The organism is Sphingobacterium psychroaquaticum (genome assembly GCF_900177625.1).
GTDB lineage: Bacteria > Bacteroidota > Bacteroidia > Sphingobacteriales > Sphingobacteriaceae > Sphingobacterium > Sphingobacterium psychroaquaticum.
This window is the reverse complement of the sequence record NZ_FXAU01000001.1, coordinates 312,475-427,817: the sequence shown is the minus strand read 5'-3', so window position 1 is coordinate 427,817 and position 115,343 is coordinate 312,475. Positions and strand designations below refer to the sequence as shown.

At 44.9% G+C, this 115,343-nt stretch carries 72 protein-coding genes (1 of these 72 running past the window's edge); 20 read left to right on the top strand and 52 right to left on the bottom strand.

Annotated elements, in window-relative coordinates; genetic code table 11:
* Positions 1 to 1,904 carry the 3' portion of a heavy metal translocating P-type ATPase gene (locus B9Y69_RS01695; protein WP_085471271.1) on the top strand. The gene continues 745 nt to the left of window position 1, outside the view, so only the last 1,904 of its 2,649 coding nucleotides appear in the window; its start codon lies beyond the left edge, outside the window; the stop codon is at positions 1,902 to 1,904.
* Between the two features lie 38 nt (positions 1,905 to 1,942).
* Here the strand turns inward: B9Y69_RS01695 and B9Y69_RS01690 are convergent, their stop codons facing one another.
* The 6 genes from B9Y69_RS01690 to fabV all read right to left on the bottom strand — a co-directional run bounded on the left by B9Y69_RS01690 (position 1,943) and on the right by fabV (position 10,643).
* Entirely contained in the window at positions 1,943 to 4,237 is a 2,295-nt protein-coding gene (locus tag B9Y69_RS01690) for a GH92 family glycosyl hydrolase (RefSeq protein WP_085471270.1), read from the bottom strand.
* Between the two features lie 78 nt (positions 4,238 to 4,315).
* The gene (locus B9Y69_RS01685; protein ID WP_085471269.1) at positions 4,316 to 5,281 is read right to left on the bottom strand and encodes an NAD(P)H-quinone oxidoreductase; all 966 of its coding nucleotides are present in this window, start codon (positions 5,279 to 5,281) and stop codon (positions 4,316 to 4,318) included.
* Position 5,282: 1 nt separating this feature from the next.
* A complete protein-coding gene (locus tag B9Y69_RS01680; RefSeq protein WP_234991045.1) occupies positions 5,283 to 7,991 on the bottom strand; it encodes a carboxypeptidase regulatory-like domain-containing protein in 2,709 nt (902 codons plus the stop codon).
* 260 nt (positions 7,992 to 8,251) lie between these two features.
* Positions 8,252 to 8,782, bottom strand: a complete 531-nt coding sequence (locus tag B9Y69_RS01675; protein ID WP_085471268.1) for a ferritin — start codon at positions 8,780 to 8,782, stop codon at positions 8,252 to 8,254.
* Positions 8,783 to 8,940: 158 nt separating this feature from the next.
* Positions 8,941 to 9,306, bottom strand: a complete 366-nt coding sequence (locus tag B9Y69_RS01670; RefSeq protein ID WP_085471267.1) for a hypothetical protein — start codon at positions 9,304 to 9,306, stop codon at positions 8,941 to 8,943.
* 140 nt (positions 9,307 to 9,446) lie between these two features.
* Positions 9,447 to 10,643, bottom strand: a complete 1,197-nt coding sequence (gene fabV / locus B9Y69_RS01665; protein WP_085471266.1) for an enoyl-ACP reductase FabV — start codon at positions 10,641 to 10,643, stop codon at positions 9,447 to 9,449.
* A 192-nt stretch (positions 10,644 to 10,835) separates the two neighbouring features.
* On the opposite strand from fabV, the gene B9Y69_RS01660 reads away from it, so the two are divergent.
* The 3 genes from B9Y69_RS01660 to rimK are packed head-to-tail and all read left to right on the top strand — an operon-like array spanning position 10,836 to position 13,449.
* Positions 10,836 to 12,014: an AIR synthase related protein gene (locus tag B9Y69_RS01660; RefSeq protein ID WP_085471265.1), complete on the top strand. Its 1,179-nt coding sequence runs from the start codon at positions 10,836 to 10,838 to the stop codon at positions 12,012 to 12,014.
* The gene (locus B9Y69_RS01655) at positions 12,015 to 12,464 is read left to right on the top strand and encodes an ATP-dependent zinc protease family protein (protein ID WP_085471264.1); all 450 of its coding nucleotides are present in this window, start codon (positions 12,015 to 12,017) and stop codon (positions 12,462 to 12,464) included. It begins immediately after the preceding gene.
* A 49-nt stretch (positions 12,465 to 12,513) separates the two neighbouring features.
* Positions 12,514 to 13,449: a 30S ribosomal protein S6--L-glutamate ligase gene (rimK, locus tag B9Y69_RS01650; RefSeq protein ID WP_085471263.1), complete on the top strand. Its 936-nt coding sequence runs from the start codon at positions 12,514 to 12,516 to the stop codon at positions 13,447 to 13,449.
* A 67-nt stretch (positions 13,450 to 13,516) separates the two neighbouring features.
* On the opposite strand, the gene B9Y69_RS01645 is transcribed toward rimK, so the two are convergent.
* From B9Y69_RS01645 to B9Y69_RS01605, 9 genes are all read right to left on the bottom strand, one after another.
* A complete protein-coding gene (locus tag B9Y69_RS01645; protein WP_234991043.1) occupies positions 13,517 to 15,484 on the bottom strand; it encodes an OmpA family protein in 1,968 nt (655 codons plus the stop codon).
* A 27-nt stretch (positions 15,485 to 15,511) separates the two neighbouring features.
* Positions 15,512 to 16,522 (bottom strand): PorP/SprF family type IX secretion system membrane protein, encoded by a 1,011-nt coding sequence (locus B9Y69_RS01640; RefSeq protein ID WP_085471960.1) that lies wholly within the window; start codon positions 16,520 to 16,522, stop codon positions 15,512 to 15,514.
* A 37-nt stretch (positions 16,523 to 16,559) separates the two neighbouring features.
* Positions 16,560 to 23,507, bottom strand: coding sequence for a T9SS type B sorting domain-containing protein (locus B9Y69_RS01635; RefSeq protein ID WP_085471262.1), 6,948 nt, complete (start codon positions 23,505 to 23,507; stop codon positions 16,560 to 16,562).
* Between the two features lie 486 nt (positions 23,508 to 23,993).
* Positions 23,994 to 24,338 (bottom strand): 50S ribosomal protein L20, encoded by a 345-nt coding sequence (rplT, locus tag B9Y69_RS01630; protein ID WP_085471261.1) that lies wholly within the window; start codon positions 24,336 to 24,338, stop codon positions 23,994 to 23,996.
* A gap of 101 nt (positions 24,339 to 24,439) precedes the next feature.
* On the bottom strand, positions 24,440 to 24,640 hold the full coding sequence (rpmI, locus tag B9Y69_RS01625) for a 50S ribosomal protein L35 (RefSeq protein WP_085471260.1): 201 nt from the start codon (positions 24,638 to 24,640) through the stop codon (positions 24,440 to 24,442).
* Positions 24,641 to 24,674: 34 nt separating this feature from the next.
* Positions 24,675 to 25,199, bottom strand: coding sequence for a translation initiation factor IF-3 (gene infC, locus B9Y69_RS01620; protein ID WP_085471259.1), 525 nt, complete (start codon positions 25,197 to 25,199; stop codon positions 24,675 to 24,677).
* A 47-nt stretch (positions 25,200 to 25,246) separates the two neighbouring features.
* Entirely contained in the window at positions 25,247 to 27,172 is a 1,926-nt protein-coding gene (gene thrS / locus B9Y69_RS01615) for a threonine--tRNA ligase (RefSeq protein WP_085471258.1), read from the bottom strand.
* Between the two features lie 148 nt (positions 27,173 to 27,320).
* Entirely contained in the window at positions 27,321 to 28,283 is a 963-nt protein-coding gene (locus B9Y69_RS01610) for a SphA family protein (protein WP_085471257.1), read from the bottom strand.
* A gap of 4 nt (positions 28,284 to 28,287) precedes the next feature.
* A complete protein-coding gene (locus B9Y69_RS01605) occupies positions 28,288 to 30,021 on the bottom strand; it encodes an amidohydrolase (protein WP_085471256.1) in 1,734 nt (577 codons plus the stop codon).
* 343 nt (positions 30,022 to 30,364) lie between these two features.
* On the opposite strand from B9Y69_RS01605, the gene B9Y69_RS01600 reads away from it, so the two are divergent.
* Both B9Y69_RS01600 and B9Y69_RS01595 read left to right on the top strand, forming a co-directional pair.
* On the top strand, positions 30,365 to 31,498 hold the full coding sequence (locus B9Y69_RS01600; RefSeq protein WP_085471255.1) for a DEAD/DEAH box helicase: 1,134 nt from the start codon (positions 30,365 to 30,367) through the stop codon (positions 31,496 to 31,498).
* Positions 31,499 to 31,549: 51 nt separating this feature from the next.
* Positions 31,550 to 31,741: a cold-shock protein gene (locus tag B9Y69_RS01595; protein ID WP_085471254.1), complete on the top strand. Its 192-nt coding sequence runs from the start codon at positions 31,550 to 31,552 to the stop codon at positions 31,739 to 31,741.
* Between the two features lie 55 nt (positions 31,742 to 31,796).
* Here B9Y69_RS01595 and B9Y69_RS01590 read toward each other — a convergent pair whose 3' ends face one another.
* The 15 genes from B9Y69_RS01590 to B9Y69_RS01490 all read right to left on the bottom strand — a co-directional run bounded on the left by B9Y69_RS01590 (position 31,797) and on the right by B9Y69_RS01490 (position 60,692).
* The gene (locus B9Y69_RS01590; RefSeq protein ID WP_234991041.1) at positions 31,797 to 32,228 is read right to left on the bottom strand and encodes a cold-shock protein; all 432 of its coding nucleotides are present in this window, start codon (positions 32,226 to 32,228) and stop codon (positions 31,797 to 31,799) included.
* Positions 32,229 to 32,372: 144 nt separating this feature from the next.
* A complete protein-coding gene (locus B9Y69_RS01585; protein WP_085471253.1) occupies positions 32,373 to 32,951 on the bottom strand; it encodes a TlpA family protein disulfide reductase in 579 nt (192 codons plus the stop codon).
* Between the two features lie 70 nt (positions 32,952 to 33,021).
* Complete coding sequence (locus tag B9Y69_RS01580) at positions 33,022 to 34,113, bottom strand: efflux RND transporter periplasmic adaptor subunit (protein ID WP_085471252.1); 1,092 nt, start codon at positions 34,111 to 34,113, stop codon at positions 33,022 to 33,024.
* 13 nt (positions 34,114 to 34,126) lie between these two features.
* On the bottom strand, positions 34,127 to 37,294 hold the full coding sequence (locus B9Y69_RS01575) for an efflux RND transporter permease subunit (RefSeq protein WP_085471251.1): 3,168 nt from the start codon (positions 37,292 to 37,294) through the stop codon (positions 34,127 to 34,129).
* A gap of 10 nt (positions 37,295 to 37,304) precedes the next feature.
* Positions 37,305 to 38,705, bottom strand: a complete 1,401-nt coding sequence (locus B9Y69_RS01570) for a TolC family protein (RefSeq protein WP_085471250.1) — start codon at positions 38,703 to 38,705, stop codon at positions 37,305 to 37,307.
* Positions 38,706 to 38,867: 162 nt separating this feature from the next.
* The gene (locus B9Y69_RS01565) at positions 38,868 to 39,266 is read right to left on the bottom strand and encodes a hypothetical protein (RefSeq protein WP_144036479.1); all 399 of its coding nucleotides are present in this window, start codon (positions 39,264 to 39,266) and stop codon (positions 38,868 to 38,870) included.
* Positions 39,267 to 39,785: 519 nt separating this feature from the next.
* Positions 39,786 to 41,078, bottom strand: coding sequence for a TolC family protein (locus B9Y69_RS01560; protein WP_085471248.1), 1,293 nt, complete (start codon positions 41,076 to 41,078; stop codon positions 39,786 to 39,788).
* A gap of 9 nt (positions 41,079 to 41,087) precedes the next feature.
* Entirely contained in the window at positions 41,088 to 44,186 is a 3,099-nt protein-coding gene (locus B9Y69_RS01555) for an efflux RND transporter permease subunit (protein WP_085471247.1), read from the bottom strand.
* Positions 44,183 to 45,337 (bottom strand): efflux RND transporter periplasmic adaptor subunit, encoded by a 1,155-nt coding sequence (locus tag B9Y69_RS01550; protein WP_159451786.1) that lies wholly within the window; start codon positions 45,335 to 45,337, stop codon positions 44,183 to 44,185. Before B9Y69_RS01550 ends, B9Y69_RS01555 begins: the two co-directional genes overlap by 4 nt.
* 248 nt (positions 45,338 to 45,585) lie before the next feature.
* Positions 45,586 to 50,652 (bottom strand): MBG domain-containing protein, encoded by a 5,067-nt coding sequence (locus B9Y69_RS19060; RefSeq protein WP_144036478.1) that lies wholly within the window; start codon positions 50,650 to 50,652, stop codon positions 45,586 to 45,588.
* A gap of 10 nt (positions 50,653 to 50,662) precedes the next feature.
* Complete coding sequence (locus tag B9Y69_RS01510) at positions 50,663 to 51,550, bottom strand: PorP/SprF family type IX secretion system membrane protein (RefSeq protein ID WP_085471245.1); 888 nt, start codon at positions 51,548 to 51,550, stop codon at positions 50,663 to 50,665.
* A 90-nt stretch (positions 51,551 to 51,640) separates the two neighbouring features.
* Positions 51,641 to 57,640, bottom strand: coding sequence for an MBG domain-containing protein (locus B9Y69_RS01505; protein WP_085471244.1), 6,000 nt, complete (start codon positions 57,638 to 57,640; stop codon positions 51,641 to 51,643).
* Between the two features lie 9 nt (positions 57,641 to 57,649).
* A complete protein-coding gene (locus tag B9Y69_RS19255; RefSeq protein ID WP_085471243.1) occupies positions 57,650 to 58,744 on the bottom strand; it encodes a phage tail protein in 1,095 nt (364 codons plus the stop codon).
* Positions 58,745 to 58,747: 3 nt separating this feature from the next.
* The gene (locus B9Y69_RS01495; protein WP_234991039.1) at positions 58,748 to 59,395 is read right to left on the bottom strand and encodes a phage tail protein; all 648 of its coding nucleotides are present in this window, start codon (positions 59,393 to 59,395) and stop codon (positions 58,748 to 58,750) included.
* Between the two features lie 235 nt (positions 59,396 to 59,630).
* Positions 59,631 to 60,692 (bottom strand): fatty acid desaturase family protein, encoded by a 1,062-nt coding sequence (locus B9Y69_RS01490; RefSeq protein ID WP_085471242.1) that lies wholly within the window; start codon positions 60,690 to 60,692, stop codon positions 59,631 to 59,633.
* 189 nt (positions 60,693 to 60,881) lie between these two features.
* Between B9Y69_RS01490 and B9Y69_RS19050 the strand changes: the two genes are divergently transcribed.
* From B9Y69_RS19050 to B9Y69_RS01480, 3 genes are all read left to right on the top strand, one after another.
* Positions 60,882 to 61,220 (top strand): DUF6660 family protein, encoded by a 339-nt coding sequence (locus B9Y69_RS19050; protein WP_134433450.1) that lies wholly within the window; start codon positions 60,882 to 60,884, stop codon positions 61,218 to 61,220.
* A gap of 83 nt (positions 61,221 to 61,303) precedes the next feature.
* Positions 61,304 to 65,656, top strand: coding sequence for a CusA/CzcA family heavy metal efflux RND transporter (locus B9Y69_RS01485; RefSeq protein ID WP_085471956.1), 4,353 nt, complete (start codon positions 61,304 to 61,306; stop codon positions 65,654 to 65,656).
* Positions 65,657 to 65,662: 6 nt separating this feature from the next.
* Positions 65,663 to 66,949, top strand: coding sequence for an efflux RND transporter periplasmic adaptor subunit (locus B9Y69_RS01480; protein ID WP_134433451.1), 1,287 nt, complete (start codon positions 65,663 to 65,665; stop codon positions 66,947 to 66,949).
* A 237-nt stretch (positions 66,950 to 67,186) separates the two neighbouring features.
* On the opposite strand, the gene B9Y69_RS01475 is transcribed toward B9Y69_RS01480, so the two are convergent.
* From B9Y69_RS01475 to B9Y69_RS01465, 3 genes are all read right to left on the bottom strand, one after another.
* On the bottom strand, positions 67,187 to 68,029 hold the full coding sequence (locus B9Y69_RS01475; RefSeq protein WP_085471241.1) for an SDR family oxidoreductase: 843 nt from the start codon (positions 68,027 to 68,029) through the stop codon (positions 67,187 to 67,189).
* Positions 68,030 to 68,338: 309 nt separating this feature from the next.
* Positions 68,339 to 68,749 carry an Rrf2 family transcriptional regulator gene (locus tag B9Y69_RS01470; RefSeq protein ID WP_085471240.1) on the bottom strand — a complete coding sequence of 137 codons (411 nt, stop codon included), beginning with the start codon at positions 68,747 to 68,749 and terminating at the stop codon, positions 68,339 to 68,341.
* 97 nt (positions 68,750 to 68,846) lie between these two features.
* Positions 68,847 to 71,738: a ligand-binding sensor domain-containing protein gene (locus B9Y69_RS01465; protein ID WP_085471239.1), complete on the bottom strand. Its 2,892-nt coding sequence runs from the start codon at positions 71,736 to 71,738 to the stop codon at positions 68,847 to 68,849.
* Positions 71,739 to 71,920: 182 nt separating this feature from the next.
* On the opposite strand from B9Y69_RS01465, the gene B9Y69_RS01460 reads away from it, so the two are divergent.
* From B9Y69_RS01460 to B9Y69_RS19045, 3 genes are all read left to right on the top strand, one after another.
* Positions 71,921 to 74,998: a SusC/RagA family TonB-linked outer membrane protein gene (locus tag B9Y69_RS01460; RefSeq protein WP_085471238.1), complete on the top strand. Its 3,078-nt coding sequence runs from the start codon at positions 71,921 to 71,923 to the stop codon at positions 74,996 to 74,998.
* 26 nt (positions 74,999 to 75,024) lie between these two features.
* Positions 75,025 to 76,575: a RagB/SusD family nutrient uptake outer membrane protein gene (locus B9Y69_RS01455; protein WP_085471237.1), complete on the top strand. Its 1,551-nt coding sequence runs from the start codon at positions 75,025 to 75,027 to the stop codon at positions 76,573 to 76,575.
* Between the two features lie 89 nt (positions 76,576 to 76,664).
* The gene (locus B9Y69_RS19045) at positions 76,665 to 78,725 is read left to right on the top strand and encodes a family 16 glycosylhydrolase (RefSeq protein ID WP_159451785.1); all 2,061 of its coding nucleotides are present in this window, start codon (positions 76,665 to 76,667) and stop codon (positions 78,723 to 78,725) included.
* A gap of 360 nt (positions 78,726 to 79,085) precedes the next feature.
* Here the strand turns inward: B9Y69_RS19045 and B9Y69_RS01445 are convergent, their stop codons facing one another.
* Together B9Y69_RS01445 and B9Y69_RS01440 are read right to left on the bottom strand one after the other, a co-directional pair.
* Positions 79,086 to 79,781, bottom strand: a complete 696-nt coding sequence (locus tag B9Y69_RS01445) for an ABC transporter ATP-binding protein (protein ID WP_085471954.1) — start codon at positions 79,779 to 79,781, stop codon at positions 79,086 to 79,088.
* A 29-nt stretch (positions 79,782 to 79,810) separates the two neighbouring features.
* Entirely contained in the window at positions 79,811 to 81,292 is a 1,482-nt protein-coding gene (locus B9Y69_RS01440) for a DUF5687 family protein (RefSeq protein ID WP_085471236.1), read from the bottom strand.
* 223 nt (positions 81,293 to 81,515) lie between these two features.
* On the opposite strand from B9Y69_RS01440, the gene B9Y69_RS01435 reads away from it, so the two are divergent.
* The 4 genes from B9Y69_RS01435 to mgtA all read left to right on the top strand — a co-directional run bounded on the left by B9Y69_RS01435 (position 81,516) and on the right by mgtA (position 87,087).
* Entirely contained in the window at positions 81,516 to 82,196 is a 681-nt protein-coding gene (locus tag B9Y69_RS01435) for a response regulator transcription factor (RefSeq protein ID WP_085471235.1), read from the top strand.
* The gene (locus B9Y69_RS01430) at positions 82,196 to 83,563 is read left to right on the top strand and encodes a HAMP domain-containing sensor histidine kinase (protein WP_085471234.1); all 1,368 of its coding nucleotides are present in this window, start codon (positions 82,196 to 82,198) and stop codon (positions 83,561 to 83,563) included. Before B9Y69_RS01435 ends, B9Y69_RS01430 begins: the two co-directional genes overlap by 1 nt.
* Before the next feature lie 103 nt (positions 83,564 to 83,666).
* A complete protein-coding gene (locus B9Y69_RS01425) occupies positions 83,667 to 84,371 on the top strand; it encodes an MgtC/SapB family protein (RefSeq protein ID WP_085471233.1) in 705 nt (234 codons plus the stop codon).
* Between the two features lie 10 nt (positions 84,372 to 84,381).
* Positions 84,382 to 87,087, top strand: a complete 2,706-nt coding sequence (mgtA, locus tag B9Y69_RS01420; protein WP_085471232.1) for a magnesium-translocating P-type ATPase — start codon at positions 84,382 to 84,384, stop codon at positions 87,085 to 87,087.
* A gap of 258 nt (positions 87,088 to 87,345) precedes the next feature.
* Here mgtA and B9Y69_RS19395 read toward each other — a convergent pair whose 3' ends face one another.
* The 3 genes from B9Y69_RS19395 to B9Y69_RS01405 all read right to left on the bottom strand — a co-directional run bounded on the left by B9Y69_RS19395 (position 87,346) and on the right by B9Y69_RS01405 (position 88,921).
* The gene (locus B9Y69_RS19395; RefSeq protein ID WP_085471231.1) at positions 87,346 to 87,648 is read right to left on the bottom strand and encodes a type II toxin-antitoxin system RelE/ParE family toxin; all 303 of its coding nucleotides are present in this window, start codon (positions 87,646 to 87,648) and stop codon (positions 87,346 to 87,348) included.
* Positions 87,645 to 87,884 carry a hypothetical protein gene (locus tag B9Y69_RS01410; RefSeq protein WP_085471230.1) on the bottom strand — a complete coding sequence of 80 codons (240 nt, stop codon included), beginning with the start codon at positions 87,882 to 87,884 and terminating at the stop codon, positions 87,645 to 87,647. The genes B9Y69_RS19395 and B9Y69_RS01410 overlap by 4 nt, the downstream gene beginning before the upstream one ends.
* Before the next feature lie 158 nt (positions 87,885 to 88,042).
* Positions 88,043 to 88,921, bottom strand: a complete 879-nt coding sequence (locus B9Y69_RS01405; protein WP_085471229.1) for a DMT family transporter — start codon at positions 88,919 to 88,921, stop codon at positions 88,043 to 88,045.
* A 351-nt stretch (positions 88,922 to 89,272) separates the two neighbouring features.
* On the opposite strand from B9Y69_RS01405, the gene bla reads away from it, so the two are divergent.
* Positions 89,273 to 90,070: a BlaB/IND/MUS family subclass B1 metallo-beta-lactamase gene (gene bla / locus B9Y69_RS01395; RefSeq protein ID WP_234991037.1), complete on the top strand. Its 798-nt coding sequence runs from the start codon at positions 89,273 to 89,275 to the stop codon at positions 90,068 to 90,070.
* An 85-nt stretch (positions 90,071 to 90,155) separates the two neighbouring features.
* Here bla and B9Y69_RS01390 read toward each other — a convergent pair whose 3' ends face one another.
* The 3 genes from B9Y69_RS01390 to B9Y69_RS01380 all read right to left on the bottom strand — a co-directional run bounded on the left by B9Y69_RS01390 (position 90,156) and on the right by B9Y69_RS01380 (position 92,817).
* A complete protein-coding gene (locus tag B9Y69_RS01390; protein WP_085471227.1) occupies positions 90,156 to 91,490 on the bottom strand; it encodes a MutS-related protein in 1,335 nt (444 codons plus the stop codon).
* 110 nt (positions 91,491 to 91,600) lie between these two features.
* The gene (locus tag B9Y69_RS01385) at positions 91,601 to 92,182 is read right to left on the bottom strand and encodes an NAD(P)H-dependent oxidoreductase (RefSeq protein WP_085471226.1); all 582 of its coding nucleotides are present in this window, start codon (positions 92,180 to 92,182) and stop codon (positions 91,601 to 91,603) included.
* A 65-nt stretch (positions 92,183 to 92,247) separates the two neighbouring features.
* Positions 92,248 to 92,817 carry a Crp/Fnr family transcriptional regulator gene (locus B9Y69_RS01380; RefSeq protein ID WP_085471225.1) on the bottom strand — a complete coding sequence of 190 codons (570 nt, stop codon included), beginning with the start codon at positions 92,815 to 92,817 and terminating at the stop codon, positions 92,248 to 92,250.
* A 229-nt stretch (positions 92,818 to 93,046) separates the two neighbouring features.
* Here B9Y69_RS01380 and B9Y69_RS01375 point away from each other — a divergent pair, with 229 nt between their 5' ends.
* Together B9Y69_RS01375 and B9Y69_RS01370 are read left to right on the top strand one after the other, a co-directional pair.
* Positions 93,047 to 93,493 carry a GNAT family N-acetyltransferase gene (locus B9Y69_RS01375; protein WP_085471224.1) on the top strand — a complete coding sequence of 149 codons (447 nt, stop codon included), beginning with the start codon at positions 93,047 to 93,049 and terminating at the stop codon, positions 93,491 to 93,493.
* Positions 93,494 to 93,831: 338 nt separating this feature from the next.
* Positions 93,832 to 95,430 (top strand): endonuclease MutS2, encoded by a 1,599-nt coding sequence (locus tag B9Y69_RS01370; protein ID WP_085471223.1) that lies wholly within the window; start codon positions 93,832 to 93,834, stop codon positions 95,428 to 95,430.
* A gap of 128 nt (positions 95,431 to 95,558) precedes the next feature.
* Here the strand turns inward: B9Y69_RS01370 and B9Y69_RS01365 are convergent, their stop codons facing one another.
* Positions 95,559 to 96,614, bottom strand: a complete 1,056-nt coding sequence (locus B9Y69_RS01365; protein ID WP_085471222.1) for an NAD(P)-dependent alcohol dehydrogenase — start codon at positions 96,612 to 96,614, stop codon at positions 95,559 to 95,561.
* A 148-nt stretch (positions 96,615 to 96,762) separates the two neighbouring features.
* Here B9Y69_RS01365 and B9Y69_RS01360 point away from each other — a divergent pair, with 148 nt between their 5' ends.
* Positions 96,763 to 97,290, top strand: coding sequence for a GNAT family N-acetyltransferase (locus B9Y69_RS01360; RefSeq protein ID WP_144036477.1), 528 nt, complete (start codon positions 96,763 to 96,765; stop codon positions 97,288 to 97,290).
* Positions 97,291 to 97,332: 42 nt separating this feature from the next.
* Here B9Y69_RS01360 and B9Y69_RS01355 read toward each other — a convergent pair whose 3' ends face one another.
* From B9Y69_RS01355 to B9Y69_RS01305, 10 genes are all read right to left on the bottom strand, one after another.
* Positions 97,333 to 98,151: a ZIP family metal transporter gene (locus B9Y69_RS01355; RefSeq protein ID WP_085471221.1), complete on the bottom strand. Its 819-nt coding sequence runs from the start codon at positions 98,149 to 98,151 to the stop codon at positions 97,333 to 97,335.
* A gap of 119 nt (positions 98,152 to 98,270) precedes the next feature.
* Positions 98,271 to 100,427, bottom strand: coding sequence for an IPT/TIG domain-containing protein (locus tag B9Y69_RS01350; protein WP_085471220.1), 2,157 nt, complete (start codon positions 100,425 to 100,427; stop codon positions 98,271 to 98,273).
* A gap of 10 nt (positions 100,428 to 100,437) precedes the next feature.
* A complete protein-coding gene (locus B9Y69_RS01345; RefSeq protein ID WP_234991034.1) occupies positions 100,438 to 103,764 on the bottom strand; it encodes a TonB-dependent receptor in 3,327 nt (1,108 codons plus the stop codon).
* Positions 103,765 to 103,795: 31 nt separating this feature from the next.
* Positions 103,796 to 104,797: a fasciclin domain-containing protein gene (locus B9Y69_RS01340; RefSeq protein ID WP_085471218.1), complete on the bottom strand. Its 1,002-nt coding sequence runs from the start codon at positions 104,795 to 104,797 to the stop codon at positions 103,796 to 103,798.
* A gap of 3 nt (positions 104,798 to 104,800) precedes the next feature.
* Positions 104,801 to 106,144, bottom strand: coding sequence for a fasciclin domain-containing protein (locus tag B9Y69_RS01335; protein WP_085471217.1), 1,344 nt, complete (start codon positions 106,142 to 106,144; stop codon positions 104,801 to 104,803).
* A 5-nt stretch (positions 106,145 to 106,149) separates the two neighbouring features.
* On the bottom strand, positions 106,150 to 107,217 hold the full coding sequence (locus tag B9Y69_RS01330) for a fasciclin domain-containing protein (protein ID WP_085471216.1): 1,068 nt from the start codon (positions 107,215 to 107,217) through the stop codon (positions 106,150 to 106,152).
* Positions 107,218 to 107,239: 22 nt separating this feature from the next.
* Positions 107,240 to 108,445: a hypothetical protein gene (locus tag B9Y69_RS01325; protein WP_085471215.1), complete on the bottom strand. Its 1,206-nt coding sequence runs from the start codon at positions 108,443 to 108,445 to the stop codon at positions 107,240 to 107,242.
* Complete coding sequence (locus B9Y69_RS01320) at positions 108,445 to 110,160, bottom strand: DUF4397 domain-containing protein (protein ID WP_085471214.1); 1,716 nt, start codon at positions 110,158 to 110,160, stop codon at positions 108,445 to 108,447. Before B9Y69_RS01320 ends, B9Y69_RS01325 begins: the two co-directional genes overlap by 1 nt.
* Positions 110,161 to 110,162: 2 nt before the next feature.
* On the bottom strand, positions 110,163 to 113,621 hold the full coding sequence (locus B9Y69_RS01315) for a TonB-dependent receptor (RefSeq protein ID WP_234991033.1): 3,459 nt from the start codon (positions 113,619 to 113,621) through the stop codon (positions 110,163 to 110,165).
* A gap of 249 nt (positions 113,622 to 113,870) precedes the next feature.
* A complete protein-coding gene (locus B9Y69_RS01305) occupies positions 113,871 to 115,073 on the bottom strand; it encodes a FecR family protein (RefSeq protein WP_234991031.1) in 1,203 nt (400 codons plus the stop codon).
* Between the last annotated feature and the right edge of the window lie 270 nt (positions 115,074 to 115,343).

Sequence of the window (115,343 nt, the reverse complement as noted above, 5' to 3'; positions counted from 1 at the left end):
AAGTTATTTCGCCAAAAATAAACGGTTGGATACAATTGATCTTGACGACACCTATTGTTTTTTATACCTGCTGGATGTTCTTTACCCGTGCATGGACCTCATTCAAGACATGGAACCTGAATATGTTCAGTTTGATCGGTTTAGGTGCGGGGGCAGCATATGTATACAGCATCGTTGCGCTGCTGTTTCCGCAGATCTTCCCCGATGAGCTAATCGGTCATCATGGCGATGTGGCATTGTATTTTGAGTCGGCGGCGGTGATCCTTACTTTGGTGTTGTTGGGGCAGGTTATGGAGGCAAAAGCACACTCCAAAACCAATACAGCGGTTAAGGAGCTGATCAAACTTTCCCCTGCCGATGCGATCCTCGTAAAAGACGGTCAGGAAAAGAAAATATCCGTATCCGATATTCAGATTGGCGATATCTTGCGCGTACGCCCTGGTGATAAAATTCCAATCGATGGTACCATCACCGAAGGCTCCAGCAGTATTGATGAGTCGATGATCACGGGCGAATCAATTCCCATGGAAAAAAGCGAAGGTGATGCCGTGATTGGTGGTACAATCAATGGTAATCAAACCTTCTTAATGAAGGCCAAACATATTGGTAGCGAAACACTGCTGGCACAAATTATCCAACTGGTCAATGACGCCAGCCGAAGTCAAGCTCCAATCCAGAAGCTAACAGATCGGGTATCACGAATCTTTGTGCCTATCGTCATCGCTATCGCCATTATTACCTTCATCGTGTGGTACTTTAGCGGCATCGACAACAGCACCGCTTTTGCTTTCACCAACTTACTGGCCGTTCTGATTGTCGCATGTCCATGTGCGCTGGGTCTAGCAACACCGATGTCGGTCATGGTGGGTATCGGCAAAGGAGCTAAAAGCGGCATTCTGATCAAGAATGCAGCAGCTTTGGAAAAGCTCCAAAAGGTCGATACGCTTATCGTAGATAAGACGGGGACCCTGACTGAAGGTCGTCCTTCTGTATCAGGCGTTACCAGCGGACATGAAAAATTTAAAGAAAATGATGTCTTGCAGATTGCAGCATCCATTAACAAAAGCAGCTCCCACCCGCTAGCCGAGGCTATGGTAAACAAAGCAAAGGAGCACGGTTTAACTTTACTAGATGTAACAAATTTTGAAAACATCAGTGGTAAAGGGGTATCCGGAAACATCTTTCATATGTCCGTACTTTTGGGCACACGCAAGCTGATGGAGGAGAATGGCGTGGTACTGCCACAACATCTACAAGAAGAGATTGTTACAGCACAAAAGCAAGGAAACAGCATTTCTATCTTAGCCATCGATCAGCAGTATGCGGGTCTATTAACGATCATCGACCAGGTCAAAGCCACCAGTGCTGAAGCGATCAAGCATATTCAAGCACAAGGGATTGACGTGTATATGTTTACAGGAGACAACGAGAATACAGCGCAAGTTGTGGCTGATAAGACCTATATAAAACATATTAAAGCCAATATGCTTCCGGGAGATAAGTTAAACGAAATTAAGAAGTTGCAAGCGCAAGGAAAAGTAGTGGCAATGGCAGGTGATGGGATCAACGATGCTCCGGCCCTTACGCAAGCCGATATCGGAATTGCAATGGGTACAGGAACAGATATAGCGATTCAGAGTTCAGAAATAACCTTGGTCAAAGGCGATCTTAAAGGGGTTAATAAAGCAATCACATTGAGCCATCAAATGATGCGTAATGTAAAACAGAACCTCACCTTTGCTTTCCTATACAATGTCATCGGGATACCGATCGCTGCCGGTCTACTTTACCCCACATTTGGGATGTTGATGTCACCCATGATCGCTGCTGCAGCCATGAGTTTAAGTTCAGTCTCTGTTATTCTAAACTCCTTGCGGCTCAATTCATCGTCCTTAGAGAAATAAGTAAAACAAAAAAGAGCGCAAAGGCGCTCTTTTTTGTTTTACTTATCGTCTTTACTCAGCGAGAAAGGTAAATCACCTACCGCTGTTCCGCGACTCGTATTAGGCTTCGCCTGCATATCAAAACGCAAGGTCGCTCCCTGTATCAAATCACTGTGTTTTACAAAGTTCTTTGTATACGCTTTACCATTCCATTGCAAGCTATTTACGTACTTATTTGCATCCGAATTATTATCAGCTTGAATCACCACTTTCTTGCCATTGGAAAGATTCAGTACCGCTTTCTTGAAAAGTGGAGCGCCTAGCACATACTCATCAGTCGCCGGCGTTACCGGATAAAATCCTAAAGCAGAAAAAACATACCAGGCCGAAGTCTGTCCATTATCCTCGTCGCCACAATAGCCGTCAGGATTTGGGGTATACATACGTTTCATCGTCTCACGTACCCAATGCTGCGCCTTCCATGGTGCGCCGACATGATTATACAAATAAATCATGTGTTGAATAGGCTGGTTTCCATGCGCATACTGCCCCATATCTGCGATCTGCATTTCCCGGATTTCATGGATCGGAAAACCATAATAAGAATCATCGAAAATTGGTGGCAACGTAAAGACCGAGTCCAATTTTGTTTCCATTGCTTTATGTCCGCCCATTAACTTAGCCAGACCTTCAACATCCTGGAAAACAGACCACGTGTAATGCCAACTGTTCCCTTCCGTGAAAGCATCTCCCCATTTAAATGGATTGAATGGCGATTGAAAGGAACCATCTTTATTTTTGCCCCGCATTAAACCTGTAGCTGGGTCAAATAGCTTCTGGTAATTAAAAGCACGCTTTTTATACAAATCAATGTCGGCTTTCGATTTTTTCAAAGACTTTGCCAATTGATAGATTGTAAAATCATCGTACGCGTATTCCAACGAGCGCGCTGCATTTTCATTGATATCAACATCGTACGGCACATAGCCTAATGTTGTATAATAAGAGGCTCCCGCCCGTCCAACAGCGGTTAGGGGGCCCGCATTATTCGCACCGTGCAATAACGCTTCATAGAGCGTTTCTATATCCTTTGAACGAATGCCCTTCACCCACGCATCAGCCACCACAGAAGCTGAATTATTTCCAACCATCACGCTACGATAACCCGGACTTGCCCACTCCGGCAACCAGCCTCCTTCACGATAGGCATTGGCCAAACCCTCTTGCATCTTAACACTCACCTCGGGGTACATCAGATTCAAGAAAGGAAATAAGCTTCGGAAAGTATCCCAAAAACCGGTATCTGTAAACATATATCCCGGCAGTACTTTCCCGTTATACGGGGAATAATGAACCACCTGACCGGTCGCATCAATCTCATAAAACATGCGTGGAAAAAGCAGCGAACGATACAGACAAGAATAAAATATCCGCATATCATCAATGCTTCCCCCTTCAATTTCAATTTTCTTTAACTCCGTATTCCACGTTTCCTCCCCTTTTGCAACGCGTTGATCAAACGTAGCACCATCTAGCTCTTTTAAGTTGAGCTCGGCCTGCATAGGAGAAATAAAAGACGAAGCCACTTTAGCCAATACTTGTCCTTTAGCCTTAGCAACCTTAAACCCAACCAGCGCGCCGACGTGATCGGCCTTTACCAAATAACGACCATCCGTCAACACCGAATCGGCAAAAGTAGCTACATTCGCGAAAGGCGCATCAAAAGTCATCACAAAATAGTTCTTAAAATTATCGGGTACCCCCCCACTATTTTTTGTCGTATAACCAATAATCTTTTGCTCACCAGGTATTACTTCCACATAGGAACCTTTATCAAAGGCATCGAGTAAAACATAAGCTTCATCTGTTTTCGGGAATGTAAAACGAAAATAGGCGGCCCGTTCGGTCGGTGTTATTTCAGTCGTTACATCATAATCCGCTAGGTATACCGAATAATAATGCGGCTTCGCCACTTCTGCTTTATGCGAAAAGTAACTGGCACGCTTATCCTGATCAAATGTTTTGACACCCACCATCGGCATAATGGAAAACTGACCATAGTCGTTCATCCATGGAGACGGTTGATGTGTTTGCTTAAAGCCTCTAATTTTCTCTGCCGTATACATATACATCCAGCCGTCGCCCATTTTACCTGTTTGAGGGCTCCAAAAGTTCATCCCCCAAGGCATAGCGATCGCCGGATAGGTGTTCCCTGTTGACAAGAAATACGTAGATTGCGTTCCCACCAATGTGCTTACCAAATCAATGGGTTTATCAACTTTCTCTATACGCTGGCTTTTACCGATCAAAATACTACCCGCCAACAAAACGGTTGTTAGAAACTTTAGCTTCATAAAACAGTAGGTTTAATGTTTATTTTGGCAAGATAAATAAAAAACGACATAATTACGCTGCTAAAAGTATTTAGCTCCCTAAACAACTAAAGCTAGCTTACCAAGGAAATCACCAGATTCAAGTAATTCATGCGCCTTAGCGGCATCCTCCAATGGAAATGTTTTATATAATTGTGGACGAAATTTTTGCCCAATTAAAGACCATACATGGTCATAGACCGCCTGGGTGAGTTCTATTTTAAAAGAAAGGTCTCGTGCACGCAGTGTACTACCGGTAAGCAACAAGCGCTTTTGCATCATTTTCAAGATATGAAGCTCAACCTTTACACCGCCAACAGCATTGACATGTATCAAACGTCCATCCGGTGCCAGCATATCGATATGCTTGCTAAAATACGAACCACCAATACTATCCAAAACTACGTCCACCCGTTCCTCCTTCAATACCGCTGCAAAGTCTTGTTCCTTATATGGAACAACCACATCTGCCCCCAACTTTTCGCAATATGCACCTTTTACAGCGTCGCCAACCGTGGTAAAAACCCGTGCGCCAAAAGCCTTCGCCAACTGAATCGCAGTCGATCCTATGCCTCCCGAGCCGCCATGTATCAATACCCCTTCGCCAGCGACCAACTGCCCCCTTCGAAAGAGATTATCCCAAACGGTATAAATCGTTTCGGGGAGTATTGCCGCTTCCGCAAAAGAAAGTCCAACCGGAATCGGCAAACACATAGCAGCATGGACAGCGACATACGCTGCATAGCCACCGCCCGCCACTAAGCTGCATACCTGATCGCCCACCTTCCATCGCGTTACGGCGCTTCCCACTTCCTCAACGATACCGGCCACCTCAAGCCCCGGAATATCGGCTACGACACCTGCTGGCGCCGGATAATTTCCTTTGCGTTGAAAGTGATCTGGTCTATTAATTCCGGCGGCTTTTACTGCAATAAGCACCTCCTCCGGCCCTATTGTTGGACGCTCGCGCTCCTGCACCATAAGAACCTCGGGGCCACCAAACTCGGTAATCACAACTGCTTTCATATTACTTCTTTTTAGGATACTTCTGCAAACGTAAGTTAAGACTGACCATAAAGTACCGCCCTAAACGATTGTTTCGTGCTTCATACAAGTCATTCCCGATATACTCGCTGTAGGTACCCATATTTTTATTCTGATCCAATAAATCGTATCCCTGAAAACGTAACAGAGCCAATCTATTTTTCATAAATGAAAACTCAATATAGGCATTGATAATCGTCGGGTTATTATTCATGAAGCTACTTTCATATCCTTCATTGAAGCGTTGCGACATTTCGGCACCCAGCGTGATATAATCATTGAGATACCCCTTCGTTGCCGCTCCGAGAAGCAAGCTCTGCGCGGTAATCTTTGTCCGGTACGGCCAGGTATAGGTCGCATTGTTCAACATATAATTTGCATTGAAAACCGACTCAAAATAGTCACTCCACGAATAACGCAATTGCATGGATTGCGAATAGATAAATTGTTTGGTTAGATTACGGGTATCATTTACAAAAGCCAAATTGTTGTAATAGTCTGTATTCCCAACCACATCTAACTGTAAATTCTCACTAAACAAAGGCGTGTTGAACAAGAAGTACCACTTCAGATCATAATAACCATCTGTGTTCTTAAATGTGGTTTGTTGGATGGTCGAATTAGCAAGAGCTTTTTTATCGGATACGATTTTATTCAGAATAAAATTATACGCAAAATTGGTTTCAAAATACTGCCCCTTTGCGGTAATAAATTTACGCAACATTGTCGAAATACGATTGGCAAACTCTGCTTTTAATTCTGGATTTCCAACAATGATATGCTGCAGATTGGTGTTATCGGTAATAGGAATAATATGCAAAAAATTAGGTTGATTATTTTTACCGATATAATCGACACTCCAATCTACTTCGTCATTCAACCGCCATTTAAAGCCTGCTGTGGGCACCAAGTTTACATTAGCATATTCATAATACAAATCCTCCCTCGGCAAGTTACCGCTTAAAACCAGGGGCTGTACGGCAAAGCCTATATTTGCACGAAACATCTTGTTGGGGGTGTACTGGTAGTTTAACCCGGCACGGCTACTCATAAACCGGTAGTCATAATGAACGGCTAACGAATCGACATAATAAAGACTTCCTTTCTCCGCACTCTTCAACTTATCTTCCACTCGTCTCAACGTCCGCATATTGGTCAGCTCATAGTCGTAAACAATTTCTAAGAGACTGTAAGGAGAAAATGGCTCTACATAAGAGATCGACGCTTTAACACCGTCGGTTCCGTTATTCTGACGCACATAAAGCTCTTGCTCTACACGTGTAAACTTTGGTGTCGCCGTAGACGAATCGATCAGTACATAGCGGTCCTGTACATCCTCGAACTTATCATGGCTATTGAAATTTAACACGACACTGCCCAACAACTTTCGGCCTTGCTTTTTAAAGGCCTTGGAATACACGAGATCCACATTGAGGTTCGGGTTTTTATTCAATGAAGTATCCCGATAGGTACCCACTGTTGATACCCGCTTGTTATTGATCAGGCGATCTTTACTATTTCCAAGATATACGCGGTTGTATGAAAAAACAGGCTTAATCTCTAAGACATCGTTATTCTTAAAGCGATGCTTGAACTCCGCCGTCATCTTGTGAAAGTTATCATCACTGTTGGTTTGATAAGATTCCGAGTTCTGAATAACATTCCACATATAATTGGAGCGTAAGATTGAATTCCCCTGCGTTACATTTTCCTTTCGCGTATAGCTATAACTTGTATTAAACTGTGTTCGGGGTGTTATCTGATCTGAATAATTAAAACCAAGAGACTTCACGGTATTCAATCCATCCGTGGGGTCAACAAAATCGATCACATCTACCAACGTCTTTTCACGCTCTCCACCTCCGCTAGGTGAACCAAATGAAAAGAGACTCGTATTCGTATTGTTGACCGAGCCTAAGATTGAAACTTCCTGTCCATCATTAAACCGGTTTATACCCATACTGCCCAAAAAGCGATCCCGAGTCCCTCCTCCGGCGGTAACCTGCCCAAAAGAGATACGCTTGCTATCATCCTTCAGCACAATATTTATAATCTTCTCTGGCTCTTCATTCCGGATGCCGCGATCCTTAGCAAAATCGCCATAATAGTTAATGACCTGAATCTTATAGATAAAATCAGCCGGCAGATTTCGAGTTGCCGTCAGAACATCGCCATCAAAGAATTTTTTTCCATCTACCTGCACCGAAGATATGGCTTTTCCCTGTGCATACACTGTACCATCCCGCGACACCTGAATCCCGGGGAGTTGCTTCAAGGCTTCTTCAAGGAGGGAATTCTGTCGAAACTTGAAGGCATCCATGTTGTAATGTATCGTATCATCCGTGTAAACGACAGGGATAGTTTTCACAACATAGACATCCTCGATAAAAGAGTTTTGGGGTTCCAGTATCACATTGGGAATCAGTAGCGAGGTGGCATTTTCTGCAAAGGACACACTTTTCGATACAATCTTATGACCTAACATACTGTAGGATACCCGAATATTGGCTCCTTTTACATTCTTAAAACTGTAATAACCGGAAGAAGAGCTGGTAACAACGGCCGTATCGCTTGTACTCGTCATTCGAACGGTCACCCCTTTCAGGTTGACGCCCGCAGTATCAACGACATATCCATAGATTTGTTTCAAATTGGACTGCCCATAAAGCGTTCCAAAACTTAAAACCATCATGCAACTGGTTAATAGTAAATATATCAGATACTTATTTTTCTGCACAAAAAAAGGTCTTTACTCCGTGGAGGTCAATATACAAAAAAACCTCTTCAAAAACATATTTTATCTATACACAAAACATCTATAAATTCTCCTAAATATCAGGATAAAACTTACTTGAAGTTACAGTAAGAACGGAAAAAACAAGATTTTCGTATATACAAAAACGGGCTGCTTCAATTGAAACAACCCGTTTTCTTCTTTATGGGAAAATTTGATTATTCTTGACCGCTGAATGTCACTTTCACTAAGTGTTTATCGATCTCCCAACGTCCCGTACCTTCTTCACCAATAACATCGAACAATTCCAGAATGCGACGTGCTACATACTCCTCTTCTACTTGTTCTGCTAAGAACCATTGTACAAAGTTAAAAGTTACATAGTCTTTTGCTTTCATACATTTGTCCGCAATATTATTGAATTGCTCTGTAACGAACATTTCTTGTAATAATGTCTGTTCAAACACACCACGGAAAGAATCAAAATCTGTAGGGATATTTGTTACCTCTGGAGAGATAGCACGACCACCGCGGTTATTGATGTAGTTAAATAATTTCAACATATGCTCACGTTCTTCATTCGCTTGTTTTGCGAAAAAGTCAGCGGAATTGTCTAAACCTTGATCATCACACCATGATGACATCGCTAAGTACAATGCAGATGCATGTGCTTCGATTTTAACTTGTGCGTTTAATATATTTTCGATGTCTTCTGCTAGAGAAGTTTTTAATTTCAATAAATCTTTCATATCTATAGTTGTTACTCGTCTTGTCTTTATGTTAATACTTTCCTCGTATTAACTAATACAAAGATAAAACAGAACAACCTGAAAGCAATAAAAAAAAAGCAATACAAATTCAGTCTAAATTAGACGAATAAACGATAAGTTGTTTAGAATCAATACAATTAAAAGGAAGCGAGCACGGCCTCTTTGCGCAGTATGCGCTTCACCTCGCTGTTGAGTTCAATCATAAATTTAGCACCAGCAAGAACCTCTCTTAGGTTCAAAACATCTTGTGCAGATAAGATAAAGCAGCGATCAGTACGATGTGGCATCACTAGTTCGAAGTCTGCAGTACGGGAAGTGTCAGACAACATCTTTTCAATATCAATCGCATCAATGGTTTTCTTGAACAAAAAGAAATCGGAGATCTTGAACGCCGTCGTCGTGTCCTTAAACTCCAACCAGTAGCAATTCTTACGGCTACACTGATATACAGCGCCAAACGACTCTTTAAAAACCTCTTCTACCTCTGCTAATGGACAAATCATACCTCTGCAATTGCTATTTGATGAGCAAATATAATCCTTATCAAGATTTAATCCAAATAAAATGATTTTAAAAATAAAATGCCCCAAAAAGTATGTATACTTTTGGGGGCATCCCAATTATTTTGTTCGTACCTGCTGTGTTAGTTGATACTTGGTATATCTACTAATTCGTTGCTATCAGCTTCGTAATTAACGGTATCGAAATTAAATCCAAACAGGTGGAAGAAATCATTTCTATAGCCTTCGATATCTGAAATTTCTTCTAAGTTCTCTGTAGTGATTTTTTCCCATAACGCTGCTACCTCTGCCTGTACATCTTCGCGCATCTCTAAATCGTCGACACGGATTCTACCCTTATCGTCCAACTGTAGATCAGCATTGGCGTATAAACGTTCTGCAAAAAGACGTTGCATCTGCTCAATGGTACCTTCATGGATTCCTTTTTCCTTCATCACTTTATAAAGCAATGAAATGTATAGAGGCACCACAGGAATTGCAGAACTAGATTGTGTAACTAAAGCTTTGTTTACAGAAACGTAGCTCACCCCTCCTAAATCGCTTAACAATGCATTAAGTACAGGTACCGTACCTTCTAAATCATCTTTTGCACGACCAATTGTTCCATTTCTATAAATTGGATATGTCAATTCAGGGCCGATATACGAGTACGCTACAGTTTTCACACCTTCTGCAAGGACGCCAGCTGCTTTCAACTCTTCGATCCAGAATTTCCAATCTTCACCCCCCATTACGGCAACCGTATTTTCGATATCTTCTGGATTTTCAACAGGTTGAATCGTAATATCAGATACTACACCGGTATGAAAATCAACCGTTTTATCCGTAAAAGGCTGGCTGATAGGCTTCAAAACAGACGCGTGCGCCACACCTGTCTTAGGATGTGTACGTCTTGGAGATGCCAACGAATAAACCACTAAATCAACTTGACCTAAATCGCTTTTAATCAAATCAATAGTTTGTTTTTTAATCTCGTCAGAGAATGCGTCACCATTAATACTTTTAGCATACAAACCAGCTGCATGTGCTTCTTTTTCAAAAGCAGCAGAGTTGTACCAGCCTGCTGTTCCCGGTTTACCTGGTGCGGCAGGTTTTTCAAAAAACACCCCTACAGTTGCAGCTTGTGAACCAAATGCAGCTGTAATACGTGATGCTAATCCAAAACCTGTAGAAGCCCCAATTACCAAAACTTTCTTCGGACCGTCCTTGATCTCTCCCTTAGACTTTACATAGTCTATCTGCTCCTTAACATGTTGCGCCGTCCCTTCAGGGTGCGACGTCAAACAGATAAAACCTCTTACGCGTGGTTGTATAATCATATTCTTTTATTTTCTTATCAAAACAACACTGCAAAGTAAATAAAATTAATAGAATAATGCAGAAGTTCCTACCTACTTTATATAATCCACCCTTATATTCCACAAAATAGAAAAAGCCGATAATTACCTTTTCACTTATTTGTTACGTTAGGATTATAGTAATATCATTGGGTTTATTATTTTTGCAACGAGATGTCAGATTTAAAATACAACCAACGAGGTGTATCCGCTGGGAAAGAGGATGTACACAATGCTATCAAAAATATTGATAAAGGATTGTTTCCAAAAGCTTTCTGCAAAATCGTACCCGATATTTTGGGTAATGATGAAGCATGGTGCAATATCATGCATGCCGATGGCGCGGGCACAAAATCTTCTTTAGCATATGCCTATTGGAAAGAAACAGGTGACATTTCGGTGTGGCGCGGTATCGCGCAGGACGCCATTATCATGAATCTTGACGATCTGTTATGTGTAGGTGCACTTGACAATATTTTGTTATCCTCTACAATTGGCCGAAATAAAAATGTAATCCCTGGTGAGGTAATTGCCGAAATCATTAATGGTACAGAGGATATTTTAAGTGAACTACGTGCCTTAGGTATTGGCATTCATTCCACAGGTGGTGAAACGGCTGATGTAGGCGACTTAGTTCGTACAATTATTGTAGACAGTACAGTTACATGCCGTATGAAACGTGAAGATGTGATCTCCAATCACAAAATTAAGGGTGGAAATGTAATTGTCGGCCTCGCTTCTTACGGACAGGCAACTTATGAAAAAGAATATAATGGCGGTATGGGCTCTAACGGCCTAACTTCAGCACGCCATGATGTCTTTAACAAAAGCTTAGCGGAAAAATATCCGGAAACATATGATCCAGCCGTGCCTTACGACCTTGTTTTCTCTGGGGGCTGCAATTTAACAGACCTAATCGAAGTGGAGTCGGGCAAGAAGATTACGGCAGGCAAACTGGTTTTATCACCAACGCGTACTTATGCTCCAGTAATTAAATCTATTTTAGATAAATACCGTTCACAGATTGATGGTATGGTACATTGTTCTGGTGGCGCACAAACGAAAGTATTGCACTTTGTCGATAATGTACATGTGATCAAGGACAATCTCTTTGCTACACCTCCTCTCTTTGACCTGATCCAGAAACAATCCAACACAGCTTGGGAAGAGATGTACAAAGTATTCAACATGGGCCACCGCATGGAGCTCTACGTTCCGGAAGAAATTGCACAAGATATTATCGCAATCTCAACTAGCTTTGGCATTCCTGCACAAATAATCGGTCGTGTAGAAGCTGCTGAACAGAAAAAAGTAACAATACGTTCTCCACATGGAGAGTTTATTTACGAATAAATGGTTAAAACACCGATAGAAAAACTTGTTATTGGCCGTCTTGAGATGGTAGATTTACCAGAATTAGGGCTGTATAATATATATGCGAAGGTGGATACTGGAGCAGAGACATCGGTACTGCATTGTGAAGATTATGAGGTCTTCGAAGAGAAAGGGCATCGGTATATACGTTGTTATATTAATGCCCATCCCGAAAAAGAAGGCACTGAGGCTATGGAATATGTTTTTCCCATACATCGTGAACGTATTATCAAAAGCTCATTTGGACAAGCAGAAACTAGGTATATCTTTTTAACAAAAATAAAATTATTTGATCGCATGTACGACATAAAACTGTCGGTTCGGGATCGTTCAGCAATGTCCTTCCCCATGCTCTTAGGAAGAAACTTCATAAGTAGAAAGTTCTTGGTTGATGTATCCAAGAAGAACTTAGCGAGAGGGAAAAGCTAGGTCTCTATTCCACACCTTCAATTGTAAACTACTGTAAACAAAATATTCCGTGAATATTGCTGTATTATCAACGAATAGAAATCTCTATTCCACTAAACGCCTTGTTGAAGCTGCTGTTTCGAGAGGGCACAACTGTCAGGTTATAGACCATAGTAAATGCTATGTTGGCATCCAACAAGGTAAACCGACTATTCATTTCAAGGGGCAAGATTTATCACATATCGATGCCATTATCCCACGTATTGGCTCCTCATTAACGTTCTATGGCTCTGCTATTGTACGTCAGTTTGAGGTGATGAACGTGGTCTCCGCAAATCCGAGCCAAGCGATCACGCGATCACGCGATAAACTGCGTTGCATGCAAATCTTATCGGGAGCCGGCTTAGGCCTTCCAATCACGGGCTTTGCACGCTCTGTTTCCGATGTGGATGACCTCATCAGCATGGTGGGGGGCGCTCCTTTGGTTATCAAGCTTTTGGAAGGAACGCAAGGCATTGGGGTGGTACTTGCTGAAACGAAGAAAGCAGCCTCTTCTGTAATTGAAGCTTTTTACGGCTTAGGAAACAACATCCTAATCCAAGAATATATCAAAGAAGCAAAAGGTACAGACATTCGCGCTTTTGTAGTAGACGGAAAAGTAGTCGGCGCAATGAAACGTACAGCAAAAGAAGGTGAATTTCGCTCAAACCTGCACCGTGGAGGCAGTGCTGAGATCGTCAAGCTTACTCGTGCAGAAAAGGAAAGTGCCATTTCTGCGGCAAAAGCAATGGGCCTAACCGTTGCGGGCGTAGATATGTTGCCTTCTGCGCGTGGACCATTAATACTTGAAGTAAACTCCTCACCGGGTCTGGAGGGAATCGAAACAGCTACAGGAAAAGACATTGCCGTGGAGATTATTAAATATCTGGAGGGACAACATGCAGTGAAACAAGCTTCAAAACCGACCGTAGTAACACGGAAAGTCAAAAAAGAAAGTAAGCTATAAAAAAAGAGCGGTCCGTGGAGACCGCTCTTTTTTATGGTTCGTAGTTGGTAGTTCGTAGTTTATATTTTTAGTAGGCTAAAACCTCAACCTCTGTACGGCGGTTCGCTTGATGCTCATCATCCGAACACTTCACCCCATTACTACATCTATTAACCAGCCTAGTCTCCCCATATCCCTTCGCCACCAACCTATCCTTACTAATACCATGGCTCACAATGTAATTGACCGCTGCTTGTGCTCTTCGTTGTGATAACGCTTTGTTATATGCGTCGTTACCACGACTATCCGTATGACTTGATAATTCGATCTTCAATGTCGGGTGTTCCTTCATGGTCGCAACCAGTTCATCCAACACTTTAGCCGCGTCCGGACGAATATTGTGCTTATCAAAATCATAGAAAATATTTTCTAACACAAAACGATCCCCAACCACAAATGGAGGTTTCTCTTCATCAGGCTCTAAGGCCAAAGTCACTTTAATGATGGTATCTTTGGTTGCTCGGATTGGTCCTACACTTAGTGCATCATCCGAAAAGCCGGTTTTTGAAGCACTGATCTTATAGGTTTCATTCTCCTCAGCATCCACCTTAAACTCTGCTTTACCATCACTCAACACTTTACCCACTAAACGCTGTCCGCCCACGCTATAAATGGTAACATCTGCACCTGGGAGCAACGCTCTTGTTTTCTTATTTATGGTCACACCTTCCAAGAGAATGATAATTTTTGGTTTTACGTAACCAAAGGAATAAATATCATCACTTCCTCGACCTCCCACTCGATTTGAAGATAAGTAACCCGCATATTCACGCTCTCCCTTCGTCGTAATCACAAAAGCAAAATCATCGGCTGCCGAATTTACGGGGTAGCGCATATTAACCGGTTTGGACATATTCGACCGCGAACCTTTCGCATGGAAAATATCCAATCCACCCATGCCCGCAAATCCATTACTGGAATAATAGAAGTCATCTCCATTTACCGTTGGAAACATCTCATCACCAGCCGAATTTATAGTGGTGCCCGCATTAATTGGTTTTCCCCACGAACCATCGCTCTGTAACTCGGAGTACCAAATATCAACACCACCTTGTCCACCTGGCATATCTGATGCATAATACAATGTTTTTTCATCAGCACTCAAAGCAGCATGTCCAAGAGAATACGCTTTAATATTGTTATATGGAAAAGCCTCTTCACGCCAGACGCCATTCACGCTCCTATAGATGATTAGTTCCAGATTCTTGCGCTTTACCTTTTTATTGTAGGATCGATAACGTTCGCCATCCGTCCCTGGATGCGTACGTGTAACATACAGAACCTCCTCTTTCGCATCCGATGCAATGGGGCCTACGTGGTAGCGCGCATGATTAAAATTCAGCTGCTTAACACTTCCTGCCTCCAATGCATTTTGATCTAATTTTGTCGAAAACACCTTTAGGTAAGACTCCCCAGTCATCCCACTTCTATCCGTTCGCGTCAATTCCGGTTCTGCCGTATATAGGATACCAAAACTAGTCGTCGGTGTAACGCTAAATTCGGCACGTTCGGTATTCACATTTGCTTCGTTACGAAGCGTATGTGCCGTAGGTTTTTCCATCCATATGGCCGCCGAATCCGTACCGGCAATAGCTAAACTCACCTCCGGTGCTGCACCAAACTTACTGACATATTGTTCATACTGCCCCTTCGCTTCGCGATATTTTCCATTTTGCTTCAGCGCTTCCGCATAGTTCAACAACGACTCCTTTTGATAATCTGACCGTTGCACCACCTGGCTATACCATTTTTCGGCCAGATCATAATTATTGAGATACAAATAACTTTCTGCCAGGTGCTCCAGGTCCAAGGTATGGGCGTTCTTTTTTGCCGCAATTTTTTCTAATACCTTCGCGGCATTTGCAAATTCATACCGCTGCAAATATTGCTGTGCTTTCGTTCCCGCACTCGGCTGTTCTTGCGCCATGGCACCCAAAGGCAGTAGCACAGCCCCTAAAAGGCAAGCAGCGAGTGTAGATTTTATTTTTTTATTCATGATTTTCATATTCATCCAACATTAGTATTAGAAAAAGCGTGGACTTAGCAGCTGCTTCACGGTTCCAAAAGTAACGCCTAATGTTACCTCATGGCTACCATTCTGTAAACCACGCATCCTGTTTAGCATGATATCATACGAATATCCGATACGGAAACGATCTGTAGCATAGAACTGTGCAATCGCAGTAATCGCATTCGTTGCGCTCAATTTCAACGGCGACTGGTCAAAATACTCCCGCTTGAAGATACGTGCACGCGTCCGATAACCGGCACCGATCCAGAATTTGTTATTGAAGATAAACATCGCATTAACATCCAATGAGGTCGGTCCTTTAAAGTCATCCTTCACCAAGATACTTGGACGGAAGTGTGTTCCGCGATCCAGCTCAAATAATGCTCCCCCAATTACATACATACTCACATTCCGGTACAAGCTTTCCAATGAGTTTTCATTAAACCTAAACTCATCATTGCTGCTTGAGTTTGCGAAAAGATCCTGCACAGATACCCCCGCGTACCACTTCGGATTGTAGTAGTACACACCCAATCGAATATCCGGGCGCCAACTGGTGATCTTACCCGCAGGAATAACAACATCTCCCGTTTCAACAGCTTGTAGTTTATTCCCATCAAGCCCATACTGGGTAAACCCGCCGGCAACCCCTAGCGCTAGACGTTCTGTATCTTCACTGTTGAGCTGTAACCGCAACGCATAGTTTGCGTAGATAGATGTAGCAGACTGCGCACCAAGCTTATCGGCCGTAACCTGCAAGCCAACACCATGTCGTTTATTTACGGGATCAACGACCCCATCAATCGACACAGACCCTGTTTTAGGTGCGCCATCCCAACCCGTCCACTGACTCCGAAGGGCCATTTGACCGAACCACTCCTCTTTATATCCGGTATACGCTGGGTTCACACTGATCGAATTGAAAATGTATTGCGTAAATTGGATACTCTGCTGCGCGTAGCTCTTCCCCATAAGAAGAGCTGCAGCACAACAAAACAGAACTTTTAAACGTTGACTTTTCATATGTTTATCTTGTCTTTTAAAGGCCATATTTCAAAAATTATCTAGACTTAATCGCAACCCAGCCCTTCACAACTTTCTCTGTTCCGGCTTTGTACAATGTAATAATGTAATAGTAAGTACCCTCATTTAATCCTTTTCCTGCCCAGGTATTATCATATTTATCGTTGCGATAAACCTCATTACCCCAGCGATTCACAATGGTCAATGCCACCCGGTCGAATCCTTCAATTCCCACAATCTCGAACGTATCATTGGTACCATCTCCGTTCGGTGTAAAGATGTTCGGGATAAAGAAGTCGTTGGCCTCGATGGTAATTGTTACCAGTGCCACATTACTCCAGAAACCGAGCTCATCTTTCATACGATATTCAAACGTATCCTCACCTACATATCCGTGATTTGGCGTGTAGGTCACTGTACCATCTGCATGCACCGTTAATGTTCCATGCTTCGGCTGGCTCATGATCTCTACAGATGATGGTACGAGCGGACTGTTCGTTAACCCTGGATAGTCATTTGCCAGGATAACAATATCAATCGGTGTATTCGCTTTCGTTGTCTCCCGATCGTCTACCGCTACCGGAGGCGATGCCAACGGAACAGGCGTTACTACACTCAAATCATTTTCCGGCTTCGGATCAGGCTCATTTCCTGTCACATTAGCGGTGTTCTTGTATTCGCCTGTCGCCAACACTTTCACCGTAACGGTTAACGTTTCTGTCGCCCCGACGACCATATCTCCTACCGTCCATACACCAGTTCCTTGTGCAAAAGCACCTTTTGAAACCGTAGACGATACGAACGTATATCCACTCGGGATCACTTCCTTAACTTTCACACCTGTCGCATCGCTCGGCCCATTATTCGTGACTTTGATCGTAAACACGGTCTCTGTACCCATAATTGGCTTATCGTTGGCCACCACCTTCACCACTGCAAGATCCGTCACCCGATTTACTGGTGTATTCTCATCATCGTCGTTATTGTCAATATTTGGATCAGTCACGCCCGGCGGAACTGTCACATCTACTCTATTTACAATCGTTGCCCCCTGCGCCGTTGAAGAAGCTACTTTACCGCTAACGGTTAGTGTCACTACACCTCCTGCTGGAAGCGCTTTATTCAAAGTCAATTGCTGCTTCTGTGCGTCATACACGCCATCCGTTGTGGCATACGTAACATTCGTCAATTCTTTCGGCAAGGTCTCTTTGACACCAATTATTTCGCCACTCACAAGTCCACTTACACCAAGATTCGAAATCTTAATCGTATAGGTAATAAACTCACCAGCAACAACATTTGTTTTATCAGCGACTTTTTCTACCGATAGATCGGTACTGCGATTAACAAGTGTAGTCTCATCATCATCATTATTATCCAGATTTGGATCCGTAACCCCAGGAGGAACACTAACATCCACTTTATTCACCAGACTGGTTCCTGTAAAGTTTGCTGCGACCGTACCTTTCACCGTCATGGTGATACTATCACCTTTCTTCATTGGTGCGGTCAACGTCAATTTACCTGTTGCCGGTACAAACGCTCCGCTCGATACAGTGAACACAGCGCCATCAAACCCGACTGGCAGTGTCTCTTTCACCGTCAATACTTCTCCAGATAGTAATGTTGCAGCCCCGTTATTGGTGATCGTAATCGTATAAGTAAGTGCTGTACCTGCTATCACATTCGTTTTATCTGCCGTTTTCGACACCGCAATATCAGCCTCACGCGAAACAGTCACCGTTTCCTCGTCATCATTATCATCTGGATTCGGATCCTCAACGCCCGTTGGAGGTGCCACCGTCACTTTATTTACCAGACTTGTACCCACAAAATCAGGTTCGACTAACGCATGCACAACAAGTGTTACAGTACCATCTTTTACCAAATCACTATCCAATTTGAAGATGCTTGTAGTTGGCGTATAGGTTCCCCCCGACGTCGTATATGTTACATTTGCTAAACCAACTGGCAACGCTTCTGTAAGGGTCAATTCTTGACCACTAAATAATGTTCCCGGTCCTTTATTAGTCACCGTAATTGTATACGTAATCGGATCACCGACAAGATACGAAATTTTATCTGCTTTTTTAGAAATAGACAAATCAACTAACCTGTCAAATGATATAATTACAGAATCTTCTTCCGAACACAAACCATTAGTTACGGTCCATTTCAATTCGGCCTGCCCACCTTCTGGTATGGTAACGGTTGTATTGTATAAGCTTGGGTCAGCGATAACAACAGGATCCACAGTTTTTGAAACAATAGTCCACAAACCTGTTTGCCCTGCTGCAGGTTGATTTCCCTGAAGCGTAAACGTACCGCTATCGTAACTGATTTGATCAGGCCCAGCATTCGCGACCGGCGCTTCATCGATTTTAATCGTCACCGCGAGTCTGGTACTTATACATACAGAACCTGTAAGTAATCTATTCGCAACATAATAGGTTTTACCATCCTCCAGCACCGTAGTTGCAGGCAACTCTGTGGTACTTGTCGCTGACTCAAACCAAGCCAAGAAACTTTCATTTGCTAAGACGATATCGCCTAATGTTGGTAGATCCGTCGCACAGAACTCTTGGTTCAGACTGCCTGTCGGCGGCGTCGGCGTTCCCAATTTAAGTGCCGTATTATTTTCTGTTGTCAATAATTCGGTCTCACAATTTACAGGTGGCACACATGCAGACGTTGGCGTAAATACAGTAAATATCTGTTCATGTATTAATCCAAAATCATGTGCACAGTCTAAACTCGCTGCATCGCTGGCTGTATAAACCAGTTTTGCATTTTCAATTTTAATCTCTGCACCAACTGGTAGCGTTTCATTAATATCAAACAAGTATCCTTTCTGTGGATCGATACCTTTAAATGTAGCCACCGTGAGCGGAACCAAATCTTGTGGGTTACCAGCAATCTCCCATCCTGCAGGAAGCTTGATTGCAAAACTATACACAAATGAACCCGCATCTAAAGATTTAGCTAATGTACCCGTCAGTGGAACTTCAAAGATACCGTTACCTTGATTTTTCAACGTAAAGTTATAAAGTGCTTCAAAGCCATCTCCGGTTTGATTCACTTCTACATCCACGGTAGATACCAAGTTTATGGTTGGCTCATCTTTTGGTGCCCCTTCCAGAATAATTCTATTTGACTCAGCCGTTTCGAGATTCTCCTTATCAATAGCACTACCACAGAAGTTTTTACCATCCGGTGTTATCTCCAAGTGATGCCCGCTCTGGAATTCACATGTTTTAACCACCACCATAAAGCTTACATAGAAACGTGACCCGGAACCCAATTTAGGTAAGGAAGCCTCCGGCACGTTAATGTGCAATCCGGTACCATCCACAATAATATTTCCTTGATCTGCCAATGGCGTCATCACAGGATTTAGCTCTTCATCCTCATAAGCTCCCGAAACCTTAACGGATCCCGGTTCGTATTCAAGACCTGCAAGAGCAGCCAGTGGAACATTCAATTTTAGATCTTTTGCTTCCCCACCGGCATTGTTCACCTCTACAAGATATTCAAAAGGCTCACACAACTTAGGGAAGGTGGTTCCTCCAGGTTGTTTTCTGATCGCCGTTTGCAATTCAGCTTGCTGTGGTGTATATGTTAATTTAATCGGGTTATACGAACAAGCGGCACCAGCCACTGTCGCTGGATAGCCATTACAATCGGCGCCCGACTTAATTTCCACTTCTCCTTTTCCACAATGGTCAAATTCAGCCGTAATCAAATAATAACTAGTCGATTCTTTAGCCACTTGGCCGATTTGGAAAACGCCTCCAGTTTGTTGCAACGGAGCGCCCACATGTGTTGTATCAGTTAATGAAACTATTTTCTGTACGCGCACTAGATCCGTGGATTGGGCTCCTCCAGACTTTCCTAACCATACATTAGCAAAATCTCGATTTGCAGAATTGTTCTTCACTGTAACAATCCAGTTCGCTTCAGCAGACAGTGTATTCACATCTTTAGCGGAAACGTTTATTTCCATCTTACCACTATCGGTGTTAAACAGCAGACGCTGCACGATCGTTTCGACATTCGTCGCGTTATAGTAGTCTTGATTGTTATACCGGAAAGTACCATCAAACACCGAGGTAGCAGCCACCGATTCCTCCTTCAGGGCGTTGCAATTTATTGTTACTACCGGGCGCACTTGAATTAAGAACCCTTCATCCAGATCGCCTCCGTTAGTACCTCCTTTCAATGACTCCAACACCTCCTTCATATCAATTTCATGCATAGCACCCGAAACAGGAGTTGCTAACACCCTATCCGCTGTTATTGGAGTCGTTAGTGCATTCCGATAAACCTCCACGCGGTATCCCGTTAATGTCAAACCTGTAGGCACATCAAAACGTACTTTACGTAAATGTGCAAACTGTCTAAATTCATTTACAAATAAAGCATTACGTGTAGAGCGGTTCATAATCTCCAAGGAACCTGTCCATGCCGGTCCAGCAAATTGAGAGGAACAATCCGTCATGTTAAAGGCTTTATCTGTTGTACGTCCAGTTGCTAAATTTAAAGGACCATAGTAACCAGTCGCGGTATACCCTCCGCCACAAATGTATGGCGTACCATTATGTATTAAACTATAGGTTGTTGGGAATGATTTGAGTCCACTGGAAGCCGATAAGGTCTGGATTCGAACCCGTAGCGAGCTTACGATCTCATCTCCGTCTTCAAATGCGAATCCTGCAGGCAGCGCCGGCGTGGCAGTTACTCCGGATCCCCATCCGTTAATATCTAAACTTACCGTATAGTCGTTTCCAGTTTTAGTCACCGGAATATTCGATATGACATAGGTTACCCCGCCACGTGTTACGACCACCTGACCACTATTTACAATCTCCTGACTTGTAAGTCCTGAAGGGAAATTCACCTTGAATGAACCATTTACCCACTTTCCAGTAGGATTGGCCGTTCCACCGATCACTCTTCCCTCTTGTTTTATTAAAAGCGTATCTCCACCAACAAACGAACGAACTTCTAGATCACTCAAATCATCATCTAGCGTTAATTGAATGCCGTTATCCGGTCGCGCATCATTATCCGCATCTCTATAACCTAAACTAACCCGTTGAAGCTTGGCTAAGCCATTGCTTAAACCGCCCGCTGCACACGGGTCGCCACAATGTGCATTTAACGATACCGTTTGGCAACGGAATGGTATCACTTGTGCACAACTTCCTCCTTTACTTAAGGAACCGGCCACTTGATAATAGGCCTCATTCGTTGGGCAGGTCACACTTAACGGGAAGTGTAAACGCCAACCCTGTCCACTAAAGTTCAAATCCTGTCCCGTCGGCCACAAACCTGAACCATAGTTTATACGAACCGTATACGTATTTCCACTTCCTGAAACTAGAAAATCAGTCCCAGCCTGTAGGTAGGTTACACCGTTAAAGAATTTAATATCATTAGCGTTAAAAGAACCCGCTAAAGAAGGGGACAACGTAATTTTATATTCAAAGTAGGCTCCTGCTTCCACCCCTTCCTTCGACACAAACCAATCATCAATACGATAATCCGCCTGATAATCTTCGCCGGAAACAATATCAATTTCGCCAATATTTACCCCAGAAGAACCGTAAGTCAGTTCACCTTTTGTACCGACGCGAGTTAGGGTATGCACAGGTGGATTACCATCTTCATCACATCCCTGTAGGTTGGTATACTCCCCTTCATAGAAGGTATTACCCGTTCTAAAGCTTGATGGGATCTGACTACAATCTGCCGTAGGAGAAGGTTTTGCATAATACTGTTCAAAAGTTATGGTAAGCTCTTCTCCGGGAGCCAGTGTAGGGATAACAATGTCCGCATTTTTATTTTGCCCCGTCGTTCCAAACACACCACCATCACCCGCCGAAATAGGATCACTCATGATGGAAGAAACGCCAATACCTCCTACGGTAAACGAACCAGGAACCATATAACTGGAACCACCTGCTGTACTTGTTCCTATTTTTAGGAGTACATTAGAAGCCATAGCAGTTCCGTTATTCTTGATTTTCCAGGTATGCAAATACTTCTCATTCAAACAAGTAATAACGGGATTAGTAACAACCGTCACATTGATTACCGGTCGCTTATTCTGGTCGATTGCAATAGTTGGTGAGGCAACACGTCCATTCTGCTCGCACTCGGTATCACAACCATAAAAAGCCTTGTACGAAGATGATAAATCCGCACAAGAAAGAATCTTTACCTTTTCTGTAAATGAAATCGTAGAAAAACCAGCGCCGGATCCGGACGACAATGTCCCCGAATAACGATATTCGTTTGTGGCAGGATCAAATGTCCAATCACCTGTTTCACCACCACTCACTCGTTCTAGACCTGCACCATAGGTTGCGGCAACCGTAAAACCAGTAATTGATCCGTTACCAGTATTAGAAACCGTTACCGTCCGTTCGATTACATCTCCAATAAGACCTTGCGAAATTGCCGGATCGACATTCACGTTTAGTACAGCGTACTCAATATTAATCGCATTACTTTTCCCGGTTTGTGTGGTTCCACATCCCGTCAGACTATAATCCACTTCTTTCCCTCCAGTTCTTGCTGCATCGCACTTCGCACGCGCTTCGTAGGTGATCAGGATCTCGTTGGTGCTGGATCCGGCGGGAATATTTACATTTATCGTTGCTCCGGAGACACTCGTATTACTCTCCGGGACCGGAACACCGGCGACCTTCGCAGAACCTACGACATACTCAATACCCGCAGGCATTTTAAAGGACAGTTGGCCATTGGGACAAGCGGCAGCACCGCTAGCAATACGAACCGTAAAAACCTCTGCGTCGTGACAAACTGCCAATGCGGGAACATCATCGTCTGTTTTCAAAGTCTGCGATTGCGCAGGATTAAAAAAACCTGCCAGTAGCACAAACAACAATGAAAAAATGAAACTGTTCAAAGCTTTACGGGCAAAGCTGTCGTTTTGAAAAGTAACTAATTTTAATCTCATAATAATCTAGAATAATTATTCAACTTCTGGGATTGGTCATTCATAAAAAGGGGTAAAACCCTAAATCTCAAATCAAACTTACAAATTAAGCGCACAATAAAATCAAAAAATATTAAAAAATTTAAATATAAATTAATAATGTTTCCAAAAAATGAATTTGTAAGCAAATACATAACATCGTAAGCGATTACAGGATTTATCAGAACATTTAAATTAATCAGTAGTTATATGATAACAGCAATATTATATAGTTAAACTATAATTAAATTACTTTACCTCAATTCAATAAACCACTGAGATTAAATATTGTTTGAGTAACAATAGATTTTTGTTAAAATAAGTTAAAAAAACAGCGATAAAAGGGATTAAACCGCGGTAGGAAAGAAGATACTAGATTCGAATATATCCTGCAGGCACAGGTATAAAAGCAAAAAAGAGCCCAATGGGCTCTTTTTATCTCTAACAAATCGATAAGGGTTTAAAACTCTATTTTACGGCGTCAATTACTGCTTTGAAAGCATCTGGGTTATTTAAAGCTAAATCAGCTAATACCTTACGGTTTAATCCGATGTTTTTAGCGTTTAATTTACCAATCAACTGAGAATAAGAAATTCCGTGTTGACGTGCTCCAGCATTAATACGTTGAATCCATAAAGCTCTAAACTCGCGTTTTTTGGTTTTACGGTCGCGGTAAGCGTACTGTAAACCTTTTTCTACTGTATTTTTAGCAATAGTATAAACTTTGCTTCTTGATCCGAAATAGCCTTTCGCTAATTTCAGGATTCTTTTTCTTCTTCTTCTAGAAGCTACTGCGTTAACCGAACGTGGCATAGTAATTAAAATTAAGTTTGGTATGAGGTGTTACGTATTTCAGTAAGCTTACGACCTAATACCCGGTTAAAAAATTATTGTTTATTAAATTGAAATAAAACTTATTTGCCGATAGCAAGCATACGTTTAACGTTGCCCATATCTGCGTCATGCACATAACTTGTTTTAGTTAAGTTACGTTTTTGCTTTGTAGTTTTCTTCGTCAAGATGTGGCTTTTGTAAGCACTTTTTCTTGCAATTTTACCTGTTCCAGTTAATTTAAAGCGTTTTTTCGCGCTGGAATTGGTTTTTACTTTTGGCATAATTATTAAATTTTATATCAATCTGTTAGATTCTCTATTTTTTCACTGCTTTTGGTGCGATGGTAATAAACATACGTTTACCTTCCAATTTCGGAAACAATTCCACCTTACCGTAGTCTTCTAATGCTTGCGCAAAACGTAGTAACAAGATCTCCCCTTGTTCTTTAAAGACGATAGCACGACCCTTGAAGTGTACATATGCACGTACCTTCTCTCCACTTTCTAAGAATTTCATCGCATGTTTCAGCTTGAAATCAAAATCGTGATCGCTGGTGTTAGGCCCGAAACGGATCTCTTTAATTACAGTTTGCTTTGCATTCGCCTTGATCTCTTTCTGTTTCTTCTTTTGCTCGTAAACGAATTTACTGTAGTCGGTTATCTTACAAACCGGCGGAACAGCATTTGGCGAAATCTCCACTAAATCAAGGTCCAACGCGTCAGCTAACTCCAACGCTTTACGGGTTGGGTAGATGCCTTGTTCTACATTATCCCCTACTAAACGTACCTCTGGTACTCTAATAAGTTCGTTAATGCGATGATCTGGTTCTTTCTTTCTCATTGGTGGTCTTGGACCACTCGATCTTTTTAATGCCAAATGTTTAAAAATTAAACGGTTATTTCTTTAATTAATACTTCTCTAAAATCGTCTGCAGTCATGGATCCCAATTCCACAGACCCGTGTTTACGAACAGAAACTGTGCCACTTTCAATCTCTTTTTCCCCGATAATTAGCATATAAGGGATTTTTTTGACCTCAGCGTCACGAATTTTACGACCCACCTTCTCGTCACGAAGGTCAATCAGTCCGCGAATATCGGAATTATTTAACGATTCCAAAAGATTTTTCGCATATTCTTCATATTTTTCTGACACTGGCAAGACGATAAACTGCTCTGGCGCAAGCCATAACGGAAACTGTCCGGCACAGTGCTCAATCAACACAGCGACAAATCTTTCTAAGGAACCAAACGGCGCCCGGTGAATCATCACGGGACGATGTTTCATGTTATCACTACCTGTATATTCCAACTCAAACCGCTCCGGTAAGTTGTAATCGACTTGAATAGTACCTAACTGCCATCTACGTCCCAAGGCATCTTTCACCATGAAATCAAGTTTCGGCCCGTAAAATGCAGCTTCGCCATACTCGACAACCGTCTGTAACCCCTTTTCTGCCGCAGCTTCAATAATTGCAGACTCCGCCAATGCCCAGTTTTCATCGCTTCCGATATACTTGGTTCTATTTTCCGGGTCACGCAAGGATACCTGTGCGGTAAAATCTTCAAAGCCTAAAGCACCGAAAACATAAAGCACCAGGTCGATTACTTTCTTGAATTCATCTTTCACCTGATCCGGGCGGCAGAACAAGTGCGCGTCATCTTGTGTAAACCCACGCACGCGTGTTAAACCATGTAACTCACCCGACTGTTCGTAACGATATACGGTACCAAATTCTGCAAAACGCACCGGCAGCTCTTTGTATGAACGTGGTTTTGTTTTGTAAATCTCACAGTGGTGCGGACAGTTCATCGGTTTCAAGAAGAACTCCTCCCCTTCTACAGGCGTATGGATCGGCTGAAATGCATCAGCACCATACTTCTCGTAGTGCCCCGAAGTGATATACAATTGTTTATGTCCAATATGCGGCGTTACCACCGGTTCATATCCAGCTTTAATCTGTGCACGCTGTAAAAAGTCCATCAATTTCTGACGAAGAGCCGCACCTTTTGGCAACCATAAAGGTAACCCCGCGCCTACTTTTTCAGAAAAAGCAAACAATTCCAACTCTTTCCCTAATTTACGGTGGTCACGTTTCTTCGCTTCCTCAATAAATTTCAGGTATTCCTGCAGCTCGGAAGCTTTCGGGAAAGTAACGCCATATATACGTGTCAACTGTTTACGGCTTTCATCACCTCTCCAGTAAGCACCCGCAACATTTGTTAATTTAATAGCCTTGATCGAGCCTGTATTCGGAATATGTGGTCCACGACAAAGATCGGTAAAGTTTCCTTGTGTGTAGAACGTAATCTTTCCATCTTCTAAGTCTTTGATCAGATCCAACTTGTACTCATCGCCCTTTTCTTCAAAGAAGGCAATAGCATCAGCCTTCGATACAGCTTTGCGTTCAAAAACTTCTTTTTGCTTCGCCAACTCCAGCATCTTATCTTCAATCTGCTTGAAATCATCCGAAGAGAACTCCCGATCGCCAAAGTCTACGTCGTAATAAAAACCGGTTTCAATAGCGGGTCCAATACCGAACTTAATCCCCGGGTACAACGCCTCAAGAGCTTCAGCCAATAAGTGAGCCGAGGAGTGCCAGAATGTAGATTTACCTTTGGTATCGTTCCATGTAAGCAGCTTAACGGCTGCATCAGACTCGATGGCACGCGAGGCGTCCCATACTTCACCATTGACTTCGGCCGCCAACACATTTCTGGCTAACCCTTCTGAAATAGATAAGGCAACTTGCATAGCAGTCGTGCCTTTTTCATACTGACGTACTGAACCGTCAGGTAGTGTAATGTTAATCATCTACGAATATGATTTTTGTTTATAAATAAAATAAGAGTCTGTATAGCGCGCCAGCAAACGAAGCTGTAAATAGCTACCAGACTTGACACCCGATTTTTCGGTATGCAAAGATACCCAATATCTTTAACAAAGTAAAGTTTCTTTTCCTTTAGTGTTTATCTGTGGGAATCAAGAAATTAACACCTGTTTGCATAGCCAAACCGCCGAATCTATTTTCCGTTGCAAAGTTTTGCGTAATACGCCCCATCAACCCCACCTTGCGTGGCACCACCCAGTACGAAATAAAGCCCCCGATTCCAGCCATCTGATCTGCAACAAAACTACCACCACCAGCGCCTTTATCATCAGAAATCTGTTTGGTGTAATGACCGAAAAGACCGACCTCATCGCCACGTTTATTCCATACATAGGAACCACCCAGATCTACCGTTAAATGCGTACCTTCCTTAAAGTCCGTATCCTTCTGCCAATGGTTTATTTCTAACGTCGGTGCTATACTCATATTGATAGACGGTGTTGGTTTGTACTTCAATGCGGCCCTGATATTATGCGACCAGTAGCCATGCCCACCATTATCCAAATCATTCGGTTTGTAGCGCCCGGTAGGTGCCCAAACACCATAATTTACCGCATATTGCATATTCCCTTGTTGCCAGGAAAGCCAAACCGGTTGGATATACATATCCCCAAAACCTATACTTTTATTCTTAAAATGGTAACGACCACTTCCCGTCTGCTGTGAATAATAATCTAAAGCGATACCTGCAGTCGGACTATTTAACGTCGGGATGAGCATCATGCCCCAGTTTGCGCCCAGCACCTTTCCTTTACCTCCGTAAATGGCCATCAGAATAAAAGAATGCGTCTTCACATTCTGTGTAATATCCAACGATGTAGGATTGCCGGGCTTTGGGTTGATCAATTGATCGGACTTTTTTCCCTGCGCATTGTGATAATCCATATTGGCATACCCATACCAAACCGGAACAATAAGTCCTGCATGTGGTGCAAAATAATCATTGGGATTAAACGAAGAACCGGTGTAATGTCCTTGTGCCAATCCCTGCTGCCCTGCAGCAAGAGTCAACAATAAAATAACCAGCTTTTTCATGAGTTTAATCTTTTCTTTGATAAACAATAGCCCCCTCTTTTATCGTCTGCTCTACCTTTATGTCCTTTATCTTTAGCGGATCTATCTTCAGTGGGTTTTCGTTCAACACCACAAGATCGGCTAATTTACCCACCGCTAGCGAACCTTTTTTATCTTCTTCTTGATACTGTCGCGCTGCGTGAATTGTAATAGCTTGAAGCGCTTCCCACGGCGATATCCGCTGATCGGGTCCCAATACCATTCCTGAACGAGTCACCCTGTTTACTGCCGAATAAACGCCCATTAACAAATCAGGTGGCGTCACCGGAGCATCGTGATGGATCGTAAAAGGAATACCAGCTGTTTTAGCGGCATGTGCCGGACTGATAAAAGCAGCTCTCTTCGGTCCAAAAACACTTTGATAATGCCAATCACCCCATAAATACACATGTCCTGAAAAATAAGACGGGATCACACCTATCTCCTTGATCTTAGCGATGTGGTCGGGTCTGCTGTTTTGAACGTGAATCAAGGTCGCTCGCAACGCTGGCTTATACACCCCTTCCGCCTTAAGCCGACCGATAACACGCAACGCCTGATCGATTGCAGCATCCCCATTTACATGTAATTGCGCAGTAATACCTTTCGAAAAGACAATTTTTAAATCTTCGTAAAGCAAGCTGTCGCTAAAAATTGGAAAACCTTTGTAATCTTTCGTTTGCCCTTCTGGCGGCACGAAGTAAGGCTCCGTCAGCCAGGCCGTTTTACCTTGCGGGGAACCATCGTCCGAAAATTTAAAACCACCAAACTTCAACCGGTTCTCATACTTCATATAATGTGGCAGAAATGTCTCCCACTCTTTTTTGTTGGCTTCGAAATCCGGGAAATAGACCAGATCGACCTTCAATAATTTTTTCTCCGCGGCCTTCCGTAACAAGGTCAATCCAACCCCCATGGAACGTCCATCACAAATCGTGGTTTGCCCATAACGGATCCATTCGTCTTGCGCTTTCACAAAATCGCGTAAATCCGACGAGAGCCCATCAGCGGACTCCGGTGGTTTCGGTAAGGCGTTTGTCAGCTTAACCAATGCATCGAAACTAGCGTTCTCTTCCAATTTACCGTTTAATTTTTTCGTCACCATATCACGCCCGTAATGCCCCCCCACAGGATCCTTAACATCCTCCGGAATTCCCAACAAACGAAGCATGGCACTATTGGCAACACTGGCATGGCCGGAAGTATGGATAACAATTATGGGAATAGTAGCACTAATAGCGTCCAATTCTGTTCGTGTGGGATGTCTATGTTCCACCATAATCGCATCATCGTAGCCATTGCCCAAAACAGGAATACCGGCCGTCAAGGCGTTTTTATCGATATAAGCTTTAATTACCCGCTGTAGATCTGGAATACTGTTTACTGATCCGTAAGGCGTGGGGGAAAGATCTACCGCCTGCTCCATTCCTGCACGGGAGGTAATATGACCATGGACGTCAATAAAACCGGGAAGCAATGTTTTCCCATTAAGGTCGATCTCTTGGGTCGCTTCCCCAACAAACTCTTGTGCATCGCGTAAATTACCTGCAAAAATTATTTTTCCACCTTTGGTCGCGAGCGCTTCTACTTCCGGCCTTTGATCTTCCATCGTCAAAATGGAACCCCCAAAATAGAGGCGATCTGCAATTTCTGAACTTGCACAGCTTAACGAGCTTAAGGTTGCACAAAGCAGAACGATTTGTTTAAACTTCGCTTTCATAAAGTTGAAAATTAAGTAATTACTTATCGAATTTACGCAAAAAATTTAAACAACTATATAGGTATGCGAAGATAAAAACATGAGATAATTCTTTTATTGTTAAATATTTACCTTACCTTTGTGACTTTAATACGGGCCTCTGCCTTTGCTTTTAGCTGATTTAGTTCGATTTCATCTTATCACTCAGTTTTTGCTTTTTCAGCTGCCAAACAATTTAATGCATGCATATTTGTTTTTATAAAGCAGCTAAAACAACAATTTATTTAAAAGAATCACCGGCACAAAACGTCTTTCCGAGGTTTTATCTGCGCATGATTGCTTTTGCCCCCTCCATACTATTTTCATGACTTTTCAAGATTTTAATATTTCAAAGCCTATTCAAGAGGCTATTCAAGCGGTTGGTTACACCAGCCCTACCCCTATACAGCGCGAAGCTATTCCGATTATTTTGAGCGGCAGCGATATTATTGGCTGTGCACAAACAGGAACCGGAAAAACAGCGGCTTTTGCGATACCGACACTGGAACTTCTTTCTAAAAAGAACAGAACTCCAAAAAAACCAAAAGTATTGGTTCTCACACCAACACGTGAGCTTGCTTTACAGGTATACGAAAACTTTAGTCTATACGGTAAAAAGCTCGCTGTAAAGCAAGTCGTAATCTACGGTGGTGTGTCTCAACATAAACAAGTAGAGCAATTAAAAAATGGTGCCGATGTAATTATTGCAACGCCAGGGCGCCTCTTAGATCTATCCAACCAAAAGTTATTGGATTTATCCGGCATTGATACCCTGATCCTGGATGAGGCTGATAACATGTTGGATATGGGCTTCATTCACGACATCAAGAAAGTATTGGCGAAAATCCCTGCAGATAGACAGACCTTGTTTTTCTCCGCAACGATGCCACCGAACATTCGTAAGTTCGCGAATTCTATCTTAAAGAACCCAAAGGAGATCAATGTTAACCCTGTTTCTTCTACTGCCGCTATTATTGAACAATCTGTTTATATGGTAGAGAAAACGGACAAAACATCCCTTTTAATCTCTATCATCAAAGAGCAAAATATTCAACAGTCGTTGGTATTTACGCGGACAAAACACGGTGCGGACCGATTAGTTAAGCACCTGAAGCGCGCCAATATCACCGCCATGGCGATTCACGGTAATAAATCGCAAGGGGCACGCCAAAAAGCATTGAGCGATTTCAAAAAAGGTGAAATACGTATCCTCGTCGCGACAGATATTGCTGCTCGTGGCATAGATATTGATGAGCTACCGCATGTGGTAAACTATGAGTTACCTGATGTGTCTGAGACCTATGTACACCGTATCGGAAGAACAGGTCGGTCCGGGAAATCGGGAATTGCCATCTCCTTCTGTAGCAGCGAGGAACGAAATAACTTGGTCAATATCCAGAAACTGATTGGCCAAACATTAAAAACTGAAAAATATAAACTATCTTCGAAGAAAGGGTAGTTGACAAAGAAACTGGATAACAGTATATTATTTATTTAAACAAAAATCAAAATGCAAGAAGGAAAAGTAAAATTTTTCAACACAACTAAAGGTTTCGGATTCATTACACCTAGCAATGGTGGTGCAGATATCTTTGTTCACACAACAGGTTTGATCGATGAGATCTACGAGAACGACAACGTAACTTTCGAGGTTGAGAACGGTAAAAAAGGACTTAACGCTGTTAAAGTAAAAGTTGTTTAAAAACAAAAAAGGACTGCTTTATTAAGGCAGTCCTTTATTTACAAAAAAAACAATATTAATTTTCAATAATTACTTCCGAAACCTGCTCTCCTTGCTTACCACGGATCGTTTTGTACTTTACCTTCTGATCCAGTCTTAATACCATCCCGATTAATTTATCGTTGAAGTAAGCCGTTTGCTTATTCTCGTTATCACGAATAAAACCATAATGACCTTCGTGGTTGTAGTATGATACTTTCCCATGACGGTACTCGTCCTCTTCTACCTCCGGTCTTGTTAGGTGTTCTTCTTTAAACTCATATTTTTTCTCTGGAGGGGTATCCGTTAGGTTCCCAAACTCATCCACATAGGCAAACATCTCTTCTAAGGCTTTACCCTTATCATTGTTCGCTTTGTTAAATTCTTTCTTCTCCAGTTTTTGCTGTTTTTTTTGTTGTTGCTTTTTCGCTCTATCTTTTTTGTTGGAAGTAATTTGGTTTCTAGCCATTCATTGAAAATAATTGTTAAAAATTCAGATATCTATATCCTTTACGTGCAGAGAATCCCCTTGAAGGGAGAAAGGCTGTATGAAGGGGTATGCTGCAAATTTACCTAAATTTTCTTTGATATGCAAAACACATAACGTCACTTCCTAATTAGGCATACGCACTAAATCGGTAAGTGCCTTTTTAATCCCCGGAGACATATAATCTCGTCCCCCTTCAGCACGAACCACCAACTCACCTTTCTTATCCAGCACAACCGTAGTGGGGATTGCTCCCCCCAAATAGTCGGAAGGAATCGCACTTTCCGCCGTAAAAACTGGCAAATTGTATTTGTTCTTTGCCATAAAAGACTTTGAACGCTTTAAGTCGCCATCGACATCAACCAGCATAAAAACGATGTTCTCACTTCCTTTGAACGAAGCTTTTAATTGATCAATGGAAGGCATCTCTGCTACACATGGACCACACCATGTAGCCCAAAAATTGATAAAAACAACTTTTCCACGCAGGTCTTTTAAACGAACAATTTTTCCATTTTCATCGCGGAATGTAACATCAGGGGTTTCGGCAACTTGATTTTCGGACGCAAATTGTGCCGTAGAATCCTCCGGAACAGCTTGTTGTGTTTGTTCAGACATTGGATTTCCGCAACGTATCAGAAATACCACACTACATAATAGCATGACGCCATAAATTCCTTTGATATTTTTTAAAGTAGTTTTCATTTTTTATATTTTATATTTTCATAATTATCCATATCACCACGAAGGGATAGCTGCGACAATCTTCGCAGCTTTACATCTCTTCTGTTGGTTTTACAACCACGACATCCTTCTCCTTCAAATCTCCAAAAACCTCCATCAAACTATCCAACCGAATCCCCTCCTGCACCGCAACGCGTTTGATTTCAGCATTTGTCATTGTCAAAACAAATATACCTGCTTGCGTTGTTAAAACACTTTTTGTTGGCACCCAAAAAGTTGGTGACTTACGCTGAAGCTGTAGATTTACCTGGGCATAATCACCTCCTTGTAATTCGGCAGCACCATTAGCGACATCAAACTCTAAGGCCAAGGAGCGATCCGTTTGGTTAAGCACGCCTGAAGTGCGTGCGAGCACCGCTGAAAACTCTTTCCCAGGTTGCGACATCACCGTAAATGTCGCCCGCATCCCTTGACGAACCGATGCCGCATGTCGTTCCGGAAGAGCGACCTTTAACCGCAGACGATTACGCTCTGCCATCAGAAACAAAGGCTGTGATCCTCCCGCGCCAACCAAAGCGCCGACAGACACATCCTTTTGTACAATGACACCATCAAAAGGCGCAGTAATGCGCAAGTATCCCTGCAACTGTGCTGTCCCTCCTGCTTCGGCCTTTGAAGCCTCATAGGCTGCGGCGGCACTTTCCATTCTACTTTTCGCGTGATCCAGTTCCAATGCAGCCACGGCTCCCTCTGTTTTTGCAGCATCTAATAATCGCGTATATGCTTGTTTTAAATAGTGATAATCACTTTGCATCTTCTGTTGCGCAGAACGATCAGAACGTGACCGCTGGTCCATCTCCGGAGCTTCGAGTACCGCCAACAACTGCCCTTTTCGTACCCGACTTCCTCGGTCTACGTACAGCTGCTTAACAAAGCCACTCACCTTGGCGTGGATAGCCACTTGTTCGTAAGGAACAAGTTCTGCGGGAACAGACAGCGTATACTCCGGCTGCATAAACTGAACAACAGTCGTTTTTGGCGGGTCCATTTTCTTTTGCGGTCGATCTACGGTTGCACTTTCTTTTTGAGCTGTCCCCTGACAACCCGCAAACAACAGGACAACAGCAACATATACAAACAAAGCGCGCCCAACAGTTTTAATTTTACAAAATATAATATTCATCTTTTATGTTCTTTTAATGTGTTTGAGTGGTGAAATAAGGATTATCTGCATCATCCGGATCCATTGATGGGCTTGCCACCTTCGCATGGCGTAAAAATGCTGCATAGAAATGTGGGACAAGCAGTAAGATGACAAGTGTCGATGCGATCAATCCACCAATTACAGCTCTGCCCAAGGGAGCCACTTGTTCTGCCCCGTCTCCTATACCAATAGCCATGGGTAGCATGCCCGCAAGCATTGCGCCTGCTGTCATAAGGATTGGACGCAAACGTGACGAAGCAGCCAGTCGAGCAGCATTTACAGGTTTCAACAACAACTTCCGTCGATAATGCTCTGCCTGATTCACCAAGAGCACCGCATTGGAAACGGATACACCGATAGACATCACAATCCCCATATAGGATTGTAAATTCAGTGTACTTCCCGTCATGTAAAGAATAATCAACGCACCTGTAATGACCGCTGGTAATACGGAAAGAATGACGAGTGGCACCTTAACCGATTGATAGTAGGCTGTTAACATCAAGAGAATCGCTAAAATAGCGACCCCTAACCCCGCCAGTAAACTGCCCAATGTGTCGTTCAGCAATTGCAGGGTCCCCTCTGTCCATACCGTAATGCCGCGCGGGGGTTCTCCCGCGTCCTTTATAGCCTGATTCACCACTTGGGATGCCGTCCCCAAATCCTGTCCGTGTAGATTCCCCAAAATAGTCACATACCGACTCGGCCCTTTTCTATTCACCTGTGCTGGGGTCATCGTCCGGCGCACTGTAGCCACATCTTCCAGGACCGGGCGCAGACTTCCCTTTTTAAGGGGCATCGCTCTTAATTTCTGTTCGGTTGACATCATCGCTTCAGGTACCTGAACCTGAACTTGGAACACCAAGCCCGACTTCGGATCAACCCACAGATTTTTATCGGTAAACCGTGTCGAAGAAGTGGCCGCCACCAAACTTTTTGTAATGTCTTGCATAGTCAAGCCAAACTGCCCCGCCAGATCCCGGTTCACTTCAATCTCCAAGGTCGGATACGCTGTAGCCTCCGCAATACGGACATCCCGGAGGTATGGCACTTCTTTCAGATTTGCTTCAATTTTAGACGCAAAGGAAAAAGCCCCCTTTACCTGTGGAGCAGCGACCTTCACTTCGATTGGTGTCATCGCTCCCTGTCCCATAATCTTCTCGGTCAACTCCATCGGTTCAAAGTTAAATTTCACAAGAGGCCATTTGTCGTGCAATTTCTGTCGAATCTCTTCCTTTAGTGCTTGCATATCGCCGGTGTATATGCGCTGATCCACAGACACCTGTAATACCGCCTCGTGCGAAGCACTTGAAAACAAGAAAATGGGGTTAATCGGTGAACTTGCGGGATGCATCCCCACAAAAGCCGAACTGATAGACACTCCTTTTTCGGGTAATAAGGATGCTATATCCGCTGTAATACCTTTCACAATACCTTCTGTCTTTTCTAGTCGGCTACCTGGTTCGGCTTGCACGCGCAATTGAAAATCACCGCTGTTGGATAAGGGCATCACATCTGTTCCCACCTGTCGCAATAGCACAAAACCAAGGATACCAGCCACCGCGATGTAACACATAAAAAGTAAAAGCGATCGTGTCGACCAATTTCGCATACCATACGAATAATGCACCCGGAACTTCGCAAAAAAGGCACGCTTCCGCGGAGAGCCTTCCTGGGGTGTATGCTTTCCTTTCATCAACCAATTTGCGAGAATGGGAACAAAGGTCTGTGAGGCCAAAAACGAAGCGATCATCGCAAAAGCAACTGCCATAGATAACGGCATAAACATATCTCGTGGAATACCTGTCATAATAAAAGCTGGGGTTAGCACCGCCAGGATACACAACAGGATGAGTAGTTTTGGAATTGATATTTCGATCAACGCGTCGGCAATTGCACGTTGCTTACTTTTCCCCAATTCCAGATGCTGGTGAATATTCTCGATTGTAACCGTAGCTTCATCCACCAGAATACCAATCGATAGCGCCAGCCCGCTCAGCGTCATAATGTTGATGGTCTGCCCAAAGAGATATAAAACCGTTACGGCAGATAGAATAGCAATCGGGATCGTCAAGACCACAATAAGTGCGCCCCGGGTATCCCCTAGAAAGAGTAAAATCATCAATCCGGTAAAAACGGCTCCCAATATACCCTCGTGAATCAAATTAGAAAGAGACCGTTCAATATATTTGGATTGATCAAATTCATAGGTAATATGTACATCTTCCGGCAATTGATTCTTGATTAGGTGTAAGGATGCTTTTAGGTTTTTAACCACTTCCAAGGTCGACGCATCCGCTTTTTTAATAATAGGTAAATAGACCGATCGTTTCCCGTTTACCAAGGCATACCCTACGGTCTGATCCGCACCATCTTCCACGCGAGCAACATCGCGCACATAAATCGTACGATTGTCCCCTACTTTCACTGGGGTATTTAAAAATTCCTCTGGGTTCTTTGCTATGGAATTGATGGGAGCCATCAGATTTTGTTCTCCAATACGGATATTCCCTGCCGGCGAAGGCAAACTATTTTTGCTCATTGCAATCGTGATATCCTCTGGGCTTACCCCATTGGCCTGCATCGCTTCGGGATCAGCCTGCACCACAATCGAACGCACATTTCCACCGAAAGGAGCCGGTGCCGTAATCCCAGGAATCTCCACAAACATGGGGCGTACCTTTGTTAAAACCAATGTTTGGATCTCGTTAATAGACCGCTGGTCACTCTCAAATACCAACTGACCAACGGGCAATGAGCTCCCATCAAAACGCACCACCATCGGGGGGACCGCACCTGGTGGCAAAAAGCCCATAGCACGCGAAACTGAGGTCGAGACCTCGCCCGCCGCTTGTGCCATATTGGTTCCCGGATAAAAGGTTAATTTCATCAACGTAAGTCCTTGAATACTCTTGAAGTCGATGTTCTTAACCCCACCGACAAACAAGAGCACCTTTTGAAACTCATTCGCCATAAAACCATCCATGTACGCTGGCGACAGTCCCCCATAAGGCATCGCGATATACATCGCAGGTAATTCTACTTCCGGAAAAATATCAACATTGATCTTTTTGATTGTATTTATAGAAAAGAACCCGATAGTCAGCACAATCACTATAACAGCGATCGGCTTTCGAAGGGCAAATTTTATTAAACTCATATCGGTTAACTTATAGATTATTGAATATGTAGGTAAAATCAGTTGTTAAAGCCGCCTGATCGGTCAGCAACCGCCAGTACGCATAGGTTGCTTCGAGTCGGTTATTCTCCGCCTGTTCCAATAATAGACGTATCTGTAAAAGCTCACTTAAGCTAATCAATCCCGTACGGTAGCGTGCCAAATACATATCATATGCTGCCAGCGCTTGCTTTTCACCCTGTGTGAGCTGTAGCAACTGTTCCTGCTGCTGTATCCGACGCACCTCAACGGCCCGCAAATCGGCGGCTAACACCTGTGTATACTGTTGGTGGAGTTTCTCTACACGTTCGCTTTCTTGCAGTAGACTTTTACGTTTCAGTTTCCCCCGGTATCCACCAGTCAGGTTCCAGGTGACTCCTACGCCGGTCAGGAAATTATTCGTTTTGTTGGAAAAGCCATCTATCCAATGGGATGAAACCACTCCTTGTGGATTTATGCTGGAACCACGATACGCATAGCCCCCCAGTAATCGTATCGAGGGATATGCATTTCGTTGCTGCACGTCAGCCTCCAGCGCATACCGCATTGCTTCCAGCTCCAGCCCGACCAGTGTTGGGTGCTGTCCCGGCGCTGGAATATTGCCCGGTGTACCCTCGACTTCATCTGTTATAAAAAATTTATGCAACGCAGCTTCGTAATCAATGGATCGACTATCTACCAGCTCCGATAAACGAACTTCTTCGGCGGCTCTAGCACCGCGCCATTGCGCCTGATCACCCCGTGCTTGATTATAGGAAGAAAGCGCTAGCAGACTATCTGCCGCAGGACGTAAACCCGCTGCCGATAACCCACGTGTTATTTCACGAATGGCCGCTAAACGAGCTACATTTTTACCGTTCCATTGTAACTTAAGCTCACCATACAGGACCGCGATATACCGTTCTGCGAGGATCTTCTTTAACTGAATGAGGTACCCCTCCTTGTCACTCCTCTTCTTTTCTGTATCGACCTTCGCCGATCTATTTTCCGCTTGCAACCGTCCAAAAGAAAAAACCTCCCAATCAACTGTCGTTGAACCAAATGTATTAACAGATAAAGCGGAACCCGTTACCGGCATACCAGCACCGCTAACATTAAAGAATCCTGGTTGCGGAAAAACTGCACCGGCCGAACCCGCATACGTTCCGTATGTATTTTGGAGTTGTACTTTCACCTCAGGCAATGCATTGCTTTTTACAACTTGTTCTTGCAGGACCGCTGCCTCGATACCATACTGATAAGCGGCAATGCCCGGATATCGCTGTTCCACCTCAGCCCACAGGTTATTTAAAGTCTTTTGACTTTTTAAGGTATGATGTTCTTGCCCATATACATACGTACAAGAGCCTATGGCTCCGCAAAAAAAAGCGAAGGCCATGCTATATTTTTTCATGTTTATTAGATAAAAAATTAGGACGTAGGGACCGGCTCCGATGATCAGCAATACCGTGTCATGTGACTAAATCAATGCGAGCGCCCCTAACATAAAAAAAATGAAATCAGCCCCTAACAAAATTCTGTTACGGGTATCTACGAAATGTAGGTTGGAAAATTCCTAAAGAATAAGTTTTCGTGTTTGGAGGAAGATAGGTAAAAAGCCTCCAATTTTAAGGTTGCTGTATCCGGGATGTTCCTTGTCTGCACGCGGCACCACAAAGGCGAATACAAGAAGAAAAAGGACTGTCAACACAGCCGCAGGCATAAAATTTGCCTGATGCATGCCGATCTGCTGTCCGGTACCGATTTCTGAACTTACGCTGACCGAACAAATAGGTGGAGCCTCCACACGGATATTTGTTCTATTTGTCGTACGCTCTGTATTCGGGGGCATCCCCGCCATACTTTTCAGAACCGATTTAATCGGACAAGAAGACAGCAGCAAACAGAAAACCGCTGCTATCAATAAGATAAAGCGCCTTCCAGGATTCATGTGTATGATTAGCTGTCTGCTCATATACCAACAAAGCTATCATAAATTATTATTTTTCAAGACTTCATTTTGTCTTTTCACCATTTGTCACGAAAACGTTTCGAGGGGCCCACTCTTTCCGTCATTCCGAACGAGATTACGAGATGGAATCTACAAACCATAAACTCCCCTCTACAAACTAATACCTCAAATTCCCATGCTGGCGCGAGCCTTCGGCTCGTGTCCCCATAATATCAATAGAAGTCCGAGCTAAAAGCTCGAACTAGCGACGGGACTTTTATTGATTGTAAGTTCGAGTCTGCTTGCGGTAGGAAGGCTCGAACTAGTGACGGTGATAGCCACAAACAAAAAAGACACAAGATCTAGCTGCGTTGAGCCCTTCAGGGTTTATGTCTCTACAAACTCATCCCTAAAAACTATTATCTACAAACCACAAACAAAAAAGACACAAGATCTAGCTGCGCTGAGCCCTTCAGGGTATGTGTCTCTACAAACTCATCCCTAAAAACTATTATCTACAAACAACCCACTAAAAACTACCATCTACAAGTCAATATCCCAAATTCCCGTTGCGCGCTCCAGCTCCACCAATGCCGCCGCATAATCATAGAGTGCCTGATAAAAGCTTTGCTGCACACCATTATAAGTACGTTGTGCATCCAAAACCTCCAATAAAGAAGTTTCACCACGTTGATAGCTATAAACCTTACCATCCAAGATTGCTTTTGCATCTTCCAGCAAACCTGCATTAAACTGTTCCACTTGTTTCGCCGCAGCCTGGTAGGTATAAAAAGCCTGTCGCACCTCCGTTTTTATGGTCAGTTCGACGAGCTCATATTTTTTTTCCGCCTGTAAAATACCATACTGCGCAGCACGCAGCTCCCCCGGTCTTCTATTAGAGAATTTCAGCGGTATACTTACACCAGCCTGCACAGCCGTGAACGACGGAGAAGGCGCCATCTCGTTTCGGGCTTCTGCATTATATTCCATACCCACCGATACCCCCAGATCAATCACCCGATTAGCCTTCGCCAACTGCAGCATCTTATGCGATATATGCTTACTCCCTAAAGCCGCTTTTAAATCCGCTCGGTTATCCTGCGCTTCCAATACCAGCGTTGGCAACATAAATGTACGCGCCCCGACCTGCAAGTCACCTTCCAGCAAAGGCAGACTCTCCTGCTCTTCTCTACCGAGCAACAACAACAGATGAGCGTACGCCGCCTGTTGGTCAGCCTCCGCTGCAAACACCTCATTGCGCATCGTACGCGCTTCCAGCTTCGACTGTCGGGCATCAACCTGTGTAATCGACCCCAGCCGCAACCGCACGCTATCCGCCTGAGCCAAGCGCAACAATTGCTGGTACGAATCCTCTTGCACATGCAACACCAAGCCACTGTGAATAGCTCGCAGATACGCCAAGGTGGCATCCGCGCGCAGATGACGAAAGAAATCCTCGACCATCAACTTCGTTAGCTCCACTTCATTCTGCGCCACATCCACACGCGCCCTTCTCTTTCCGCCCAGCTCCATCGTCCAACTTATTCCCGAAGAAACACCATAGCCCATTTTCATACGCCGCTGTGCATTATCAAACAAACCAACTTCCACTTCCGGATCCGGAAAGATACCAGCACTCAACAAATTCGCTTCCGCCAACTGGATATTATATTGTTCCGCAGCATACGCCATATTTCGTGCTGCCACCTCCTTCAAAAAAGTACGGTAATCCAGCACGGGCGTCAGGGTATCGGGCGAGATCGTCTGTCCTTTCACCGGGAGAACCCAGACATAAAAAACAAAGACAACGTATAATTTAATCCTATTTTTCATCATAACAAAGCTTTAAGATTCTTCGGTTTCCACGTTCCCCTTACCCCATCTCTTTTCGATCAAGAAATACAAAGCCGGCAGAGCAAAGAGTGTAATAATCGTAGAGAACAAGAGTCCATATACAATCACAGTCGCCAATGGACGTTGTACATCCGATCCGATTCCTGTCGCCAACGAAGCCGGAAACAGCCCTAATACAGCCACGGTTGCCGTCATCAGTACCGGTCGAAAGCGATGCTTTGCTCCGTCAATAACCGCAGGCAACAATTCGTATCCCTTCTTTCGGAGCTCATTGATATGCGCGATCATAATAACGCCATTTTGGATGGCGACACCAAACAAGGCAATAAAACCAACAGCAGACGAAACGCTTAGGGACATCCCTCGAATATGAAGCGCCAACATTCCACCAAAAAGAGCCAGAGGCACAATACTCATCAGCAGTCCTGCCTGCCGAAAAGAACCGAATGCGCTGTACAACAACACAAACATAATCGCCAGTGCAAATGGAACAATAACAGAGAGTCGTGCATAAGCGCGGTGTTGATTCTCAAACTGTCCGCCCCACTTGATATGGTATAGATCATGATCGTATGTTACCTGCTGTTCGATCGCCTCCTGCGCTTCGGCCAACAACGATTGTAGATCGCGGTTACGTACATTTAACTTCACCGTTAAATGCCGCTGATTCATCTCCCGAGTAATTGTACTCTCTCCTGTACTCAGCCGTACTTCCGCAACCTGGGAGAGTGGAATTTTGGCCCCCGTTTGGGAAGTAAGCATCAAATTAGCAATCTTCTCCGGTGTATTTCGGCTTTCCTCCGAATACCGACAAATAATATCATACACTTTGTGTCCGATAAACAATTGCGATACCGCTTTCCCACCGATAGCCACCTCAATCAGCTCCGCAACATCCGCCACGTTCAACCCATATTGTGCAATCTTATCCCGATCGGCATAAATCTGAAGCTGCGGCAGAGGCGGTTCCTGATCAATAGCGAGATCCACTGCACCAGGCACTTCTTTTACTGTCGCTTTGACGGCTTCCGCAATACGGCGTGTTTCTTTAAAATCATCGCCATATACTTTAATGACCAGCTCACTATGCGCTCCCGCGATCTTATCCATCACTCCATCGATCATCGGCTGAGAGAAACCCACTGTAAAGCCCGCCATACCTTCATATTCTTTCGCAAGCTCATCAATAAGGTCATACTTGGTTTTTCCTTTCGGCCACTCTTTATAGGGCTTGATACCAATAGATACTTCAAAATGCGAAGCTGTCCAAGGGTCCGTACCATCGTCATTACGCCCGGCCTGTACCATAATATAAGTCACCTCCTCATACCGCATCGTTCTCGCGCGTAAGGTATCGCTCATGGCTTTCGATTTTTCAACCGATATACCGGGCGGGAGCTGCACCTGTAACCAGATCGACCCCTCGTCCAAAGGCGGTAGAAAATCCTTACCGACGCGAAGCGTCAGTATCGTTGAGGCACCTAAGATCAGGATCAACGGCAGAATCACCTGCACCGGCTTCCGCATAATCTGCTGTATACGCCGGTGATACACAACCGTCAGTTTCTCCAACCAACGATTATGGTATACTTTCTGCGGTTTACGGTATATCACGTAGGCCAACCCCGGGATCACAAATAGCGCGACCAAAAGGGCTCCCAAAAGGGCATAGCCGACCGTAAAAGCCATCGGTGTAAATAGCTTCTTCTCCACGCGTTCGAAAGCAAACAAAGGTAAGTATGCGGTAATGATAATAATGGATGCAAAAAACACAGGTTTGGCAACTTCAGCGGCACGTTGCGCAATGGTCTTTTCCTGCAACTCTTCTAGTGGATTATCCTCCCTCTTCTTCAAGATCGTCTCCATCATCACAATCGCGCCATCTACAATAATTCCAAAATCTATCGCGCCTAATGACAAGAGATTGGCGGGAATATCGGTAAAGTACATCAAGATAAAGGCGGTGAGCAAGGACAAAGGAATTGTTATGGCAACCAATAAGGCACCCCGCCAACTTCCTAAAAACACGATGAGCACCACAATCACCAAAGCCATCCCTTCCAACAACGTATACGACACCGTATGCAAAGTGGTATCCACCAAATCGGTGCGATCTAGAAAAGTATGGATATGCACGCCGCTAGGCAATCCCCCCGTATTGAGTTCTTCCACAGCAGTATGTATACCCTCCAAAACTTCGGATGGATTTTCACCTTTCAACAAGAGCACAATTCCCTCTATACTCTCGGCATAATCGCGTTGTCTATCCGTATAGCCGAGAACACCCTTGCGCTCCAGCTGCCCATATTTGAGTGCACCAATATCTTCTAAGAAGATCGGTACACCGTCCACAGACTTTACCACAATCTTCCCGAGGTCATCCAGGTTTTTTACCAAACCAATTCCCCGGATCACGTAGCCCAGTTCGCCGCGCGGTAACACGCTCCCGCCCGCATTTATATTGTTGCTTTCAATGGTTTCTACCACCTCGGCTAAAGCCAAATTGTACTGCTCTAATTTCCAAGGGTCTACTTCCAACTGGAACTGCGTGGTTATCCCTCCAAAGTTGGTCACATCAGCCACACCAGAGACTTGCTTGATACGTGGGATAATCGTGAAATTCTGTAAATCAGTCAGCTCCCGTAAATCTTGTCTTCCATCGCTTTCAAGGATATACCGATAGATTTCCCCGGTCGGTGAAGTCAGCGGATCTAATCCAGGGAGCACATCATAAGGCAGCTCCACCTCATTCAGCCGTTCCTGAATCCGCATCCGTGCCCAATAATCTTCCACTCCATCCTCAAAAACAATCGTAATCATCGACAGGCCGAACGTACTCTTACTCCGCATCACATGCATTCCCGGAAGCCCATTCAACGCACGCTCTACCGGAATAGTGATCTGCTGCTCCACTTCTTCTGCTGCCAACCCCGGAACCTGCGTCACCACCTGCGAAGTAACGTCCGCAATATCAGGGTACGCTTCAATGGCAAGCTGCTTCCAGGAATAGTACCCGAAGAAGGCGATTAACACAAACAGCGCCACCATAACCCAACGCTTTTCGATACCGATATGTATTAATTTATTCATCGCAACAACATTAATGAGCCACCACTTGATACAATCACCTCACCAACCTTTAGTCCGGTCGAAACAATAACCTTCCCATTCACCGTGCCGCGCGTTTCCACCCTTCTTTTTTCATACCTCCGGGCATCCAACTTCATAAATACGAACTGTCCCTTTTCTTCCTGGAACAGCGCTTCTGTCGGAACAAGAATGGTTGTTTCGGGCGCATCCTTAAACAAAACCGTTACATACATACCGGGGCGAAGATCCTGTTGGTAATTATCACATTCCACCAGCACTTCGACACTGCGCGTCTCTTCATTTACAATCTTATTGATATGCTTAATCTTCCCGCGCATGAGGCGATCAGGGAAGGCTGCCATTTTCACATTTACGGCATCCAATTCATTGATAAAAGGAACATCTTTCTCTTTTACCTGACCTACAATCCATACCTTGGATAACTCCGCCACCACAGCCAAGGGCTCGGCCTCTTCACGGAGATATTGACCGATAACAATATTGTTGGTTACCACTTCTCCCCGTATAGGCGCGGTGACGACCAATGCCTGTCCGAGTTTTACCTGCGCTAGATCGACATTAAATATCCGTAAGGCGGCACCCGCATTAGAGAGCGCAGTCTTCTGCGTTTCAAACGTTGTTTCGGCTTCTTCCAGTTCACGCGCTATGCCCACCCCATTACGTAGCAGATCCTTCTGCCGTTTGAGGTTTAATTCTCCTTGCCGAAATGCCTGCTTCGCATCGAAATACTCTTTCTGCGCCATAAAAAATGCCGGCGAACTCATCTCAAAAATCGGCGCTCCCGGGTTCACCTTTTGCCCGAGGCGGACATAGGACTTCAATACCCTTCCTGCAAATGGAGGGGCTATCTCTGCATAATTATTGGGAATAGCGCGTACGATACCAGCCGTCGTTAGTTCCAATTGAAACAACTGATCACTGACCGTATCATGGACAAATTGATGTTGCAGTGTGGAGCTGGGGGATAATAGCACGGTATCTCCCTGTAATGTATAATCGGTGTGATGACCATCATCCGCCGAAGAACCTTCCCGGCAAGCGGAAAAAAGGACGATAAAAAAGACGAAGAACACGCCTGCGATTAGCTTACCGCTTATTCCTTTCGTTTTCTTGCCGCGTAACCATGTCATTTGCATTTCTGTTTTCTTTACGTTGTTTGGATTGACCCTACAAAAATGGGTAGGTTCAGCCGGAAACGCTGTTAGAGAACAAACAGAAAAAAATTAGAAAATAATTAGAAAGGCCCAGCTGGATCACCTTCCGTGATGACACAAAAAAAGCAGACCCGAAGGTCTGCTTTTCTGTTTTGTACTTATTTAGACACAAATCCCAAAGGGCTTAGCATAGCTAAATTCTGCGTCTCTACTATGTCCTAAAATCACCGCTTCACGACAAAGAAACCTTTATCGCGTTTCCATTGACCGTTTTCATCTTTGACATCGATGTAATAGAAATATGTACCATCGATAACATGATCTGCGGTAAAGACGCGCTCTCGGTTATCATAACGCTCGATCACCTTCAACACCTTACCTGATTTATCGAATATCGTTACTTTATTCTCTGGATAATCCTGAATACCTTCAATCAAGAAGAAATCATTGATACCGTCTCCATTTGGCGACAACGCTGGTTGTACCCGAATTGGAAGCTCCGCGTCGACATTGTTCTTCACTCGGATGGTCACCGAAACAGGTGCTGCCGACTCATAGTTTTCATTACCCGCCTGACTTGCCGTTACCACAACTGTTCCCAAGCGTAATACCTCAAGATCCAATCCGTTGATCCGCGCAACCATAGGTTCATCCACAGTGAGCTGTACTGGTAACCCACTACTTGCTTTTACATCCAACGATACCTTAGCAGCATCGCGATCTACGACCGCAGGCGCTGTCATCGTAATCTGTTGCTTCGCTTTACGTATCGTCAAGTTTGCCTTAAGCGATGTGCCTAAGTAGTTTCCAGTTTCAACAATAGTTGCCGTAACCTGATAGGTTCCCGCATTTACTTGATTGTTATTCTGGTATTGCACTGCGACCCCAGCAGGCAACGTACCTTGTAGTGCCAACGATTTCGCCGAACCGTCGTACGTGAAGCTCGCATCCTTCAGACTTAAACCTGTAAGCGTCGCTTTAGCAATGGTCATCGTAGCTTTCAGCGTTTGTCCGTTATAGTTCACACCACCATTGACCGTTGCAGTAACCTCATAAGTGCCCGCTTCTGTTTTAGCATTGCCCGCATAGCTTACCGAAGCACCTTGCGGCAATGTACCTTGTAGTGCCAACGACTTCGCGGAACCGTCGTACGTGAAGCCAGCGTCTTTCAAGCTTAAACCTATAAGCGTTGCTTTGCTAATAGTTAAGTTTGCCGCCTGATAATCGATCGTATAGTTTATAGCTGCTAAATCCACGTTACGAATGTTATAGTCCCCTACATTCTCTCCTTTATCACGAGTTATCGAGCCCATAACAACAGTCCGTAGATCCCCATTTTTCAAGCCATCAACTTGATAAGTAAGCACAGGATCCAACGCTCCAAACACCTTTGTCTGCGCATCTGCAGTCACCCTCAACGTCGCCTTTCCAACCACCAAGTTTTGGCTGGATGATGGCGCTGCCAAATAGACTCCGTTACCCGATTGAGATGCTGTAATCATCGTTTGACCAGCAGATTTCACCTTCACTTTCCATTGTTGACCCTCTTGATAGACCTCGGCTACAGCTTTATCACTAGAAATATAGGAAACCGGTAATCCCGAACTCGCGGTTGCGCCCAACACCGCATCCGACACACCATAAACCACGGGAGGTAATGAAGCAAAAGATATCGTCTGTTCCCCCATCGTCGTTGCTTCAACTTTCGTTTCTACACTTTGGTTACCAACATGATCTTCCGCCAGTAGATAAAGTGTATAGCTTGTTCCATTTGGTAAGTCCGTATAAACAAAGGCTTCTGTCCCACGTTGAATTGTTTCAAGTAGTACCTTTGTTCCATTTTTAGGTTGTGCAAAGAGTTTATACTGGGCAAAATCAGATTCTGAATTGGCATTCCAGCTCAACTGCACCCGACCATCTCCACCTACCGCAACAAAGCCTGTCGGTTTGGCTGGAGGAGTTTCATCAAGAACAATCCCGTCATTATATAGTGCGGAAATATTATCCGCCTCATCTTTAAATCTTGCATATACAGTTTTCATCCCATCACCGGCAGGTAATGTCAAAGCTTTCGATGCAGCAAAGGATTCCCAAGACGACCATGTCGTTCCATCATTCGAAAACTGCATCATCCCCGAAGGCTCAGTTACAGTGAGAGTAAGCCGTACATCACGCGAACCCGTAAAAGATGCGCCACCATTGATTGCTAAAGTTCCGCTAGGTGCAATACCGTCCACAATAATCGTCTTGTTATCACTGAGAGAACCCGCCGCTTGCGGTGCTGGGAGTGTGCGGATTGCATTCCTATTCTGGGCATCTGTTATTGATCCACCCTGTAGGGAAATTGCTTCTGTAGATGTATAATCCAGATGGTTGGTAATATCACCATCTTGAATTTTATAGTTAAACGTTAGCGCATCAGTACCACTACCTGCTACGTAATTAGCTTGTACCGAACCGTTCTGCAACTGTAAAGCGATTGACGGGACGCCCGAGACAGTCACCGGTTTAGTGAACTGTACCAAAACGGGAATATCCTTTCCGATACCGTATGTGCCGTTACGTAAGGTAGAAGTTACCTGTGTAACACTCACTGGAGCATGAAGCTCTGCCGTCGCCGTTACTTCGCACCCATTGGCATCGGTAACGGTCACCGTGTAAACACCTGCTGAAAGACCTTTCGCCGTTGCGGCGCTACCCCCCGAAGGCGACCAACTATACGTATAATTCGGCGTTCCACCTTGAACTACCACAGAAGCACTTCCGTCTCTTGTTCCAGGCGCAGAAGGCGAAGTAATATTGCCTATTGAAGCCAGCAGTACGCTAGGTTCTGTGATATTAAAAGTATATGATTTCTGACATCCATTTGCATCCGTTACTGTCGCAGTATGTATACCCGCAGACAGATTAATTGCGGTTTCTGTGGTTGAGGAAGAGCTAGACCAGCTATACCGGTAGGGTTCCGATCCTCCGGAAGCCGAAACCGTCGCCGATCCGGTTGCCCCACCGTTACAGGCAATATTTGTCTGCGCAAGAGGATTAATAGACAACGCGGAGGCAGGCTGACCAATGACGACCGTGGCTCTTCTCATGCAACCGTGCGCATCTGTCACCTCCACTTCATACGCCCCTTTTGCCAGCCCAGAAACGGTGGCCTCTGTGCTGTTGTTATGCGTCCACCGATACGTATATGGCGCTGTCCCTCCATTGGGAACTACCGTTGCCGTTCCAGTACTTGTTCCAAAACACAAAACATCCGTTTTATCAAATGTAGCTTCCAAAATATCCGGTTGCGTTATCGTAACTCTTTTCGTTTCGACACAGCTATTGGCATCCACGACCGTTACGGTGTATGTGCCTGCCGGAAGCCCAGTCGCTGTAGCATCAGTCCCACCCATAGGTGCCCAACTATATGTGTATGCACCCGTTCCGCCCGTTACGTGCACTCTTGCTGCGCCATTGGAGCCACCGTGGCAGGAAACATTGTCTTGCCTATCGATAGCGATCTCTATTGGATCCGGTTGTGTAATCGTTATGGTCTGTGTTACCTCACAAAGGTTTGCATCTGTGACCGTAACGGTATAAGTTCCTGCACGCAGTCCGGAAGCCATTGCCCCAGTACCTCCTGATGGCGCCCAACTATAGGTATAGGATCCTGTGCCGCCTCTCACATATACACTAGCTAAGCCATTTCCTCCGCCATAGCATGAGACATCTTGGTGCTCTGCAGGAATAGCTTGTAGCGCTGATGGTTCTGTGATCGTAAAATTCTTTGTTATTGAACAGCCGTTTGCCGCTGTAATCAGAACACTGTAACTACCAGCGCTTAGATTGTTTGCGACATCCGAATTACTAACACCACCTGTCCATACATACGTAAAAGGTCCTGCTGCCCCCGACGGTATTACACCGGCAGATCCCGTTGTTGACCCATTGCATAATATATTTGTTTGGTATGTGCTTGCTACCAAGGTATTCGTTGTTCCTATTGTAAAGTTCTTCGTAATCGAACAACCATTAGCGTCCTTAATCACACAGCTAACAGGCCCGGCTGCCAAACCCGTTAGTATCTGTGTTTTAGCACCTGTACTCCATTCATAGGTATATGGTGCCTTACCACCAGATGGAAAAACTGAAGCCTCTCCACCAGTACTACAGGTTGCACTTGTCTGACTCGTCGATGCTTTCAACTCTGAAGGTTGCGTAATTTCAAAATCAAGTGTCTTAAAACACCCTTTGGCATCCGTCACCGTTACCGTATACGTACGGGCTGCTAAATTGGAAGCGGTAGCTTGAGTTCCCCCACTTGGTGACCATGCGTAAGTATACGGAGCCGTTCCTCCTGTCACGTTGACTGTTGCTTTACCATTGTTTTCTCCATAGCAGCTTACATTTTCCGTTCCCCCATTACTCAACACCAACGCTGAAGGCTGCGTAATTTCTACCTGTAGAGACTTTGTCACATTTTGAGCATCCTTGACCGTCACTGTATACAAACCTGCAGCAAGTCCCGAAGCAGTTGCTCCAGTCCCTCCCGAAGGAGACCAACTATAAGTATATGACCCTGCGCCACCACTTCCTTTAACGGTCGCAAATCCATTACTCCCACCATTGCAAGAAACGTTCTCCTTCGATTCCAAACCAAGCTCCAGGGGAGTACCTGGATTATCTGGCAGAACCATCCCAGAATCCTTTACCCACCTAAAGGCATCAAAGCCAACATACCGAAAGCCCCCATTTGCTGTTATCCGCAATTCATCGATAACAATATTGGAAAAGTTCATTCCATTTAGATTGGTCAAATCAATGAGCGTATATCCGTTTGTTGCCCCCAGACTCGTCATGAAGCCACTACTCTTTGTTGCAGAAAACTTGGTTACCCCCGACAATCTCCCTGTAATGGTTACTGATCCTTGAACGTCTAAGCTTAAATTCAATGCAGATAAGTACAACCAAAATCTATGGACTTTAAACAGATTTGATGTTGTTTTGATACTGAAAGAGGGTGGACTTTGCGTGTCGTTCGCGTTATCAATATATCGATTATCATTCGCTGTCCCACTCCAACCCGTCCCAGGATAATTTCCTTGAATATCGAAAACACTCACGTGAGAGATAATTTTAAACTCCACCCCGTTGTCGATAAATGTAGTACTCCCATTTGACTCCGTCTCAAAAAGTTCGGTTGTTGCTTGTCCAAAGACAGTCGCAGAGAAAAATAGCGACAACAGCACAAACAAACAAGAAGTCAAGCGTTTCATATTCATCCGTATTTTTTTTAATCCTTTCATCGCGTCAGACCTATAGTAAACCAATTCCACCCACGCGATACCGCAAACCGACCTCATGCGTATTATTTGAAATCCGCTGATTCATAGTTGGACTTTTCGGACTAAATTGGTAGCTGTAGCCGATGCCGAAATTGCCAAAATTAAATTGCAGTAATCCAGAGAGGTCACCTTGATTCTGTACGCCCATACCGACCCCAATCTTACGTGCCATAAAGACCAGCGCACTAACATCATAACGTGGGGTCAAATCATCCATGTGACTCACGATAAAGGATGGTCGGATATGGAATGCATCGTCCAAACGAAATAAAGCCCCTCCGGTGATGTAGTATACATTCCGAAACTCGTACTCGCGGTTGGCATCCCGCTTCAGCGAAAAACGCGGCATGGACACACCCACATAATAACGGTCCTTTCGATAGTAGGAAGTACTGATGCTCAAAATACCATTTGTTTCCCGGATGTTATCCCGAAATGCAGGGTCATTCGGATCGAGGTGGTTGTAGTTCCCCTGGAAGTACAATAATCCTCCCCCCATCGAAAGGCTCAAATACTCATCCTCGGATAGACGCACCGCTTTGGCGGCAAAGACCGAAAATTCACTTTCTTTTACAATTCCGAGTTCGGAGTGTTTCACATCCCCTCCGACAGAAAGACCAATGGGCTTAATTACCGCATTTCCGGTTGCCCATATAGACTTCGGTGCGCCGTCCACACCAACCCATTGACTACGCCCCAACACGGAGAAACTCCCCCGATCATCCATTGTACTCAGCGAGCTATTAAATGAGTTACGTAATTGTCCAAATTGATTGTAACTAATGCCGTGCTGCGCCCTACCTATAAAAGGTAGAGACAACAACATAGCTCCCATGATTATATTTTTTAGTGTTTTCATTTTTTTGTATTAAGTAGAAAGTATGAAGTACGAACTAGAAAGTAGGGAGTACGAAGAACTTTACGCTGTACTCCCTACTCTGTACTAAAATCACCGTTTCACTACAAAGTAACCCTTATCCCGTTTCCATTGCCCATTATCATCTTTGATATCGAGGTAATAGTAATATGTACCATCAATCACATGGTCGGCGGTAAACACATTCTCCCGATTGTCGTAGCGCTCGATTACTTTCAATACCTTTCCAGATTTATCGAAGATCGTCACCTTGTTTTCCGGATAATCCTGGATTCCCTCGATCATCAAGAACTCATTGATTCCATCTCCATTCGGAGACACCGCCTGGTGTACACGAATTGGAAGTGGTGCATCGGCACTGTTCTTCACGCGGACCGTTACCGACACTGGCGCTGCTGCCTCAAAGTTGGCATCCCCCGACTGCGTTGCTGTTACTACGACCGTCCCCAAGCGTAATACCTCTAGATTCAACCCATTAATTCGGGCGACCATAGGTTCGTCTATCGTTAGCTGTACCGGTAAACCGCTACTTGCTTTTACATCCATTGGTACCGTACCAGCATCACGGCCAAGTACCGCTGGCGCAGTAAATGTGATTTGTTGTTTCGCTTTCGTAATCGTTAGCTTCGCTTTCAGCGTTTGTCCGACGTAATTCACACCGCCATCTACCGTAGCAGTAACCTCATAGGTTCCCGCATCCGTTTTCGCATTGCCAACATAACTTACCGAAGTACCTTGCGGCAACGTCCCTTGCAGTACTAATGACTTCGCGGAACCGTCGTATGTAAAGCCTGCATCTTTCAGACTTAAGCCCGTTAGGGTCGCTTTCGTAATCGTTAGCTTCGCTTTCAGCGTTTGTCCGACGTAATTCACACCGCCATCTACCGTAGCAGTAACCTCATAGGTTCCTGCATCCGTTTTCGCATTGCCAACATAGCTTACCGAAGTACCTTGCGGCAACGTCCCTTGCAGTAGTAATGACTTCGCGGAACCATCGTATGTAAAGCTTGCATCGTTCAGACTTAAGCCCGTCAACGTCGCTTTCTCCACAGTCATCGTAGCCTTATGCGTCTGGCCGATGTAATTCACACCACCATCTACCGTAGCAGTAACCTCATAGATTCCCGCATCCGTTTTAGCATTGCCAACATAGCTTACCGAAGTACCTTGCGGCAGCGTCTCTTGCAGTAGCAATGACTTCGCGGAACCATCGTATGTAAAGCTTGCATCGTTCAGACTTAAGCCCGTTAGGGTCGCTTTCGTAATCTCGAATACACCCGGCATATATTTCAAGGTATAGTTCGCATTCGTCGCTAGGTTAGCTCCTAGAATAGCATAACTGCCAACCTCTTCACCCGGCTCACGTGTTAATGTTCCCGAAACCACATGATCGGTGTCATTAAATTGTAACCCATCGACATCATATATCCAAGCCGGATCCATCGTTCCAAACACCTTAGTTTCATCCTTTGCGGTAACGGTTAATAGTGCAGGAGTAATCGAAAGATTATTTCCAGTATAATCAAGGGTATAATTTGCGGCGTTCAGGGTATTGCGTGTAATCGCATACACCCCAACGTCCTCTTGTCCGGCAGCTCGACCTAACACGCCCGTCAACACTGATTTATCTTCATTATTTACAAAACCGCTGACGGTGTAGGTAAATACAGGATCATTCGCGCCATATACCTTGTTACTTGCATTAGCGTCTACCACTAACACGGCAGGCGTAACAACAATAGCACCTGCTTTATGCGTGATGGTATAGTTATTTGACGTCACTCCAGACACTAGTATTGGGTATGTTCCGACAGACGAACCCGCTACTGCAACCGTTGTCAATACAGGAGTCGAAAGCAAATCAGCAGCAGCATCACCGTTAACAAAACCATCATAACGGGCGGTCAACACTGGCACCATCGCTCCATAAACTTTGGTTATATCATTGGCAATCACGTTCAACGGTGCTTTAGTCACATCAATTCCACGAACAACATCTGGCGCGGCCAGGTAAGCAGCATCTCCTGCTTGTCGAGCCGTAATCAAGGCATTTCCAGCCCCCTTAATCTTAAGTTTCCACTTATTTCCGTCTGCGACATCGATATACGGCTCGGCGATCAAATTATTCGAAGACGCATACACGACCGGCAGTCCAGAAGTCGACACCGCCGTCAAAACAAGATCCGCCATACCATACGACACGGTGTTCAATGGATCGAATGTGATGGTTTGCTCTCCTTGTGTTGTCGCCGTAGCGCTCGCATACGGTCCCTCATTGTCGACTACATCAACCGCACGCAAGAAGTATGTATACGTCATACCATTGGTTAATCCTGTATGGGTATAGCTGGTCTCACTTTCCGTTAAGGTGGCAACCAGTTGTTCGGGTTCACCCGCTTTCTTCGCCGTCAATCGGTAGCCCTTTAAATCGACTTCCATATTTTTATTCCACTGCAGCACCGCTTGTCCATTCCCTCCTTTCGCCTGAAAACCTGTCGGTTGAGCCGGTGGAGTTTGGTCGTATATTACACGCAGTGTATTCGACCGCACATTATCATTCCCTCCTATATTTTGTACAGAACCTGCAGGTAGGTATATCGTAAACTCGCCTTCACGAGCAGGCGAAAGTAAGAAAGTATAGGTAATATTGTCAGTCGTAGAAAGATTAGAAACCGTTGTATTTAAAACAGATAAATCACCCACTGACAGACCTACTACAGCTTCAGAAAATGTCGCAGTCACAATAAATGGTTTATTCGTTATACCAATACTTGTTGTAAGCGTAACTGTTGGTGGAATAGTTGAAACCCTGACGCCTGTCGTGGAGGCAACATTGTTTAAGGTTAACAACATACTATTACCGGCTGCATCGGTGATGGAGCCCCGTTCAATAACCACCTCTCTACCTAGCGTAATACCATCCAAATCGGTATCACCTTGTTTTACAACATACTGAAATGTAAGCGTTCTGTTGTTATTTCGTACATACGTAGCCTTTACCATAGCAGAACCGATGGTAATCGGAATATAATGTGGATGGTCAACCTGCCCTAAAACATGTACCGGTTCACTCATCGTTAGCTCGAAAGTCAGCACATCGTTTGTCTTATAGTAGCCATTGGCTGGCACACTTACAGCAGTCACTACAGGAGCTGTTTTATCGATGGTAAAAGAAACAATTGTTGTATTACCAGCCGCATCCGTTACAACCAACGTATAAGACCCTTCTGCCGAAACAATCGTTCCTGATGTAAAGTTCGCTCCATTCAAAGTAGCATTACCTTCGTCATAGGTAATTGTTCTATTTGTATTATACAATTCCCCATTCGTAACACCTAAAACTACAGGAGGTTGCGTATCCACGACAATATTATCATGCAGGGTAGTACTTACGTTCCCTACCGCATCCCTTAATTGGGCCGAAACGGTTTTTGCACCATCTCCTTCTAGTAAGATCCACGATCTCGAAACACTGAATGTCTCCCATCCGCTCCAGCTTACACCATCATTTGAAAACCGAATCTGCGTATTGCTCTTATTGGAGGTCAGGCTCAAGGTGACTGCCCGATGATTTGTATACAACGCACCATTGTTAATTAAGATCGTACCCGTTGGTGCTACGCCATCGATCACCAAGTTCTTATTTGCGCCCAGCGAGCCCGATGCTCCAGGTGTCGGTAAGGTTAATAGGGCATCCTCTGTCAAACCATTTTTAATCCTACTGTCATTTAATTCCAGCGCTGATGTTGATTTATAATCTAAATCTGACGACACATCCCCCGCTTGTACGACATAGGTAAATGTCAGCGTGGATGTTCCACTACCTGAGAAGTAAACTGCCTTTTGATCGTTCACGCCCGTTTCCAGTAAAAGTGTAGGTGATCCTCCGCCTGTTGTTACGGTAACGGGTTGATCAAATGTAACGTCTATTGAAATCGCACTACCCGTGCCATATGCAACGTTAGCCATAGGAGAACTTACATTCGTAACTTTCGGGTTGGTAGCTGGTGTTACGATAATCGGAAACGACGTACTAGCATTTTTAGCTCCACCGCTACCTGTATTACCATTATCGTTCACATTGACGGTCATCTGTTGGGACACAATCCCTGTAACAGTCAATGTCAAACGCCCCATAGCGATAAATGTATTGATATCTACAATACTTCCCGTTAAGGTTATGGTATTCGTTTGTGTTTGCGAACTAACCGTTACCCCGGATCCCGTAGTTGCATTCAACGAGCCCGAAGGTATTGAAAAAGTCGCCGTTACAGGCGCTGCTCCAGCATCGATATCAGCAAACGAAATCCCCGTTATCGTGGTCGCAACATGTTGCTTAACCGTTATCGTTGACGGAACCGTAACTGTAGGTGCATCATTCACCGCCGTTACTGAAATAGAAACCGTTGCTATATTGCTGTCCGACGTACCGTCATTGGCCTTATAGGTAAAACTATCCGTTCCGTTGAAATTTGGTACCGGTGTATACGTAAACGAACCATTTGCACTTAATGTCAACGTTCCAGACGAAGGCCCCACAACCAAAACGGCCGTCAATGCATCGCCATCCGCGTCGGTATCGTTCACCAAAATCCCTGGTGCAGCGACCGTCAACTGCGAGTCTTCATTAACAGTATAAGCATCACTATTCGCTATCGGCGCGGTATTTATTTTGGTCACACTCACCTGCTTGGTAACGGTATTACTGGTTTCCGCTTCCCCTGTAAGGGTAAAAGATACAGTGCGCGTTGCTAAAGTTGGTGCACTACTCGAATTGCTATATGTCACTGACTGCAATGCGCGCTGCCATTGTTCCGGTATAGCTGTTGCGCCGTTAGAGGTAAGTTTCATTTCACCCGTACTAGCGTTAAAGCTTGCCGTTATATTCCCCATCGTCGCCGGATTGTTCGTGAAGGACAAGACATCTTGCGCCATTTGTAAATTACCTGTGATAGCTACTTTCGCGCTGGAAAGACCTTCTGGTTCTAAACGCACGATCGATAATGCCGGATCGATAGGCACGGCTGCGCCCGGTGTTTCTGCGTTTGTCATATAACTTGTTGTACCTGCACTTGCGGTCAAGGTTAGGTTTTGTGGACCGAGACGAATCGCATCCGTATATACCGTTTTGGCGCCACTTAGCCGTACGCGGAACCAGCGCGGTGAACTGTAACTCGCATTCGTCACCATCGTCGAAGTGGTTGCCTGACCTATATCCACGAAATCTACACCATTCGCACTTTCCTGCCATTGGTAATAACAGGCATCCGATGTTATGGATAAGATGATACCATTCTTCACGATAGCCGACTTGGTCGGTGCATCAACATTCCAAGCAACCGCCAGTTGTTCCAACTGAGCCAAATTGCTATAGATATCGTTAAAAACAGTAAGCGGATGGTTAAACACCTGCTGACGCAAGGTCTGCCGTGAGCCCATCACCGCTAACCCCACATTCATACGTGCCTGATACGCGTCCTCATCGGGAGAACTTATCATCTTTGATTGCTTAAAACCAGGGGGCAGATTTGGATTCAAGGAGGCCGAAGAAGACACAGCGGGCATACTAAGGTTCCAGGCATCTTTATTTAGTAACAAAGCTGCTTGGAGTTTTTTTGCTCCACTTACCATTTTATACGCAAACAACTGATCCCCGCCGATACCGAAATTAAAACTCCCCAGCGTCTCGGTTACCGCTCCATGCGTCGCCGTTTTGTCTCCGACCTTGACCACCACCAAGGTACCACCTTCTAATGGCGTTGTGGATTTCCATTCCAAAATCCCATCAGTGGGCGATTGCGCAACGGTCTGGAAAATGGTCTGCCCTACATCCGTCAAACCAAAGTCCGTAAAGAAAATAGATGTATTCGCAGGTAGGTATTCCAACAGGATAAAAGAAAATTGATCTTGCTGCCCTTGCGGATTGCCCGCATCGGCGATTTGGTACCCCGTAAAAGCGAGTACACCGTAATCATCCGTGCATTGGGCATAACTAGTGCCCGTCTTTACAAGCAGCAGCATAAGAAGCAAGCCACTGCAAAAAAGACGATATATTGTATTGCTCTGGATCATGATCGGAAATTAAAACTGGGAAGGAAAAATGCCGTAAAGGCATATAATAAAACTAACCGCGAGAGAAGGTTGCATATTCTCATGTGGCAAAGTTGCGCCCGCAAGAGCCGTTACCCCCTTTGTGAACGCGCCTGTTTTATTTGTTGATGCGGTCTTACCATACTGTTTTAACCCCGGTACAATGGCCGCATGGCGCCCCAAAGGGCTACCGGAATCTCCCGAAGCACTCGCATTTCCATATTTTATTCTCTTGCCCCCTGCTGACTCGGGTGTCAAATGTGTATGCGTCGGCAATTGTGTTGACAGTATGGTGGTCGTTTCTGCTCCAGCCCTTTGTCCCAACGTATAATTAGGTTGTCCCGGACTTTGCCCCAGTCCAATAGGCAGACGCCCACGAAGATCAGGTAACATAAAAGTCGTTTGACCATTTCCGCCAAAGGTGGTCCCCAGCAACGTATACAAAGTCTCATTTTCACTGATGCTCATCTCTTTTCCATCACAAAAAGCCCAACCCATCGGAGCATAATCGCCGGCAAACATCTTTATCTCACCAACATAAGCCTCAACAGGAGAGCCTCCATCTCCTCTTACAGGAAATATACCTTCGGTAGCAATACAGAAGTTCATCGCCAAATAAGGTTGCATATTATTATGAGGCTGTGTACCTCCGGCTGGAGCAAGTACAATATGCTCTGTTGCTCCAGATTTTGGAACACTGGTATACAACTCTTTACCCGTTGCTTCTGCTACATAGCTCTGTGCGGGGCTCGCCGTATTGGCAGCCGTCGCCACATTTGCTTTTCCTTCAAAGGTATGTTGATGCGCAGGTATTTCATTAAGCCCTAAAGTCACATTCGATAGACCTACTTTATCCCCCACATTCCGAGGACTTAAGCCAGGACCCTGACCCCTACCTATTGGCGCATTCCCATTCATACTAGGAAGTCCTACGGTAGTCGTTCCATCGCCTCCAAATCGTGTTCCAATAACAGCAGACAATGTTGAATACGCTTGTACAGGTAATATCGCACCATTACAAAACGCCCAACCTATAGGTGCATAATTGCACCCAAATATTCTTATTTCTCCAACAAAAGGTTCCATAACTTATGATCTTGGGGGATATATACCGGTAAGTGCAATACAAAAATTAAGTGTTAAAAAAGGCTGCATATTATTGTGAGCCTGATTCCCACCTTGCAAAGAGGCGTTCACATCAAGCGGGTATTCCTGCATCACTTCGTCCTTGGTCGATGAAAAACGATTGTTATACTGTGGGTTCGTTGCGGGATAATTATTGATCGGGGAGCTTTGATTTGCAACGTCCCCAACTTGCTCCTGTATAGTCAGCTGTCCACCATGGTTGTGCATAGGCATTTCCTGCATCGTCAAGGTATGCGCAACCTCCCCCCCAGGCTGCCCTTGGGGATAAGATCCTCCGGGAACCCAGCCTATCGGCACCCGTCCGCGGAGATCCGGTAAGCCAAAAGTGGTTCGGCCGTCCCCGCCATACATAGTACCTAATAGCGAAAACAAAGCCGTATTTGTTGAAATATTTAATATTTGTCCATTACACGGAGCCCAACCTTTCGGCGCAAAGGCATACGGAAAAAGACAAATCTCTCCCATATAAGGTTCCGTTCCGCCAAAGGTACCGTCGGCACCTAGGCTTCCCATCGCTCTTCCTGACAGCAGTAAACTACCCAGCAGTAAACCACTGTTCTTTAAAAAATCTCTACGATTATTATTATCCATAGTCTGTTAATTCGGTGTTGTAGTAAACCGCCATTAACAGCACATTCGCTGACATATGGGTATGTCAGTTTCCAGTGTTTTTGGTTAATCTTAACAACGGTTAATCAAAATAACGCAAAGAGAGGGGACAATACCAAGAGAAAAAAGGGGACAAAAAGGGGACACTTTTATAACAGGTTGATTTACAGCTCGTATAATTCAAATAAATGTTGTAAAAGGAAATAATAAAAACCAGCTATTTAGACATCAACTGAATCACTTTAACATGCGATTGGAAAGCCTTCCAGAAGGTAGAAAACTCCACGTAAGGGATATTATGTTCGCGGCATGTTTGCTGGACAATACGATTTAAAGCAGGATAATGCACATGGCTTATTTTAGGGAACAAGTGATGCTCTACTTGAAAGTTCAGCCCCCCCAATATCCAGGTCAGCACTTTACTTTTCGTGGCAAAGTTAGCCGTCGACTGGATCTGGTGCACCATCCATTCTTCTTCTACTTTGGCTCCTTCGATCGTTTTAAATTCGGTTTCCGTCACCACATGCGCCAACTGGAAAACAGTCGCCAGGCTAATCCCACAAACCACCCCTGCAATAAGCAAACCGATCAATGTAGGTAACCAACCAACAAACAGCACGGGAATAACAATAAACAAAACAAAATGTAAAATTTTACTCGTCCAAAAGATCACTTTCTCCCGCAGCGGGAAATGAAAAGTATCCGAGCTCCCCCCCATCTTTTGGCGGAAGTATTTCTCATAATCCTGGTAAAAAATCCAGGCCAGATACGACACCCCATACAACAAAATAAAATAAATGGGTTGATAACGGTGGTGCTTTTTGAGTAGCTGATCGTGATGTATACGCATAAACTTCACCTCGATATCATGATCTTCGCCATCAATATTGGTATAAGTATGATGCGCAATATTATGCTTTAGTTTCCAGAAATAAATATTTCCGCCCAGCAGATTTAAGGTGTACGAAAGGACGGTATTCATGTTTTTGTTGCTCGAAAAGGAATTATGCCCCGCATCATGCATAATATTAAAACCGATTGCGGCGAGGTTAACACCAAACAACATGCATAGAACGATATGGATTGCCCAATGCAATGGCAAGAACACCAACGCTATATAGAGTGCAATAAAGGTGCTCAATAGCACCGTCGCCTTGATAAAAATCCGTCTATTTCCCGTTTTCTTTTGAAAAGTATGACTGAAATAATCGTTAATCCGAAGCTTTAGCGATTTGGAAAACAACGCATTAGCATTGTCAAATTTAATAGATTTACTCATTTTACTTGTTCAGAGAAGGGAATAGCGTTGCTTAGCTTTTCGTACAATTAACTGTTAATAATTTTGTCGAAGATACGGTTTAAAATCAGTAAACTCCGAAAAATAAACGTTAAGCAATTGTTAAAGAGAAGCTTAAAAATTCGAATTGACCTCGTTTTTTAGGGTATTATTTCGTACCATTGTATAACAATGAAATGGTTATCAACGATATTACTGGTCTATGTATTGGCGCTTACGCTGATGCCGTGCACCGATAATGACCTGGTTCCTCCATCTCAGATGGCGGCAACTTCGTTGGTACAACATAACCACCAAGCAGAAAAAACAGGTTCGCATGATCATAAACAAGATAGCTGCTCTCCATTTTGCAGCTGCTCCTGCTGTGGCATTACCTTAAGCACCATATATTTCCAAACCATTCATGTCGAAAAACCTTTCACGACCTTCCTACCGATGGAGATCACCCGTGAAAAGTTCCCTTTAATTTCCAATATTTTAGAAAACATCTGGCAGCCTCCCCGGGTTTAACAGAAGAGATTGTATTTTCTAAGGATGTAAACAAAGGTTCTGTATAAAACAGATTCTTTTTATTGGATATTAACATTTTCAATGTGTTAGATAAAATCATAAATTTTAGCATAAAGAATAAGGTTATTATTGGTATAATGACCCTATTGCTTATCGTCTGGGGGCTTTGGAGTGCAACCAAGCTACCGATAGACGCCGTACCTGATATTACGAACAATCAGGTGCAGATATTCACCTCCTGCCCTACTTTGGCCGGACAAGAGGTGGAGCAACTCGTGACCTTTCCGATTGAACAAAGTATCGCAAACATTCCGGATATCGAGGAGATACGCAGTATTTCCCGCTTCGGTCTTTCTGTTATTACCGTTGTTTTTAAAGAAAGTGTCGATATTTATTTTGCCCGCCAGCTTATTAATGAGCGGTTACAAGAGGCCAACGAGGACATTCCGAAAGGTATCGGAACACCAGAAATGGCACCGGTAAGTACCGGTTTGGGTGAGGTATATCAATATATTATTCACCCCAAGAAAGGGAGCGAACACAAATATAATGCGAAAGACCTGCGCGAGATGCAGGACTGGATCGTAGCGCGACAGCTCTACGGTACGCCCGGCATTGCCGAAGTAAATAGCTTTGGCGGCGAATTGAAGCAGTATGAGGTCGCGGTAAATCCGACGCGCCTGCTGGCCATGGGTGTCAGTATTCCCGAGATCTTTACGGCCTTAGAGCAGAATAACCAAAATACGGGAGGCGCCTATATCGACAAAAAACCAAATGCCTACTTTATACGAGGTATCGGCCTGGTTACCTCCTTGGAGGATGTCGGCAATATCCCCGTAAAGACCAGCGGAACGGTTCCCATCTTCATTAAGGATGTTGCCGAAGTACGCTTTGGTAGTGCGGTTCGCTATGGTGCATTGACCTATAACGGTGAAGTGGATGCCGTGGGTGGTGTGGTGATGATGCTGAAAGGTGAAAACAGTAATGAGGTTGTCCAGCGCGTTAAAGAAAAGCTGCCAACCATTCAGAACTCCCTCCCTAAGGATGTGGTCATCGAAGCATACCTCGACCGAACTGATCTGGTGGATCGCGCGATCAATACGGTCCAACGAAACCTCATTGAAGGGGCGTTGATTGTGGTTTTTGTGTTGGTGATCTTCTTGGGTAATCTTCGTGCAGGCTTAATTGTGGCTTCTGCCATTCCCCTCTCCCTGCTATTCGCCTTAGGCTTAATGAATGTCTTTGGTGTGAGTGCCAATCTGATGAGCTTAGGTGCGATCGACTTCGGCTTGATTGTGGATGGGGCAGTCATTGTCGTCGAAGCAACTTTACATCACCTGGGCTTGCGCAAAACAACACATAGGCTATCCCAAGCGGAGATGGATCAAGAGGTTTTTGACTCGGCTTCCAAAATACGGACACAGGCTGCCTTTGGGGAGATCATTATCCTGATTGTTTATATTCCGATCTTAACCCTGGTGGGTGTCGAAGGAAAAATGTTCACCCCAATGGCCAAAACCGTCGGTTTTGCCATTTTAGGCGCGTTAATTCTGTCATTAACCTATATTCCAATGATGTGCGCCTTGTTCCTACCACGCACCGGTCATACCAAGAAAACATTTAGCGATAAGATGATGGATCGCCTTCATGCGGCCTACGCACCGTTATTGGATAAAGCGATCCGGTTTAAATATATGGTGGTGGCCACCACGGTTGCTGTCTTTGCCATTGCTTTGCTCTTCTTTTCGCGCATGGGTGGCGAATTCATCCCGCAGCTGCAAGAGGGGGACTATGCCTTTCACTGTATTCTGCCACAAGGGAGCTCGCTCAGTCAAAGTATTGAGACCTCCATGCAGGCATCCCGCATTATCAAATCATTCGATGAAGTTAAGATGGTGGTCGGAAAGACCGGATCGGCCGAAGTGCCAACCGATCCCATGCCGCCAGAAGCAACGGACATGATGGTGATCCTGAAACCCGAAAAAGAATGGAAATCGGGACGTAGCTATGCGGAGCTTGGGGATGCCATTATGGAGAAGCTGGAAGTTATTCCGGGCGTATTCTTTGAAAAGAACCAGCCGATACAGATGCGTTTTAATGAACTGATGACGGGTATTCGTCAAGATGTCGCGGTTAAGATTTTTGGCGAAAATATGGATACCCTGGCCATGTATGCGCAGCAGGTAGCTACGGTGGTTCAATCGACGCCGGGCGCTACCCAACCGCAGGTCGAGCAGGTTGCGGGACTTCCCCAGATTAATATTACTTACGACCGAACGCGTATGGCAAACTATGGATTAACGGTACAGGATGTTAATGATATGGTGAGTACAGCCTTTGCCGGTCGCAGCACCGGTGTCGTCTACGAAAACGAACGCCGCTTTGATCTCGTGGTACGTCTGGATAGCACGTTCCGCAGCAGCATAGACGATGTGAGCCACCTGATGATTCCGGTTGCCAATGGGCAACAAGTGCCTTTATCGCAGGTTGCCGACATCGATATGAAGCTCGGTCCGGCACAGATAAGCCGAGAGGCGGGCAAAAGGCGTATTGTCGTGGGCTTCAATGTCGCTGACCGCGATGTACAGAGTGTCGTCAACGATATTCAACAACAACTATCGGCCAAGGTTCCCTTACCAACGGGATACTACTATACCTATGGGGGGCAATTTGAAAACCTACAGCAAGCCAGTCAACGGTTACTGATTGCGGTTCCCGTGTCCTTGCTTCTTATTTTCCTGCTTTTGTATTTCACCTTTCACTCCATCAAGCAGGCTATCCTGATCTTTACCGCCATACCGATGAGTGCCATCGGTGGAATATTTGCATTGATGTTGCGCGATATGCCTTTTAGTATCAGTGCAGGCATTGGTTTTATTGCCCTCTTTGGGGTCGCCGTACTGAATGGAATTGTACTGATAGGTAAATTCAACCAGTTGGAAAAAGAAGGAGTCACCAACATATTAGAACGTATAAAACAGGGCACACAAATCCGACTTCGTCCGGTCCTGATGACTGCCACCGTCGCTTCCTTAGGCTTTCTACCTATGGCATTAAGCACCAGCGCAGGGGCTGAAGTACAGAAACCACTAGCCACCGTGGTTATTGGCGGCTTAGTTACAGCGACCTTCCTAACGCTCTTTGTGTTGCCGCTCTTATACTTATTTTTTTACACAAAATTTAAACCCATGGGCAAGAAAGTAATACCGAGCACGCTGCTGGTCTTGTTCTTTTTTAGCGGACTTCTATCCACGCAGGCACAGGAACGCATGACACTGCAGCGTGCCCTCGAGACTGCCATACAAAATAACCCGCAGCTACGGGTAAATAACCTGGAGATTCAAGCCGCAGAAGCCTTACGGAAGACCAGCGGGGAGCTTCCTAAAATGGATGTGAATATTCAAGTGGGGAATAATGAAGGATTTGAGTTTAACGATGGGATTACTATTGCACAGAATATCCCCTTCCCGACCATTTTTAAAGCGAAGCGGGGCTTGAATGAGGCCCAAGTAAAAGCACGGGAATGGGCAAAAGCTGTCTCCGTCAATGAACTTCAAAAGGAGGTACGCTCCTATTTCTATCAGTTGGAATACCTACAACATAATGCACGCGAACTGTACACCTTGGATAGCATCTACACCGACTTTACACGGATCGCGCAACTGCGCTATAAAGCGGGTGATACCAAAAAGGTCGATATCAGCACGGCGGAAGCAAAGCGCGGTGAAATAAACCTCCTGCTGCAGCAAAATAAGATGCTGCACGACAATGCATACAACAGCTTAAAGATGTTGATACGCAGTCCGACAGATTTTCAGGTTGTGAGCTCGGGTGCTTATGAACCCATGTTGCTGACCACCGTCGTAGATACCACCGTGCTGGAGCAGCATCCACAGGTTCAAGCTTGGTATCAGGAAGCAAAAATAGCAGAAGAAACCAAGAAGGTGGAACGTGCAAGTGGCTTGCCGGACTTTACGCTGGGCTATAATAATATCTCTTTGATTGGCCCACATGAACGTAATGGCGTCGAGAAATACTACGGCCGGGGACAACGCTTCAACTACGTGGATGTGGGAATCGCCATTCCGCTTACGTTTGGTGCCACCAAGGCACGTGTACGGGCGCTCGATTACCAGCAACAAGCCGCTGTGCAATCGGCACAATGGCAGCAGCAACAGCTACGCACAGAACTCCAAAATGCGATGAACCAATACACGCAGAATGTAGCGCAATACCGCTATTTCAAGGAACAAGCCTTACCCAATGCACGGGATATCATCGGCGCTGCCCAATTGGGATACCAAGCAGGAGATATCTCCTACGTGGAATACCTTTTCGCCTTGCAAACAGCAACCGATATACACTTAAACTACCTGCGCAGTATTCAGGAGGTCAATGCATCTGTAGTCCTCATTTATTCACTGATTAATCAATAAAGAACGATGTTATTTTCTATATATAAAATTAGATTGGGTCTTGCGGTAGTGCTGGTCACCTATAGCCTGACCGCGTGTAACCGCAGCACAAAAGAAGCGCCTGCAGATACCAAAACTGAAGTGGAAGCCGATGACCATGACCATGAAGGAGCTGAAGCGACCACCGTGGCGACACTGACAACCGAGCAGATTAAAGCAGCAGGTATTGCGCTCGGTGAGATCAGCCAAAAGAATCTGACCGCAGCAATTCGGGCGAATGGTGTCTTGCGGATACCGAACAATAACCGCGCGAATGCGACCTCACTCTACGGCGGTGTAATTAAGACGCTTCCGATTGAAACCGGAACGTATGTCCGCAAAGGACAGGTCATCGCGACGATCGTCAATCCGCAGTTTATTCAGTTACAAGAAGATTTCCTGACCACGAACAGTGAAATTGTCCTGGCAGAACAAGAACTGAGGCGGCAACAGGAGCTAAATGAAGGCAGCGCCGGTACCAAGCGGAATTTACAGACCGCCACCGCACAGCTCGCTACATTACGCACCAAGCAGGCGTCACTCCGCCAGCAGATACAACTGATGGGATTGAATCCGGCGGCGGTAAGCACCACTTCCCTCCGTTCAAGCTTGGTGGTGACCAGTCCGATCAGTGGTATAGTAAATAATATTTTTGCAAAAATTGGTAGCTATGTTGATGTTTCTTCCCCTATTGTTGAAATTGTAGACAACGATATGATCCACCTGGATCTGCATGTCTTCGAGCGCGATTTGCCGAAGATCAAAATCGGACAAACGATCAACTTTACGATTACGAATAATCCGACGCAGACCTACACCGCGAAAGTATCTCGCATTGGTGCTTCTTTTGAGAATGAAAGCAAGACCATTGCCGTACATAGTGTCGTAGTGGGTACGAAAAGTGGATTGATCGATGGGATGAATACGATGGGAACGATTAGTCTCAACGATGTGAAAGGAAGTGCCCTGCCAAACGAAGCTGTTGTGGAGGCTGGCGGGAAGTACTATATTTTTGTGCAGACGAACAAAGAACCGGAAAACGAACATGAAGGTCACGACCATGGAACCGAGGAGAAGGAAGCGCACAACCATGCCGCCGAAGCTAAAGGCAATACGGTGAACTTTGAGAAGATTGAGGTCTTGAAAGGGGTTTCCGATCTGGGCTTTACGGCGATCACACCGGTATCCGATCTGCCGCCAAATACCAAAGTTGTGGTCAAAGGTGCATTCTTTATCCACGCGAAAATGGCCGGTACAGTTGGACATAGCCATTAGTTTGGTTGATGGTTGGTAGAGCGTAGTTGGTAGATTGTAGTTGGTAGATTGTAGAAAAGGACACGAGCCGAAGGCTCGCGCTAGCAAGATTGTGACTTCGCTAGTTCGAGCCTGCCTACCGCAGGCAGGCTTTTAGCTCGGACTTATCTTACCTTTTCCCATTCAAACTAACGCTACTCATTCAAGCGGAGGCGTCTAAAAAGCCTTTAGACACCTCCGCTTATACCTCACTCAATCTTACAACGCAGCTCGTACGACGTCTGCTAAAGGAGTTGTTGGTCGGCCGATCAGTTTAGATAGTGTTTTACCATCATCAAATAAATCACCTTTCGCAGCACCACTATCCCATCCGGCGATTGCTTCTGCCAATGGAGCGGGTACATCGAAAGAGATCAGCAGATTCGCATATTCTTGCTCCGGTAAATTCATATACGGAATATCCTTACCTGTCTGTTTAGACACCTCAGCCGCTAGATCCGTCAATGTATACGCCGTATCGCCTGCAAGCTCATATGTTTTGCCTTGGTGTCCCGCACTTGTCAAAACGGCTACCGCCGCAGCCGCGTAATCGGCACGCGCAGCCGAAGCAATCTGACCATGGCCAGCACTTCCCACAAAGGCACCTCCAGCAATTGCATTGGCAATAGAACCGGTATAATTCTCGGTATACCAACCATTACGTAAAATCGTATACGGTACCCCGGAAGCTTTTAGTAACGCTTCGGTCTCCACATGCTCCGCAGCGAGGCTTAGACCGGATTGATCTGCATGCAATAAACTTGTATATACAATCCATGTAACACCAGCAGACTGCGCCGCCCGAATCACATTTCCGTGCTGCTGTGTCCGTGCACCAACCTCACTACCCGAAATCAACAACAAAGTATCAATCCCGCTTAAAGCATCCGTCAAAAGATCTGCTTGATCATAATTAAAGGTACGTGCTTCAATTCCAAGATCCGTTGCATTCTCAGGGCTTCGAACCAAAGCCACTAAATCTGTTGCGACCACTTTACCTTTTAATCCTTCGACAACCAAACGTCCTAATTGACCGGTTGCTCCTGTTATTCCTATTTTCATCTATTTAAAATTTTAATTTATTTTTTTATGATTTTACTTTCAACCCGAAACGTTAAACAGTTTCTATTATTTTCCTACAAACTAACAACGCCCCAACTATTAGACACAAGATTTAGCTACGCTGAGCCCTTCGGGGTTTGTGGCTCTACTATCGACCCAACTACAAACAACGAACTAACAACTATTAGACACAAGATCTTGTGTCTCTACAACTACAAACCACGAACTACCCAACAACGAACTAACAACTACAAACTATACTCCCCTCTTAATATGTAATAACTTTTGTTACATTAATAAACAAAAAAATTACCTAAACTGTTTTGAAAAATCTGCTAAAGACTTGTTTTTTAAACTTTCCATCACCAATGCATCCATCTCCGTGGATAGTAGATCCAATTTGTTATTCATTTCCTTACCGACCGGACATTTGGGATTGGGATTTTGATTTTTCTTTCCCAGGATTGCGGCATTTTTGACCAATGCATAAATATCAGACAACATCACTACCGTACTAGGCTTCGCCAATTGCGAGCCCCCATCCTTTCCCTTTCTACTGATAACCAAACCTTGCTCTTGCAACATGCCCAGCTCTTTACGAACAATTACAGCATTGATATTAATACTGTTTGCAATCCACTCCGAACTCAACCATTCCTCCGGATTACAATCCAATAAGCTTAAAATATGTATAACTGTGGCAAATCTTGTATTATTCATTTCGATACAAATGTACAATCTATTTTAATATGTAACAATTATTATTACATATAGTTTTATTATATGAGTTTTCTTTGACAATAAGTATGCCTTCCACTTAAATCTGACTCAAGTAATCGTTCAAACTCCGTTCTGTTTCCATATCCATTTTCCGTCGTAACCGATAGCGATGTATTTCTACCCCCCGAACCGAAATACTTTGGAGCTGTGCTATTTGTTTCGAGGAGAAATTAAGCCGCAGATAGGCACATACTTTAAGATCATTTCTTGACAATTTAGGATGTTTTGTTTTCAGGCGGTGCAAGAAGCCATCGTTCAGTTCGTCAAAATGTGAAGCAAACTGATCCCAGTGCGCGGTGTTTTTTTCAACATCCTTCAAGAGTGTGGTAATCTTTCGAAGATCTTCACCTTCATCCCCTTTGTCCAGTTTCGCCAACTCAACTCTTAGTTTACTCAACGCGCCCGAATTTTCCATCAGCTGCATACTGGTACTCGCCAGTTCCTTGGTCTTCGACAGCACCTCGTGCTCCAATTTTTCATTTTGGAGCTTAACGATTTCTTTTTCATTCTTCTCTATTTCCAATTGGTGGATATAGCGTAGTTGCGCCAATTGTGCATCAAACTTCTGCTGCTGCTGAAGCCATACTTTCTTCTGCCAGATCACCAAGCCATATAGTCCAACCACAACCCCCAACGCATACAAAGCAAAAGCCCATACTGTCTTGTACCAAGGCGGTAGAATAACAAAAGAGTACGCTACAATTTCGGATTCTTCATTCAAGTTATTACGCACCTTCACCCTAAAGGTATAGGTACCGTTGGGAAGATTCGTATATTGTTTTTCTGTACTGGATATCCAAGCCGACCACTCTTTATCATACCCGTCCAATCGGTAACTATAGGTTACGTTTTCATGGATACCGTAGCTTGGCGCGGCATATTCAAAGATGTAAGCATTATAAGAGGCCGCAAGTTTCGGAATCTTTTCGGCATGTTGGTACTGACCCTTTTCTCCACCGTCTTGAAAATAACCGTTAAAGATGATGCTATCGCGATCACCAATAGCGACAACGGAAGAAAGGAGCACTTTGGGTTTAAACTTCTCTTGGGAATATTTTTCGTAATTGATATGGATGATTCCTTTTTCGGAACCGATGTAAACATTGTTTCGGTCATAGGGGTAGATATTTTCAAAACCAGACGTATATAAACCCTCTATCTCCGGAAAGTAAGTGATTTTATAGTTTCCATTGCCCGCATCCCGATGTGCAATACCAATTTTTTTTCCACTACAGAACCAAATATTCCCGTCCTCATCCGCGGTGAGGTATTTTATCGGCATCCCCGTAAAGACGGCAAATTTAGCATCGGGAACAAATCGATTAGTCGCCTCATCAAACTTGTAGATACCATGTCCCGTGGCAAAAAGCACCGTACCATTTACGCGGAATACATAATTTTGAAAATCCGATGGTAAGCCTTCCTTTTCCGTATACAGGGTTGCCACATAGCTATCTAAGCTCCTGGAAACATTAATTTTATAAATACCCCGATATGGATGGGAAGCCCAAATATTACCGGCGGTATCGCGTTCTAGAAAACGATACGAATCCGACACACCCCGTAACGTTGATTTCCACACAAATCCATGCGGTGTTAAGGAAATTAAATCAAGGCCGGTATACGTACCTACCAGCGCCTCCTGTTGTTCTCCTGTTGTTAAAGTCGGTAATACCGTCCAGGAGCCTGTTTTTAAAGCAATCGGTCGCACCTGATCGTGATCAACTTTATACAACCCGCGATTGTGCCCTAACAGCAAGGAGCCCTCCCAGGTATCTAATCGCCATGCCTCGCCGCCATCGCTCCCTTTTATCAAGGAGAACGTGCCGGGAGACAAACTATGATCCGGGATACCGGCCGTCAATGGGGCTTGGTATACGCCATTGGTGGACGACATGTATAGACGCCCTTGATAGACCCGCGTGGAATAACCCGTTACATCGTTTTCCATATTGGGACGAAAATAACGAACAGCACTTCCGTAACTAATAACAGCAATGGCATTATCCACGGCAGCCCATATATTTTTCTGTTGGTCTACGAAAACGGCCGAAACATTTTTATTCTGCAATCCTTCAACTACCCCGATACGCTGCTTAAACCGACCGTTCATATCGCGTACGATGCAACCTTCCGTAGCCGTTGCGACAACATACGCCTGCTCGTCGATTTTTGCCGCTGACGGGGTATAAAAATTCTGCCAGGTAGAAGTCTCCGTTCTATAAATCTTATCGCCCTGTAATATATAGCTCTTGTTATTCAAGGTTGTCAGCATGATCTTATCCTTGGCTATCTCAAACATATCGGACAATTTAATGCCCTGGAAAGGGTTTACCTCCCCGACGCTGCGCCACTTGGCGTCTGTAAATTCCAAAAGCCCATCTTCGCGGTCTTGCGCAAACAACCGTCCATCAGCCATTCCCATAAAATCCCACTCCACACGTGCCTTATGTACTTTGATCTTCCCCTTTTTAAACTCAAACACCGCATTGCTTGCACGAAAGAAAACGGAAGGTCCCTGCACCACCGTATTCCATATATCCGCAAAATTATGATACGCCTGCGGTACCTTTTCCTGGAGCGACGTATACTGTAAGCCTTCTCCCTGCGCCGCCTCAAAGTAACCAAACTCCCCTTGTCCCCCCACATATATCCGATCGTTATCATCTATAAAAATAGACCGCAAAATAGTCTGGTTGGGTAGTGTATACCGCTTCCAATACTTCCCATCAAATGTGATGAGCCCTTCATTATTTGCAAAGTACATGATCCCTCGGCTATCCTGCTTGATATCCCATGTCCGGCTTCCCCCTTGAAAAACAACCTTATTGTAGTTGTTTACTAACGGAAAACCAAGCGGATTTTGCGCCATAACAAGAGAAGGGCACAGCAGCATCAAAACCAGAAAAAAGCGAATTTCAAATAGCATACTAGGTTGATTCGGATAATGTGATGTAGCAATGAAGTATCACAAATATAATAAAATCAACGAATTTGCCGGACATGATGTAGAAATGATGTAGTCCTATTCTTTGAAGTACGCCCTGCTTCACCCTACTTTTGATTAGCTAATTTATAAACAAGATTTCCTAAATGTTAAATTGATCGTGCATGAAAAACAAATTTCTACTATTTGCTTTAGTTATGTTCGTGTCCGTATGTTATGCCCAAGCGCAGAACCGGACAGTAACGGGCAAAATCACGGATGAACAAGGTCGCGCTGTTGTCGCGTCGATTACCTTGAAAGGTTTTCCTTCTGTAGGAACAACCAGCAATGAGGCCGGAACCTACAGCCTCACCTACACACAAACGGCAGACTCTTTAGTTATCTCGTCCATCGGCTACCGCAAGAAGACCGTGCCACTAACCGGTGCGACAGTTAATGTCGAAATGCAAGCCGATGGTAATTACCAACTCGATGAGGTGGTCATTGTGGGATACGGTACACAACGGAAAGGCGACCTAACCGCCCCCGTAACAACCGTCAACATGGAGCAGGCAAATAAACGTACGGTAACCAACCCGATGGACGCTCTTCAAGGTGCGGTGTCGGGCGTACAGGTGGTGAGCTCAGGCGCACCGGGATCGTCACCGATCGTGCGTGTACGTGGTGTCGGATCGTTCAACAACGAAAGCCCTCTTTATGTTGTAGACGGGATGTTTATGAATAACATTGATTTCCTAAACCCGAATGACATCGCCGAGATGTCGGTGTTGAAAGACGCTTCGGGTGCGGCTATCTATGGGGTTCGTGCCGCCAATGGAGTGATCATCGTGACCACGAAAAAAGGAACGCTCAACATGAAAACACGCGTTACCTACAATGGGTACACTGGTTTCCAGCTACCAACCAACGTTTTAAAAATGGCAAATGGCACACAATATGCGGCCTATGCGCGCGCAAAGGGTGATGAATATATCGTCAAGAACTCCATTGAAAAATTTGGTGGCACATTGGAAAATCCAACCATGAATACCGATTGGTACAACGAACTCTTACGTTCCAAAGCGCTCATCACCAACCACAATGTCGATGTTCAAGGCGGTAGTGATAAAATCACCTACACCTTTGGCGTAAACTACTTGGATCAAGATGGTATTATGGATGCGGAGAATTACCACCGCAAATATAACATCCGCATGCAAACTGAAGCACGCGTTGCGCCATGGTTAAAGATCGGTTTTACCGCACATATTAACAACACACGCGCCTATCGCCCGAGTAATGTTGCCTTCCGCCAGGCTTACTTCGCATCACCGCTTTACCCCGGTTATGACCCTTCTCTGGAGCAAGCTGATCCAATTAAATTTGGAACCAGCGCGTCCCTGGGGATCACCTCCGGATTCTGGTTCAACAATCCGCTCGCAACAGCTTATTACAACAATAACCAAAATAAAGGCTTTCAAATTCTGCCAAGCGCATATTTAGAGGCAGAGTTCTGGAAAAACAAGCTGACATTCCGTTCCCAATTAAGTCAACGTTATCAATCAAACCACGGTACAGAATACACCCCGGTTTATTACATTGATAACAACCAACGCAGTGAACGTTCGTACCTCCGCTCTGCACAAGGTCGGAATACAGACTACATCCTAGACAATTTACTAACCTACAAAGATCAAGCAGGAAATCACCATTGGTCGGTTCTCTTGGGTCAATCTGTCCGCGAAGAGCGGTGGCGCGAAACATGGGTATCCGCCAATGATGTGCCGGCAGCACCAGAATTCTGGTATGTGGGTCAAGGTGCGCAAGGTATTGGATCGGCGACAGGCTATGGTGAAAATGGTTTCCGTAATTCTGGTTTATCTTTCTTCACCCGGGGTACCTACGATTATAAAAACAAGTACCTGCTGACGGCAACGTTTCGTGCCGATGGCAGCTCCAAGTACCAGACGAAATGGGGGTACTTCCCTTCTGTCGGTCTAGGCTGGGTCTTGAGCCGCGAGAAATTTATGGAAAACCAGTCCTTATTTAATCTGTTGAAAATCCGTGGTAGCTGGGGCCTCTTGGGTAACGATGGTATCCAACCAAATGCCGGTTATGCCATTGTCAACTCAGGCAACAATAACTCTGGAATTTTTGGCAGTATTGGAGACAGCTATGGTGCGCGTGTTCCTGGATATCGCGTGGGCCGTTTCTTTACGCAGGTACGTTGGGAAGTTGTTGAAGAATGGGATGGTGGACTTGACTTTGCCTTGCTGAACAACCGTTTAAACGGTACGGTTGACTACTACCATAGAAAAACCAAAGATCTTGCCTTCAGTCGACCGATTCCTTTTATGTGGGATCGCGTATATGGAAACTGGGGGACGGTCGCCAATAGTGGATGGGAATTTCACTTGGATTGGAAGGATAAAGTCGGGCAATTGGGCTATAATATAGGCGCTAATCTATCTACGTTGAAAAACGAGGTAACCGATCTTGCCGGCTTAGCAAATATTATGAATGGATTCCCTGAGTGGGCCGCTGAATTTCCAGCGCGTATTCAAGAAGGTCAACCCATCAATTACTATTATGGTTATGAGGTTGCTGGTGTCTACCAGAACCAAAACGAAATCGATGCCGACCCTATTGCCAGTCGCTACAACCAGCAGAACCCAGGTTCCCCGATCTTACCCGGATACCTGAAATATAAAGACCAGAATAACAATGGTGAACTCGATGAAGCAGACCGTGTTAATTTAGGAAGTTACATCCCTAAAATCACGTATGGTTTTAATATCGGACTGAATTACAAGAGATTTGACATGAATATAGCCTTCCAAGGGGTTTCTGGAAATAAGATCCACAACCTAAACCGTGCTATGCGACGCAAATATCCGCAGATGAATGCCGATGCCGCCTTTGTTGAGGGGTTATGGACAGGTGAAGGTTCCACAAATGCCTACCCTTCTGCACAAGGAAGTGTGGCCTCTTGGAATCTACAAGCCAGCTCTTTCTTTGTCGAAAGTGGTTCTTACTTGCGTATCCAGAATATTCAGGTGGGATACAACTTCCATATCAAGGAATCTATTCCGGTGCGCATCTTTGCTACGGCCGATAGACCTGCTATCTTTACGCGCTACAATGGTTTTTCACCTGAAATTGCAGGAAATGGCAATACCGCACAGGAAGCTACAATGGGCTACGATGCCAATGTATATCCGATTTCCTCGACCTACAGTTTAGGGCTGCGTGCAAGTTTCTAATTATTTAACGACAAAAAGAAATCAACATGAAAAATTATAAATTAATCCTTTTAAGTGGGTGCATCGGCGCCGCATCGCTGCTGAGCGGATGCGACAAGTTCTTAGATAAGCCCTTAGAAAATCAACAACGCTCCGAGGAAATAAACTACAGCAACCTGGCACAGATGTATGCCCCGGTTTCAGGTGTATATCGTGCTGCATCGGATGATAATTTGGTTCACTGGATCGACCTGTCTATTCGTTGTATGCGGGACGACGACTACCAACAGGCTGCACCTAGTCCCACCGACAATCCGGAGCTCATGGCGATCAAGAATTTTCAGCGCGATGTAACGATTCAATCCTACTGGGGGCTAAATCAATCCTGGATCAGCTATTACAGTCTTGCCATAGCGGCCAATAATGCGCTGATGGAGCTGGACCTCTTCGCGCAACATATTCCTGCAGGAAACAGTGCTGATCTCGCGTTAAACAGGCAGTACAAAGCAGAAGTACGCTTCCTACGCGCCTACGCACACCTCATGGCTTCACGCCTTTTCGGCGATGTGCCTATCCTTTCGGATAGCGGCGATATTGCGCGCTTAACAACGATCGGAAAGAGCTCCTTTGCGGAAGTCAGACAGTTTATAATCGACGAAATGAACGCGAGTATTCCCGACCTGGAAGATAAACGACCGAACGAATCCAAGCATATCGGTGCGGTCACCAAATACTCGGCGCTCTTGCTGAAAGCGAAGGCAGCGGCAGACCTTGCCGGAAATAACAACAGCAGTCCGTTTTGGGATGAAGTACTAAATGCAACTGATCAAATCATTAACAGTAATAAGTTCTCTTTGTATGGAGATTATTACCAATTGTTCAAACGTCCTGGAAAATTAAGCAACGAATCCCTATTTGAGTTGCAGTATTCAGACTTTGGGCTTCCGGCAGGTGATATTGTTCGTCCGGGTGTCGATTGGGGAACGTTCTTTCGCTGGCAAGGCCCGGCCGGTGACCAACGTGGAAGCGCGATCTCGGGAGCCGGATGGGTACCACCATCACAGAATATTGTAGATTTCTTGACAAACCGCGGCGACCTTACCCGACTGAATACAACAATTCTTCATTGTGGTATTGATGGCGACCCCGCTACATTCAAAGAAACCCCAAGTGGCGATAAAGTGTATGGAAACACATTCCGAATCAAATATTTCAACGGAAAAACATACCTCCCTGTTTCACAAATGACCGAAGGACGGGTGGAATATGGTGCAAACAACAATGTGCGTATCCTTCGCTATTCGGATGCCCTCCTACTCAATGCGGAAGCAAAAGTGCGGAAGGGACAAAATGGAGATGAGCCTTTCCGTTTGGTACGCGAGCGTGTAAACATGTCGGCAATTACCGGCGTTACCTTAGAGCAGATACTGGATGAACGTCGCGCCGAGTTTGCCTGTGAATGGTGGGGCGAACGTTTCAACGACCTCGTACGCACGGGACGCGCGAAGCAAGTCTTTGGGGATCGTTTTATTCCAGGACAAAGTGAATATATTCCGATCCCGCAAACACAAATTGACGCCAACACAAATTTTAGATAACGTAACTTGCATGACTGTATGGTGCCTCTTTAGGCGAAGCACCATACGGCCATACTTCCCATAAGGATTCTTCACTAATACGAATGACAATGAACTGGACAAAACGAATAGCATGGATGGTATTTTTATTTATTTCGACCTCCACCTCCCTCTTAGCGCAACGAAAAACTGCAATAAAAGCAGAAATCGTCAAGCAAAAAAGTGGCTATGTATTAAAACGCGGCGGCAAACCTTACTTTATTAATGGTGCCGGTGGCACGGGGTATTTAGACCGTTTACATGCGTATGGCGGTAATTCGATCCGCACCTGGAGCATTGATAATGCGAAACGCATCCTCGATGAAGCACAACGTTTGGGTCTCACCGTTACGTTGGGTATCCGCATGGGCACCGAAAGACATGGTTTTGATTACAATAATCCGCAGGCCGTAGCCGAGCAATTGGAACGCGTCCGAAAAGAGGTGGCGGAATTTAAAGACCATCCGGCGCTTTTGGCCTGGGGAATTGGCAACGAGCTTAATCTACATTACAGTAACCCCAAAGTATGGGACGCGGTAAATGAGGTCGCTGCGATGATTAAGAAACAAGACCCAAACCACCTGGTTACAACAATGTTGGCCGGTGTAAACAAAAAGGAAATCGATTTCATCAAAGCAAAATGCCCGGCATTAGACCTCCTTGCTGTGCAGGTCTATGGCGGATTAGCTTCTGTTCCGCAGCAGCTCCGTGAGGCAGGTTGGGATAAGGCCTATATTGTGACCGAGTGGGGACCTACCGGCCATTGGGAAGGACCGCAAACGCCATGGAAGGCATCCATCGAAGAAAGTAGTAGCGAAAAGGCTGCCGTGTATAAAAGTAGGTATCAGGCGTCTATAGCACAAGATAAAAACTGTCTGGGTTCGTATGTATTTTTATGGGGACAAAAACAAGAGCGTACACCAACTTGGTACGGGCTCTTTACCGAGCAAGGCGAAGAGAGTGAGGTGATCGATGTTATGCATTACTTATGGACCGGAAAAGAACCACAGAATAGAGCGCCACATTTGGATGCACTTCTACTCGATAAAAAGAAAGCTTTGGATTTTATTTACCTACGCCCCGATCAGCTGTATAAGATTGACGTGCAGGTTTCGGATCCAGATGGTGATACACTTCATACGCGTTGGGAGTTGCTCCCGGAAAGTACCGATCTAAAAGAAGGTGGTGACCGCGAAAGCAGACCTGCACCGATCGCAGGTGCTGTTGACCCTGAATCCTATAATAGAGCGACACTTACGGCTCCTGCTACACCCGGCGCATATCGTCTCTTTGTCTATGTGACGGATGGTAAAAATAAAGTGGCGACCGCCAATATTCCGTTTTATGTACAGCCGGCCGATGCCACCACGGCAACAAACGGAAAATCGTACCGTTTTTCAACACAACCTACCTGGGCAGATGAGTTTGATTACAAGGGGCTGCCTGATCCAAAAAAATGGTCCTATGATGTAGGTTCGCAAAACGGCGGTTGGGGAAACAATGAACTCCAATATTACACGGACGCCGATTCAAAGAATGTCAAGGTTGAAAATGGTGTATTGAAGATCACGGCCCTCAAGGAAGAAAAGGAAGGGATGAACTACACCTCTACCCGCCTTGTAAGCAAAGGTAAGGGAGACTTCCTTTACGGACGTTTTGAGGTTCGCGCAAAAGTACCGTACGGTCGCGGCACCTGGCCTGCTGTATGGATGTTGCCAACCGATTGGGTATATGGCGGCTGGCCTAACTCCGGTGAAATCGATATCTTGGAGCATGTCGGCTACGATCAAAATGTGGTGCATATCTCCGTACATACCAAAGATTACCACCATTCCGTAGGCACACAAAAAACAGCGGTTAAGAAGATTCAAGGAGCCAGCGATACGTTTCACCTATACCGTATCGACTGGACCCCCGATTATATTAAAGGATTTGTGGACGACATCGAGATCTTTCATTTCGACAATGAAAAGAAAGATTTTAAGGCTTGGCCTTTTGACCAGAAATTTCACTGGCTAATCAACCTGGCAGTGGGCGGTTTCTGGGGCGGCCACAAAGGTATCGATGACGGTATCTTTCCGGCAAGTATGGAGGTGGACTACGTGCGGGTATATGACTTGGTTAATCCGTAGTTGACTAGTTGGTGGTTGGATAGTTGGTAGTTGGTAGTTGGTAGTTGGTAGTTGGTAGTTGGTAGTTGGTAGTTGGTAGTTGGTGGTTGGTGGTTCGTTAAAACTAAGGACTACCAACTACTATCTACGATCTAAAAACTACACACTAAACTTGCTGGCGCGAGCCTTTGGCTCGTGTCCTTCAGCATGATATCATAGTAAGTCCGAGCTACAAGCCTGCCTGCGGTAGGCAAGCTCGAACTAGCGGAAATGATAGACATAACCCCAAAAGCCACAAAATTCAGCTACGCTGAACCCTTCACGGTTTGTGGCTCTACTCCCTACTATCTACGAACTACGATCTACTCCCTACCAACTAACCTAAATTGCAAAAAAAGCTTCCAGCTCTTGCAAGGTCTCGGCAGACGTTACGCTATCCTTCACGACCACCCCTTTGTTCAATGCGATAATCCGATTCGAGACATCCACGGTATGCGATAGATCATGGCTCGACACCAGGATCGTGTGGGCACCCGTCGTCGAAAGATCCAGGATTATCTTCTTTAAGCGAAATTGACTACTCGGATCCAGGTTCGCAAAAGGTTCATCCAAAATAATAAGTTCAGGATTGCCAATAAACGTAGCAACAATACCGACTTTTTTCTGATTTCCTTTGGACAGGTCACGCAGGTATTTCTTCTTTCCTAAGATTTCATCATTAAAGAAGTCACTGTAGTTTGCTAATAACGCATCAACATCCAGGTTACGCACGCCTCGCAACTCCCCCACAAAGTAAAAATACTCTTCTGCCGTTAAGTAATCAATCAAAAAGCTTTCGTCTATAAAAGCGCTCGTAAATTCCTTCCAACGTCCATCACGCTGTACATGGACATCGTTAACAGAGATTTCACCTGTAGTGGGCCTAATCAGATCCAATATCAGACTAAAAAGAGTGGTCTTTCCCGCGCCATTATTACCGACCAAGCCAATGCTATCACCTTTACGAATAGTTAAGGCCGGAATATCCAATACACATGCTTCGCCGTAATATTTAGTAAGATCTTTTATCTCTATCATGTTATTCAAATTATAGTTAAAGGAAGTCATTAGTTTACACTTTGTTTAAAGCCAATCAACATATCATGCTTTTTTTCATCATAGCAGGCGGCGATGCGCTGTATAAGCATCTTGCGCAACAACAGCCCCATCACACCGAACAACGCAAGCGCTACGACAGCGGCCTGTTGGTTCCAAATCATTGAGGTGAGCCCCCAAATCAACATCGGCCCCAGCATAAAAGGAATAATGATCAGCCATTGGGCTGCGCCCGTTCCCTGGTAATTAAAGGTCGCCGATTTATCCAGGTCAATCCGTTTCCGGTTAAAGCTGCCAAAGTATAAGATCAAAGGGATATTAACGCCTATATTATACAGAGCACAGGCTAACTGAAGGAACAATATTTGATACCCGAAATAGACATAAGGTGTACTCAATATCGCCAATATGACCACCGATAAAGTCATCAATAATGCTTTTGATTGTAAGTATTGGTAGAATGGTATATTTTGAGTCATCAACATCGGAAAATAAGAGCTATCCCATGCCGGTACAAACTGACCAAAATTAGCAACAAAGATCCCCGTAATGAAAATACCAACAAAGATCAACATTACCGATCCTTCGGGTTTGCTACTCGGGTAAAAAATCAATCCATAGCCCAAAAAGAGTAAGGCCATATAAAGGGTGGCTTTTGTTCGTTTATTACGCCACATCAACCGAATATCGAGCTGTAAAAAAGGAGCGAGTTTACCGAATCTATTTGTCCAATCTAAATCCAGCTGCTGTACGGTCTCGCTTTTCCCCTTTAAAGAGGCATCCAGGTACAACAGGTTGGATAACTGCCTGACATTGATAATGTATAGCAACACACATAATACCGCGGGTATCAACGCCAAAATCGGATATTTAAGTACCGTGTCTAAGTATGTACCAAAGAGGCTGGTAAGCGAAAAAATAGCATAATGATCCAACAGGTATAACCCACCTACCAGCGAGACAACCAGTGCAAAAGATGTGATACTACTGTTTATGGTACGTTGTATTATGAAGTTCAAGAAATTTATCGAAAAGACCACCCCTTTGACCGCAACCAACCAAGCCAATATAGCAAGGAGATCCGGTTGATTTTTGGTATAATATACAATCACAAAAGGAATAAAAAACAGAAATGCGAGTAAATTAAAGAAAGAGAACAAAGTCTTGATCAACACATAGTTGACAATAATCTTCCGTTTAATTTCCTGCAAGAGCAATGGCTTCACCCGCATAACCGGTAAGTTCTGCATCATAAAACGAATGAACAGATCTACTGCAAACCAAACCAAAAGATAGCTATTGATAATATGGAGCGGATCCTGACCGGGAAAATACTTTTCGAGCAACGGATGTATCCCAAGTCCCAGCGACAAGAAAATCATCATAAAGTACAGGGCAAAGAAACCCAGCAATGCTTTCATCGCAATCCCCTTACCTAAACTAGCCGAACGAAAAAAAGCCTTCCATTCTAAAACGAACAATCGTCTGAACATATACAGGAAAAATTTAAGTTGGAAGAGGTCATACTCTCCCTATGTTAGTATGAATTGTCCTAAAAATAGGAAAAATAATAGACTTTCACCGGTCTAAATTTCATTACGCACGAAACCGTCACGGTCAGTAGCTCTAACCCCTTAACCATCTAACTTCTTAACTCCTTAACCCGCTAACCCCTTAACCATCTAACTTCTTAACTTCTTTTCCTAACTTTGTGTTATGCAGATTCTCCTGATCGAAGACGACTTACGTGTAGCTGAACTTATCCAGCGCGGATTGACCGAGCATGGCTTTACCCCGACGTTGGCCTACGACGGTCTTTCGGGTAAGAAGTTAGCCCTACAAAACAACTACGATCTCCTCATTACGGATATCATCCTTCCTAAGATGGATGGTTTAGATCTATGCAAGGAAATTAGGCAAGCCAAACCCGATATCCCCATTATTATGTTGACTGCCTTAGGTACGACTGATGATAAGGTAGAAGGTTTTGATGCCGGTGCAGACGACTACCTGGTCAAACCGTTCGAGATGCGCGAGCTTTTGGTCCGCATTCGAGCGCTCCTAAAACGAAACAGTAAGAATACCCAACACACTGGATTTATCATCCGATATGCCGATCTAGAGATGAATCTACATGCCAAAGTGGTCAAACGGGAAGACAAAGAAATCAACCTGACACCGAAAGAGTTTAAGCTGTTGGAATATATGCTTCAAAACCCCGAACGCGTCCTTTCCCGCTCAGAGATAGCCGAGAAAGTATGGGATACCCATTTCGACACAGGCACCAACTTCATCGATGTTTACATCAACTATCTGCGTAAAAAAATAGATAAAGACCACAACAATAAGCTGATACACACCAAATCAGGCATGGGCTTTGTGCTAAAATCAGAGTAATGCAGATTAAAACAAGATTAACCTTACTATTTACCCTCATAGCGGCAACTATTCTCCTGATCTTTGCTGCCGTTATATATTACGCGGCGAAGGAAAGCCGAGAGCGTGAATTCTATGCCTTATTGCAGAAGGAAGCCTATACCAAGGTTAATCTATTCTTGGATGCACAAGTAGACAAAAACACACTCCAAGAAATCTATCACAATAATCGAAAGATACTGAATGAGGTGGAAGTAGCGATCTATAGCACGGACTATAATCTACTTTATCACGACGCCGTCGATCTGGATTTCGTCAAGGAGACCGAAAAGATGTTGCAAGAAATCCGAAAGAAAGGGAAGATCGAATTTTACCAAGATAACTGGCAGGTAATCGGTATCGTTTATCCCTACCGAGGGCAAGACTTTATTGTCACTGCTGCCGCCTACGACCAATATGGATACAACAAACTGGAGCATCTGCTCCAAACGATGGTGGTGGTGTTTATCTTCTCCATGGTCATCATCTACCTGGCGGGGCGGTTATTCTCCACACGTGTTTTCGCCCCGATCAATAGCATGACCGAGAAAGCACGTCGTATATCCGCAACGAACCTCGATCTTCGCTTAGCGAGCAACCACACCAAGGATGAGCTATCACTTCTGGCTGATACCTTCAATGATATGCTGGATCGTTTGGAAAATTCATTTGATGCACAAAAAAGCTTTGTCTCCCATATATCACATGAGCTACGGACACCATTGGCTGCGATTATTGCCGAGCTGGAACTGGCAGGAAACAAAGAACGTACCACAACAGAATACAAGCATGTCATCAACAATACCTTATCTGATGCTCAAAAACTAGTACGCCTCTCCAACAGTTTATTGGATTTTGCAAAAGCGAGCTACGACCCTACGGAAATTGCTTTTCGTCCGGTTCGAGTGGATGAACTTCTTTTAGATGCGCGGCAACAAGTCCAGCAAGCGGAGAAGACCTACAAAATAGATATCCACTTCAGTGAAGATATTGAGGACGAAAACCATATCTCGGTGAATGGAAATGAATATCTTCTGAAGGTTGCTTTTATCAATCTTTTTGAGAATGGTTGTAAATTTTCACCCTTACGTCAAAGCACCGTACATGTTGCCTTTGATGCCCAGGACATTATCCTCCATTTCTCCGATCAGGGGATTGGTATTCCTGCAGAGGATCTCGAGAATATCTTCCTCCCCTTTTACCGCGGAGAAAACCGACAATTTGCCGATGGAAACGGTATCGGTCTCCCCCTGACAAAAAAGATTATTCTACTACACCAAGGCGAGCTGTCCGTACAATCGATCGCACAGGAAGGGACCCGCTTTACCGTTCGGCTTCCCCATCTCTAATTCATTCTAATAAAATTCTAATATTTTTCTAGTGGCCTTCTAACGGCGACTATGCGCTTGTATCCTCACTTTTGTGCACTGCAAAACATAAAGCGTGTCAAATATGGGAATCTTAGACTTTACATTACGTCTCCTTACCGGCCTTGTGCTCGGAGCTGCAATCGGTCTGGAGCGCCACTGGCGGCAGAAACGTGCCGGTTTACGCACCAATACCTTGGTATCCTTAGGTGCCACGGCTTTTATGTTACTGTCCATCGAAATCGGGGGTGATGCCTCCGCCCGTGTCGCTTCGTACATCATCAGTGGCATTGGTTTTTTAGGGGCTGGTGTCATCATGAAAGATGGCTTAAACGTTCAAGGCCTAAATACCGCAGCAACCATTTGGTGCTCGGCGGCAGTCGGTTCACTAAGCGGCATGGGGAAACCACGACAAGCACTCGTCCTCACGGCCGTTATTATGCTTACCCACCTCATCTTACGACCCATCGGCCGACGACTCAGCAAGCTCACCTTTACGCAATCAACAGATATGGAAATCGATTACCTGTTTACCATTGTCTGTAAACCACAGATCGAAAATCAGGTGCGGGTGTTGCTGATGCAAATGTTGGGCAATGAAGATGATTTATTGCTCCAGTCACTCTCCTCTGATGATACCGAAGACAGCGATAAGGTATCGATTCAATCGGTTATCAAAACCGCCAGTCCGCAGGACGGATTAATAGAACGGGTAGCGAGCCGATTAACCATCGAAGAACATGTTGCCAAAGTAAGCTGGGAAATTATAGGAACACAATCGGACCTCTAAAAGAGTCGTTATGAAAAAATTAAAAGACAAAATCAGCACCCCATTCCAAAGTGCGATCCACGCGAGTGGTATGAATATGGCCACGGTTATCAAATTGCAGCAAGCCTCCAGTCAGGATGATAAATACGTGTATGCGATGCTGGAAACTAATGTGCAGGGTATCACGAAAGTAATGGCGGAAGAGCGGCGTACCAAGTTTGGCTTAAACGAGGTACAACACCAAATGGCACCTCGCTGGTATAAGCAACTGTTGGATGCTTTTGCCAATCCCTTTATCTATATATTAATCGCGATCGCCGGTGTATCATCCATTATTGATATTTGGCTCCCACAACCGGAAGACCGGGATTACAAGACGGTGCTCGTCGTATCCATCATGATTTTCATCAGTACCTTTCTCCGTTTCATACAGGAGTTTCGCAGCAACAAAGCCGCAGAAAAGCTTAAAAGTATGGTGAAAACGACAGCTACGGTGCAACGTCGTTTTACGGGGAAGCTCGAAATACCAATCAGCAAATTGGTTCCTGGGGATGTGGTCTATTTATCGGCAGGCGATATGATTCCGGCGGATTGCCGCATCGTGCAGAGCAAAGATCTTTTTGTCAGCGAAAGCATGCTGACGGGCGAAGCCCTACCTGTGGAGAAAAACCATCTCCCAATCCGAGATGCAGCAGATAAACGGGTCATTGACCTGCACAACCTCTGCTTTATGGGGACCAATGTGGTCAGTGGTTCTGCAATCGCCGTAATTGTGGCGACAGGTAATAGCACCTACTTTGGAAGTATCAGCAAATCCATCACGGAGGACCGTCCGGAAACAAGCTTCGACCAAGGGATCAACAAAGTAAGTTTACTACTCATCCGTTTTATGTTGGTCATGGTGCCTATTATTTTTTTAATCAATGGTTTCGTTAAGGATGATTGGTTGGAAGCCTTATTGTTCGCTATTGCCGTAGCTGTGGGATTAACGCCCGAGATGCTGCCTATGATCGTGACCGCCAATCTGGCGAAGGGAGCGGTGAATATGAGCAAACGAAAAGTAATCGTCAAACGCCTGAATGCCATTCAAAATATTGGAGCGATGGATATTCTGTGTACGGACAAGACGGGGACGTTAACCCTGGATAAGATCGTGCTGGAAACACACCTGAATGTGTATGGTGTAGAGGATGACGAGGTCTTGAAATGGGCATATCTGAACAGTTTCCATCAAACAGGCCTACGAAACTTAATGGATAAAGCGGTACTCGATCATGTGGAGCTACACGATTACCTCAAGGTGGAAGAGAAATATATCAAGGTCGATGAGATTCCTTTTGATTTTGAGCGTCGGCGGATGTCGGTTATCCTAAAGATGCATAACGGTAAACATTTGTTAATCTGTAAGGGAGCTGTAGAGGAAATGTTGGAGCTTTGCAGCAAGGCGCTGGATCCGGGCGATGACCGGACAGTCCATTTAGAGAGTGATAAGGCTGTTCCTATGGATGATACTATGCGTAAGATTGTCCTGCGCACATCCAAACGACTCAATGAGGAGGGATTGCGCGTACTTTTAGTAGCCACTAAAGAGTTTGATGCGGCCCATCCCCTTACCTATTCATTAGAGGATGAAAAAGACCTAACACTAACGGGGTTTATCGGTTTCCTTGATCCCGCTAAGCCTTCTACAGCGCCGGCCATTGAAGCACTACAAAAGTTGGGCGTGGGCATAAAGGTGCTTACCGGCGATAATGAGACCGTGACACAAAAGATTTGTCGTGATGTAGGTATTCCGGTAAATGAAGTCGTAAATGGCAATGAGCTGGATAACATTTCCGATGACCAATTGATGGAACAGGTGGAACGTGTATCTGTTTTCGCCAAATTGAACCCCTTGCAAAAGGTACGTGTTGTCAAAGCCTTACGCGAAAAAGGACATACCGTAGGCTTCTTAGGGGATGGAATCAATGATGCGGCGGCGCTTCGGGAAGCGGATGTGGGCATCAGTGTGGATACCGCAGTGGATGTGGCCAAAGAGAGTGCGGATATCATACTCTTGGAAAAAGATCTTTTGGTGTTGCGCAAAGGGGTGATCTATGGACGTCGTACCTTTGGAAATATCATTAAGTATATTAAAATGACGGCCAGTAGCAACTTCGGAAACATGTTCAGTATGGTCGGTGCAAGCGCTTTTCTGCCGTTCTTACCGATGCTTCCTATCCATCTATTGGTACAGAATTTACTGTATGACATCTCACAGATTTCGATTCCGTGGGATAGCGTCGATGAAGAGTTTTTACGGGAACCCAAAAAGTGGGATGCTACTGGTATATCCCGATTTATGGTATACATAGGCCCCATAAGTTCGATCTTTGATTTTGTGACTTTCGCCGTCATGTATTTTGTGTTCAAAGCAAATACGGTGGAACATCAGACCTTGTTTCAAACGGGTTGGTTTGTGGAGGGATTACTCTCGCAGACGCTGATTATCCACATGATTCGTACCCGCAAGATTCCGTTTATCCAAAGCTGGGCAGCGGCTCCGGTGGTGGCCTTGACTTCCTTAATCATGGTCATCGGGATACTCCTTCCTTTCTCTCCTTTTGCGGGAGCACTTAAAATGGAACCACTCCCGCTAGCGTATTTCCCGTGGCTGATCGGTATTTTAACCGCCTACTGTTTATTGACGCAATGGGTCAAGAATTGGTTTATCCGGAAGTTTGATACCTGGCTTTAGGAAGGGGCCTTGGTAGTTGGGTGGTTGGGTAGTTGGTGGTTTGTAGATTGTAGAGCCACACCCCCCCGAAGGACGCAGCTACATTTTGTGGCTTTTCTATTTACTACCCTTGCTAATTCGAGCCTGCCTACCGCAGGCAGGCTTGTAGCTCGGACTTTTCTTTGAAGCCTACAGCTCAATCTTTATAGTTAGTAAAATAGCGAAGCACACTAGCCCAAGGCTCGTGCCAGCAAGAGATGTAGTACCTTGCACGATATTTTACTTTCGATATTTATTAATTGGATTCTTACTCGTATGAAACACGGCCAAGATTAGAACTATACGTAATTGTTCGTAGATTTTGAAAACTAAAACAAAAGGAAAGACGCCGATTTTACATTCCCTGTATTGGTTGAACTTTATCTGGTATTGCTCTGGATTATTTGCTATTAGGTTTACCTTTTTTTCAACTGAAGATTCAAATTTCGCACCTAGACCTTTTAATTTTTCTTCATACCATAAATATGCCTCGATATATTCTTTCTCTGCCAATTTATGGAAACGAATGTTGTATTTCGTCAAACCTCTTTATGTGTTTTTGCGTTCTCTTTTACTTCCATCCATGAAGAAGTCGGCTTTCCATCTTCTTCAAACATTTCTACACGTTTATCAAGCTCTTTAATTGTCTTAGCATCATCCCATCCGATACTTTTGCTATTAATTTCGTCTTCTAATAATGTATAGGCTTCTCGCAAGCTGTTTTCATCAGCATTGTTGATATAGTTAAATAATCGATTTCGAATAGTTTTTACTAACATAGCCCCTACTTAATAGTTGTATCACAAATATACATAACACCATACGAAAACCAAAACATTCGATTGCTGCGTCTTAACCTCCTCAAAATGAAGACGAAGTTTTCGGTAGAAGTTCAAGGGAGTAAAAACTGCTCTCCCTTGAAACATCTATTTAACTACTATGCGGCCAGTTTACTTTCTCGCATGGAGAAGATCGACTGTAAAACCACCGACATCATAATCAATCCAAGTCCGATATAGAAGGAAGCATTCACTTCTTGTCCTTCTTTAAAGAAAAGAAATGCCATCGCAATCGCATACACCGGCTCTAAATTAAACGTTAAGCTTACCGTAAACGTCGGAATTCGCTTCAACACCTCGGCAAAGATCACATATAGTCCTGCCGTACAGAAAAGTGCCAATAGAAATAAATACAACGTATCACTTCCGGTCGGAACAAGCGTATCCGATGGAAAGAAATACAAGTAAACAGGTAAGAGGAGCCCGATTCCAATCATTCCTCCTGCCATCTGGTAATAGTTGATCAGTAAACTGTTATATCGCTTCACTAATCGTGCATTAAACACCGTATACAAAGCTGCTAATGCAGAGGATACAACGCCCAACATAATGCCCAGTTGGTAGCTACTATCGAAATGGAAAATAAGTGAAATACCTGCAATAGTCAATCCGCTTAACAGCAGTTCCATCGGGTTGATCTTCGTCTTATCGATCATGGGTTTAAAGATGGCCGTAAAGAAGCTCGTTAAACAATAGCATACCACACCGATCGATATGTTTGCAGCCTTAATACTGCCATAGAAAAATACCCAGTGTATCGCAATCAACATGCCCACCTTAATAATATCCATGCGTTGTGCGAATGGAATCTTTGTATTGACTTTAAAAATTCGTGTTAGAACAAAGAGAATGATCGCCGCAAAGAGCATCCGATACCAGGTCAAAAGACCTTCGTTTAATGTAATAAGCTTGCCGAAAACACCTGTAAATCCAGCTAAGAGCACAGCCAGGTGTAAGAGTAGATATGATTTTTTCATAAGAAGTCCTACTCACCCTTCTGGGCGAGTACAATATTAATGTTTGATAAATAATCACGCAGCCTTTTAAACTGTTGTTAAAAGGGCTTTACTGCGCATCCGATACGTACGAAAACACTAATATCTTGGTGGAGGAAGACTACTTTTTCTGTTCATATGTTATACAAGGTGAAAAAAATCAAAAAACGCGGTCATGGATTGCGCACAAAAAGGGCAAATATGCTCGTGGTTTGGTTGATTTACGTAACAAACGTAATAAAAAATCGCTACTAATCCTATAGGTATTTATTAGATATGATAATTGATTTACATGGTTCTACACGTATCTTTGTATGACATAAAAACGAGAACATGGCAGGATTAAAAAAAAGCAAAGAACTAGCTCATAACGGGTTCGGCACAAAAAAAAGCGGATTAAAAGAAAATATGATGCGCTTGATTTTTAGTTTCATCGCTATAATTGGAATAAGCCATGCGTCTGTCTATGGACAAGGCAAGCCTTTGGTCATCGAAAAGATAAATGATAAGATCTATTTATTTACCACATACAACACGTATAATGGCGTAAAAATATCGGCCAATGGGCTCTATATGTTGACAAAAAAAGGCGCGATCTTGTTTGATACCCCGTGGGACGCTACACAATATCAACCCTTATTGGATAGCATCCAGGAAAAGCACCAGATGTCGGTAATCGGTGTTTTCGCCTCCCACTGGCATGAAGACCGCGCAGGAGGCTTTGCGTACTACAATGCAAAAAAAATTCCGACCTACGCAACCAAGCTGACCAACGAGCTTTTGCACGCCAATGGGAAAGCTCGATCCACACACCTGCTTACCACCGGAAAAACATACACCATCGGTGGTGAATCATTTGTGTTTAATTTCTTCGGGGCAGGGCACTCTATGGATAACACGGTGGTTTGGTTTCCGGCATACAAAATCCTTAATGGGGGCTGTTTTATCAAAAGCGCTGATGCACAAAATCTCGGTTTTGTAGGTGATGGTGATGTTAAAGCCTGGAAACCAGCACTCGCTCGACTGATGCACCAATATCCCGATATAAAACTGGTTATTCCAGGACACGACGACTGGCGTGCTTCGGGTCACATGGAGCGAACATTAGAGTTGCTGGAGGGTAGTTTGTAGTTGGTGGTTCGTAGTTTGTAGTTTGTAGATTGTAGTTCGTAGATTGTAGAAGGTAGTTGGTGGTTCGTAGTTGATCATTTTTAGATCACTCAGCGGGTCCAAAAGCTTCGAAGACACCTTCCCTCCTTAACAACCACATACCCAATTTTTGATCGGCTACCCCATCGCGTAGACGGTACGTAAACAATACACCCGCATCATCATCGGTACGTGTCTCCATGGATTGGAAGCTAATCTGCTTATTTTCAGTCAGCACCTTTGTCAATTCCGTAATATGTGTAGAAAGAAAAAATAAGCTCTCCTCATCACTTTTCAAGCGCTGCACCAACAACAGTGTAGCCTCAAAAGCATCGTCGTAATTTGTTCCTTTAAAGAGCTCATCAAACATCACTGCCACTCGTTTCTTTTGTCCAACCTCCTGGGCAACTAATTTCACCCGATGTACCTCGCTCAAAAAGTGACTCTGACCAGATGCTAAGCTATCCGAAACATTAATGGACGTAATCAAACCACTATAGCACAGCAGATCCATCCGTTTTGCAGGCACGGGAAAGCCCATGTGTGCTAAAGCAATACATGCCCCCACACTTTTCAAGAAAGTAGATTTACCCGTCATATTGGCGCCCGTCAAGAACACGATATTTCGTCCCTTTTTTATGACAAGGTCGTTTGTCACCGGATTTTCCAGCGCCAGGTTATACAGCCCATCAATACGGATAAGCGTATCGCCTTCACGATGGAACGATGGGAAACACAGGTTCGACTGCCCCAACGTACGGCCGACGGCTCGAAAAGCGTCCAACGTGTAGACCATACGGAATATATCCTGTATCTCCTTTTGCTTGACGCTACGAAAGAGATGGTCGTACCGGATGCGTGTGCTTGCGGACAGTTTTCCAGACGCGATATTTTCCAGCTCCTCCATCTGCATATCTGCGACCACCTCGTAAAAGGAATCCGCCAGTATCTGCAACACCCCTGTGGCTTTCTTCTCTTTCTTTACTCCCGCAAAAAAAGAGGAAAGCCGAACAAGAATCTGTGCAATTTCTTTAATAGACTGCCGGATCAACAAATCTTCTTGCTGACTCCGTAAGGTCCAAAAATTAGTCGCCAATTTATCCACATAATGCGTAAATACGCTGTCAGAATACAGCTTATTGGTATTCGCGAGATACCGTTCTAAGTCAGACAGCATAAATTTATCGAACACCGTATCCAAGGCATCCACACCAGAAAGGTATTGAATAGCTTGTTGGCGTTCGTTGATTTCTGCGACGGTATCTAAGGGATGGCGGAAGTATTCGTACAACATATCTCGCCCTCCCACTGTTCCTGCGGAGTCGAAAAAACGCAATAAACTTGCGGAATTCCAATCCAGTGCATTTAGATCCGAGAGCGTTTGCTGGTCCAGCTTAAACATAATTTCACATCGTGGTTGGTTATCCGAATGTAACGAAAAAAGTGCAACAGCAAACCCTGAGGCAGAGGAATTAACATTTTTAACATTATCTCAGGAATAAGCGCGATCACCTACTTCCATTTTTCACCTAAACGGCGCACCTTCGCCACCCATTTCGATCGTTGTTCCGCGGTTGCTTTCTTTACCACACCAACATAGGTCAATCTGACGGGTCTGATACCACAAAACTCCAATGTAGACTTGCGAAGCTGATTCACACTTGGACGGCCAAACAGGAGTCTATATATCCAGCCGGGTTGATCCAACGTGGTAATAATCCTTGCCGATCGTCCCTTCAGCAGCTTCTCCCAGAAGAGCGAATTCTCCCGGTAGCTAAATGCCATCCCCGGCAAAAACAACCGATCAATAAACCCTTTCATCACGGCTGGTAGACCACCCCACCATACCGGGTGTACCCACACCAAATGCTCCGCCCATAGAATAGTTTCCCATGCGCGTTGCAGGTCAGGCTCCAATTCCATCCGTTTTTGATAGCCATATCGTAAATTCGGATCAAAATCAAGTGCTGAAATAACAATCTCCCGAACCTCTGCCCCAGTATTTCGCGCACCTTCCACATAAGCCTGCGCCAATCCAGCGTTAAGGGCGGAAGGATTCGGGTGTCCATTGATTACTACTATTTTTTTAGCCATTTTTATCTTATTCTATATCACTCCAAAGATAAAACAGTGAACAGCGGCTTTTAGTGGACAAATGTCTAAAAAGTAATCTCCTTACGAATACGGCTCAAATGCCGTTGGGTAATGCCCAAGAAAGAAGCTAAATAATGAAGCGGAATCTGTTGAATATAGATCGGATGATGACGCAATAAATAGGCGTAACGCTCGGCCGCCGTTTCCCGGAGCAACTGAAAAATTCTATTCTCCAGTTCTAAATACTGCTGTTCGGCGACAACCTTTAGGAAGACCATCCATTTCGGGTTTTCCGTCACCCATCGATCTAAATCTTTCTTTTGAATAACAAGGAGTGACGCATCTGATAGTGCGCACAAGGTCTCTAGTCCCGGATCCCCCGTAATAAAGGATGAATATGCCCCCAAGAGGTCTCCAGGAAAGCGAAAGCAATAGGTGACCTCTTCGCCATTTTCTTTTGCATAATAAGACCTGAAGATGCCTGTTTCGATAAAGGCAACTTCTGTGCAACGCGTTCCCTCACGGATAAATGACGCCCCTTTCTTCAGGTGGCGAACCGTAAACAAGGGCACGAAGGCTTCAATTTCCCGATCATCGAAAATCGCAAAGCGCTTAAAGAATTCCGTTAGTGTCATCCCTATAAAAATAGTATTTATTCCCTGTTATCACACAGCATACCCCACTAAACGCCATCTTATTTATCCACAAACTGGACTAGCTAAAGGATTTAGGTAAAGAATACCTTTGTCACATCATTCAAAAAGGACGATTTATGATGAACTATCCATGTCGTACAGACGCCACAAACACGCTTAAAAAAGCGTTGGATATTCTCTAAGCCATAGAAAGACAAATTATTTATATATGAAACATCTTATTAAAAAAGCAAGTTTAGAAGATCTGGACGAAACAGCCGAATTGTTTAACCTCTACCGTATTTTTTATCGGCAGGAATCAAACCTGGAGCGTGGAAAAGCCTTTATCAAAGAAAGATTACTGAACAATGAGTCGGATATTTTCTTAGCGATATACGAAGGAAAAGCCGTGGGTTTTACACAGCTGTACAAGCTGTTCCACTACACGAAACTGGAGAAACAGTGGTTATTGAGTGATCTTTTTGTACACCCCGATTACCGCGGTAAAGGGCTATCTATTGCACTCATTGACCGCAGTAAGCAATGGTGCGAGGAAACCGGCGCTTGTGGTTTGATGCTTGAAACAGAAAAAACAAATGATGTCGGCAACCAATTGTATCCGCGTTGCGACTTTGAATACGACGGTTTACACAATTACTACCATTGGTGGAAATAAACCCCTTTGCGAAGCCGGTGTCTGCGCCTCTTGCACACCGGCTCTTTTGCTTCCTCAGATAATTTGGCTACCTTTGTACCAATAAGTACAACATTTTATGTTTTCTGCATCCGTGTAAATACCATATCGCGAGTTAGCATCTCTACCCTGAGAGGCCAAGAATACTGAATGGGCACCTGTAAATATAAACAACAGCCCGCATCAAATTCAGTAGATTGTCGTGGTATGGAAAATCTCAATCCCTTTTTTAATTAATTAATCTAGTTGACCCTTTTTTGGTGACGGGTTACTAGTGGATTTATGTGGATCAAAAAGATCCTGTATTATGATTTGAGATCATGATTTACCCGAATAATTTCGAACAGCGAATCGGCATCGATACGATTCGTCATTACATTATTGAAAAATGCCTGAGTACGCTTGGTACCTCGTGTGTACAAGCGATGTCTTTCTCTACCGACTGGTCCACGATCGAACAGTGGCTCATGGAAACCGAGGAATTTACCCGTATACTAAACAACAAGGAAACTTTTCCGATCGATTTTTACCTGGACATGCGCGATACTTTGCGTCAGGTTGAGCACGATTTTACGCTTTGGTTTTCCGAGGAAGATACAGCTGGTTTAATGAACTCGCTACAGACCTTATCCGACATTGTCGATTTCTTCCAACGTGCCAAAGTAGGCGCAGGTCGTCCCAAGTATCCCGCTTTATTGCAGGCCGCAGATCGGATAAAAACCTTTCCAGCCGTAATTGAACAAGCAAACAATATCCTCGATAAATCTTTTAAAATCAAGGACAATGCTTCCAGCACGTTGGCGCAGATTCGACGTGGCAAGATCGAAGCCACCAAGGCTATTTCACGTCATATGGAGGCCGCTATGCGCCAGGCGAAGGCAGACGGATTGATCAGTAAGGACATGCAGCCCAGTGTACGCTTTGGGATTCAGTTGATCCCAGTCAATGCCACACATAAAAGAAAGATCAAAGGTGTAGTACATGATGGGTCTGGTAGTGGAAAAACCGTTTATATTGAGCCGGAAGCAGTCGCAGAGGCCAGCAATAAGTTAAAAGAACTGGAACGTACAGAACGACAAGAGGTTATTCGCATATTGACGGTCTTTACCAACCTAGTCCGCCCCGCGATACAAGAGATGTTGGATGGATATAACTTCTTGGGCACGATCGATTTCATTCGTGCAAAAGCAGCTTTCTGCATTCGGATCAATGCTGTCAAGCCTGTACTGGTGGACACCCCTCAGATACGATGGTCCAAGGCGGTCCATCCGCTCCTGCATATAGCGCTTTTACAGGAAAATAAAACGGCGCATCCACTGGACATCACACTAGAGCAACAGGCGCGGATCTTATTGATATCAGGCGCAAATGCAGGAGGCAAGTCACTCTGCCTAAAAACAGTAGCCTTGCTGCAATACATGTTGCAATGTGGTTTATTGATTCCTGTTGAGGCAGGATCAGAGGCGGGTATATTTGCGCATATCCTCATGGATATCGGTGATGGACAAAGTATGGAAAATAGCTTAAGTACCTACACGTCCCATCTTTCCAATATGAAGGTATTTTTGCAGGAATGCCACAATAAGACATTGATTTTAATTGATGAATTTGGTGGCGGTACAGAACCGCAAATTGGGGGAGCCATTGCGGAAACACTGCTAGAGCGGTTTAACGAACGTGGATGCTTTGGTATTATTACCACACACTTCCAAAACTTGAAGCATTATGCCGACAGAACAGCAGGCGTTATCAATGGTGCCATGCTGTACGATGTGCAGCAGATGAAGCCCTGCTACCAATTGGCTATCGGTCAGCCAGGAAGTTCATATGCCGTCGAAGTTGCCCGCAACATTGGACTACCCGAAGATATAATAGAAGCGGCATCGGTAAAAGTGACGCGTTCAGCAGAAATTGTGTAACACGCTCTTCCTCTTTAGCCTAAAAGAGGGATACAGGATTTTTCAGAACGATAAAGGGTGCCCTTACAGGCACCCTTTACTTCTAATAAAACGGGGCAACCCCAGTCTTTACGTCGTAAATAAGATTGCTACCCTTTTAAGCTTTGCATATCAATCACAAAGCGATACTTCACCTCTCCTTTTAATAGGCGTTCATACGCTTCATTGATGTCTTGCATGTTAATCAATTCGATATCCGAGGTGATGTTATGTTCGCCACAGAAGTCCAGCATTTCTTGTGTTTCTTGGATACTTCCGATGGTCGATCCGGCGAAGTTCTTACGTGCAGGAATCAAGCTAAATGGTGCGATTGGCAGCGGATGTTCCGGCGCACCGACCAAAGCCAATGTACCATCCACTTTCAACAGTTTCAGATATGCATTCACATCATGCTGCGCCGACACACAGTCTAACACAAAATGGAGTGTATTGGCATGCGCTTTCATCTGCGCCTCATCGGTCGATAAGATTACTTCATCAGCGCCTAAGCGTTTTGCATCCTCCACCTTTGATTGTGATGTGGTAATCACGACCACATGCGCGCCCATTGCTTTGGCAAGCTTAACCCCCATATGTCCCAAACCTCCGATACCAACAATCCCTACCTTTTGGCCGGGTCCCACCTGCCAGTGTTTCAAGGGCGACCAAGTCGTCACACCGGCACACAACAAAGGTGCTGCGGCCGCCAAATCCAAATTTGCGGGCACCCGTAGCACGAAATCCTGATCCACAACAATACGTTCAGAATAACCGCCAAACGTCTGTTTATTCAAGTGTTTATCCGCACCATTATAGGTTTGAATATTACCTTTTTCGCAATACTGCTCACTTCCCTTTTTACACTGTTCACATTCCCGGCAGCTATCCACCATACACCCCACAGCAGCCAAGTCTCCTACTTTAAATTTTGAAACGTTAGGCCCCACTTTCGTCACACGTCCCACGATTTCATGTCCCGGAACATTCGGATACACGGTGCCACGCCATTCGTTGCGGGCTGTATGCAAGTCAGAGTGACAAACACCACAATATAGGATATCAATCTCTACATCATTGTCGGTTGTCTCACGACGATCAATTTGCATTTGATGCAGTGCGGAAGCCGGTGCATCTGTACCAAAAGCTTTTACAGAAATTGTATGCATTATTTTTCGTTTTTAGATAGTAAACAATATAGCAATAAGCCGATTTAGCTTGACACTAATTTACGATATGTCTGCGATAGATTTTCAGTAGAATTAATTTTTTCTTTCTAAATTCGTCTCCATATATTATCCCAACAGCAAGAAAGAAATGGAAATACCGGGCACCAACACCAGCAATAACCTGATTTTTAGAGATGCTACACGCGATGATTTACCGATCGTTGTTTCGATTTACAACTCGACAGTTCCATCGCGCTTGGTGACCGCAGATACCGAACCTGTAACCGTTGAAAGCCGCATTCCTTGGTTTCAAGAACATTCTCCCGAAAAAAGACCCCTTTGGGTAATCGAGGATACGACAGGAAAAATCATAGGTTGGGTCAGCTTTCAGTCCTTCTATGGGCGCCCCGCTTACGATGCCACGGTAGAGATCAGCATCTACCTGGATGAATCTACCCGCGGGCAAGGCGTGGGTACAAAGGCCTTGGAGTATGCCTTAGCGAAGGCACCTTCTTTTGGCGTGAAAACAATTTTAGCGTTCATCTTTACCCATAATGAAATTAGTTTGAAGCTCTTTGCAAAATACGGTTTTGAGACATGGGCACAGATGCCCAATATTGCCAATCTGGATGGCATTGAACGCGGCTTAACCATTCTGGGCAAGCGTATTGCGTAACCTGCTGCTGTAAACAGATACAGCGGGATGAGGACCATGAAACTATCCCAGCGCTACGTCAAGCGTCATCATAATGATAAACCCGACGATAAAACCCAGCGTGGCGATATCAGAGCTTTTGTTTTGCTGTGCTTCCGGGATGACCTCCTCGACCACTACAAAAATCATAGCGCCCGCAGCAAACGCCAAGGCGTACGGCAGTATCGGCGTAAACGTCGTAACCGCTAACGCCCCCACGACCCCAGCGATGGGTTCTACAATAGCGGAAGCTTGTCCATAGAAAAAGCTCTTCCGGCGACTCAGTCCCATACGACGTAATGGCATGGCAACAGCAATACCTTCCGGAAAATTTTGTAGACCAATACCGATAGCCAATACAACCGCTCCCCCAATAGTTGCTTCTGGAATACCCGCAGCCACACCCCCAAAAAGTACGCCCACGGCTAGTCCTTCCGGAATATTATGCAACGTAATGGCTAGAATCATTAACGTCGTCTTCTGCCACGGTGTCTTCACCCCTTCTACCTTTTGGAAGTTAACATGTAAATGTGGTAAAATCTTATCAATCGAAAACAGAAAGCCTGCTCCCATTATAAATCCAAGCACTGCGGGAACCACTTGCACAAACCCTTCCCCCTCACTCATATCAATAGCCGGAATCAATAAACTCCACACACTCGCTGCGACCATCACCCCACCTGTAAAACCCAGCATACCATCCAGCACATTTTTGTTCATCTCCTTAAAGAAGAAGACAAATGCAGCTCCCAGCGCGGTTACCAACCAAGTAAACAACGTGGCATATAACGCCGCTAATATGGGATCAATGGTTTCAAAATATGCGATTACGGATTCTATCATGCTATTGGCACTACCTGGTTTTGATGTTGATGTAGCGCTACAAAAGTACTAAGTTTAAAGAAAAAAACCGACCCATTCTAAAGATTGGGCCGGTTCACAATATAAACTAGACTAAATCGCTAAAAGAAAAGCTTGCGGATCGCCTTATTGTTGGGATCCAACAAATATATATTCCCCTCATTATCCACCGCAATATCGCTGATCGCCGCAAATTTCGCTACTTGCAACGAACCATCAACAAAACCAAAACCAGCTCCTTTGAAGATGGTCGTCACCCGACGTGTAGCCATATCCACTTCCCGAACTGCACTGTTATAGGTATCTGCCACATACATCTTCGTACCTTGATAAATTACTATACCATTTATTCCGTTGAAGTAAGCATTCGATCCAATACCATCTTGATACCCGCCTTCGGAGTACCCCACCCAGTTGATATTCTGCGTGCCGCTGACATCACGACGAGCAACACCATTGCCACTATTCGAGTTTTGATCTGCCCAATATATAGCACCTGACGCATCCACTGCCGGTCGTGCACTTACCCAGCTCGGTCCATTAATCTTCGAATAGTTCCCTGTATTATTCACCCGATTCATGCCCGCAGAAAATCCCGCTACATTCACATAAAGGACACCTGCATTATCGATCGTTAATTTACCCGGAGAGAAACCACTCGCGTAAACCGACCGTTGTCCGCCAGCTGTAATTTTGATGATCTGGTTCGCCGTCTGATCACCTATATAAATATTATTCTGCTTATCGATCACAATACCGGACGGCATACCAAAGGTCGCATCTTGACCATTAACCTTTAAAATTGATAGGTCACCCGACGGTGTTATCTTCTTCACCACCTTTTCTGCAGCATCTGTCACGTAAACGTTTCCTTGCTGATCGACAGCTATACTACCTAAATTATTACTCAATGCATTGCTCGATGGGCCACCGATCAAGGTCATGATCCCGGCTCTCCGGAAAGGTTTGGGCGATACCGCCTCTTGGCCACCCACCACGACCTTAATATCACCGGTAGTCAATCCTGCTGGTGCATCCAGCACCAAGGAGGTCTCCGTTGCTGTTTTCACAGCAGCCAACACACCGTTGAAATACACTTTATTTTCCAGCGCTACCGCGCTAAAACCTGTTCCTTTGATGGTCACCGCTGTTCCCGTAAGGCCGTTATCCGGGCTTACCGAGGAGATCCCTAGCGTTTGATCTTTAAACAGCGGTCCCGTACTTGCTTGATCATTCACCACAACGCGAATCGCACCAGAACCGGTTCCCCCAGGAACGATAAGCTTCAATTGATTTTCTGTTGCCTCCGCCAATGGAACCAATACATTGTTGATGTATACACTATTCTCATCCAACAACTTGCTAAACAACGACCCCGTAATCACCATCTCCGTTCCTTTGGGTCCGCTAAGCGGCGTTACTGTCTGTATAACCGGTTTATCAACGACCGTGAAGGTCGGGCCCGTTGTTTTCTGCTCATTGATACTCACCGATAAAGCACCCGTCGTTACCCCTTCCGGGGCACGCACCACCAAGCGCTCCGGTGTTGCTTCTACAATCGTTGCCATCTGACCGTTGAACTCCACCTTATTATTCGCAGCCAGGGCCTCAAATCCTTCCCCGGTGATCACCACATTCGTTCCCTTCCCCCCGGTTAACGGTTTAATGCTATGAATCGCCTGATAGATAAAATTTTGCCCTTTTGCTTCCTTGCCATCAACCTTGACCATTACAGCACCTGTTCCCGCTTCATTCGGCACCTCCGCTACAATCAACGTATCCGTTAAGCTAACCACCAAGGCTTTCTTATAATTGATATACACCGCAGCCGGGCTTTCAACACTTCCAAAACCAGCCCCGCCGATGCGAATCTGAGAGCCGGCCGGCCCATTGGTCGGAAACACCCGAACCACGCTCAGGTCTTGATAGGTATATGTTCCGATAGGCAGTACTTTATCCCGGTATTTCACGTCCAAATTTCCGGACGCAGCGCCCACCGGCATACGCAACACGAGTGCCGTCGCTGTTGCACTGATTACTTCCGCTGACTTCCCCCCAATTGTCGCCTGATAATCGCCAATCGACGTCCCAAATCCTTCCCCCTCAATGGTGACCAACGTTCCTGCCTTACCCGAATTCGGATAATAGCTCGTCACCTTTAATTCCACCTGAGGTGGTACATCTTCCTTTTTCTCACAACTTACCGTTCCTATCACGAGCGCTAGAAACAAGAGCAAAAAATGATTATATCTTTCCATAAATAGTTTGTTAAAAAGTATATCGAACTCCAAATTGCACCTGTGCACGACTATTAAAATAGTCTATACTATAAGGTGATCCTGGATCCCTGAATGTAAACACCGGCCAGCTATCCGCATTCTGCTGCGGTCCGAACAGCGTTGGCGTAAGCCCCACACTGCTTGTTGAATTAAATGTATTGGGTGAAAAATATTGTACACCCCATTTTTTATACAACAGATTCGTAACATTCATAATATCCGCCGAAAACGTAATAAACTGTCCCTTTGATTTACCGATATATAAATCGTGCGCAATACGCACATCCGCCTGTACATTCCATGGCGTACGTCCTTTATTTCGTTCCGTAAAGTCACCACGACGACTGCTCAGGTATTCGTTACCATCAATAAACTTATTGAAAGCATCTGCTTGCTGTTGTGCCGTTTGTCCGCCCGCAATGTCTTTGAAATAACGAACGGCTTCCATCGATTCCGGAATATAAACCAAGCTCACCTGCTGGGGCAATCCCTGAATGTTTCCATTCACCAAACCATAGGTAAAAGGAGAACCGGATTGCGCACTGAAGAACAAGGTCACCTGTGTACGTCCCGCATCCCGCCACGTATGGCTGTAGTTAAAACTACTTACAATACGGTGTCTAATATCAAAATTACTGTTCGCCAAGGTCGGATTATTAGGTATCAAGGATTGATTCAACTGCCAGTTACTCTCCATGGAGTTACGCACCCCATTACTCAGGTCCTTGGATTCGCCATAGGTATAGCTCGCCGTACCATGGAAACCACCGATCTGTTTGCTCACTGTTCCCGTTAAGCTGTATCGATACCCTTGATTCGTATTACTCAACAGGTAAACATTGGAGAAACGATTGTCCACTGTGCCGCTATAAAACGGTTGGCGATGTGCTTTATCGTATCCATACCACAGCGGATTATCCTGGTTGTTGAGTTGCTGGAAAAGAACATCACTGATGTTCTTGGTATACATCGCTTCTACTGTAAATTTCCACTTGTCCGCAGTTTCATAATCTACCCCCAAACTACCCCGCAATACCTGTGGTAATGTAAAGCCATTATCCACGAGATCTACTTGTGTTTTACCACTATTGGGGTTGCTTACATCGGCACCATTTTGTGCAATAAAATCAGCCAACCCATTTGGGCTCGGTTTTATGGCATCACTGCCCGGAACAAACGGTTTTTGATCCGCACGTTGATCGAATCCACCAAAAGAATCCCCTGTATTGTAGTAGGCATAGGCAAGCCAAGCAAAAGGAATTCGCCCGGTAAATAAACCAGCACCACCGCGCACCACCAAATTACGATCATCCAACAGCTCCCAACGGAAGCCCACCCGTGGCGATAGTTGCACTTTATTCAAGAAATCATTTTTAATGCGTGCAATAGGTGTATAGCTGTAGGTGGTTCCAAAGTACGGATCAGCCGCCATAGTTTTCACCTTTTCACTAAGCGTAGGCATCGTTGGTAGCTGTGCAAAATCCGCTCGTAAGCCCGGCGTCACTCGAAAACGATCGCTCACGCGAATCTCATCCTGCACGTACAAGCTATACATATTCACATTAAAATCTGCGGCCGGATTATCCAGCAGGTAATTGCGCGAATTATTGCTGTAGTTATAACTACCGCGCACCCGATACGGGTTATTGGAAACAAAATCCTCTATACTATTGTAATCCACGCGGCCATTCCAGGCATTTACAAAACCGTACCGAATGCCGTACAACTCATTATGCGTTCCGAACAACAACTTATGGCGTCCCAAATTCCAATTTAAGTTTGCCGTCAGCTCCCAGGTACGCTGTTGCATATTAAAGATACTCGCCTCCCGGTCAGTGCCCAGATAAATCGTTGTGCCCGGTGTGCGTCCTTGTATCTGCACCTGCGGCAAGGTCGGGTCACTTAACGGATCCCGGCGATCATTGACCACCGTAAATCCCAGCACCGCATTTCCGGACAAGTTATTCCGAAAACGGCTCTTTAGCTCCGCGACCGTGCTACTCTGGTTATTCGTTTGCTGAAACGCCATGCTACTGAAACGAAAATCTTGCTGATCGCGATCCATATGTGTCGCCTTACTGCGAATCGTATTATTACGCACCGCTAACTGATGGCGATCGTTGATATTCCAATCCACCCGATTGAAAAACTTAATTGATTTCGACCAGTTCGTATAGATATCCGCTGTACCGACATCAAAAATATCCCCATACCGATCTTTGGCTTGTTGCGCTATAAGTTGCGCATCCGACGCACTAAGAATAGATGCGGTCTCGATCGTACCCACCGCAAGTTGCGTCGGGTCTTGACGACGTGTGATCTCTTCATTGCTAAAGAAGAATAATTTGTTTTTTATAATCGGAAAACCAATTCGAAAACCACCTTGATAATCGTAGAAATCGCTATTCATTTTTCCCAGCGACCCCACACGATCCTTACCGGTTAAGGCTGCATTTCGGCCATAACCATATACCGAGCCTTCAATTTTATTGGTTCCACTACGGGTTACTGCATTGACCGATCCCCCCGTAAAATTACCAATCTTGACATCATATGGCGCCAGGTAGACCTGCATATCTTGAATCGCGTCAATCGATATCGGATTGGTACGCGTGCTGCTTCCAGCCATCCCTGAGGTACCTGTCTGTCCCCCGAGCGACGGACTAAACCCTATCGCATCGTTATTGATCGCACCATCTATCGTCACATTGTTGTACCTGAAATTTGTACCACCAAAGCTGTTGTCGCGACTCCCTTGTGGTGTCAGGCGTGTGACATCCGTAATCGATCTGTTCACCGTCGGCATCGAACGCACCTGTTCCCCACTAATATTCTTGCCTGCGCCATAATCATCAGCCCGTTGGCGTGCGACACGGGAGGTGACAACCACCCCTTCCAAAGCCTGAGCAACGCCACTCAGCACCAGATCCAGCTGCTGTGCTGCCCCCAGTCTCACCTGGATATCATTCCGCTCCGCGGCTTCCATACCCACCATTGTAACAACCACCTGGTAGGGACCACCAATACGCAGATTATTTAAGGTATAGCGCCCATCCCGATCGGTCGACAAAGCGTATCGCGTACCCGAAGGCGTATGTACCGCAACAAGAGATGCGCCGACCAAAGGCTCTCCTTTGCTATTGGACACACGTCCGGTCAAAGCGCCGCTGGTCTCTTGTGCCATCACACCTGTTCCCCATAAAAATAAGAGGACGAACAACAGGAATGCCCAGACCATGGTTACCCCTTTAGCAATTCTTATACTTCTCACTCCACTCGTCTCTCTAACACTTCTAACTTCTCTTACTCTCTTCATTTTCATTCCTTTTTTTAAGGTAATCGCCAGCCTACTGCGTGAGTCGCAACGTGCCATTGATTACATGTAAAATTCCATTTCCTGTGAGCATATCCTGTTTTGTCAAGAGGACATCTGTGGTATTACCGATTCCCCGCAAGCTGATTCCCGAGAATGCCCCGGGCGAGCTTGGATTCGGCACCAACCGGACCGTCACACTATTCCCATTCATCATCCCCTGCTGCGCAGTATTTGATGGACCAGCACTCCATACATAATCGTATACAAAGCGGCGATCACGCACAATGTGGTAGGAAATCAGATCCAACAATACTTTTGGATCGGTCTTTTCAATCTGTTCCACGGATGCATAACCGATCGACTGCATGGCTGTATTAACAGGAGCAAACACGGTGTAAGGCCCCGTCTGTCGCAGCTGTTCCAGCATGCCTGAAGTACGCAGCGCCTGCGTAAACAAGGTAATGCTCGCATCGGCCGCTAAGGCATCCACCAACACATCGTGCACGTACGGGGTCAATACCCGATCCAGTACCTGCACCAAGCCATTGGATGCCGGAAGATTGGTGGACAATATCCGAGCACCATTCAATGTCAATACGGTATCTTGCCCTTTCACCCAATGTGTAGCGAACATTTTACCACCCCGTGAGCGGAGTTCCTGATTAAAGGCAAAAGGAAGCTTGTTCAACTCGTACTTACCATCCAGCGTATGGTAATTGGCTATACGGGATACCACGGTATTGCTCGCACTCAATACGGCCGTTGGCCCCGCATACCCAGCCGCAATAAAAGCGGCATCCGAAGGAGCCAATACCGTGAAGGGACCTTCCCCAGCGTTGAGCACCTTATCCATTCCACTCTTCCGCAGTGCAGCGGAAAAACTAGATAAGTTAAAGTTATCAGCGATAACCAGATTCAACTTATTGTTATCGAAATCACTCATCTGCTGTGCATCTTTCTCGCAACTTGCACCGAGGAGAAGAACCAGAAAAAAACTGCTTAATCGTTTACTATATTTTAAAGCGATTGCCATATCCTATTTAAGTTTAAAACCTTTCGGTAGTAAGAGATTATCCACCACATGAATGGGACCATTCAACGTTAATATATCCGACTCCACGATATGTGCCGTGGGCTGTCCCGACTCTTTAAAATGCAGTCCCAATGTTCCATTATTTGAGCTAAATGCAAAAGGCATCTTATAGGCGTAACGTATCTGTGCCGTTCCCCCGATATTCACAAAATAGTCGTGGATAAACGGGGCAGCCAAGTCATTACTAAAGAAGACCGTTTGATTTCCCCTAGCCATACCATATGCAGGATCCTGTGGGGCATAAAATCGGGCCCAATTTCGGTGTGCATCCACAATAGTATCCATCACAAAATGACCAGCCGGCTGAAACATATTCTCATCAAAACGTACATCATTCCGTTCCGAATTCAGCGCCATTACGGCATCAATACTGGTTAAGCCTGCTTTTTTGAAGGCATCATCTGTCGGCGCAAACAACGTGGTAATGGTAATATTGGGATCCGCATAGTTGGGATCTGATGCTATTGTTATGTCCCAAAATTGACGGTAGGCGTAACGGACAGATGGATAGTACATCCAATACTCTTCCGGCGTCACGTCATACCCGTACCAATACGACATTTCCCGCACCATCGTCTCTACAAAAATATCATCCATCTGGCGCTGCATTTCCAGGAAAATGGTAAACCGGCCATCCGCTTCCATCACTTGAAGCGCCGTTTTTGTTGGTTTCTCGATGTTATTTTCCATAAAGATGACCGCGCCATTCGTCGCTAACTGGTGATTCAGTTTCCCCATCGACTTCCCGTTCACCAAGAGATTCCCTGCCGCATTTAATGCGAGGTAATGCTTATAGCGATACTTATCGTGACGCTGCCCCCACACATTGGGTTCATCATAGAATGGAACGCGTAGTTCTGGATTCACTAACATCGAACGCATTGGCATACTTTCCGGGCGCAACTGATCCTTCCGCAGCGTCCCCAAAATCGTATAAAACATCATTAAACTATCCACATCGGCTGTCGGCATCGCATCAATCTTAGCGGCCGTAATCCCAATTTTTGTCCAAGCTGCGTCGTTCGGAACAAACAACGTATAGGTGGTATTCACGCCCATCCGGCTCAGGCTATCCTTGACTCGGCTTTTGTCCCAAGCCTTCCGAAAGATACTGGCACTGGCTTCACCAGCAAGCAGCTCTCCGACCTTCTTGGTCGCCTCTTCCTGATGCGGTACTTGTTCCCCTTCCGGGGCCGGCATAAATTCATTTTTTTGACATCCTACCGTACACATCAATGTGCCGAAGAGCATCATACTGTATATAAAATCGTTTAGTAATCGTTTCATTTTATTTACTTCTTAAGGGCTTGTCCCGGTTTCACCAAACCTGTCTCTAAATTGTGTACCACACCATTGGTGCACAGAAAATCTACCTTGGCACGCTGACGATACTCCACCCGTGCTATGATCTGTGCGAAGACATCATCGCTGCTTTTGAGCTCAAGATTGTATCCTAAAATCCATTCGGGGTATGAGGTATTACTAAAATAAGTCATCACATAGGGGCTCCCTTTGAGCTTATAGCTATATCGCCCATCTGCGTTAATCGTCGAAAAAACCTTCGAATCTGATATAAAAAAATGCTTATTGTAGATAATGTATGTCCCGAATAATTCTTCAGCATTGTACTTCGCAACATCCATCGTCGCGAGTACCTCTTCCGTTATGCCGAGACTTTCCAATGCTTTATTCGTTGGGGCGAAGACGGTAAAAGGCCCTGCGGTACCAAACTGTTCCCAAAGGCCAAATTTTTTCAGTCCGGCAACAAAAACACGGTATTCCGGTTTTGCCGTTAGCAGGGCTTGGATATTGGTTTCAAACTGTGGTTTCATCACCTTATCCAGCACATATAAAACGCCGTTTGCTAACCCCACATCCTTGCGCAGCACACTCGCTCCATCGAAAAAGAGATCATTGACCGCTGAGCCACCCGTCGGATTAAAGCTCGCTAATGACGTATGTAGCGAAGTTCCTTCCAAGGTCGCGTAACGGACATCTACCCCATTCGCCGGAATATCGGCTAAAAACATACGACGTGGCAGCACATGATATTTTATAATCCGACGCAGGCTGTCCTGATTCATTCTATCAAAATCAGTCGGTCTGAACACGCCGATTTCATTAAAAGCAACATCATTCGGCACCAACACCGTAAAAGGTCCCTCTTGATTAAGTTCCGCCGCAAGCCCCGTCTTTTGCAGTGCCGCATGGAAAAGTGTCATCTCAAAATTGTTCTTGATAAAATCTGCCGCTGGTCGAATATTTTCATTGGGTGTCACTACCGTTAGATCCGGATGTTCACAAGAAGCCACAAAGCACGTGGCAAAAAGGAAAATAGTATGTAAAAATCTATGTTTCATTTCAAAATCTCCTGGCTATGAATTAATAAATTGGGGGTGCAAATTTCCGTTGGATCGTCGTCATGTAAATACGTCCATTCACCACCTCCAGTGTATTGACCGTGGCAAATGTTCGCGGGTTATGAATACCGGAGTGCACATTCACCAGCATATTCGGCAGCATTGTCCCATTATCGGGGCTGGTCAGGTTGACCTTACCATTCAACAAGCAATTGACCACCGCCCAATTCCCTTCGGTATTTGATGTCGTACTATGAATCGGGTTATTGGTTATGTCCATTCCCGGTACAAAAAAATCAAATCGTTGCCACATAGTGGTTTGGATACCATTGGTCTTGCTACTGGCCCACAGTGGGAAGCTCACATAAGGAGCAACGGCCGAGGAGCTATTATTACGTACGACACGCGTCATGTACTTCCCTTTGTAACCCGGTACTGTAGGGGCCATGTGGCTCAAGACGCCCTGATCTTCATAGAGGGATAAAAAAATATTCATTTCCTCTTTTATTCCCCCCATAAAACTACGCAGTCGATAATCGCCATCTTTCAAACTGGCGTCCGCCTCCACAAAACCTTTCGCACTCATATTGTAGAAATTCACATACACCAAAGAGTCAGAAAGCGGCAACTTATGGAAGTTTTCCTCCCGTAATAACAAACCGTGCTCTTTGGTGACAAAATCTTTCTGCAAAAGGTGCAAGGTATATACCTCCTTACTTCCCAAATTAATGACCGTATCGATTAGAATATCTTTCTTCAGATGACTTTCCAACTGTAGGAAAGGAACGGTATTCTTAGGACGGTACGCAAACACGATGCGCAACGATCCCGAAGGTACCTGCGCCCAACTACTGAGATCAAACCCATTCAACATGGGGGCAACCAACACATTCCTTTTACCTGGATATTCTGGATTATCCAGGGACGTGCTGTTACCAATATGTGAGGGATAGGGCGGCGCATAGGCATCGCGTTTATCAAAGAAGTCCCCGATAACTTCTGCACCTGTGATCTCGCCCGTCGCATCCATCGTCGGATTAATCAGCATACAGAAGTACGGTACTTTATCATCCTTACTGCCCAAGGTCTGCACATAATTCAGGTTATTAAACACCCGTAAGTAAGCCGGTTCCTTAATTTCAGTATATTCTACCTTGGTACATCCAATGATACATAATGCGCATATTGAAAGTAGAGCTATGTAGATCTTTATTCGTTGATTTTTCATTATTTCGTGTGTTTTATAATGATCATTCGTGCTTTATTTGTCGGCGTAGCTGTGTTTCCGGTATGTCCGATCAATGCCACCGTATACACACCAGGCTCCTGTATAGGCAACGGTCGGTTCGGGCGCAGGTACAGCGCTTCATTGGCTATAAATCGCTGATGCGAAAGCGAAGCAATATCGCTGGCCCATAATCCCGGCACCACCTCTGGTGTGGACCGATACGCCATGATATCAAACGGGGTTTGGACATTCCCTAGATCCATATATGGTCCCTCCAACTTTGGCAGACCTGGCTGCAGATTTTGATTCGGCAAACTACTCCCAACACCACTGTTACCTAGCTGTCCATTATTCAGCGTGAAGGTGATATAGGGATTTCCTACAGCGAGGTTTAAAAAGCGTTTAAAAAAGAAGAATTGGTGTTGCGTCCGTGCAAAAGTGCCATCATCGGTAGCACCTGTAAATACGGCACCACTCAGGTCATTCGCAACAGCCAGCAGCCTCGGGCTGCCATCTGCATTAGGGTGCAGCCAAAAGGTATAATTCTGGGCAGGTTGCAACACTTGATCTAAGCTTGCCAGTACCTGTCCCCCCGCATCGACGGCTTCAACTTTATACGTACCATGGATTTGAACACTGTAATCTGTCGCTTCGCCAAAGGAGACCTTTTCTCCGACCGTTTTTCCGTTTACCTTAAACGAGACCGCCTTATCGGTATATGCATTTGCCCCCTGTAGACGTACATAAGTTTGATTGGCAGGAGCAGATACATCCGTTATAACCTGAAAAGAGTTCTGGTATAACCACGAGGTATTCCCAATTTCGTCTACAATATAATCGTAGCGTTGGGGGGTGACCACAATTGTATAAACACCACCCGGTTGGTAGGTTTTTACGGCTGCATAGTGTAGGTTCGTTAACTTCGCATGATCCAGTGGTATCGTCGAAGAAGCGGGGTCGATAACTTTATATTCGGCACGTTCATTTCCCAAGGAGGGTACCTGACGACCATCTCCTACTAACACCTTAAATTGATAGGTGCCATAGGGAAGCTCAATGTATTCGGAGGCTTTGACTTGCGTACTCACCTGGTTTGTTTTGTTATGAACAAGCGTACCATCGGCATAGGCTAAAGATACCGGTCCTTTCAAATCTTCCTGCATGCCGGTAAGCCCCATGGTGAGGCGCTTTATTTCGCCTCCCAGGTTCACGATACGAATCTTAAAATGATCAGGTTTCGAGGGACTGGATACATCTCTCGGCACTTCCACAACCTCAGGTTGCCCATTCATAAAGAGATGATTTAACAGGTAATAATCCGTTGGATGCGCATAATTCTCCTGAACTTTTACCCGCATATCCATATCGCCCGCGCTTTGGTAATTGCGAAGGCTGATTTGCAGATCCAATTGTTGCTGTTGATCAAACAGATCCTGCGGAATGGTCCACGTTTTCCCCAACCGCCCATCGGTTGGAAAATATGAAGTACCGGGATATTTGTAGTAATCCGGATTATTCGAATTTCGCGTTACAAAATTTGTTAAGCTATCGCCATTGGCTATAACCTGATTGTAACCCACCAGGTTGACAATACGGACCTGCGATCCTTTCCGAGCTTCCGTTGTTGGCCTGTTATCGGGTTTCAGGTCTAATTTTTCCTTTTTGCAACTTACCGCTAACGGAAGTAAAAGGATATATAAGATAAGTTTCTTCATAACTAAAACAGGTTATAGGTAAAGCCCATCATGATCTCGGTGCCTCTTTTGAAACTCCGGTTGATATATTCATTACCATACCACTTACCGCCTGTTTGCGGGTTCGCATATACAGTCTTATTTGCTGGGTTGATTATATTTTTGGCATATCCCTTAAAGATGATACGTTTGTTTATACGCTGACTAAAGACAAAGTCGAGGTACGGTACCGGCTGGGTATATAAATCAGGTTCCCCGGTCAGGTTGATCTGCACCAGGCGCTCTCCGACCATGTTAAATGTCAAGGTAAGGTCGGTTCCCGACTTATCGTTATCATAATTCAACCATCCGTTAATAGAATAGGGTGCTTGCTCAAAGAGTGGACTATTTTTCGGGGCGTGGCGATCCAGGGATCGATTTGCTTCATACCGTTCTTCCGTTTTCTTGATTTCACTTTGTGCCAACAAGAGGTTACTTCCCAGGAAGAAATGCTGCAAAGGCGCAATTAATGTTCCCAAGTTCTTTACGACCTCAAACTCCAATCCCCACACCCGACCGATATTAGGGTCGTTCTGGAACTGTATGGTTGGAAACTCCGGATAAGTTGCTGCCAATCCTTGTGTTTTCAGGTTAAACACCTTAACCAGCTGGTTCTCGATGCGCTTACCAAAGGCTGACACCGCAATAACCTCCCCTTTAGCGGGGAACCATTCCCAACGGAAATCCGCATTCTGGGTATACTGATTTTTCAGGTCTGGATTTCCGACCACCAAACCCATCTGAAAGGCGTCAAACTCAAAGACATTGGTTATTTCACGCAGTTCCGGGCGCGCCAACGTGGTATTAAAGGCCCCTCTAAAATTCATGTTGTCGTTGAGCGTAAAGGTCGCATTGACGGAATAGAAGGGTTTGTATCCGGTCTTGTATACTGAATTTGGGTTGATGGGATTCAGTGGGATACGCGATCCATCCGGCGACACCGCTGTCAACGAAGGATCAAGAAACACGCCCACGGTATCAACCGAAGAGCCGATATTGGTCATCTCGAAACGCACGCCCCCCGCCATACGAAAGCGCTTTGCTAGTTTCAGATCCACCATACCATATAACGCATTCGTCTCGTAGTATCCGGTATAGTTGTTCGGCGACTTCTGACTGTTGTATAAGAAACCACCCACTGGCATCATCCCCTCGCCTTGTCCGGCAGCAGGCAGGTGCACGCCAATAATTTCATTGCTGACCAAGCGGTCCAAGTTACCGGCCACATCATACAGCGGTACTGCTTTATTGGAGGTAAAATTTGATCCAGGCAAGAACAATTGGTTTTCCGTGAATGCACGATCCCTGAACAGGTAGTTCACCCCCGTCTTGAATTCTTGCTTTTCACCCAAAATGCGGAAGGGGATGCTGAGGTCGGCTTTGTAGTTATAATTCTTCTCATCGAGGTTTCGCCAGCGACGGCCGTTTGGTTCGGCTTGCATAATACCATAGACACCAAAACCATTTACATAACCTGAAGTCAGGGCATAAAGATGCTCCGAATAAACACGCGCGTCACCACCATTATCGGCTCCTACTGTCGGTCGGTAATACCAACCACCACCACGCGGCATATAATCCACCAGGCTGGCAAATCGAAAATCAGGATCATTTTGTCTCGAGCGAGAACTTGCCGCATTATAACTTAAGCGCGGGGATAGCTCGTGCTTAAAGAACTTGTGCTCTCCTTGCAGATTAAATGTATTTAAGTTCCGAAACGTTTGCTTCAGCGAATAGGTTGTGCTTTTCACCCCACCCGGCAGCCCCGTATATTCATATTTTCCCGATAGGTTCGTACCGATACTCTCTCCGCCCCAGCTACCCAGATATTGCATACTGACCTCATGCTGTGGACTAAAGCGATACGTTAATCCCGCTAGCGTACCATAATTCAAGGTCTCGGTCCCGGTATTCTCTTTATACGTTTGGTACTTCCCCATATATAAACTATTCGGTGTGATATAATTTGGAATATTACGGAAGCTGTATACATCTGGATTTCCCGTCACCACACCTTGGTAAATACTGTACTGTGTCAACTCACCGGCATTGATATCGGTTGTTCGGCGGTAATAATTCCCACCGAGAATCACCCCTATTTTATGCTTCCCATCAAAAACATTATAACTATTTCCGAAGGTTACTGAATAAAGCTGGTTAAGCGGAGCTTTGCGGTACGTGCTGGTCATCACCGGATCGAAGCCTTGCATAATACCATTAATGCGCTTCACTTCCTGATAAGCTGCCGGGCTGTAATTGCTATTGGCAATCATTCGTTGTATAGAACCCAATCCACCCGGATATTCGGTGGCTAAATTGGTAAAGTCGGTCGTCAGGTTCTTATCGTTTATCTTCGTTCCCAGTACGCCCATACCACTATTCCAGAAGCTATTGTATTGACCACCCAAACCGATATTTGAGTTCAAACCCGTCTGTGCAATGACCTCAAAGGTCATCTTGTCCGGTACAGACTTCGTTTTTAGTTCTACGATTCCCGATGCGGCATCGGCCGGTTTATCGGGAGTCACCGTTTTATAGATGGTGATATTATCGAGTAAAGAGGCCGGCACCAAGTCCAGTGGAATAGCGCTGCGATCCGGGTCCGATGAAGCGAGGCGTACCCCATTTAATTGCCCAATAACCGAGCGATCTCCCAATCCGCGTACCGCAACATATTTATCGTCTGTTACCGTGACACCGGTCACACGCTGCAACGCCTGCGTGGTTGTAATACTCCCTGTCCGCTCAATAAGCTCCGCTGATATCGCATCTTGTACGATAGCCGCTTTCTTACGCTCCTCGAGGACGGCACTCTCCGTATTCGCCTTACGTCGTGCTTGCACCGTAACCTCTACGGCATCCAATGCGGTCGAGGTAGGCACCAATTGCACCACCATATTGCGATCTGCGGCATGAACAGCAACCTCTTTTGTTTGGTGTCCCAGTAAGCTGAATACTAAGGTTTGTTTGCTTTCGGACACGGTGATTGTGAATGCTCCGGACCCGTCGGTTGTTGCCCCACCCTGCTGCCCTTTTACTTTCACGGAGACGCCCGCCAGGGGTGACCTATCGGATGTACTGATCACTTTTCCGACAAGGGTAAACTGTTGTTTTGCAACCACGGAAGGCCTCTCTTCGCGCGGAGCCTCGGTGACCACCACCAATTTGTTTTTGATAACATAGCGGTAAGGCAGGTTGGTAAAGCAAGCGGCCAGGGCCTGTTCTATAGAAGCATCCCTAACATGGATATCAATGGATTTTGCTTCTTTAAAAAGGTTGGCATCGTAAAAAAAATCATATTGACTTTGTTTACGAATTTCCTGCAAGATGGTCGGGATATTGCTATTTTGCCTGTTGAGGTTGATGCGCTGGCCAAAGGTGGACGCACTGACCTGGACTAACAAGCATGTGATAAGCATCATGGTGATTTTCATAACACGCATGCATTGATAAAGATTCATAGGTAATAAACTCTCCTTTTCCAGCTATACGGAATACATCGCCTCCATGCATGGAAGGCTAAACGAATATTTCATATATTTGCTGACGTTAATATTAGTTGATGATTTTGTTTGCGCATTGTTGTCGATAGGCTTAACAAAACTTGCCAAAGGTGTTACCAGCATCTTTGGCTCTTTTTTTGTCGTCTCTCCTGTTCTCTTTCTCTTAAGCCCCATAAAAAGTATATGTCACTATTCGGTCACTGTCATCCTCCTTTCTTTCAGTTGTATCTTCACTTTTCCGGTTGCTTGTACCATATCTATAATAGCCGATAGCGGTTGCTTGCGGGAGACAATTCCTTCAAAACGTAACTGCCCCAATTGTACTGGGCAGTCGACATCGATATCGTACCATCGTTCCACTTTTCGCAAGATGCTGTGTAGCTCTTCGCCATGAAATACAAAGTCTCCATTTTTCCAGGCGAGCTGCTGCTCCATATCTGCCGGACGCACCTGTAAGGTATGGGTCAAGACCGCCTGCTGTCCCGGGCGAAGGAGGACCGTTTGTCCATTATCCATTGCTTTTACGCGAACGCTACCTTCTACGAGCGTGGTCACTACACTCGGCTCATTGCTGTATGCATTGACATTAAAATGTGTACCCAATACTTCGATCTGCTGCTTGTCGGTATTAACATAAAAGGGCACCGAGGCGGCACCGTTGTCGGTATGTTGGTTTTGTTTTTCAATTTCAAAATACACCTCACCTGTCATCGTTACCCGACGTTGGTTTGTTGCAAACTGTACCGGGTAACGAAGTGATGAAGCCGCATTGAGGAATGCTTTGGAGCCATCAGGTAGCACCACTGTGTATTGACCACCATCGGGTGTAGAGATGGTGTTGTATGCTGTACGTGAGGGTGCAGCACCTCCGTCAGCGTGATATATAAGGTTTCCGTCTTTATCTTTCTCGATGCGGATGCCGGCCTGTTCGGCAATCGTTCCCCTGTTGGCGTCGGCTAAGGAGATAACCGTTCCATCATCCAAGGTGAGGAGTGCCTCATTTCCGCCGGGCACCACGGCAATTTCTCCATGAGCAACCGATTCAGGCAGGAGATTATCCTTAAAGCGATAGGCCACCACACTACCGGCAGCAACAAGAAACAATGAAGCAGCCACCTTTCCCCAGATCCCTAAACGAAAGGGACGCTTATCGCCCATAGAGCTAGGTTCCATTCGCTCTTTTAAGCGCAGGTAGTTTTGTTCTACGTTATGTTCCGCCGTAAATGCAGCCATAGCGAGGCCTATTTTCTTTTGCTCTTCCACTGCATCCCGAAATTGTGGATGCTCAAAAAGCCAATGTTCCCACTTCGCAATATCCTCTGCATTGCGACCCGTACAATAATTTATGAAGCTTTCGTCGCTTAATAATGCGCTTAGATCCAATTCTTCCATGTTGTATTTTTCTTATACTGAACTATAGAGCAGAAGACATTCGATTTTCACTACTGCATGGAAGATTTTTTTTAGAAAGTAGTTGGTGGTTGGTAGATCGTAGTAGTTGTTTGTTTATAGATTGTAGTTCATAGAGCGTAGTTTGTAATGAATACGTCCTACTTTGTACTAATGTAAGAGGACACGAGCCGAAGGCACGCGCCAGCGTGGGGTAGTAAGTTGGTAGATAGTAGTTGGTAGTTTGTAGGCGGGTTTATAATTCGTTTCGCT

What these genes read in the sequence shown, in the direction of transcription:
- B9Y69_RS01675 (WP_085471268.1), bottom strand. Translation starts at nt 8,782, where the DNA reads ATGAAAGATTTATTGAAATTAAAAACTTCTCTAGCAGAAGACATCGAA.
- B9Y69_RS19050 (WP_134433450.1), top strand. Translation starts at nt 60,882, where the DNA reads ATGAAATGGTTATCAACGATATTACTGGTCTATGTATTGGCGCTTACG.
- B9Y69_RS19045 (WP_159451785.1), top strand. Translation starts at nt 76,665, where the DNA reads ATGAACTGGACAAAACGAATAGCATGGATGGTATTTTTATTTATTTCG.
- rpmI (WP_085471260.1), bottom strand. Translation starts at nt 24,640, where the DNA reads ATGCCAAAAGTAAAAACCAATTCCAGCGCGAAAAAACGCTTTAAATTA.
- thrS (WP_085471258.1), bottom strand. Translation starts at nt 27,172, where the DNA reads ATGATTAACATTACACTACCTGACGGTTCAGTACGTCAGTATGAAAAA.
- B9Y69_RS01565 (WP_144036479.1), bottom strand. Translation starts at nt 39,266, where the DNA reads ATGAGCAGACAGCTAATCATACACATGAATCCTGGAAGGCGCTTTATC.
- B9Y69_RS01660 (WP_085471265.1), top strand. Translation starts at nt 10,836, where the DNA reads ATGTCAGATTTAAAATACAACCAACGAGGTGTATCCGCTGGGAAAGAG.
- B9Y69_RS01355 (WP_085471221.1), bottom strand. Translation starts at nt 98,151, where the DNA reads ATGATAGAATCCGTAATCGCATATTTTGAAACCATTGATCCCATATTA.
- B9Y69_RS01585 (WP_085471253.1), bottom strand. Translation starts at nt 32,951, where the DNA reads ATGAAAACTACTTTAAAAAATATCAAAGGAATTTATGGCGTCATGCTA.
- B9Y69_RS01590 (WP_234991041.1), bottom strand. Translation starts at nt 32,228, where the DNA reads ATGGCTAGAAACCAAATTACTTCCAACAAAAAAGATAGAGCGAAAAAG.
- B9Y69_RS01380 (WP_085471225.1), bottom strand. Translation starts at nt 92,817, where the DNA reads ATGACACTAACGGAATTCTTTAAGCGCTTTGCGATTTTCGATGATCGG.
- B9Y69_RS01610 (WP_085471257.1), bottom strand. Translation starts at nt 28,283, where the DNA reads ATGAAAAAGCTGGTTATTTTATTGTTGACTCTTGCTGCAGGGCAGCAG.
- fabV (WP_085471266.1), bottom strand. Translation starts at nt 10,643, where the DNA reads ATGATTATACAACCACGCGTAAGAGGTTTTATCTGTTTGACGTCGCAC.
- B9Y69_RS01375 (WP_085471224.1), top strand. Translation starts at nt 93,047, where the DNA reads ATGAAACATCTTATTAAAAAAGCAAGTTTAGAAGATCTGGACGAAACA.
- B9Y69_RS01605 (WP_085471256.1), bottom strand. Translation starts at nt 30,021, where the DNA reads ATGAAAGCGAAGTTTAAACAAATCGTTCTGCTTTGTGCAACCTTAAGC.
- B9Y69_RS01475 (WP_085471241.1), bottom strand. Translation starts at nt 68,029, where the DNA reads ATGAAAATAGGAATAACAGGAGCAACCGGTCAATTAGGACGTTTGGTT.
- B9Y69_RS01465 (WP_085471239.1), bottom strand. Translation starts at nt 71,738, where the DNA reads ATGCTATTTGAAATTCGCTTTTTTCTGGTTTTGATGCTGCTGTGCCCT.
- B9Y69_RS01445 (WP_085471954.1), bottom strand. Translation starts at nt 79,781, where the DNA reads ATGATAGAGATAAAAGATCTTACTAAATATTACGGCGAAGCATGTGTA.
- B9Y69_RS01340 (WP_085471218.1), bottom strand. Translation starts at nt 104,797, where the DNA reads ATGGCAATCGCTTTAAAATATAGTAAACGATTAAGCAGTTTTTTTCTG.
- B9Y69_RS01345 (WP_234991034.1), bottom strand. Translation starts at nt 103,764, where the DNA reads ATGAAGAGAGTAAGAGAAGTTAGAAGTGTTAGAGAGACGAGTGGAGTG.
- B9Y69_RS01315 (WP_234991033.1), bottom strand. Translation starts at nt 113,621, where the DNA reads ATGCGTGTTATGAAAATCACCATGATGCTTATCACATGCTTGTTAGTC.
- B9Y69_RS01555 (WP_085471247.1), bottom strand. Translation starts at nt 44,186, where the DNA reads ATGAATAAATTAATACATATCGGTATCGAAAAGCGTTGGGTTATGGTG.
- B9Y69_RS01680 (WP_234991045.1), bottom strand. Translation starts at nt 7,991, where the DNA reads ATGATGGTTTTAAGTTTTGGAACGCTTTATGGGCAGTCCAATTTGAAA.
- infC (WP_085471259.1), bottom strand. Translation starts at nt 25,199, where the DNA reads ATGAGAAAGAAAGAACCAGATCATCGCATTAACGAACTTATTAGAGTA.
- B9Y69_RS01550 (WP_159451786.1), bottom strand. Translation starts at nt 45,337, where the DNA reads ATGACATGGTTACGCGGCAAGAAAACGAAAGGAATAAGCGGTAAGCTA.
- B9Y69_RS01635 (WP_085471262.1), bottom strand. Translation starts at nt 23,507, where the DNA reads ATGAGATTAAAATTAGTTACTTTTCAAAACGACAGCTTTGCCCGTAAA.
- B9Y69_RS01410 (WP_085471230.1), bottom strand. Translation starts at nt 87,884, where the DNA reads ATGTTAGTAAAAACTATTCGAAATCGATTATTTAACTATATCAACAAT.
- B9Y69_RS01385 (WP_085471226.1), bottom strand. Translation starts at nt 92,182, where the DNA reads ATGGCTAAAAAAATAGTAGTAATCAATGGACACCCGAATCCTTCCGCC.
- B9Y69_RS01505 (WP_085471244.1), bottom strand. Translation starts at nt 57,640, where the DNA reads ATGATCCAGAGCAATACAATATATCGTCTTTTTTGCAGTGGCTTGCTT.
- bla (WP_234991037.1), top strand. Translation starts at nt 89,273, where the DNA reads ATGGCAGGATTAAAAAAAAGCAAAGAACTAGCTCATAACGGGTTCGGC.
- B9Y69_RS01510 (WP_085471245.1), bottom strand. Translation starts at nt 51,550, where the DNA reads ATGAAAACACTAAAAAATATAATCATGGGAGCTATGTTGTTGTCTCTA.
- B9Y69_RS01490 (WP_085471242.1), bottom strand. Translation starts at nt 60,692, where the DNA reads ATGAGTAAATCTATTAAATTTGACAATGCTAATGCGTTGTTTTCCAAA.
- B9Y69_RS01460 (WP_085471238.1), top strand. Translation starts at nt 71,921, where the DNA reads ATGAAAAACAAATTTCTACTATTTGCTTTAGTTATGTTCGTGTCCGTA.
- B9Y69_RS01360 (WP_144036477.1), top strand. Translation starts at nt 96,763, where the DNA reads ATGGAAATACCGGGCACCAACACCAGCAATAACCTGATTTTTAGAGAT.
- B9Y69_RS19255 (WP_085471243.1), bottom strand. Translation starts at nt 58,744, where the DNA reads ATGGAACCTTTTGTTGGAGAAATAAGAATATTTGGGTGCAATTATGCA.
- B9Y69_RS01570 (WP_085471250.1), bottom strand. Translation starts at nt 38,705, where the DNA reads ATGAAAAAATATAGCATGGCCTTCGCTTTTTTTTGCGGAGCCATAGGC.
- B9Y69_RS01440 (WP_085471236.1), bottom strand. Translation starts at nt 81,292, where the DNA reads ATGTTCAGACGATTGTTCGTTTTAGAATGGAAGGCTTTTTTTCGTTCG.
- B9Y69_RS01690 (WP_085471270.1), bottom strand. Translation starts at nt 4,237, where the DNA reads ATGAAGCTAAAGTTTCTAACAACCGTTTTGTTGGCGGGTAGTATTTTG.
- B9Y69_RS01640 (WP_085471960.1), bottom strand. Translation starts at nt 16,522, where the DNA reads ATGAAAAGTCAACGTTTAAAAGTTCTGTTTTGTTGTGCTGCAGCTCTT.
- B9Y69_RS01405 (WP_085471229.1), bottom strand. Translation starts at nt 88,921, where the DNA reads ATGAAAAAATCATATCTACTCTTACACCTGGCTGTGCTCTTAGCTGGA.
- B9Y69_RS01560 (WP_085471248.1), bottom strand. Translation starts at nt 41,078, where the DNA reads ATGATGAAAAATAGGATTAAATTATACGTTGTCTTTGTTTTTTATGTC.
- B9Y69_RS01575 (WP_085471251.1), bottom strand. Translation starts at nt 37,294, where the DNA reads ATGAGTTTAATAAAATTTGCCCTTCGAAAGCCGATCGCTGTTATAGTG.
- B9Y69_RS01470 (WP_085471240.1), bottom strand. Translation starts at nt 68,749, where the DNA reads ATGAATAATACAAGATTTGCCACAGTTATACATATTTTAAGCTTATTG.
- B9Y69_RS01350 (WP_085471220.1), bottom strand. Translation starts at nt 100,427, where the DNA reads ATGGAAAGATATAATCATTTTTTGCTCTTGTTTCTAGCGCTCGTGATA.
- B9Y69_RS01495 (WP_234991039.1), bottom strand. Translation starts at nt 59,395, where the DNA reads ATGGATAATAATAATCGTAGAGATTTTTTAAAGAACAGTGGTTTACTG.
- B9Y69_RS01685 (WP_085471269.1), bottom strand. Translation starts at nt 5,281, where the DNA reads ATGAAAGCAGTTGTGATTACCGAGTTTGGTGGCCCCGAGGTTCTTATG.
- B9Y69_RS01335 (WP_085471217.1), bottom strand. Translation starts at nt 106,144, where the DNA reads ATGAAACGATTACTAAACGATTTTATATACAGTATGATGCTCTTCGGC.
- B9Y69_RS01670 (WP_085471267.1), bottom strand. Translation starts at nt 9,306, where the DNA reads ATGATTTGTCCATTAGCAGAGGTAGAAGAGGTTTTTAAAGAGTCGTTT.
- B9Y69_RS01320 (WP_085471214.1), bottom strand. Translation starts at nt 110,160, where the DNA reads ATGAAGAAACTTATCTTATATATCCTTTTACTTCCGTTAGCGGTAAGT.
- B9Y69_RS01370 (WP_085471223.1), top strand. Translation starts at nt 93,832, where the DNA reads ATGATTTACCCGAATAATTTCGAACAGCGAATCGGCATCGATACGATT.
- B9Y69_RS01365 (WP_085471222.1), bottom strand. Translation starts at nt 96,614, where the DNA reads ATGCATACAATTTCTGTAAAAGCTTTTGGTACAGATGCACCGGCTTCC.
- B9Y69_RS01325 (WP_085471215.1), bottom strand. Translation starts at nt 108,445, where the DNA reads ATGAAAAATCAACGAATAAAGATCTACATAGCTCTACTTTCAATATGC.
- B9Y69_RS01645 (WP_234991043.1), bottom strand. Translation starts at nt 15,484, where the DNA reads ATGAATAAAAAAATAAAATCTACACTCGCTGCTTGCCTTTTAGGGGCT.
- B9Y69_RS01655 (WP_085471264.1), top strand. Translation starts at nt 12,015, where the DNA reads ATGGTTAAAACACCGATAGAAAAACTTGTTATTGGCCGTCTTGAGATG.
- B9Y69_RS01455 (WP_085471237.1), top strand. Translation starts at nt 75,025, where the DNA reads ATGAAAAATTATAAATTAATCCTTTTAAGTGGGTGCATCGGCGCCGCA.
- B9Y69_RS01390 (WP_085471227.1), bottom strand. Translation starts at nt 91,490, where the DNA reads ATGTTTAAGCTGGACCAGCAAACGCTCTCGGATCTAAATGCACTGGAT.
- B9Y69_RS01305 (WP_234991031.1), bottom strand. Translation starts at nt 115,073, where the DNA reads ATGGAAGAATTGGATCTAAGCGCATTATTAAGCGACGAAAGCTTCATA.
- B9Y69_RS01600 (WP_085471255.1), top strand. Translation starts at nt 30,365, where the DNA reads ATGACTTTTCAAGATTTTAATATTTCAAAGCCTATTCAAGAGGCTATT.
- B9Y69_RS01580 (WP_085471252.1), bottom strand. Translation starts at nt 34,113, where the DNA reads ATGAATATTATATTTTGTAAAATTAAAACTGTTGGGCGCGCTTTGTTT.
- B9Y69_RS01435 (WP_085471235.1), top strand. Translation starts at nt 81,516, where the DNA reads ATGCAGATTCTCCTGATCGAAGACGACTTACGTGTAGCTGAACTTATC.
- B9Y69_RS01430 (WP_085471234.1), top strand. Translation starts at nt 82,196, where the DNA reads ATGCAGATTAAAACAAGATTAACCTTACTATTTACCCTCATAGCGGCA.
- B9Y69_RS19060 (WP_144036478.1), bottom strand. Translation starts at nt 50,652, where the DNA reads ATGAAAGGATTAAAAAAAATACGGATGAATATGAAACGCTTGACTTCT.
- B9Y69_RS01425 (WP_085471233.1), top strand. Translation starts at nt 83,667, where the DNA reads ATGGGAATCTTAGACTTTACATTACGTCTCCTTACCGGCCTTGTGCTC.
- B9Y69_RS01330 (WP_085471216.1), bottom strand. Translation starts at nt 107,217, where the DNA reads ATGAAACATAGATTTTTACATACTATTTTCCTTTTTGCCACGTGCTTT.
- mgtA (WP_085471232.1), top strand. Translation starts at nt 84,382, where the DNA reads ATGAAAAAATTAAAAGACAAAATCAGCACCCCATTCCAAAGTGCGATC.
- B9Y69_RS01595 (WP_085471254.1), top strand. Translation starts at nt 31,550, where the DNA reads ATGCAAGAAGGAAAAGTAAAATTTTTCAACACAACTAAAGGTTTCGGA.
- rplT (WP_085471261.1), bottom strand. Translation starts at nt 24,338, where the DNA reads ATGCCACGTTCGGTTAACGCAGTAGCTTCTAGAAGAAGAAGAAAAAGA.
- B9Y69_RS01480 (WP_134433451.1), top strand. Translation starts at nt 65,663, where the DNA reads ATGTTATTTTCTATATATAAAATTAGATTGGGTCTTGCGGTAGTGCTG.